Origin of the sequence: Micromonospora terminaliae, from assembly GCF_009671205.1 — a bacterium.
In the GTDB taxonomy this organism is placed as follows: domain Bacteria; phylum Actinomycetota; class Actinomycetes; order Mycobacteriales; family Micromonosporaceae; genus Micromonospora; species Micromonospora terminaliae.
In genome coordinates, this window is record NZ_CP045309.1 from 3806730 (window position 1) to 3918354 (window position 111625).

Below are 111625 nucleotides of genomic sequence, written 5' to 3' on the forward strand. Positions count from 1 at the left end.
GGCCGAGCCCGTAGGAGGTGGTCGCCTTCGGGTCCCGCTCCGCGGGGGTGAGCAGGTGCAGCCCGCACGCCTGGGCGCTCTCGAGGTAGGCCACGCCGTCGTCGGTGAGCAGGATCTCACCGGCCGCCGGCCGGCCGAGGGGGTCGACGGTCGGCACCGGCAGCAGCCGGCCGCCGAGCGCCTCGGCGAGCACGGCCACGAAGCCGGGGCCACCGTCGGCCAGCGGCCGGAGCAGCAGCTCGTCGGCGGGGGCGACCTCCCGCCAGCCCTCGGCCACCGCGGCGGCCACCTCCTGGGCCGGCAGCGTGCCGGCGAACTTGTCCGGGCAGAGCAGCACGCGCATGCCGAGCAGTGTGGCAGGCCACATCCGTGGCGGCCGCGCGGCCGCCCGGCTGTGGGACCATGGGGGACGTGACTTCGACCTGGGTTGAGCCCTCCAACACCGCCACTGCGCTGCTGCTTCTCGGCCGCGGCAGCGACCCCGCCACCGAGCGTGGCGTGGAGTGTCCGGGTGACCTCCCCGCGCCGAGCGACCCGGACCTGGTGGCCCGGGCGGCCGCGGCGAAGGCCGCGCTCGGCACGAAGGTCTTCGTGCTGGGCCACCACTACCAGCGCGACGAGGTGATCCAGTTCGCCGACGTGACGGGCGACTCGTTCAAGCTGGCCCGGGAGGCGGCGGCGCGCCCCGACGCGGAGTACATCGTCTTCTGCGGCGTGCACTTCATGGCCGAGAGCGCCGACATCCTCACCTCGGACCGCCAGAAGGTGATCCTGCCCGACCTCGCCGCCGGCTGCTCGATGGCCGACATGGCGGTCCTGTCGCAGGTCGAGACCGCCTGGGACGTGCTCACCGAGCTGGGCGTCGCCGCCGACACGGTCCCGGTGACCTACATGAACTCCTCGGCGGACATCAAGGGCTTCGTCGGCCGGCACGGCGGCGTGGTCTGCACCTCGTCCAACGCGAAGCGGGCCCTGGACTGGGCGTTCGAGCAGGGGCAGAAGGTGCTCTTCCTCCCCGACCAGCACCTGGGCCGTAACACCGCCGTCCTGGAGATGGGCTTCTCGCTGGACGACTGCGTGCTCTACGACCCGCACAAGCCGAACGGCGGCCTGACCCCGGAGCAGCTGCGGGACGCCAAGATGATCCTGTGGCGGGGGCACTGCTCGGTGCACGGCCGCTTCACGCTCGACAGCGTCAACGACGTGCGCGAGCGGGTGCCGGGGGTCAACGTGCTGGTTCACCCGGAGTGCCGGCACGAGGTCGTCACGGCCGCCGACCAGGTGGGCTCGACCGAGTACATCATCAAGACCATCGAAGCGGCCCCGGCCGGCTCGGCGTGGGCGGTCGGCACCGAGCTGAACCTGGTCCGCCGGCTGGCGCTGGCCCACCCGGACAAGCAGATCATGTTCCTCGACCGGGCGGTCTGCTACTGCTCGACGATGAACCGGATCGACCTGCCGCACCTGGTCTGGGCGCTCGAAGAGCTGGTGGCGGGCCGCGTGGTCAACCAGATCACCGTGGACCCGGACACCGCCCGGCACGCGCGGGCCGCGCTGGACCAGATGCTCGCCCTCCCGGGCGCCTGATCACCCTCGGTCACGTCACTGGTACGGAAACGCACCGGAATCCCCGGTTCGTGCCCTCGCTGGTGATGTGACCGATTCCATTCTCGTCACGGAGGGCTATGCTGCCGGGGCGACGATGCACGCGGACCGTTTTGACCGGGCCGCCATTCGGGTAGCGATGCAGATCGTGCACCTGACTCATCTACACGGCAGCACCAACGCGCTGGAGGTTGCGTTGACCGACGACGTCCTGGTCGTACACGGAGGCACTCCGCTCGAAGGGCGGATCCGCGTCCGCGGCGCGAAGAACCTCGTGTCCAAGGCGATGGTCGCCGCCCTGCTGGGCGACACCCCCAGCCGGCTGTTCGACGTGCCGCGGATCCGCGACGTGGAGGTCGTCCGCGGGCTGCTCGGCCTGCACGGCGTCAAGGTCAGCGACGGCGAGGAGGACGGCGAGCTGGTCTTCGACCCGTCCAACGTCGAGAGCGCCAGCACCGACCAGATCAACGTGCACGCCGGTTCCAGCCGCATCCCGATCCTGTTCTGCGGCCCGCTGCTGCACCGGCTCGGTCACGCCTTCATCCCCGACCTGGGCGGCTGCCACATCGGTCCGCGCCCCATCGACTTCCACCTCCAGGCGCTGCGCGAGTTCGGCGCGACCGTGGACAAGACCCCGGAGGGCCTGCACCTCTCGGCGCCGAACGGGCTCCACGGCACCAAGTTCGCCCTGCCGTACCCGAGCGTCGGCGCCACCGAGCAGGTGCTGCTCACCGCCGTGATGGCCGAGGGCGTCACGGAGCTGCGCAACGCGGCCGTCGAACCCGAGATCATCGACCTCATCTGCGTGCTGCAGAAGATGGGTGCGATCATCAAGGTCCACACCGACCGGGTGATCGAGATCCAGGGTGTGAAGCGGCTCAGCGGCTACACCCACCGGCCGATCCCGGACCGGATCGAGGCGGCGAGCTGGGCGGCGGCCGCGCTGGCCACCCGGGGTCACGTCGAGGTCCTCGGCGCCCAGCAGGCCGACATGATGACCTTCCTGAACATCTTCCGCTCGGTCGGCGGCGAGTACGAGGTGACCGACCTCCGCCCGCCGCGCGGCGGACGGCCGGGCCAGGAGGGCGGCATCCGGTTCTGGCACCCGGGCGGTGAGTTGAACGCGGTGGCGCTGGAGACCGACGTGCACCCGGGGTTCATGACCGACTGGCAGCAGCCGCTCGTGGTGGCGCTCACCCAGGCCCGCGGCCTGTCGATCGTCCACGAGACGGTCTACGAGCAGCGGCTCGGCTACACCGAGGCGCTGAACTCGATGGGCGCCAACATCCAGGTCTACCGGGACTGCCTGGGCGGCACGCCGTGCCGCTTCGGCCGGCGCAACTTCAAGCACTCCGCCGTGATCGCCGGCCCGAGCAAGCTGCACGCGGCCGACCTGGTGATCCCGGACCTGCGCGCCGGCTTCAGCCACCTCATCGCGGCGCTGGCCGCCGAGGGCACCTCCCGGGTCTACGGCGTCGACCTGATCAACCGGGGCTACGAGGACTTCGAGGCCAAGCTCGCCGACCTGGGCGCGCACGTCGAGCGCCCCTGACGGCAGACGTTCGCGTCGACCGCCCCAGCTCGGCGCGTCCCACGTCACACCGCTGCTTCCGCGCCCGGTGCACCGCGATGTGCACCGGGCGCGGCTGTTTGGCTACCCTTGCCGCGTGCCGTCGCTGTTTCGCCGTAAGCCCACCGACCTCGTCGAGGAGTCCGTCACCCCGGTGACGACCGACGAGGCGTCCGCCGCTGTCCGCGCCCGGGGCTACACGCCCGCCAAGGGGCGTGAGACCCCGAAGCGCCCGGCCGCCGGCCGGCGGCCCGCGGGGCCGGCGAAGCCGCTGACCAAGGAGGAGGCCCGCGAGCAGCGCCGCGCGGCGCGCGCCGAGTCGGCGGCCGAGTTCCGGCGCGAGGGCGGCCCCCGCGACCGGGGGCCCGAGCGGCTGCTGGCGCGCAACGTGGTCGACTCCCGGCGCACGGTGGGCACCTGGTTCTTCGGCGGGGCGCTGATCGTGCTGCTCGGCTCCAACCAGGCCATGCCGCCGATCGTCCGGCTGCTGTCGAACGTGCTGTGGGGCGCGCTGGCGCTCGGCGTCGTGATCGACTCGGTGCTGATCGCGCGGAAGATCAAGAAGCTGGTCCGCGAGCGCTTCCCGAAGAGCACCGAGCGGCTCGGCTCGCTCTACTTCTACGCGATCATGCGGTCGATCACGTTCCGCAAGATGCGTGCCCCGGCGCCGCGGGTCAACATCGGCGACAAGGTCTGACCGGGCTCGCCCGGACCGCTGGGCGCGTCTGACGCCGAGCCGCGACCTGGCGCCGGCCCCTTCCCGCCCCGGCGGGGAGGGGCCGGCGCCGTCGTCAGGCCACCCCGAGCAGGCGCAGCAGCGCCGTGGTGCCCGCCGCGGCGACCACGACCAGCACGAAGGGCGCGCGGCGCCAGGCGAGCACCAGGCCGACCAGCACCCCGGTGGGCCGGGCGTAGCCGGCGAAGCCGCCGGCCTCGGTCAGCGCCGCGGTGGCGGCGAGCGCGGCCAGCAGCGCCGCGGCGGCCACCGGCAGCAGGTGGCGGGACCACTCGGGCAGTTCCAGCCGGTCGCGCAGCAGCACCCCGGCGACGCGGAAGCCGTAGGTGCCGGCGGCCAGGGCGAGGATCACCGCGATCAGCATGACGCCTCCCCGGCCCGCACGACCCGCGCCTCGTCGCCGCCCGCCGGCCCAGCGCCGCCCGTCCGCCCGCCGACCGGACCGTCCGGTGCGGCGCCAGGATCGGCGGGGGTGGCCACGCGATCGTCCGGTGCGGCGGCCGGCCGGCGGCGGGCCAGCAGGGGCAGGACCAGCGCGGCGAGCGCGAGCAGCACCGGCAGCCCGGCCGGCAGCAACGGGGTGGCCAGCACGGCCAGCGCGGCGCCGGTGAGCGCCACCCGGCGGGTCTCCCGGTCGCGCAGGCTGGGCAGGAGCAGGGCGGCCAGCCCGGCCGGGAAGGCGGCGTCGAGCCCCAGGGCGCCCGGATCGCCGACGGCGCCGCCGGCCAGCACGCCGAGGGCGGTACCGGTGTTCCAGGCAAGGAAGAGCAGCACCGCGGCGAGCCAGAACGCCCGCCGCCGCCCCGGGCCGGCCGGACGGGCCAGCGCGAACGCGGTCGCCTCGTCGGTCATCAGGTGGCTGCCGAGCAGTCGCTGCCACCGCCGGACGCCCAGGGCGCCGCCGAGGGCCAGGCCGAACGGCAGGTGCCGGGCGTTGAGCAGCAGCCCGGCGAGGACCGCGGCGAGGGGGCTGCCGGCCGCGATCAGGCCCACGGCCATGAACTGGGCCCCGCCCGCGTAGAGCAGCAGCGACATGGTCAGGGTCGCCCAGGCGGGCAGGCCGGCGGCCACCGCCACGGCGCCGAACGAGGCGCCCACGGCGACCATCGCCGCGCCGATGGCCGCGACGTCCCGGAGAATCCGGCCGTCGCCCGTTCGATATGCCGTACGCATGTCCATTATCCTGAACACGAACACCTGTGTTCGTCAAACCGAACAAACAGACCACTGGAGCGAACAATGGCCATCGACCCCGCTCCCCCGCTCGCCACCATCGCGGCCGCCCTGCGGCGCGAGCGTGACCGGACGGGCCTGTCGCTGACCGAGCTGGCCCGCCGCGCCGGCATCGCCAAGTCGACCCTGTCCCAGCTGGAGTCCGGGGCCGGCAATCCCAGCGTGGAGACCCTCTGGGCCCTCGGGGTGGCGCTCGGCGTGCCGTTCAGCCGCCTGGTCGAACCGCCCGTCGCCACCGTGCGGGTGGTCCGGGCCGGCGAGGGGCCGCGGATCCGCTCCGAGCACGCGGACTTCTCGGCCACCCTGCTCGCCGCCGGCGCCCCGCACACCCGGCGCGACGTCTACGTCATGGAGCTGGAACCCGGGGCCGTACGGCTCGCCGAGGCACACACCCCGCGCAGCGTCGAGCACGTCGTGGTCGCGGCCGGCCGGATGCGCGTCGGTCCCGAGACCGACCCGGTCGAGCTGGGACCGGGCGACTACGCCACGTTCCCCGGCGACACCCCGCACCGGTACGAGGCACTGGCCCCCGGCACCTTCGCCGTGCTCGTGATGGAGCACCCGTGAGGGCGGACGCTCAGCCCACCTCGGCCGGGGCGCGGTAGAGCCGGGCCACGACCTCCTCGATGTCCGGCTCCACGATCGAGATGTCCCGCAGCGTGGCCAGGCCGGCCAGCCCGGCCACCACCTCGGCGACGCTCGCCGACTCCAGCGCGAAGACCAGCCGGCGCCCGTCCGCCTCGACCCGCTGCACGGGCGCGCCCGGCAGCACCGGCGGCGCGGGCAGCGCGGCGTCCAGCTCGGCGACGACCATCCGGCGGGAGCCGTACCGGTTGTGCAGCTCGGCGATCGACCCGTCGTGCACCACCCGCCCGTGGTCGATGACCACCAGCCGCCGGCAGAGCCGCTCGATGTCGGCCAGGTCGTGGGTGGTGAGCACCAGGGTGGTGTCGCCGGCCCGGCCCAGCTCCGCCAGGAAGCCGCGGACCGCCTGCTTGCTGACCACGTCCAGCCCGATGGTCGGCTCGTCCAGGAAGAGCACCTCGGGTCCGTGCAGCAGGGCGGCGGTCAGCTCGCCCCGCATCCGCTGGCCCAGGGAGAGCTGCCGGACCGGGGTGTCCAGGAACTCGTCCAGGTCGAGCAGGCTCCGGCAGCGGGCCAGCCGGGCCGCGTGCTCGCCCGGCGGCACCCGGTAGACGTGCCGCAGCAGCGCGAACGAGTCCCGCAGCGGCAGGTCCCACCAGAGCTGCGAGCGCTGCCCGAAGACCACGCCGATGCGCAGCGCCAGCCGGGTCCGGTCGGCCACCGGCCGCAGCCCGCAGACCCGGGCGTGTCCCGCCGAGGGCATCAGCACGCCGGTGAGCATCTTCAACGTGGTCGACTTGCCGGCGCCGTTCGGGCCGATGTAGCCGAGCATCTCGCCCCGCTCCACCCGCAGGTCCACCCCGTCGACCGCGGTGACCGTCCGCTTCTCCCGGCGCAGCCGCCCGGCCTTCACCCGCACGGTGAACTCCTTGCGCAGCCCGTCCATCTCGATGACGCTCATGACCCCGTACTCCGGTAGTGGCGGATCCCCACGCGCCAGGCCAGGGCGGCGACCCCCGCGGCGACCAGCGCCACGCCCGGCGAGGCCCAGCCCACCCAGCCCGGCAGGCCCAGCGGGTCGGCCCGGCCCAGCAGCGCCAGCGCCGGGTGGTAGCTGACGAAGGCGAAACCCATCCCGTACGCGAACAGCGCGCGGAACCAGCCGCCGTAGACGGTGACCGGGTACGAGGTGAAGTCGCGCCCGCCGTAGGTGACCGAGTTCGCCAGCTCTCCCGAGTCGATCCAGTAGAACGACACCGTCGCCGTGGTGACGAAGACCGCGGCGAAGAAGACCACGGCGGCCGGCGGGGCGACCAGCGCCAGCGCGACCCGGCCCGGCGTCCAGTCGATGCCGGCCGAGGCGAGCGCGAACACGAGCACGGCCAGCCCGAAGACCGCCCGGGAGACCTTGCGCAGCGGCAGGTCCATGAGCAGCAACTGGGGCAGCGCGGCCAGCGGCCGGACCAGCACGGCGTCGAAGAGGCCGGTACGGACGTACCGGGGCAGCCGCTCGATGTTGCCGACCAGCAGGTCGGCGGTGGCGAACGCGGACGACGAGAGGCCGACGACCACCAGCGTCTCGCGGAGCGTGAACCCGCCCAGCTCCCGGGTGACGCCGAACAGCACCAGCACGGTCAGCACGTCGAAGACGGTGGCGCCCATGTTCCCCACCAGGTCCACGACGAACGAGGTCCGGTACGCCGCCTGCGACCGCGCCTGCGCCCCGAGCAGCGCCCGGTACGCCCGCAGCGCCCCGGGCGCGCCGGGCTCAGCCACCCTGCACCACCAGCCGATGCTCGGCCCGGCGCTGCACCAGCCGGCAGAGCGCCAGCAGCAGCACCGCCCAGCCGACCTGGAGCCCGACGAGGCCGACCTCGGTCGGCATCGGTTCCCGCTCGACCAGCACGTCGAGCGGGACCTGCAGCACGCTGGGGAACGGGGTGGCGTACCGCAGCGTGGCCTCCAGCCAGCCCGGGAGGAAGCCGAGCGGGAAGTAGAGGCCGGCCAGCACGCCGGAGCCCAGCGTCCAGAGGATCATCGGCCCACGGACGTCCTGCAGCCAGTACGCGCTGGCGTTGACCAGGTAGCGGCAGCCGAAGCAGACCACCACGGCGAGCAGCACGGACAGCCCGAAGAGCGGCAGGGTGGCCCAGTGCCGGGGCAGATAGACCTCGAAGAAGAACGGGCCGATCACCACCGGCGGCAGCAGCCGGGCCAGCGCCGCGAACCCGGCCCGGCCCAGGTCGGTCGCGAGGTAGCTGGTGACCGGGTGCACCGGGCGGAGCAGGTCGGCGGCGACCTCACCGGTCCGGATCCGGTCGGCCAGCTCGGTCCAGCCCCAGATCGCGATCACCGCGAGCAGCCCCTGCCCGGCCCAGACGAAGGTGCCGAGCTGGGCCCGGTCGTAGCCCGCCACCGTACCGGCCGCGCCGGCCACCGCGAGGAAGATGTAACAGCGCAGAAAGCCGAAGACGGTGTTGGTCACGACGCCGGCCACGGCGGCCTGCCGGTAGGTGGCGTGGCGCCGGAAACCGGAGGCGGCTATCGCGCCGAATGTCCGAAACCATCGGGTAACGTTTGGATCCGTGGGCGGTGCCACAGTGGCGGTGACTGAGCCCACGCCGCTACCCTCCTTCCGCAGCCACGACGTGCTGGACCGGCCGACTCTACCGGCGCGACGGTTGCCCAGCGCGACAATTTCCAACGAGGTGACATCGCCGTGAGCGAGCGACGCGAGCCGGCCCCGGGGCCGCGCCGCGCGGGCGGCGACAGGGTCTCCCGATGAGCGGCTGGGACCGCTGGCGCGAGCCGGCCGAACCGTCCTGGGCGGCCGAACCCACCCACGAGTGGCATCCGCAGTTCCCGGGTCAGCGCTATCCGGGCGACATCGGCCTCGAGCACCTGACCCCGCCGGCGCCGCGCGGCCGGGCCGTGGTCGGCCGGGCCGAGGTGCACCCGGTCAGCCCGGCGCCGGCGAGCGAGGACGCGTACCCGGTCAGCCCGGCCGGGCCGGACGACGTGGATCGACGGCGCGGCGCGTACCCCGTCAGCCCTGCGGGGCCCGACGGCCTGGACCGGCGGCGCGGCAGCCACCCCGTCAGCCCCGCGGGCCCCGGCGACCCGGACCGGCGGCGTGGCACCTACCCCGCCGGACCCGACGACCTGGACCGGCGGCGCGGCGCGTACCCCGTCAGCCCCGCCGCACCCGACGACCTGGACCGGCGGCGCGGCGCGTACCCGGTCAGCCCCGCCGGACCGGGAGACCTCGACGGCCGGCGTGGCGCGCGGCCGGGCGGGGACGGGCGGCGGCCCGAGGACGGTCCCCGGCGCGGCGCGCCGGACGACCGGTTCGACCAGCGGTGGGTACGCCCGGAGCCGGTGCGCGGCACGGCGCCGCACCGGCCGGTCTCCCCCGCTCCCGAGCCCGGCTGGATGCCGGAGCCGGACGAGTACCCGCACCGCGCCCCGCGGCCGGGCCGGCCGGAGCAGCACCGCGGCCCGGCGGACGGCCGCACCAACCCGCCACCGGGCGGCCCTGCGGACCGGCGCGAGCCGGCGTTCGACGGGCGGCGCGACCGGGCGTTCGACGGCCGGCACGAGCCGGCCTTCGACGATCGCCGGGAGGCACGGTTCGACGCCGAACGCGTGGCCGCCTTCGACGGGCGGACCGGTCGGCGGGAGGCCGACACCGGGCGTCCGTCGGCGCGACGCGACCCGGACGTCCCCGCCGACCAGGGACTGGCCGGCCGCCGTGACGCCGGTGCAGCCCGCCCGGACCCGCGGAACCAGGAGTTCCGCCAGCCCGCCGGCCCACGGTTCGACGGGCCGCCGCGCGGCGAGCCGGGCCGGGGCTACGACGGACCACCGCGGGGCGAGCAGGGTCGCGGGTTCGACGGACCGCCGCGCCGGGAGCCGGAGCGGGGATACGACGGAACGCCGCGCCGGGAGGCGGCCGCGCGGGCCGAGACGTACCGGGAGGGGCCCGAGGCCGGACGCCGGCCGGTCGAGCCGTACCGGGTCGAGCCGGGCGGGTACGGCGAGTCGCGTCCCGCCGCGTTCCGGCCCGAGGAGCGCCGGGATGGTCAGCGCCCGCCGGTTGACCGCGCCCGCCCGCAGCACGGGGAATGGCCGGTCGTCGAGCGGCGACCGCGTACCGAGCCGGCCGCGTACCGGCCCGACGAGCGGCACCGTCCGTCGCTCGACCGGCCCGGCCCGGACGCCCGCCCGATGGACGAGGCGGCCCGGTACGGCGGTCACCGCCCCGGCTCGGACATCCCGCGGCCGGAGGTAGTCGGACCGCGGCCGGAGGTCGTCGGGCGGCCCGAGGCGGCTCGTCCCCGCCCGCAGCCGGCGGACGAGGCGGCCCGCCACGACGGTCCCCGCCCCGAGTCGCGCGCCCCACGGCCGGAGGTGGCCGGCCCACGGCCGGAGTCGGCCCGCCCCCGCCCCGAGGTCGGCGGTCCGCGCCCCGAGTCGGTCAGCCCCCGGCCGGAGTCCGTGCGGCCCCGGCCCGAGGCGGCCACTCCCCGTCCCGAGCCGGTCGCCCCCCGCGCTGAGCCGGTCGTGCCCCGGCCCGAGTCGGTCGGACCTCGACCGGAGTCCATCGGGCCCCGGCCCGAGGCGACCGCGCCGGTCGGGCCGCACCGCCCGCAGTTCCCGCCACAGACCAACGGGTGGCAGGGGCGTCCGGGCGACCCCCGGCCGGGCGACGGCTGGCGGCCTCCGGTCGAGCCGGCCGCGGGTACCCGCCCGGACGAGCTTCGGGACCGGCCGGTGCGCGCCGACGAGGCCCGGCAGCAGCCCCAGCCCGGCACACGACCGGACCAGGGGCGCGAGGCCGCCGTACCGGCCGCCCCGGCCCGCCCCGGGGACCGGCAGGACCGGCCGGTGACGCCGCCTCCGCCGCGCCCCGACGACGCCCGCCAGCGGCCCGTGCCGCCGCCGCAGCCCGAGGAGCGGCGTCAGCCTGCGCGGCCGGACGAGCTGGGTCAGCCGGGGCGCGTGGACGAGCGACGTCAGCCGGCACGTCCGGACGAGATTCGTCAGGGGGTCGCGCCGGATGCGCCGGTATCGGGCGCGCCGGTGTCGGATGCTCCCGCGTCCGGTGCTCCGGCATCGGGCGCGCCGGTGTCGGGTGCTGCCGTCTCCGGCATGCCCGTGTCGGGGGCACCCGCTTCCGCACCGCCGGCCTTCGGCGCGCCCGTGCCCGGGCGGCCGGTCTCCGGCGCGGCCGTGTCCGGCCAACCGCTCTCCGAGGCGCCCGTCTCGGCCGCTCCGACCTCCGGCGCGCCCGTGCCCGGCGTACCCGCCTCTGGTGCGCCCAACTCCGGCACGCCCGTTCCGGGTCGGCCCACCGGCGCGGGTGACCGACCGGAGCCGGGCGACCGTTTCAGCCGACCGGCGGGACCGGTCGCGCCCCCGCCCGCCTATCCCGCCCAGCCGCCGACGGTGGACCGCCCCCGGGCCGCGCCGCCACCGCAGGCCGGACCTGTCGCGGCGCCCGCAGCGGCCGTACCGGCCCGTCCCGCCCCACCGGCCTACCCCGGCGCTGGGGTCGTGCCGCCGGAGCACCGGCCGGCCGCGCCCGCCGAGGGCAACCGGCCAGACAGCACCGCAGGTCCCGCCGCGCCCGCCCGACCGGCGGGCGATGACCACGTCACCAAGCCGGCCGGCCCGGGTCTGCCGGACGGGGGCGATCGGATCTCCGCGCCTGCCGCCGACGGCGGGCAGGGTGGGCTCAGCGAGGTCACCGACCGTCCGGAGGACCCGGCGTCGGCCCGGTCGGCCGAACCGGCGGCCGGTGACGCGGACGCCTGGTTCGGCTCGAACGAGCCGCCGGCCGCGTCGACGGAGGGGTCCGCTCCGGCATCCGCCGCCCCGGCCGGGATCCCGGAATCCGACGCGGGAGTGGCCCGGCCGACGGTGGACCCGGCCGCGGCTCAGGTGGCGCCCCGACCCGAGGCCACCGCATCGGATGGGGCGCGGCCCGCCCCTGCCCTCGACGTCCGAGCCCAGGCGGAGCCGGGGGTGACGCGTTCGCCCGTACCCGCCCCGCCGGCCCCGGTCGACTCGGGCTCCACCGGCCGGGCACCCGACGTCCGGCCCGTCTCCGGCCCACCGGAGCCGGCCACCGACGTGCCGGAGCCGGCCGCCGACACACCCGCGCAGTCCACCGAGGCGACCGCACCCGCGCAGCCGGCCACTGAGGACGCCCCGGCCGCGCCGACGCCCCACCCGCCGACCGGGGCCGACGTACCGGCCGAGGCCGCCCGGGACGCCGCGCAGTCCGCCGTCACTCCGGCGCCGCGCGCACCCGAGCAGGCCGAGGTACCGGACCAGCCGGCACCGGCGCGGGAACCCGCCACACCGGCGGCAATGTCGCACGACACCGCCGCACCAACGGCCACGCCGCACAACACCGCCGCACCGCAGGACGCCGTCGCGCCAGCCGCCCCGTCGCACGAGGCGGCCCGGCAGGAGCGGACCACCCCCACCGACCAGCCACGTCCCGTACCGCCCGCCACGCCGGACGAACCCGCACCGCCCACCTGGACCGAGGCCACACCACTCACGCCCGCAGCCGGACCGCCCGAGGCGGAAACGGCCGACACCGAGACAGCCGGCCAGGATGCGGCCGACCGCGAGACGGCCCAGGATGCGGCCGGCCACGCAGCGGCCGACCCCCAGGACGCCGACCAGGACACGGCCGACCACCAGAGGGCCGGCAGCCAGGAGGCCAGCAACCAAGCCGCCGACCACCAAGAAGCCGGCGGCCAAGAAGCCGGCAGCCAGGAGGCCGGCAGCCGAGCCGCCGATCATCAAGCCGGCGATGAGGCGGATGACGAGGCGGGCGACGAGCAGCGTGAGGCCCGTCCGGCCGATCCGGAGCAGGCCCTGGCCGCCGTCCGCTGGCGGTTGGACCCGGAGACCCTCCGCGAGGAGGCCCCCGATCCCGTGGCGCTGCGCGAGATCCGGGACGGTCTCACCGCCAAGCTCGGCAGCGCGGTGGACAACCGCAGCCGGGCCCGGCTGCTCAGCCTGCGCTCGGTGGCGTCCCGGGTCCTCGGCGAGCTGGACGACGCCCTGGCCGACGCGCGGCTCGCCCTCACGTACGCGGAGGCCACGGGTGAGTTGCGGCGGACCTCGCTGGCCCGCGCGCGGCTGGCCGAGGTGCTGCGCTGGCGGGGTGAGCACGCGGAGGCGGACCGGCTCTTCGCGCAGGCCAACTCGCCGGAGCTGCCCGACCGGCTGCGCGCGGTGCTGCACGAGCACGCCGGCCGGTCCTGCTACGACCAGGGCCGGCTGACCGAGGCGTGCCTGCACTTCGAGCGGGCGCTGGACCTGCGCCAGGGTACGGACGGGGAGCTGAACGCGCGGACGACGATGGCGCTGGACGCGGTGGCCGAGCGGGCCGCGGTCGGCGGGTTCGGGCCCAAGCCGCGCAGCCGGGAGGCGCTGCTGGGCGGCGACCCGCACCCGGTGCCGACGTTCGACGAGGAGCAGGAGCTCTGGGGGTACGCGGACGCCGAGGGCGAGCTGGTGATCGCGCACCGGTACGCCGAGGTGCAGCCCTTCCACGAGGGCCTGGCGTGGGTACGCCGCCCGGAGGCGTCCCGCTGGGCGCTCATCGACACGACCGGCGCGGCGCTCATCGAGGCGAACAACGGCTACCGGGCGGTGGGTTCGTTCTCCGAGGGGCTGGCCTGGGTGTCGATGGACGGCAAGGGCCGGTGGATGGCGGTCGACCCGACCAACATCGTGAAGATCCCGCCGGGCTACGAGGACGTCCGGCCGTTCCGGGGTGGCCTCGCGGCGGTCCGGCAGAACGGCGGTTGGGGCGCGGTGGACCGGACCGGCCAGGTGGTGGTGCCGACCCGGTACCACGGCCTCGCCACGACGCTGGCCGACGGCCGGCAGGTGGACGGCTTCACCGAGGACGGCCTGGCCGTGGTGGAGCTGGCCGGTCGCCGGGGTGTGGTGGACCGGACGGGCCGGGCGCTGGTCACGCCGGCGTACCCGGTGCTGGTGGTGCACCCCGTGGCGTTCCTGGTCAGCGACGAGTCGGGCCGCTGGGGTGCGCTGGACCGGCGGGGCGACCCGCTCATCGACCCGGTGCACCCGGGCCGGGCCGCGGTGGTCGCGGAGATCGACCGGCTGCTCGCCGACACCAGCCCGGTGCTCTGACGATCGCCGGGAGCGTCACACCCCCGCCGCGCCGCGCGGTGACCATGATCGGGCAGGGCTAGGGTCGGGGCATGGAATTCCGACACCTAGGCCGCTCGGGCCTGCTGGTCAGCGAGATCTCGTACGGCAACTGGATCACCCACGGGTCGCAGGTCGAGGAGGAGGCGGCGACCGCCTGCGTGCGGGCCGCCCTGGACACCGGCATCACCACCTTCGACACCGCCGACGTCTACGCCGGCACGAAGGCCGAGGAGGTGCTCGGCCGCGCGCTCAAGGGCGAGCGGCGCGAGGGGCTGGAGATCTTCACCAAGGTGTTCTGGCCGACCGGGCCGGGCCGCAACGACCGGGGCCTGTCCCGCAAGCACATCATGGAGTCGATCAACGGCTCGCTGCGCCGCCTGCAGACCGACCACGTCGACCTCTACCAGGCCCACCGTTACGACTACAGCACCCCGCTGGAGGAGACGATGGAGGCGTTCGCCGACATCGTGCACTCCGGCAAGGCGCACTACATCGGCGTCTCCGAGTGGAAGGCGTCGCAGATCCGCGAGGCGCACGCGCTCGCCCGTGAGCTGCGGATCCCGCTCGTCTCGAACCAGCCGCAGTACTCGATGCTGTGGCGGGTCATCGAGGCCGAGGTCATCCCCACCAGCGAGGAGCTGGGTGTCGGCCAGATCGTCTGGTCGCCCATGGCCCAGGGCGTGCTCTCCGGCAAGTACCTGCCGGGCCAGCCGCCGCCGGCCGGTTCCCGCGCCACCGACGAGAAGTCGGGCGCCGGGTTCATCGCCCGGTTCATGACCGACGAGGTGCTCACCCGGGTGCAGCGGCTCAAGCCCCTGGCCGAGCAGGCCGGGCTCACCATGCCGCAGCTCGCCATCGCGTGGGTGCTGCAGAACCCGAACGTGTCCTCGGCGATCATCGGGGCGTCCCGGCCGGAGCAGGTGCACGACAACGTGAAGGCGGCGGGCGTGAAGCTCGACGCCGACCTGCTCAAGGCCATCGACGAGATCGTCGAGCCGATCACCGAGCGGGACCCGGCCAAGACCGAGAGCCCGGCGCAGCGCCCGTGACGCTCTCCCCGGGCCGGCGCGGCCTCCGCGCCGGCCCGGGACCCCTCGGGGGTACGCGCGGCCCCGGGCGCCCCGCCGCTGCGCGGCGGCTCCCGCCGGCGGTGCGTCAGCCCCGCCAGAACCGGATCAGTTCGAGCCCGAGGACGTAGAGCTGGGGCGGCAGCCCGAGGAAGTCCGCCACGTCGAAGACGGCCCCGAAGAACACGTTGCCGATCCGCGGGCTCCACAGCAGCGCGAACAGCAGGATGAAGCCGTACGGGGCGAACAGGTCGTACATCCGCCGGTACTGGGGGCTCAGCCACGGCTGGATCATGTTGCCGCCGTCCAGGCCGGGCACCGGCAGCAGGTTGAGCACGCTGGCGGTGAGCTGGAGGAACGCCAGCAGCCCCACGCCCGCCCAGAATTCCACCGGGCCGCCGACGTTCAGGCCGATCCGCACGGCCAGCACCAGCAGCAGCGTGAAGAGCACGTTCGTGGCGGGCCCGGCCAGGCTCACCAGGGTGTGCCGCAGCCGGCCCGGGATGGCGTGCCGGTCGACCCAGACCGCGCCGCCGGGCAGGCCGATGCCGCCGAGCAGCACCACGACGACCGGCAGCACGATGGACAGCAGCGGGTTCGTGTACTTCAGCGGGTTCAACGTCAGGTAGCCCCGGTGCGCGATGTCCCGGTCCCCGGCCCGGTAGGCGACCACCGCGTGCGCGTACTCGTGCAGGCAGAGCGAGATCAGCCAGCCGGAGACCACGAAGAGGAAGACGTCGAACCGGACGTTGCCGAACCGGTTCCAGGCCATCACCCCGCTGGCCACGAAGATCGCGACCAGGGCCAGGAAGATCGCGCTGGGCCGGAACGCCGCCCGGGGAACCCCGAGCACCAGCGGGTCGCGCGGACGGTCGTAGCTGGTCATTCGGCCGGGGGTAGCAGGCTCATGCGGTATTCCACCCGGTCGTCCTCGAGCAGCGCGACGGAGGTGACGCCGGACGCCGCGAGCTCCCGCCAGGCCTGGCCGATCCACGACTCGGCGTCCGCCTGGCTGGGGAACGACTCACCCGGCCCGTCGACCGAAGCGCCGTTCGTGCCCTCGTACCGCCAGCTCCACGCCATGCCGCGTCTCCCCTCGCCGCCGTCGCCCTGGGACGGAAACCCCCGCAAGCCTAGTCGGCCGGACGCGGGACGGCCCGGCCGCCACATGGATCATGCCCGACGCCCCGACCGGTACGGTGGCTCGGTGCTGACTCAAGGAGTGGTGCTCAGCGATCGCTATCGGCTGGGCGAACGCATCGCGACGGGCGGCATGGGGGCCGTCTGGAAGTGCACCGACACCCTGCTGGGCCGCGAGGTCGCGGTGAAGGTGCTGCTGCCCTCGCTGGTCGCCGATCCCGAGTTCACCACCCGCTTCCACGCCGAGGCCCGGATGCTGGCCGCGCTGCGGCACCCCGGCATCGTGCAGGTCCACGACTTCGGCTCCGCCACCGTCGCCGACGGCAGCCAGGTCAGCTACCTCGTCATGGAGTACGTCGACGGGGAGCCCCTGGTCACCTGGATCCGGCGCGCCGGCCGGCTCGACCCGGCGTCCACCATGTCGGTGGTGGGCCAGGCCGCGCACGCCCTGCACGCCGCCCACCTCGCCGGGATCGTCCACCGCGACGTCAAGCCCGGGAACCTGCTGGTCAAGCGGGACGGCACCGTGGTGCTGGTCGACTTCGGCATCGCCCGGGCCAGCACCATGGCGGGCATCACGGCCGCGCACATGGTGCTCGGCACCGCCTCGTACATGTCGCCGGAGCAGGCCGCCGGCCAGCCGGTGTCACCGGTCACCGACGTCTACGCGCTCGGCGCCGTCGCCTACTACTGCCTGGCCGGGCGGCCGCCCTTCGAGGGTGACAACCCGCTGCAGGTGGCCATGCGGCACGTCCAGGACGAGCCGCCGCCGCTCGTGGGCACCCCGCCGGCCGTGGTCGAGGTGGTCGGCCGGGCGCTGGCGAAGCGGCCGGCCGACCGGTTCCCGACCGCGCTCGCCCTGGCCGAGGCCGCCCAGGACGCCCGCGACGCCACCCTGGCCCGGCTCCCCGCCCCACCCCGCCCGCCGTGGGCGGTCGCGGGCCCCGCCGTGCCCGGCCCGGCCGTCCTGCCGGCGCCCGCACCGGTCGCCGATACGCCCGCTGGTACGCCGTCCACCGGCCAGCCGCGCGTGGGTCAGCCCCCGGCGACCGTCCCGCCCGCGGCGTTCCCGGCCGCGCCGCTGCCCACGGCCGGCCCCGGCGCTGCTGGTGCCTTCGGGCCGGCTCCCGCGACGCCCGGGCCCGTCCCCGTGCACGGGCCCGTCCCCGCGCACGGGCCCGTCCCCGCACCCGGGCCGGCCTGGTCGGTCGGCGTCGCACAGCCCGGCGGCGGGCCGGGCCAGGGGTCGCTGCGGGACCGGCACGCCGGTTCGGGCGTGCCGCCCACGCTGGAGGAGCCAGCGGAGCGCCGGGGCCGCGGCCGGGCGCTGGCGCTGGCCGGGGCGGCCGGTGTGGTGCTGGTCGCCCTGCTGACCGCCGTGGTCGTGGCGGTGGTGCGCTCCCCCGACGACACGGATCCGGGGCGCACCCCGGCCGCGCTGGCCGGGGAGTCCGCGGTCGCCGACCCCGCGCAGCCGGCGGCGTCGGCCGGCGCCAGTGTGGGCGCCGGTTCCGGCCCGCAGCCGACACCGAGCCGCAGCGGGCGGCCGAGCCGGTCGCCGTCGGCCACGCCGAGCCGTCCCGCCCCGGACGCCGGCACCCCGTCCGCCGGGGAGCCCGCGCCGACCACCGGCGCGCCCGCGCCGACCGCGAGCAAGGCCACGCCGAAGCAGCCGTACACGGCGGCGCAGGTGTGCGGCAGCGGCTACCAGGTGATCGACTCGGCGACGCTGACCGCCGGCGGGGTCCGCCAGGGCCGGGTCTACCTGCTGTACAGCACCGCGAGCAGCGCCAACTGCGTGGTCACCCTCAAGGACACCGACGTCGGGCGCGCCACCACGGTGAGCGCGTACCTGGAGGTGCAGGGCAAGGCGCGGCACACCGAGAGCGGCGGCTACCAGTACTACGCCGGCCCGGTGCGGGCCACCGCCGCGGGGGTCTGCGTGAAGTGGGGCGGGTCGGCGGGCGGGGCCGGCTACGCGAGCGCGTTCGAGCACTGCGACTGACGCCGGGGCGGCGGGCGGCGACCCGCCGGGCGGCTTTAAGGTACGGGCATGTCCGTAGACGGGTGGAACACGCTCCTGGTGCTCGGTGGTATCCGGTCCGGCAAGTCGGAGTTCGCCGAGTCGGTGGTCGCCGACGCGCCCACGGTCCGGTACGTGGCCACCGCCCCCGCGGGGGACCCGGACGACACCGAGTGGGCGACCCGCCTCGCGGCGCACCGGGCCCGCCGCCCCGGGAGCTGGACCACCGAGGAGACCGCTGCGGACCCCGGCCGGCTGGCCGAGGTGATCGCGACGGCCGGGCCGAACGAGACGCTGCTCGTCGACGACCTGGGCGGCTGGGTGACCGTGCTGCTCGACCCGGCACACCAGCCCGCCGACGACACGGCCACCATCGCCGAGCTGGCCGCGGCGGTCCGGGCCAGCGCCGCCCGGCTGGTGCTGGTCAGCCCGGAGGTGGGCCTGTCCCTGGTGCCCACCACGCCGCTGGGCCGGGCGTTCACCGACGCGCTGGGCGCGACCAACCGGGCGGTCGCCGAGGCCTGCGACGCCGTGGCGCTGGTGGTGGCCGGGCAGACCGCCTGGCTGAAGCCGGCCGCCGCACCCGCGGCCGTCCCGGCGCAGGCCACACCGGCGCAGGGCGGCGTTGCACCGGCCGGCCCCGGGCCGGCGGTGGCGCCGGAGGTGGCCGCGAGCGCCGAAGCCCGGCGCGTCCCGGCCATGCCCGACGAGGCGCTGCCCGAGGTGCTCACCCCGACCGCGCCGCCCGCCCCGGCACCGGCCACCGCGGCCCCCGCCGCCGACTGGGCCGCGCCCACCATGGCGCTGCCCATGGTCGCCACCGGCCTGGTCATCCAGCCCGGCATGGAACTGCCGATGCCCGACGACTACACCGGGCCGCAGGCGGTCGACCGGCTCGCCACCCTGGACATCCCCGGCGCCGGCCTCGGCGTGCTGGAGCGGGTGGTCGGCTTCGCGGGCGCCACCCAGGGCACCGCGACCCCGGCGCCGTGGAACTCGGTCCGGGTGCTGCTGCTGCACGGCGACCACGAGGGCGGTGCGTCGGCCGGCGCCACGCCCGGCGAGTCGGCCCGCCGCGCCCGCCAGGCGCGCGCCGGCAGGGGCCCCCTGGCCCGGCTCGCCGCCGAGAACGGCGCGAGCCTCCAGGTGGTCGAGGCGCCCGCCTCCGCACCCATCGAGGACGGGCCGGCGCTCAGCGGTGAGCAGGTCGAGTCGGCCCTGAGCTACGGCTGGCGGCTCGCCGAGCAGGCGGCCGACGCGGGCGTACACCTGCTGGTGCTGGCGGCGTGCGGGGCCGGCACCGAGACGGCCGCCGCGGCGGTGCTGGCGGCCACGGCCGGCGCGGAGCCCCCGGCGGTGCTCGGCCGGGTGGTGACCGAGCACGGCGAGTTCGACGACGCCGCCTGGATGGTCCGCTGCGCGGCCGTCCGCGACGCGCTGCACCGCACCCGGCGCGCCGCGCGGGAGGCCAAGGACGTGCTCGCCGAGCTGGGCGGCGGCGACGTGGCGGTGGCCACCGGCGTGCTGCTCGGCGCGACGGCCCGGCGCGTGCCGGTGCTGCTCGACGGGCCGGTCGGGGTGGCCGCCGGCATGGTCAGCCGCGACCTGGCCGGGCAGGCCCGGCACTGGTGCCTGCTGCCCGACCACGGCGGCCGGCCCGGGGTGCGGCTCGCCGCCGACGTGCTGGGGCTGACCCCGCTGCTGGACCTGCGCCTCGACCTCGGCGAGGGAGCGACGGCGCTGGCCGCCCTGCCGTTGCTGCGCTCGGCGCTGGCGCTCGCCGCCGGCCTGCCCGTGCACCCGTCGCTGGGCGGCGGGGACGACGAGGACTTCACCGAGCCCGAGCCGGCCGGCCCCGGCCCCACCAGCACCGAGCCCGAACCGGCCGGAGCGGAGCCCACCGGCACCGAGCCCGAACCGGACTTCAGCGAGCCGGAGCCGGCCGGGCCGGGGCCCACCACCGTCGAGCCGGACGAGCCGGTCGCCCCCGGCCGCCGTGCCGACTGAGTTCCGGCTCGGCGACGGGATCCGGCTGGCGCTCACCACCTTCACCACGGCGCCGGTGCGCCCAGGCCGGGTGGACCGGGCCGCGGCCGGCGCCGCCATGGCGCTCGCCCCGGCGGTCGGTGCGCTGCTCGGCGCGTTCCTCGGGGCGGTGCTGCTGCTCGCCGCGGCGGTCGCGCCCCCGCTGGTCGCCGCCGGGGTGACCGTGGCGCTGGGCGCGCTGCTCACCCGCGGCCTGCACCTCGACGGGCTCGCCGACACGGTGGACGCCCTCGGCTCCTACCGGCGCGGGCCGGCGGCGCTGGAGATCATGAAGAAGCCGGACGTCGGACCGTTCGGCGTGGTCGCGTTGGTGGTCGTACTCCTGCTTCAGGCCGCGGTGCTCGCGGAGCTGGCCGGGCGGTCCCGGCCGGCGGCCCTCGCCGCGGTGGTCGCCGCGACGGCGGCCGGCCGGCTGGGTGTCGCGCTGGCCTGCCGGCGCGGGGTGCCGGCGGCCCGGCCGGAGGGGCTGGGCGCGCTGGTGGCCGGCACGGTCGGGCCGGTCGCGCTGGTGGCCGGCACGGCCGCCGTGGCGCTGCTGGCCGTGCCGGCGGTGCCGGGCCGCCCGTGGCAGGGGCCGCTCGCCGTGCTGGCCGCGCTCGCCGTCGCGGCCGGGCTGCTCCGGCACCTGGTACGCCGGCTGGGCGGGATCACCGGCGACGTGCTCGGCGCCCTCGTGGAGATCGTCACCACGCTGTCCTACCTGGGACTGGTGCTGTCCGCCTGAGGGTCACCCGTCCGGGCGGGTAGCGTTCTCAGGCGAGGCGCACCGGCGCGGTCGAGGGGGACGGCATGCTCATCACGGACGACTTCCTGCCCGTACCGGTGCCCGAGTCGCTGGACGCGACCTACCTGGTGCCGATCGTCGGCATGCCGAAGGTGAGCCCGAAGACGGCCGTGGAGCGGCTGGCCGGCCGGCTCGCCGAGCCGGTGCACGGGCTGGCCCGGCAGATGCTGGACAGCCCGCTGATGACCGTGGACACCCGCCCGGTCAGCGAGTTCCCCGAGCTGCCGCCGGACCTGCTCACCGCGTTCGGGGCGACCGAGCCGCAGCTGGCCCGGCTGGCCGCCGCCACGCACCTGGTCGTGGTGCAGGCCGAATACCGGGCGGGCTGGCCCCCGGCGCACGAGTGGGCGGCCCGGGCGGTGGCCGCGGCGGTCGCCGAAACGGTCGACGGGGACGTGGTGGACGTCTTCGGGCTCCAGTTCCTCGACCCGGCCACCGCGCTGCGCTCCCTCCCCGACGCCCAGGGCCGGATCCGGCTGGTCGACTGGGTGCTGGTGCCCTACTCGTCGGACGCCGACGGGCTCTGGTTCACCACGAAGGGGCTGCGCCGCTTCGGGCTGCTGGAGCTCCAGGCGCAGGGCGTGCCGGACCACCTCACCCGGGCGTGGGGCGCGGTGATGACCGGGGCCGCCCGGCGCCTGCTGCGGGACTGGACCGAGGGGCTGGCCGGCGAGGAGGTGCCGGCGTTCGTGCAGCTCCCCGTGCTGGCCACGGTGACCGGGCACGACATCGCGGTGGCGTACGGCAATCCGGAGCAGCACGGCGCGACGGCGCCGGTGCTGCTGCGGCTGGAGCTGGACCCGGCCACCGATCCGGACGCCGACTCGTTCCTCACCCTCAACCCGCCGCCCGGGCACCCGGGCCCGCCCGGCCGCTACTTCGCCGCCGCCTGCGCGACCCTGTTCAACGGCATCCAGCCCGACGTCCGGTACGCGCGCTCCGGCGACGCGATGAGCCGGGCCATCGCCACGGCCCGGGCCGCGCTGGACGACATCCGGGCCCGCTTCCTGGCCGGCCTGCTGCCCGCCGAGAGCCAGCTCGTGGTCAAGTACGGGTTGCCCGGCGACGACGGCCCCGAGTACGTCTGGGCCGGGGTGACCTCGTGGGACACCCCGGAGCGCATCGTGGGCGCGAGCGCCAGCGACGCCGCCGGCGACCCCACGGTCCGGATCGGCGCCCCGGTCGTGGTGGAGGCCGCCGACGTCGTCGACTGGGCCGTGCTGGACCACACCGGCGTCATCGAGGGCGGCTGGACCCAGGCCGTCCTGGACGCCGGCGAACCCCCCACGGACTCCTGACCGCCGCGAGGCGGGTCAGCGGACGGAGGGCTGCACGAAGGGTGGGCGGGTCAGGCGCATCTGGGCGCGGCGGCCGCGGATGTCGACCTCCAGCACCTCGCCGTCGGCGAGCTTAGGGTCGGTGTCGACCAGGGCCAGGGCGATGCCCTGCTTCTTCGTCGGGCTGAACGTGCCGCTGGTGATCGTGCCGACCTGCTTGTCGCCGGCGTAGACGGCCATGCCGGGGCGCGGGATGGCCCGGTCGACCGCCTCCAGGCCCCGCAGCGTGCGGGCGGGGCCGGCGGCCTTCTCGGCCCGCAGCACGTCGCGGCCCCAGAAGGCCGGCTTGTCCCAGCCGACCGCCCAGCCCGAGCGGGCCTGCACCGGGGTGATGTCGAGGGAGAGGTCCTGCCCGTGCAGCGGGTACCCCATCTCGGTGCGCAGCGTGTCGCGCGCGGCCAGGCCGCAGGCCCGCAGCTCCTCCGCCTCGCCGGCGGCGAACAGGGCGTCCCACACGGCGAGCGCGTCGTCGGCCGGAACGACCAGCTCGTAGCCGAGTTCGCCGGTGTAGCCGGTGCGGCAGACGGTCAGCTCGACGCCGTTCAGCGTGGCGGCCGAGAAGCTCATGTAGTCGTGCTCGGTGGGCAGGCCGAGCGTGCGCAGCAGCTCCGCCGAGCGCGGCCCCTGGACGGCGAGCACCGCGTACGCCTCGTGCTCGTCGGTGACGACCACGCCCTCGGGGGCGGCGGCGCGCAACCGGCGGACCACCTCGGCGGTGTTCGCCGCGTTCGGCACGAGGAAGACGTGGTCCTCGGCGTAGAGGTAGGCGATGATGTCGTCCACCACGCCGCCGGTGGCGTCGTCGCAGCAGAGCGTGTACTGGGCCTTGCCGGGGGCGATCCGGCCGAGGTCGTTGGACAGGCAGGAGTTGACGAAGTCCGCGGCGCCCGGCCCGGTGATCCGGGCCTTGCCGAGGTGCGAGACGTCGAAGACGCCGACCCCGGTACGCACGGCGGTGTGCTCCTTGAGCACGCCGCCGCCGGCGTACTCGAGCGGCATCTCCCAGCCCCCGAAGGGGGCGAACTTGGCGCCGAGCGCGGTGTGCCGCTCGTGCAGGGGGGAACGGCGCAGCCGGGTCGCGGCGGCGTCGGAGGTCACCTCGGTCATGGGTGCGAACTTACCGGCCGGTGACCGGCTGGTTAGCATCGGCGGGACCCCCCGCCCGCATCCCTCGGGTGCAGGCGGGAACAGCCCGCCTCCAGTCATCGGCGGGACAGCCACGCGTCCGGCGGGTAGGTTCGCCGCCGGAGACCTTCATCGCCGGTACGCGACGCCGCGGCCGGCCCGGCCCGCCCGGAGTAGCTTTCGTGACATCGCCCCGCACCACCCTCAGCCTGGTCGACACCGACCCCGCCGAACTCGCCGTCGACGCGATCGTGATCGGCGTGCACAGCCAGACCACCGAGCAGGAGGCCGGCTCACCCGCCGGCGCCCTGCTGCTGGCCAGCGGCGCGGAGAGCATCGCCGCCGCGTTCGACGGCAAGCTGACCGAGACCCTGGCCCTGCTCGGCGCCACCGGCGGCCCCGGTGAGGTGATCAAGCTGGCCACGCTGGGCACCGTCACCGCTCCGGTGGTCGTCGCCGTCGGGCTCGGCCCCGAGCCGTCGGGCGCCGCCCCCGCCCCGGAGACCCTGCGCCGGGCCGCCGGCGCGGCGGTCCGTGCGCTGGCCGGCGCGCCCCGCGTCGCGCTCGCCCTGCCGCTGCCGGACGACGCCGACGCCCCGGCCGCGCTGCGCGCGGTCAGCGAGGGCGCGCTGCTCGGCGGCTACCGGTTCGCCGGCTACAAGACCACGCCGCAGCCGGCCCGGCGCGAGCCGGTGGCCGAGGTGCTGGTCGCGGTGCCGGACGCGGCCGACGCGACCGCCCAGGCCGAGGTCACCCGCGCCCAGGCGGTGGCCGGCGCGGTGCTGACCAGCCGGGACTGGGTCAACACCGCCCCGAACGAGCTGCGCCCGCCGTCGTTCGCCGAGGCCGTGGCCACCGCCGCCCGGGAGGCCGGGCTCGGCGTGGAGGTGCTCGACGAGGCGGCGCTCGCCGCCGGGGGCTACGGCGGCATCCTCGCCGTCGGCCAGGGCTCGGAGGCCCCGCCGCGGCTGGTGAAGCTGACCTACACCCCGGAGGGTGGCGGCAACGGCAAGCGGGTGGCGCTGGTCGGCAAGGGCATCACCTTCGACACCGGCGGCATCTCGATCAAGCCGGCGCAGGGCATGTGGGAGATGAAGTCCGACATGGCGGGCGCGGCGGCGGTCGGCGCGGCCATGCTGGCCGTGGCGGCGCTCAAGCCGTCGGTCGCCGTCACCGGCTACCTCCCGATGGCGGAGAACATGCCGTCGGGCACCAGCTACCGGCCGGGCGACGTGATCACCATGTACAGCGGCAAGCGGGTCGAGGTGCTCAACACCGACGCCGAGGGCCGGATGATCCTGGCCGACGCCATCGCCCGGGCCTGCGAGGACGGCGCCGACTACCTGTTCGAGACCTCGACGCTGACCGGCGGCCAGGTGATCGCGCTGGGCAAGCGGATCGCCGGCGTGATGGGCACCCCGGAGCTGTGCGAGCGGGTCCGGGCCGCGGGTGACGCGACCGGCGAGCCGGCCTGGCCGATGCCGCTGCCGGACGACGTACGCAAGGGCATGGACTCCGAGGTCGCCGACATCTCGCAGGTCAACGCCGGCATGGACCGGGCCGGCCACATGCTCCAGGGCGGTGTCTTCCTGCGCGAGTTCGTCACCGACGACGTGGCCTGGGCGCACATCGACATCGCGGGCCCGGGCTACCACTCGGGCGAGGCCACCGGTTACTGGACCAAGGGCGGCACCGGCGTCCCGGTACGCACCCTGGTGCACCTGGTCGACGACGTCGCCGCCAACGGCTGACGCGTCCACCGCGCCGCAACGGGGCGCTCCCCTCGCCGGGGGGGCGCCCCGTCGGCGTGTCCGGGTCAGAACAGCTCGGGGCGGCGCTTGCGGCGCTCGTTGTAGTCGCGCATGCGCTGCGGGTAGCCCATGAGCCGGACGTCGTAGATCGGGATGGCCAGCCGGTGGGCGAACCGGCGGGCCTCGTCCGGCCCGCCGACCCGCCGCCGGGTCCACTCGCCGTCGTCGGCGATCAGCATGATCGTGGTCTCGGTGACCGTGGTCCGGGGTTCCAGGTACGCCTCGACTCCCCGCCGGGTGCGGACGAAACTCTCAAGATGGTCCAGATCGGCGCGGTCGGCGACCCGGTCGCGACTCACCGCGCCCGCCTGCTTGCGTCGTCGGAACAGCCCCACCGAACCCACTCCTCCCCCGTCCGTCATCGAAGACGGTGCCAAGCGTACGTGTCGGCGACGTGTCGTTGGGCACCTCACTACGCGCCCCGTCCCCGGTGGTGACAAGATGACCGAGGTGGGGTGTGCCTGTTACTCCGCCGTAACCCCCGATGCAGCGACGCGACCTGGGAGTTGGACGTGAGCGAGCCGAACGACGCAACCTTCGACATCGTCATCCTCGGAGGTGGTAGCGGCGGCTACGCGGCGGCGCTGCGTGCCGCCCAGCTGGACCTGTCCGTCGCCCTGATCGAGAAGGGCAAGCTCGGGGGCACCTGCCTGCACAACGGCTGCATCCCCACGAAGGCGCTGCTGCACGCCGCCGAGATCGCCGACCAGACCCGCGAGTCGGAGCAGTTCGGCGTCAAGGCCGAGCTGGTCGGCATCGACATGGCGGCGGTCAACTCGTACAAGGACGGCGTGATCTCCCGCCTCTACAAGGGCCTCCAGGGCCTGGTGGGCAGCGCCAAGAAGATCACCTTCGTGGCGGGCGCCGGCAAGCTCGTCGGGAAGAACGTCGTCGAGGTCGACGGCAAGCGCTACACCGGCCGGAACATCATCCTGGCCTCCGGCTCGTACGCGAAGAGCCTGCCCGGCCTGGAGATCGACGGCGAGCGGATCATCACGAGCGACCACGCGCTGACCCTGGACCGGGTCCCCTCCTCGGCCATCGTGCTGGGCGGCGGCGTGATCGGCGTCGAGTTCGCCAGCGTCTGGAAGTCCTTCGGCGTGGACGTGACCATCGTCGAGGCGCTGCCCCGCCTGGTCGCGGCCGAGGACGAGGAGTCCTCGAAGGCGCTGGAGCGGGCGTTCCGCAAGCGGAAGATCAACTTCAAGGTCGGCAAGCCGTTCGAGAAGGTCGAGAAGACCGAGAACGGCGTGAAGCTGACCATCCAGGGTGGCGACACCGTCGAGGCGGAGCTGCTGCTGGTCGCCGTCGGCCGTGGCCCGACGACCGCCAACCTCGGCTACGAGGAGCAGGGCGTCAAGATGGACCGCGGCTACGTGCTGACCGACGAGCGGCTGCGCACCAGCGTGCCGAACGTCTACGCGGTCGGCGACATCGTGCCCGGCCTCCAGCTCGCCCACCGCGGCTTCCAGCAGGGCATCTTCGTCGCCGAGGAGATCGCCGGGAAGAACCCGGCCGTGATCGACGAGGCCGGCATCCCGCGGGTCACCTACTGCGACCCGGAGCTGGCGTCGGTCGGCCTCACCGAGGCGAAGGCCAAGGAGCAGTACGGCGCTGACAAGATCAAGACCTACAACTACAACCTGGGCGGCAACGGCAAGAGCCAGATCCTCAAGACCGCCGGCCACGTGAAGCTGGTCCGGGTCGAGGACGGCCCGGTGGTCGGCGTCCACATGGTCGGCGCCCGGGTGGGCGAGCTGATCGGCGAGGCCCAGCTCATCTACAACTGGGAGGCCTACCCGGCCGAGGTGGCGCAGCTCGTGCACGCCCACCCGACGCAGACCGAGGCCCTGGGCGAGGCGCACCTGGCCCTGGCCGGCAAGCCGCTGCACGCGCACGCCTGATCACGACAACCGCGGCGTCCGGCGACGGGCGATGATCCCACCAGGGGAATGAAGGAGTCTGGAGAACATGCCGGTATCGGTCACCATGCCCCGGCTCGGCGAGAGCGTCACCGAGGGCACCGTCACGCGCTGGCTCAAGCAGGAGGGCGACACCGTCGAGGTCGACGAGCCGCTGCTTGAGGTGTCCACCGACAAGGTGGACACCGAGATCCCGTCGCCCGCGGCGGGCGTGCTGAGCCGGATCGTGGTCGGCGAGGACGAGACCGCCGAGGTCGGCAGCGAGCTGGCGGTCATCGCCGGCGAGGGCGAGGAGGCCGGCGGGGCCGCCCCGCAGCAGGAGGCCCCGGCGGAGCAGGCCGAGCAGGCCGCCGCCGAGCCGCAGGCCGAGGCGGAGCAGCCGGCCGTCGAGGAGCCCGCCCCGGCCGCCGCGCCGTCGGGCCAGGGCACCGAGGTCAAGATGCCGGCCCTGGGCGAGAGCGTCACCGAGGGCACGGTGACCCGCTGGCTCAAGCAGGTCGGCGAGACCGTCGAGGTGGACGAGCCGCTGCTGGAGGTGTCCACCGACAAGGTCGACACCGAGATCCCGTCGCCGGTCGCCGGCACGCTGCTGGAGATCAAGGTTCCCGAGGACGAGACCGCCGAGGTCGGTGGCGTCCTGGCGATCGTGGGCGCGGCCGGCGCCGCGCCGGCCCAGGCGAAGCCGGAGCCGAAGCCCGAGCCCAAGGCGGAGGCCAAGCCCGAGCCGAAGCCTGAGCCCAAGCCGGAGCCGAAGGTCGAGGAGCCGACCCCGGGCATGTCCTACAACGAGCCGGCCGCCGAGGCGGAGCAGGCCGCGCAGCCGGCCAAGGTCGAGCAGGCCGCCCAGCCGGCCGCGCCGACCACCACGCCGCAGCGGCCGACCGTCCCGGCCCAGGCCGGTGGCGAGGAGGGCGCCGGCTACGTGACCCCGCTGGTCCGCAAGCTGGCCGCCGAGCACGGGGTGGACCTCTCCTCGGTCAACGGCACCGGCGTCGGCGGGCGCATCCGCAAGCAGGACGTGCTGGAGGCGGCCGAGAAGGCGAAGGCCGCCCAGGCCGCGCCGGCCGCGCAGCCCGCTCCGGCCGCCGCGGCGGCCCCCGCCAAGCCGGCCGCGAAGCCGCAGCCGAGCAGCAAGCGGGGCACCGTCGAGAAGCTGCCCCGGATCCGCAAGGCCATCGCCAACCGGATGCACGAGTCGCTGCACGAGATGGCGCAGCTGACCACGGTGATCGAGGTGGACGTCACCCGGATCGCCAAGCTGCGGGCCCAGGCCAAGGACTCCTTCCTGCAGCGGCACGGCGTGAAGCTGTCCTTCCTGCCGTTCTTCGCCCTGGCCGCCGTCGAGGCGCTCCAGTCCTACCCGATCGTCAACGCCCAGCTGGACCTCGAGGGCGGGACGATCACCTACCCGGACGCGGAGCACCTCGGCATCGCCGTGGACACCGAGCGGGGCCTGCTGGTGCCGGTCATCCACAACGCTGGTGACCTCAACCTGGGCGGCATCGCCAAGCGGGTCGCCGACCTGGCCGAGCGCACCCGGACCAACAAGATCAGCCCGGACGAGCTCGCCGGCGCGACCTTCACGCTGACCAACACCGGCAGCCGGGGCGCGCTCTTCGACACCCCCATCGTGCCGTCGCCGCAGTCGGCGATGCTCGGCACGGGTGCCGTGGTGAAGCGCCCGGTCGTGGTCAACGACCCGGAGCTGGGCGAGGTCGTCGCGGTCCGGTCGATGGTCTACCTGGCCATGTCGTACGACCACCGGCTGATCGACGGCGCGGACGCGGCCCGCTTCCTCGTCGCGGTCAAGGAGCGGCTGGAGGCCGGCAACTTCGAGGCCGAGCTGGGGCTCTGACCGTCTGACGGCACGAGAGGGGGCGCGCGGCATCCGCCGCGCGCCCCCTCCGTCGTTGTCGGGTCAGCCGCGCAGGTGCTCCTCGGACACCTCCCAGAGCCGCTCGGCGGCCTCCGGGTCGCGTGCGTACGGGGCGTAGCCGGTGCGGGTGCCCGGCTGGTTCGGCCCGGCCTCCTGGCAGTCCTCGAAGTACCGGCCGCCGACCCCGGCGACCAGCGGGGAGGCGGCGACCAGCACCGACGTGGCCGCGCCCTGCTCGGTGTCCTTCCAGCTCGGGGAGTCCCCGCCACCGCTCTCGGCGCGCAATCGGGCCAGGTCCTCGTCGCTCACGTAGCGCTGGAGGTTCGTCCGGATCGCGCCCGGCATGAGCGCGTTGGTGTAGATGCCCTCGCCGGCCCAGCGTCGGGTGGCGTCCACCGCGAAGAGCACGTTCGCCGTCTTCGACTGCCCGTACGCCGCCCACGGGTCGTACGGCCGCCGGCGGAAGTGGATGTCGTCGAAGACCACCGGCGAGCGCAGGTGCGCCGAGGAACTGACCGAGACGATCCGGGCGCCGCCCGCGGCGGCCAGGGACCGGAACAGCCCGGTGGCCAGCGCGAAGTGCCCGAGGTGGTTCGTTGCGAACTGCATCTCCCAGCCCTGCTCGGTGCGCATCTCGGGCGAGGCCATGATCCCGGCGTTGTTCACGAGCATGTGCAACGGTCCGTCCCAGGTGCGGACGAAGGTGGCCACCGAAGCGAGGTCGGCCAGGTCGAGCGGGGCGACCAGGACCCGGTCGTTGCCCGTGGTGCCCGTGATGTCGGTGGCGGCGCGCTGCCCGGCCTCGGTGTTGCGGACGGCGAGCGTGACGTCGGCCCCGGCGGCGGCGAGCGCGCGGGCGGTCTCCACGCCGATCCCGGAGGCGCCGCCGGTGACGACGGCCCGCCGGCCGGTCAGGTCGAGGTCACGGACGACCTCGAGGGCGGTGGTCTCGCGGGAGAACGGCGTGCTGACGGGTGTGCTGGCGGTCATGATCCATCCTTCTCGGCGGCGGCCCGTGGTCCACGCGTCTTCCCCGGGCGGCGGCGACGTAACGCGGCTCCGCCACCGCCCGGCCTGGGCAGAATCCGGCCCGCGGCCGGTCGTGCGCTGACAGACTCGGCCGGGTGAGCGGCTTCGGGTGGCGGGGACGCCTCGGGCCGGCCGTGCCGGTGGCGCCCGGGGCCCGGGTGGACCGGTTCGAGGTCTTCTTCGACCTGGTCTTCGTCTTCTCGTTCTTCATCATCACCCGGGCCACCGCGCTCCAGGTCAACGGCGGCGCGCTGCTGCACGCGCTGCTGGTCCTCGCCGTGCTCTGGTGGTCGTGGGTGGTGCACAGCATCGTGGCCACCCGGATCCGGCTCGGCGAGGGCTTCGTGCCGGTCCTCATGACGGTCGGCATGGCGGCCCTGTTCACCTTCGCCCTGTCCCTGCCGAACGCGTTCCGGGATCCGCGCGGCAACGCGGCCGGGCCGATCGTCGCGGCGATCAGCTACATGGTGATCCGGGGCGTGCACCTGCTGCTCTACCTGCACGCCGTGCGGGACAGCCCGAACGAGCGCCGCCAGCTCCTCCGGTTCACCCCCGAACTGGTGGGCAGCACTTTGCTGCTGGGGGTGGCCGCCCTGGTGCCCCCGAGGCTCGACGATCTCGTCTCGTCGGCGGCGGTCCGGGACGGGCTCTGGGCGACCGTGGTGCTGCTCCAGTACTCCACCGGCCTCATCGCGGGCACCTGGGGCTGGGGCGTCGCCTCGGCCGAGCACTGGACCGAGCGCTACGACCTCATCCTGATCATCGCGCTGGGCGAGTCGGTCATCTCGGTCGGCGTCGGCAGCAACCTGCTCGGCCAGCCGCCGACCTGGCCGGCCGTGGCGGCGGCCGTGCTCGGCATCTTCTTCACGGCGGCGCTGTGGTGGGCGCACTACGACATGATCGGGCCGGCCGCCCGGATCGCCCTGCACGCCGCCGAGGACGGCCCCCGCGTCGCCATGGCCCGGGACGCCTACGGGTACTTCTTCCTGCCGATGATCGCCGGCATCATCCTGTTCGCACTCGGCGCGGAGATGATCGTGCACCAGGTCGCCGACCCGCACGTACCGCAGCACCTGCCGGCGCAGAACGCCGGCGTACCGCTGCTGTTCGGCGGGGTGATCTTCTACCTCTGCGGCAACATGCTCTTCCAGCTCCGCACCCTGCGGACCGTGAGCTGGACCCGGGTCGCCGCCGTGCTGCTGCTCGCCGTCAGCATCCCGGTGGCCTCGCACCTGCCCGCGCTGGCCGCCCTCGCGCTGCTGACCGCGATCACCGTCGGCATGGTGGCGGCCGAGGTGGTGGTCTTCGACGAGGGCCGGCGCGCGCTACGGGGGCTCGTCTTCGAGGAACGCACCAGCCACGAGGCCCACGAGGCCGCCTACCGGGCGCGCTGGCACGAGCCGCACGAGCGCGACGAGGGCGAGTGATCCACTCCCCCACCGCGTTCTAGACTGGGGGCCAGCGTCGCGGTGCACCCGGCACGAAGGCCGCCGTGGGCATGGAGACGCGGGACGGCAGGGGACCATGTGCACCCATCCCAACCACCGAGCGGACGGCTGACCGCGCTCGGCACCCAGTTGATCGAGATCCACCACTGGCTCCGCGAGGAGCTGGCCCGGCTCCGCGCGAGCCTCGACGCCCCCGGCGGCGGCACCGCCGCACTGACCCGGGAACTGCGGGCGCACTGCGCCGGGTTCTGCGCCGCGCTGGACCGCCACCACACCGGCGAGGACGGCGGCGCGTTCCAGGCCCTGGCCGAGCAGGCGCCCGAGCTGGGCCCGGTGCTCGCCGAGCTCCGCGCGGACCACCGGGTCGTCGCCGACCTGCTGCGCCGGATCGACGCCCTGCTCGCCGGCGCGGCCGACGGCCGGACCGTCCGCGCCGAGCTGGACGGGCTCGCGGCGCTGCTGGAGTCGCACTTCGGCTACGAGGAGCGGAAGATCGTCGCCGCGTTGAACCGGCTGGCCGGCGACCCCGTGGAACTGCTCGGCGTCACGCCACCCGGCAACGGGGACCTTCTCGAACGGACGGAGACCGCATGACCATCGACACCGTCGACGCCGCCGCGGCCGGCACCTGGCAGCTCGGCGACCGCACCGTCAACCGGATCGGCTTCGGCGCGATGCGGCTGACCGCGAACGCGGACGGCAGCCCCAGCGACCGGGAGCGGGCGGTGACGGTGCTGCGCCGGGCGGTCGAGCTCGGCGTCAACCACATCGACACCGCGGCGTTCTACTTCTCGCCGCTGCGCTCGGCCAACGAGCTGATCAACCGGGCGCTGTCGCCGTACCCGGAGGACCTCACCATCGTCACGAAGGTCGGGCCGGGCAAGGACCCGTCCGGCCGGTGGCTGCCCATGGCCCGGCCGGACCAGCTCCGCGGCCAGGTCGAGGAGAACCTGCGCCAGCTCGGCCGGGACCACCTCGACGTGGTGAACCTCCGGGTGTACGGCCCGGAGCCGCTGGCCGAGCACTTCGGCGCGCTCGCCGAGCTGCGCGACGCCGGCCTGATCCGGCACCTCGGCGTCTCGGCCGTGACGCCGGGCCAGGTCGCCGAGGCGCGCGCCATCGCCCCCGTGGTCTGCGTGCAGAACTCATGGAGCCTGGGCTACCGCCGGAGCAACGACGCGCTGATCCGGGACTGCGCCGCGCACGGTACGGCGTTCGTGCCGTTCTTCGCGCTCGCCACCAGCGGGCGGGAGGCCGGGGCGAGCGGCGAGGAGCACGACGAGGTGCGCGCCGTGGCCCGGGAGCACGGCGTGACTCCGGCGCAGGTGCGGCTGGCCTGGACGCTGCACCAGGGGCCGAACGTGCTCGCCATCCCGGGCACCGGCAACCCGGCGCACCTGGAGGAGAACGTCGCCGCCGGCGCCCTGCGGCTCACCGACGACGACCTGTCCCGCCTGGCCGCCGTGCACGAGACCGCCTGAACGGAAGGGGCCCCTGTTCAGGGGCCTCTTCTCACCTCCGGCCGCGTTCGGCCGTCGGCAGAATCGGCCCGCGGGGGCTGGTCGGGGCCGCGGTGCTGCGGCGATGCTGGGCCGATGGCGATCTTCTCCGTGCAGGCCCGGCCGACCGACGCGACGAGCTGGACCGGGCTGGCCCGGCGGGTCGAGGCGGCCGGCTTCGACGCGCTGCTGGCCGCCGACCACCCCGGTCACGGCGCATCGCCGTTCGTGGCGCTCGCCGCCGCGGCGGCGGTGACCTCGACGCTCGGCCTCGGCTCGTACGTCTCGAACGCCGGCGTGCGGGAACCGATCCTGCTCGCCACCGACGTGGCCACGCTGGACGTGGTCTCCGGCGGCCGGGCCCGGCTCGGCCTCGGCGCCGGGCACACCCCCGCCGAGTGGCGGGCCGTCGGCCGCGAGCGCCCCGACGTGGCCGGACGGGTCCGCCGCTGCGTCGCGGTCGCCGAGGCCGTGCGGGCCCTGCTCGCGGGCGACGAGGTCACCGTGGACACCGCCGAACTGGCCGCCCACGCGGCGCGGCTCACCGAGCTGCGGCCGGTCCAGGACCGGGTGCCGCTCACCATGGGTACGGCCAACTCGACGCTGCTGCGCTGGGCCGGCGCGCACGCCGACGTGGTCGGCCTGACCGGCTTCGGGCGTACCCTCGCCGACGGCCACGCCCACGACGTGCGGTGGGGGGCCGAGCAGATCGAGGCGCAGTTGGCCCACGTGGCGGCCGGCGCGGCGGGCCGGGACGAGCCACCCGCGCTGGAGGCCCTGGTCCAGCAGGTCACCGTCACCGACGACGCCGAGGCGGCCGCAGCGTCGATCGCCGCCGACACCGGGCTGACCGTCGCCGACCTGCTCGCGACCCCGTTCGTGCTGATCGGCACCGCCGACGAGATCGTCGCGGCCGTCGCGGAGCACCGGCGCCGCTGGGGGATCACCCGCTTCGTGGTACGCAGGGACGCCGTCGACGCCTTGGCGACGCTGCTCCCCCGCCTGGCCGCCATCACTTGATCACTCCTGTGATGCCGGTCCCAGCCGGGCCGGTCACCAGTCGCCGCCGTGCCTGCTAGGAATACCGGATGGCAGACCTCTCCGCTCGGACGGCCGCGGAGGAACTCGCCCAGTCGGTCGTGGACATCATCGGCGCGGCAGTCCGGTCGGTGATCCTGCACGGATCGCTCGCGGCCGGCGGCTTCCGACCCGGTCGCAGCGACATCGACGTGCTCGTTGTCGCCGATGGCGCACTGTCCGACCCACAGATCGACGCCATGGTGTGCCGGGTGGGCCGCACGCCACTCGGGACCGCGGCGGGCATCGACCTGCACGTCGTGACGGCCGATGTCGCCAGCGTGCCGACTCGGACGCCACCGCTGGAGCTGCACGTCGGTCGGTACGAGCGATCATCCATCGGTGTCGAAGTCGAACGCGGCGTGATTGCCGCCCCCGACCTCCCCACGGAGCTGTCGATGGCTCGCGCCGACGGGCACGCTCTCCGCGGCACCCGGCCGCATGACGTGATCGCGCCCGTACCGACGGCGTGGATCAACGAGCGCGGCCGGCACTGGCTGGCGACCTGGCGATCGCGCATCGGCGACGCGGAACACGGCGCCCTCATGGTCCTCACCGCCTGCCGGATCTGGCGCTTCGCGCTGGAGGGTGTGCACTGTGCCAAGGGGCAGGCCGCGCGGTGGGCGCTCGACCGGGATCCGTCGCTGAGCGCGGTCCGGCAGGCGCTTCACCAGTACGAGTCCGATCCTGCGGCACCGATCGACGGGGACGGGATAGCCCATGTGCTCGACAGCGTGCTGCGCGAGACCTCCCGGGGCGCGGTGAACACGCACTCCTAGCGGTCGGACCTGCCTGGCGCGTCCGGCAACTGCTCGGCGACGAACACGCCGACCCCGTGGACGCCTTCCACCCAACCCTGCATCTGCAGGACGAGGATCGCCTGACGCACGACGGTCTGCGACACGCCGTGCTCCTCTTTCAGCTGCGCGGTCGACGGCAGCTTCTCCCCTGGCGCCAGCTCGCCCGACTCAATCCGCTCACGGACGTAGTCGGCCAGCTGCGCCCACTTCGCCTTGGCGGGCATCCACACTCCCAGGTCTGCACCGCCATTCGACCATGAACTACTAGGCACAACAAGTAAGGAGAGCTTCGCCCTTGCTTTATACAACATGATGTGCAAAGCTCTCGATGACCAGCTTCCAGGTCTGCAAACCGCGAGCTGGTCGTTCCGTAGAACCACCCGGCCGACCACTCCCCCGGTAGTCGGCCGGGTGCCACCCCCTGCCTGCGGCCTAGCGCCGACGGCCCGTGAGCAGGCCCGGGACGGGTGCCGGGCTCCGGCCGACCACGCGCACACGGCCGTCCCCGCCCGTCTCGGCGCCGCACCCCGACAGGAGAGGCGGAGCAGCGTGCGGTCAGTGGTCGGCCAACCGGTGGATGCGATGGAGAAGGTGCTCGGCGAGTTGCCGGTGCCGTGGTTCGTCACGGTGGAGGACGTCAAGCTCGCCATCCGGGCGATGCTGGTGCGCGTACCCGATCGGGGGCGCTGACGGTGTGGCCGCCGGTGGTGAGCGTCGCGCACCTGCCGCTGCGGCCGCTCTGGCTCTGCCGGGCCTGCGCCGCACCCTGGCCCTGTGCGCCGGCCCGACTCGCCCTGACCCGGGAGTACGCCGAGGACCGCGTGGCGCTGCTCATCTACCTCGGCGGGATGCTGCACGACGCGGCCGGGCAACTGCACACGCTGCACCCCGACGACGGGCCGGAGCCGGGACAACTCTTCAGGCGCTTCCTCGGCTGGGCGATCCCCCGTCGCATCCACGGGACGGCCTGCAGGCCCGTCCCCGACGATCCGCGTTGACCGAGCCCGTGTCAGCCACGGAGCGTCGAACGCGCGTACGATCCGGACGATGATCGATGAACGGTTCGCGCTCCCGGCCACCGTGGACGAACGGACGCTGCTGGAGGCCTTCCTGGACTTCCAGCGTGCAGCCCTGGTCCGCAAGTGCGCCGGGCTCACCGACGCCCAGCTGCGGCTGCGGCCGGTGCCCTCCTCCGGCCTGTCGCTCATCGGCCTGGTCCGGCACCTCGCCACCGTGGAGCGGTGGTATTTCCAGGCGGTGCTCGCCGGCGCCTTTCCCGGCGACCTCTTCGACCTCACCGACGACCCGGAGGCCCCGTTCACCGACGTCGCCGCGGCCACGGGTGCGGAGACCTTCGCGCTCTGGCGGGCGGAGGTGGCCGTCGCGCGACGGCTCACCGCCGAGCGCCCGCTGGACGCGGCCGGCCGCCAGCCCGTCACCGGCGCCACCTACTCGCTGCGCTGGATCCTCGCCCACATGATCGACGAGTACGCCCGCCACCTCGGGCACGCCGACATCCTGCGCGAGGCGATCGACGGCCAGACCGGGGAGTGAACATCTCCGCACGCCGGTAGCGCCGGGAAGGTCGGCGGGCAAGAGCCGCGAACGACGAGTGAGTGATTTCGCTCAACGCATCCGGATCGCCATCCGTATCCGAAGATATGGACATGCGGATCCTCATGGCCGGAGTGTCCGGCTTCCTCGGCACCCGACTGGTCGACCGGCTCACCACCGACGGGCACCAGGTCACCCGCCTGGTCCGCCGCGCGCCGCGCACCCCCGACGAGCGGCAGTGGAACCCCTCCGCCGCCCAGCTCGACCCGCAGGTCGTGGCCGACGCCGACGCGGTGGTCAACCTGGCCGGCGCCGGGGTGGGCGACAAGCGCTGGAACGACGCGTACAAGGGTCTGATCCGGTCGAGCCGGGTGGACAGCACCACCACGCTCGCGATCACCATCGCCGGGCTGCCCGCCGCCGACCGGCCCGCGGTGCTGGTCAACGCCTCCGCCGTCGGCTGGTACGGCAACACCGGCGACCGGACCGTCGAGGAGGACGCGCCGGCCGGCGAGGGCTTCCTGGCGGACGTCTGCCGGGTCTGGGAGGCGGCCACCCGGCCGGCCGAGGACGCCGGGACCCGGGTGGTGCGGCTGCGCACCGGGCTGCCGCTGCACCGCGACGGCGGCATGCTCAAGCCGCAGCTGCTGCCCTTCCGGCTGGGTGTCGGCGGCAAGCTGGGCAACGGCCGGCAGTGGCTGCCGTGGATCTCGCTGTACGACTGGCTGGACGCGGTGGCCTTCCTGCTGGCCCGCGACGACCTCGCCGGGCCGGTCAACGTGGTCGGCCCGGCGCCGGTCACCAACGCCGAGTTCACCCGGGAGCTGGCCCGCCAACTGCACCGGCCGGCGATCATGCCGATCCCCGCGCTGGCCCTGAAGGTCGCCCTCGGCGGCTTCGCCCACGAGGCGCTCACCAGCACCCGGGTCCTTCCCGGCGTGCTCGGCAAGGCCGGCTTCGCCTGGACCCACCCGGACCTGCCGGGCGCGCTGCGCGCCGCCCTCGCCGGGTGAGCCGGCGAGGGCGACGGCACGGTCAGCAGCCGATCACCCAGTAGGCGGGGCCCGTCTGCTTGAGGGTGCTCGTGTAGAAGGTGTTGTAGAGGCCCATCCGCTGGTTGCTGCCCAGCGCGTAGGCGTAGCCGCCGGACTGGTAGGCGCGGCCCGCCGTGACGTGCGCGTAGTTGCTGGCGGTCACGCAGACCGGCGCGGTGGTCGGGGTCGGGCTCGGGGTCGGCGACGCGGTCGCCGTCGGGGTCGGGGTGCCGCCACCCCCGTTGAGCCCGAAGAACAGCGCGTCCCGGTAGGTCGAGCAGATCGTGTCGAGGAAGTACGCCCCGGCGGTGCCGCACTGGTCGGCCGCCGAACCGGGGTCGACCGGCGTGCCGTGGCCCATGCCGGAGACCCGGTAGAGCCGCACCTGGTCGCTGCCGTAGACCTCCAGGCTGGTGCCGCCCGGCAACGAGGCGGTGCTGGTCGGGGTCTGCGAGACGCCCAGCACGTTGGTCCACTGGTCCCGCGACTCGGCGGCGTTCAGCGGCGCGACGGTGGTGTCCGAGGTGCCGTGCCAGACGGCCACCCGGGGGCGCTTGCCGGTGTAGCCGGCGTACGCGTTGCGAACGAGGTCGCCCCACTGCGCCGGGGTCTTGTCGACGCCCGGGTTCATGCAGCTGAAGGCGTTGGTCGTGCTCGTGGCGCAGCGGTACGGGATGCCGGCGATGACGGAGCCGGCGGCGAAGACGTCCGGGTAGGTGGCGAGCATGACGGCGCTCATCGCCGCGCCGGCCGACAGGCCGCTGACGTAGACCCGGCTGCCGTCGACGGAATAGTTGGCCTTGGCGTAGTCGACCATCTGCTTGATCGACAGCGCCTCGCCCTGGCCCCGGGCGGTGTCCCCGGTCTCGAACCAGTTGAAGCAGGAGTTGGCGTTGTTGGCCGAGGGCTGCTGCGGCACGATCAGCGCGAACTTCCACTGGTCGGCGTACTTCTGCCAGCCGGAGTTGGTGAAGTAGGTCGAGGCGTTCTGGGTGCAGCCGTGTAGCAGCACCACGGCCGGGGCGTTGGCCGGCAGGCCGTCGGGGCGGTAGGCGTACATGGCCAGGTTGCCGGGGTTCGAGCCGAAGCCGGTCACCTGGGTGAGCGCGGCGGCCTGCGCGGGCAGGGCGGCGACGAGGACGGCGGCCGCGGCCAGCACGACCCCGGCCGCCACCCCGGCCAGGCGGGTGAGAAGGGATGAGGAGCGGCGCACGGCGACCTCCTGACGGCGAATTGTGAACTGGGTCACCTTCGAGTTGCCGCGACGTTACGTCCGCGTTTCACGCTCCCGGAATGGCCGCCGTTCACACATTCATGACCGCCGAAGTGTGCGGGAGGCTTCGGGCCACCCGGGTTTCGTGTCTGACCGGCGTGTCCAGGTCCGGTTGGTAACGTCCGCTGCGTGCCGTTCTCCCCGTCCCCGGTCACCGGCCCGTCGACCGCCGCCCGGAACCGGCGTGCCGACCTCGTGCTGGTGCTCGCCGCGGTGGCCCTCGCCATCTGGGTGACGAGCGGGATGTGGCGGGACCCGAACACCCGCACGATCACCGTGAACTCCAGCGACCAGGCCCTCTTCGAGTGGCTGCTGGCCTTCGGCGGGCACGCCGTGACCCACGGGGAGAACCCGTTCTTCACCCACCTGATCAACGTCCCGGACGGGGTGAACCTGGCGGTCAACACCTCGATCACCGCGTACGCGGTGGTCTTCGCGCCGCTGACGTACCTCATCGGGCCGCCGGCGACGTTCCTGGTGATCCTCACGCTCAACCTCGCGGCCACCGCGGTGGCCTGGTACTGGCTGCTCAGCCGGCACCTGGTCACCAGCCGGCTGGCCGCCGGGGTCGGTGCCCTCTTCATCGCCTACTGCCCGGCCATGGTGTCGCACGCCAACGCGCACCTGAACTGGACGGCCGGCTGGCTGGTGCCGCTGCTCGTCTGGGGCGTGTTCCGGCTGCGCCGCCCCGGGCGCGCGATCGCCGGCGGGGTCGTGCTCGGCGTGCTGGTGGCGCTCGCCTTCTCGATCGCCGCCGAGGGGCTGTTCTTCACGGCCCTGGCGCTCGCCCTGTTCCTGCTGGTGTGGGCGCTGCACAAGGTCCGCCGGGACGAGGTGCGGGCCGCGCTGCCGAGCTTCCTGCGCGGGCTCGGGGTCACCGCGCTCGTGTCCGGGGTGCTGCTGGCGTACCCGCTGTGGCTGCACTTCGCCGGGCCGCAGCGGTTCCACGGCACCGGCTTCGACCCGATGATCCACTCCGAGGACATCGCCGCCTTCGGCTCGTACCCGCGGCGGTCGCTGGCCGGCTGGGCCGGGCTCGGCACCTCCCTCGCGCCCAACCCGACCGAGGAGAACTCCTTCTTCGGCATCCCCCTGCTGCTGCTCGCCGTGGCCTGCTTCGTCCTGCTCTGGCGGCGCGCCGACCGGGCGTTCCGAGCCACGCTCACCGCGCTCGGGGTGACCGCGCTGGTCTTCGCGGTGCTGTCCTGGGGGCCCACGGCCAAGTGGAACGGCCGGCGCACCGGCCAGCTGCTGCCGTTCGGGGTGCTGGACAACCTGCCGGTGATCAACGCGGCACTGCCCTCCCGGCTCGCTCTGGTGGTGGCCCCGGTGATCGGGCTGCTGCTGGCGTACGCCGTGGACACGCTGCGCGCCCGGCCGCCCCGGCACCGCTCCACCGAGCTGGTCTGGGCGCTCGGCTTCGCCGCCGCCCTGCTGCCACTGCTGCCCACCCCGCTGCTCACCCACGTCCGGGAGCCGGTGCCGGCGTTCATCACCACCGGCGCCTGGCAGCGCTACGTCTCCCCCGGCGGGGTGCTCACCCCGCTGCCGCTGACCGTGGACATCTATCCGGACGGCCAGCGCTGGCAGGCGTACGCCCTGGCACACCGGCAGGGCGAGTTCCGCATCCCGGCCGGCTTCTTCCTCGGCCCCGGCGGGCCGGACGGCCGGGGCCGGATCGGGCCGGTGCCGCGCACGTTCAGCGCGCTCGTGGACCAGGCCGGGCGGACCGGGCTGGTGCCGATCATCACCGACGGCAGCATCCGGGAGGCCCGCGCCGACCTGCGCTACTGGGGCGTCGAGACGGTGGTGCTGGCCGACCGGGTGCACGGGGCGAAGTTCGACGTCGACGAGGAGGCGGTGCGCCGTACCGCCACCGCCCTGCTCGGCCCGCCCGAACGGGTCGAGGACGTCTGGGTCTGGCGGGTGCCGCCTGCCTGACCTGGCCCGGGGTGGCACGGGACCACCGGAAGCCGGACGACGACGTCTAATGGTGCGCGTGATGTCCCTCCGGATCGGTCGACGGGCCGCCCTGCGCGCAGCCCTGTCGATCCTCGCCGCCGCGGCACTGGCTTCCGGCTCGTTCGCCGCGGCGGCCGCGGCCGCCGCTTCCGACCCGGCGCCGGCCCGGGTCTACGACCCGTGGCTCTGGCAGGCGACGGTCGGTCAGCGTCCCGCCGGCCCAGCCTCGGTGGTCTTCTTCACCTCGAACACCCGCTACTTCGAGTCGACCGGCGTGCTGGTGGGGCGCGACGGCGCCTACCGGCTGATCCCGCTGCAGGTCGGTGAGGATCACGGGCTGCTATCTCCGGACGGGCGGCACTATGTGCGGCCCCACCGAGGGGTGCTGGTCGACCTGACCACCGGTGCGGAAGACCGCACCCACCGGCCGGGCATCCGCGCGCTGGCCTGGTCACCGGACGGCAGGACGCTGCTCGGCACGCGGGACAACGACGACGCGGTGATCACGTACGGGCCGGACAACCAGCAGCTCAACGACCCCGCGAAGCCGGACGACCTGCTCGTGGTCGACCCGTACGACGGTGCGGAGCGGGTGCTCGCGGCCGGCACGTTCGCCAGTCACACCACCGGGGCCTGGTCACCGGACGGCAGCCTGGTGGTGGTCGCCGGCCCGACCGATCCGGCTGTCGAGCGGCAGCGGCTGACGGTCACCGATGCGGCAAGGGGCGGTGTGCGCTGGCAGCGCGACCTCGACGAACGCCACCTGCTCGCCGGGCGGGGCGCCTGGAGCCCCGACGGCGCGCGGATCGCGCTGCTCGCCTTCGACGGCTGCGCCGGCCCGGCATGCACCCTCGAGGAGGCGGCCGCCCGGTCCTGGCGGCTCGAGTTCCTCGATGCCGCGACCGGTCAACCGCTCGGCACCTCCGTCCCGGTCGATGGCTGGGCGACCGAGCTGGTCGGTTGGCGCAACGGCGAAGCGGTGCTGAACCGGCTGTCGCGGGAGACCACCTTCGAGGACCGGCACGCGTCGCTCGTCGCCGTGGCGGCGGGCGGCCGTGAGCAGGTGCTGGTGACGGGACCCCCGGGCGTCTCCGGCTTCGACGTGCCGGCGGACCTGCTGGCCGACGCCGTCTTCGCCGGCTCCGCCCCGCGGCCCTCCCCGTGGGCGGCTCCGTGGTGGCTCTACCCCGTGGTCGCCCTGCCGGCTCTGCTGCTCGCCGTCCTGCTCGCACGCGCTCTGCTCCGTCGCCGGGAGCGACGAGCCTCACCGGGCTGAGGCCGTCGGGCACGACTAGGCTGGACGGGTGAGCGTGACGACTTCCGGGCTGACCGCCGTCCGTGCCGGCCTGCTGGACTACCAGGCCGCGTGGGACGAGCAGCGCCGGCTCCACGAGGCCGTGGTGGCCGGCGAGCGGGGCGACACCGTGCTGCTGCTGGAGCACCCCAGCGTCTACACCGCCGGCAAGCGGACCGAGCCGTGGGACCGGCCGATGGACGGCACCCCGGTGATCGACGTGGACCGCGGCGGCAAGATCACCTGGCACGGCCCGGGGCAGCTGGTCGGTTACCCCATCGTCAAGCTGCCCGACCCCGTCGACGTGGTGGCCTACGTCCGGCGCACCGAGGAGCTGCTGATCGACGTCTGCGCCGAGTTCGGGCTGGCCGCGGGCCGGGTCGAGGGGCGCAGCGGCGTCTGGGTGCCGGAGGACGACCGGGGGCCGGCCCGCAAGGTGGCCGCCATCGGCATCCGGGTGGCCCGGGGCGTGACCCTGCACGGCTTCTCCATCAACTGCGACTGCGACCTCGGTCACTTCGACCGGATCGTGCCGTGCGGCATCCGCGACGCCGGCGTCACCTCGCTCACCGCCGAGCTGGGCCGCACCATCACGGTCGCCGACGTGCTGCCGGTGGTCGAGCGGCACCTGCCCACCCTGGTCACGGTCCAGGACTGACCGGGTGCGGATCGATCTCGTCACCCTGGTCGTCGCCGACTACGACCCGGCCATCGCCTTCTTCACCGAGGTGCTCGGCTTCGAGCTGACCGAGGACACGCCGTCCCTGACCAACGACGGCCGCCCGAAGCGCTGGGTGGTGGTCCGCCCGCCGGGCGGCGGCACCGGGCTGCTGCTGGCCCGCGCCGACGGCGAGCGGCAGGCGGCCGCGGTGGGCGACCAGACCCACGGCCGGGTCGGCTTCTTCCTCCAGGTCGACGACTTCGACGCCACCTACCGGCGGATGGTCGAGGCGAAGGTCGAGTTCGTGAAGCCCCCGCGCACCGAACCGTACGGGCGGGTCGCCGTCTTCCGCGACCTCGCCGGCAACCCCTGGGACCTGCTCGGTCCCGCCTGACGAGGAGAGGACCCCGATGACCGACGTGATGTCGACCCAGCAGCGGATCGCCGAGGAGCTGCGGGTGCCGGCGACCTTCGACGCCGCCGAGGAGATCGAGCGCCGCGTCGTCTTCCTCGCCGACCGCCTGGTCGACACCGGTCTGACCACGCTGGTCCTGGGCATCAGCGGCGGCGTCGACTCCACCACGGCCGGCCGGCTCTGCCAGCTCGCGGCGGAACGGGCCCGCGCCGCCGGACACCCGGCCGTCTTCGTCGCCATGCGCCTGCCGTACGGGGTGCAGGCCGACGAGCACCACGCCCAGGCGGCGCTGGCGTTCATCCGCCCGGACCGGGTGCTCACGGTCGACGTCAAGCCGGCCGCGGACGCCGCCCTGGCCGCGCTGGTCGCCGGCGGGCTGACCTTCCGCGACGCCGCCCAGCAGGACTTCGTGCTCGGCAACGTCAAGGCGCGGCAGCGCATGATCGCCCAGTACGCGGTGGCCGGCGCCGAGGGCGGGCTGGTGGTCGGCACCGACCACGCGGCCGAGGCGGTCACCGGCTTCTTCACCAAGCACGGCGACGGCGCGGCCGACCTGATCCCGCTGACCGGGCTGACCAAGCGGCGGGTGCGCGCGCTGGCCGCCGCGCTCGGCGCACCCGCCGAGCTGGTCGGCAAGGCGCCCACGGCCGACCTGGAGAGCCTGGCCCCGGGCAAGCTCGACGAGGACGCGCTCGGCCTGGCCTACGCGCACATCGACGACTACCTGGAGGGCCGGCCGGTGCCGGCCGAGGTGGAGGCCGCGCTGGTGGCCCGCTACCGCGCCACCGAGCACAAGCGCCAGCTCCCGGTCGCGCCCTAGGTCGGACCAGCGCCGTCGTGCGGGCCGGCGGCGAACCGAGCCCGCAGCCACGGCTCGCAGAGCACGATCGCGCCGCCGACGATCCCGCCGATCACCGTCTCCACGCCCCGGTCGTAGAGCAGCTGCCCGGCCGGCCGGGCCACCGCGAGCTGGCCCATGAGCAGGGCCATCGGCGTGATGAACAGCAGCGCCAGCCCGTAGTTGCGGCCCACCAGCAGCTCGGTGACGATCTGCAGCACCGCGACCACCAGCACGACGGCGTACGGCGACAGCGCGGGAGCGAGCAGCGCCGCGCTGGTGAGCAGCCCGAGCAGCGTGCCGAGGATCCGGTGCGCGGCGCGGACCAGCTGGGCCGTGACCCCCACCGCGCTGAGCGGGGCGACGGCCGCCACCATGGCCCAGTACGGGTGGCCGATCCCGACGGCGGTCGCCACGCCCCCGGCCACCACCACGGCCAGGGCGTAGCGCACCGGCTGCCAGGTCCACACGTGCGCGAGGCGGGCCGGCCGGCTCCGCTGCCGCCGCAGCACGCTGCCCACGTTGCCGACCAGCAGCGAGAACAGCGCGCTGGCCCCGGCCAGCGCGGCGGCGACCGGCACGTCCGACACCGCGTGCGGCGCCGAGGCGACCGCGCCGAACGCGAACACCAGGAACAGCGGGCCCGGCGGGTGCCAGTCCTGGGCGGCGGCCAGCACCGCGCCCAGCGCCGCGACGCCCGCGGCCACCGGCACCGCGACCCACGCCCGGGACGGCAGCGAGCCGACCAGCACGCCGAGGACGACCGTCCCGGTGAGGGCCGCCCCGGCGCTGGCCTGCATGACGGCCCGGGACAGGTGCACGTGGTTGCGGCCGTAGAGCGAGGTGAACGCCCCGAAGACCGCGTACACGGACCAGCCCGGCCGGCCGGCGGCGAGCACCGCGAGCAGCGGCACGAGGACGCTGATCCCGGCCCGCAGCGCGACCCGGTGCGCGCCGGCCGCCGGCCGGACGTGCAGCAGGCCGCGCAGCGTCGCCCGTACCTGCTCACCCATGCCGCCCCTCACCTTCCGGCCGCCGCCGCGACGCGGGGTACCCGGATCGCGGCGGCGTGATCCCCGGTCAGGGCGTGAGGCGGTGCAGGTCCCGGGGGAAGGCGGTCACCTCCCGCACGTTGGCCGCGCCGGTGAGCCGGGCCACGAAGCGTTCCAGCCCGATGGCGAAGCCCCCGTGCGGCGGCATGCCGTGCCGGAACGCGTCCACGTACCCGGCGTACGGCTCCACGGGCTCGCCGCGGGCCGCCAGGGCGGCCAGGTAGTCCTCGTGGCGGTGCAGCCGCTGCCCGCCGGTGACCAGCTCCATCCCCCGGAACAGCAGGTCGAAGCCGTTGGAGTACGCGGGCCGGGCCGGGTCCGGGTGGGTGTAGAACGGCCGCTTCGCCATCGGGTACCCGGTCACGAAGAGGAAGTCCGAGCCGTGCTCGCGCAGCGCCCACTCCCCCAGCGCCCGCTCGTGCGCCGGGGCGAGGTCCGGCTCGTCGGCCGGCGCTCCGGCGATCTTCAGCGCCTCGGTGAAGTGCACGGCCGGGATCTCGGCGGGCACCTCCGGCAGGGCCAGGCCCAGGGTGGCGAGCGCCCCGTCGGCCCGCCCCGCGACCTCGGCCAGCATCCCGGCCAGCGTCTCCCGCAGCACGGCCATCACGTCCCGGTGGTCGGTGACGAAGCCCAGCTCGACGTCGAGCGAGGTGTACTGGGCCAGGTGCCGGACCGTGTCGTGCGGCTCGGCCCGGAACACCGGCCCGACCTCGTAGACCCGCTCGAAGACGCCGACCATGAGCTGCTTGTAGAACTGCGGCGACTGGGCCAGGTACGCGGGCCGGCCGAACCAGTCCAGCGCGAACACGTTCGCCCCGCTCTCGGTGGACGACGCCACCACCTTCGGGGTGTGGACCTCCACGAACCCGCGGGCGTCCAGGGCGGCCCGGAAGCCGGCCACGGCCGCCGCCGAGATCCGCAGCGCGGCGGCGCGGGCCGGGTGGCGCAGCGCGGTCGGCGCGTGGTCGAGCTGGGTGGGCAGGGTGGCGGTGAGCACCGGCCGGTACAGGTCGAACGGCGGCGGGACGGCGGGCGGGCCGAGCGGTCGTACCGCCGGCTCGGCCAGCTCGACCCCGGCGGGCGCGGTGGCGTTCGCGACCACCGTGCCGGTGACCTCGACGACGGTCTCCTCGGGCAGCGACTCGACGGCCGCGCGCACGGCGGCGTCGGTGACCACCACCTGGGCCAGGCCCGCGGCGTCCCGGACGATCAGGAAGGCCACCGACTTGAGCAGCCGGCGGCGGTGCACCCAGCCGGCGATCCGCACGGTCGCGCCGACGTGGTGGGTGAGCTGGGAGGACAGGATGCGTTGCACGGCGGTTACCTCCTCGATCAATCGCAACGCGATCCCCGGGAGGTGTGGGCGAGCGGGAAACCTCGCGGTGCCACCACACCTTCGCCCCGCGCGTGGCGGGGCCTCGTTCGGTCGCCTTTTCACCGGGGCCAGCCGGGCGGGTTCTACTGGGCGCGGACGCCGTTCTTCCCGCAGCTCGGGAGGGTCTTCGCGGCCCGGCGCCAGACCGCCTTCCAGCAACCGGCGGCTCTCTGCGCTGGCGGGTCGGGTCGCTACTCGGCTCCGTCGCAGCTCTGCCGGGCACGCTAGCACCCTTCCGCGGCTCTTGTGACGGGGATTTCTGGTGGCTCGTGTCCGGTGTCACATCGTTCGGGGCGTGACGCCGGTCGCCCGACGTTCATCGACGGCCGCCGACCGGCGTAGGCTCGGTTTCGTGACGATCGAGCACTCCGCGCCGACGACTGAGCAGGCAGCGCCCACCGCGACGGTTGCACCCGAGGGGCGGCGCATGCTGCGGATCGAGGCGCGCAACGCCGAGACGCCGATCGAGCGCAAGCCGCCGTGGATCAAGGTCAAGGCCAAGATGGGCCCGGAGTACACCCAGCTGCGCGGGCTCGTCTCGCGCGAGGGGCTGCACACCGTCTGCCAGGAGGCCGGCTGCCCCAACATCTACGAGTGCTGGGAGGACCGGGAGGCCACCTTCCTCATCGGTGGCGACCAGTGCACCCGGCGCTGCGACTTCTGCCAGATCGACACGGGCAAGCCCGCCGAGTTCGACGCCGACGAGCCCCGCCGCGTCGCCGAGTCGGTCGCCGCCATGGGCCTGCGCTACGCCACCATCACCGGCGTGGCCCGCGACGACCTGCCCGACGGCGGCGCCTGGCTCTACGCCGAGACGGTCCGGCAGATCCACGCCCTGCAGTCCGGCTGCGGCGTCGAGCTGCTGATCCCCGACTTCAACGCGGTGCCCGAGCAGCTCGCCGAGGTCTTCGGGTCCCGGCCCGAGGTGCTCGCGCACAACGTGGAGACCGTGCCGCGGATCTTCAAGCGGATCCGCCCGGCGTTCCGCTACGAGCGTTCCCTCGACGTGATCCGCCAGGCGCGCGCCGACGGCCTGGTCACCAAGAGCAACCTGATCCTCGGCATGGGCGAGGAGCGGGCCGAGGTCTCCCAGGCACTGCGCGACCTGCACGAGGCCGGCTGCGAGCTGATCACCATCACGCAGTACCTGCGCCCCTCCCCCCGGCACCACCCGGTCACCCGCTGGGTCAAGCCGGAGGAGTTCGTCGAGCTGCGCGAGGAGGCCGAGGAGATCGGCTTCGCCGGCGTGATGAGCGGCCCGCTGGTCCGCTCGTCGTACCGGGCCGGACGGCTCTACCAGCAGGCGCTCGCTGCCCGCGACGAGGTCGTGGCCGCCGGCTGAGGCCGGCCGTCCACCGCGTCACCCACCGCCGGCCGCCCGCCGGATGCCATGATCCCAGGGATGACCGCCGGGGTACGCCAGCAGCCACGCGAGGCCACCCGCCCGCGTACGCCCCGGCGTACCCGGCTGCCGGCGCTGCTCGCCCTGCTGGTCGGGGTCGCCGGGGTCGGCTACCGGCTGGCGCTGCTGCTCGCCGACGTGCCGCCCGGCAACAGCGACGAGGCGACCATGGGGCTGGCCGCCCTGCACATCGCCCGCGGTGAGGACTTCCCCGTCTGGTTCTACGGGCAGGCCTACATGGGCACGCTCGAGGCGTACCTGGCCGCGCCGCTGGTCGCCCTGTCCGGGCCGTCGGTGCTGGTCCTGCGGCTGCCCACCCTCGCCCTGTACGCCCTCTTCCTCGCCCTGTCCTGGCAGCTCACCCGCCGGCTCGGCGGCGACCGCTGGTACGCCCTGCTGGTCGTCGCCGTGCTCGCGCTCGGCTCCGACCGGGTGATCAAGAACCAGCTCATCGCCGGCGGCGGCTACCCGGAGCTGAACCCGGCCGGGGTGGCGCTGGCGCTGCTCACTGTGAGGCTGTGCGCGGGCGGCTCGCGGGGGCTCCCCCGCCGGGCGTCCGCGGGCGGCCCGGCGGCGCGCCTGCCCCGTCCGGCGGACGCGGACAGGCCGGCTGCCGCGGGCGGGTCAGCGGCGCCGTTGTCCCCCTGGGCGGCCTGGGGGCTCGTCTCCGGGGTGCTGCTCTGGGTCGATCCGCTGATCCTGCCGTTCGTGCTGGCGCTCGGCGCCGTGCTGGTGGGGTGGCGCCGGCGAGAGCTGGTCGGGCGGGCCGGGGCGGTCCTGGCGGGAGGCCTGCTGCTGGGCGCGGCGCCGATGCTGCTGGACAGTCTCCGGCACGGCCGCAACCCGCTCGCCGCCGTGCTGACCGCCAGCGGGGCCGATGCGGCGGCGAGCTGGGGCGAGCGCCTGTACGGCGGGCTGGTGCTCGGGCCGCCGCTTGCCCTGGGCTTCTGCTCCCCCGGCCGCTGTGCCGGGTGGCAGCTCTGGTGGGCGCCGACGTTCCTCGCCCTGCTGCTGCTGGCGGCGATCACCGCCTGGCACACCCTCCGCCGAGCGGTCCCGCCCGCGTCGCCCGCGTCGCCCGCGCCGCCAGGGCGGTCCGCAGATCTTGGAGAGTTTCCGTTCGCTGCGAACGACAAGTCTCCAAGATCTGGCGATGGTCCCGCTGAGGTGCCGGGCGGGCGGGTCTCGGCGGCGGTGCGGCTGGCGCTGCTCGCCGCGGCGGCGGCGGTGCTGGCGGCGTATGCGCTGAGCACCGCGGCCGGGCGGGCCCCGATGGAGAGCGCCCGCTACCTGTCGATCCTCGCGGTCGCCATGCCCGCCCTGCTCTGGCCCCTCTGGTCCGCCGCCCGCCGGGCCGGCCTGTGGCCCCGCCCCGCCGAGCCGCCCCACCACCCCGGCGAGCCGGCGGAATCCCACCGATCCGGCCACCACCTCGGCGAGCTGGCGGGATCCGACCGGCCTGGAGACCGCCACCTCGGCGATCCGGAGTCGATCAGCCGGACCGCGGGCGGCCGGAAGCGCATCCGGGCGGCCGGGGTGGCGGCGGTCGCGGTGCTGGCGGGGATGCTGGGCACCGGGGTGGTCGCCACGGCGGGGGCGGTCGGGACCGTGCCTGCCACCCACGCGGAGGCCGAGCGACACCGGATGCTCGTCGACGCCCTCGGTGACCTGAACCTGCGCCACGTCCGCGCCGGCTACTGGACCTGCAACCGGCTCGCCTTCGCCAGCGGCGAGGAGGTGCGCTGCGCGGTGGTCGACGACGAGCTGCGCCCCGGGTTCGACCGGCTGCCCGGATACCGGCGGGCGGTGGACGCCGACCCGGGCGCGGGCTGGGTGGCCCCGCCCGGGTCGCCGCTGGCCGCCCGGCTGGACCGCCGGCTCGGGCCCGGCCCGGACGGGCTCCGGGTGGTCGACGTCCCGGGCTGGCGGATCTACCTGCCCCGCCGCTGAGCCGGCGTGGCGGGCGGCGCCAGGTCGAGCAGCCCGAGACGGTGGGCCAGCGCGGCAGCCTCCACCCGGTTGGTCACGTCCAGCTTGGCGATGATCCGGGACACGTGCACGCTCGCCGTCTTCGGCGAGATGAAGAGTCGCTCGGCGATCCGGCTGTTGCTGTGCCCCTCGGCCACCAGCCGGAGCACCTCCTGCTCGCGGCTGGTGAGCAGGTCCGGCCCGGGCCGGCCGGTGCCGCGCAGCCCGACCCGGCGGGCCAGGGTGGCGGCCTGCTCGCCCAGCGGGGTGGCGCCCAGCCGGGTGGCGATGTCGGCGGCCTCGCGGACGGCGTCGGCGACCTCGTCCCGCTCGCCGGCCGCCGCGGCGGCCTCGGCCAGCGCGAGCAGCGCCCGGCCCAGCGGGTACGGCTGCCCGACCGCCCGCCACCGCGCCACCGCCGCCCGCCACGCGGGCAGCGCCGCACCGTCCCGACCGGCCGGGGCGCCCTGCCGCTGAACCGGTGCGACGGGAGCGCCGCCACCCGCACCAAGGTCGGACGCGGGACCACCGCCGGAGACAAGACCGCCACCAGAGACGGGACCACCACCGGAAGCAGGGCCACCGCCGGAGGCAGGGCCCGGCCCGACGCCCGTGAGGATCGCCGTGACCTGGGCGGCGTGGGCCTCCTCCGCCGGGTAGCGGACGGGCAGCTCGGCGGCCACCGCGGACGCCTCGGCGGCCAGCCCGGCGTCGCCGACCAGTGCGGCGGCGCGGGCCACCGCGCTGAGCACCGGCCAGGCCTCCCGCGGCAGGTCGACCAGGCGCTCGTCGGCCAGGGCGGCCCGGCTCGCGGCGAGCGCGGCCACCTTGTCGTCCGCCGCCAGGGCGGCCTCGATGCGCAGCTCGCGCAGGGGCAGCCGGTGGTTCGGCCAGAGGTAGGGCCGGGCCAGGAAGGCCAGCGCCCGCCCGACCAGCTCGTCGGCGGCGGGATGCGCCCGGGCCAGCCGCAGCCCCGCCCGGAGCTGGAGCCAGTGCAGCCCGGAGACGCCCGGCGGGTCGATCCGGGCGGCCTCCGCGCAGGCCACGTCGGCCTCGTCCCAGCGGCCCAGCGCGATGAGCGCCTCGGCCCGGTTCGACAGCAGGTACGCCCCGGTCGAGCGGCTGATCCCCACCCGGCGCGCCTCGCTCACCCCGGCCGCGGCGGCCTCCTCGCTCTCGGCGTACCGGCCCAGCTCGTAGAGCACGTCGGAGAGGTAGACCAGGGCGCTCACCAGCGCCGGGGCGTTGCCGGTGGCCCGGGCGAGGGCCTCGGCCCGGCGCAGCTCGGACAGCCCCAGGTCAGGGGCCTTGTCGGTGCGGCAGAGCAGGGCGATGCGGGTGGGCAGCAGGGCCACGTCCTCGCCGACCGCCTCGGCCGCCGCCATCGCCTCGTCGGCCACCGAGGCGGCCTGCTCGGGGTCGATCTTGACCAGGTGCGCCGCGATGTCGGCGAGCAGCCGCACCCGCTCCGGCGTGTCCGGCACCCCGGCCGCCAGCCGGTACGCCTCGCGTACCTCGGCGGTGCCGTCGCTCTTGCCGAGCAGGGCGAGGTGCCGGCCGCGCCGATAGAGCAGGCCGGCGGCGCGCAGCGGCTCGGCTTCGGTGTCCACCTCGGCCAGCCCGGCCCGGGTCAGGGTGAGCGCCCGGTTGTAGTCCCCGGCCGTGGTGGCCGCGGCCAGGGTCTCCTCCAGCACCCGCAGGTGATCCATGCCGAGACGCTCGGCGGCGTCGGGCACCAGCTCCCACAGTTCGAGGACCCGTTCCAGCAGCCGGCTCTGCTCGGCGTATGCGTAGCGGTCGGCCGCGGCAGCGGCGGCGGTCCGGGCGGCGAGGAGGGCGCGGGGGTGGTCGTGTGCCGCGTACCAGTGGTGGGCGATCTCGGCCGGGGCGCGGCCGGCGGCCACCAGGTGCGGCTGGGCCTCGATGGCGGCGGCGTACCGGGCGTGCAGCCGGGCGTGCTCGCCCGGGAGCAGGTCGTCGTGTACGGCCTCGCGGACCAGCGCGTGCCGGAACTCGTAGTCGCCGTCCGGGTCGGCCACCACGAGCTGGCCGGCCACGGCTGCGCGCAACGCGTCCTCCAGCTCGGCCTCCGGCAGCCCGGCCACCTCGGCGAGGAGCTGGTGGGCGAAGCGGGTGCCACCGGCGGCGGCGATCCGCAGCACCCGCTGGGCCGGCTCGGGCAGCCGGTCCACGCGCGCCAGCAGCAGGTCGCGCAGCGTCTCGGGCAGCACGGCGCAGCCGACGGGGTCGCCGGCGGCGGCCAGCTCCTCGATGAAGAAGGGGTTGCCCTGGGTACGCCCGTGCACGTCGTCGACGGCCCGGGGCGCCGGCTCGACGCCGAGCAGGTCGGCGAGGACGGCCGCGGTGCCGTCCCGGTCCAGCCGGCCCAGCTCGACCCGGTCCACGCCCCGGGCCCGGTCCAGCTCGGCGAGGAAGGGCCGCAGCGGGTGGCCACGGTGCAGCTCGTCGGTGCGGTAGGTGCAGACCAGCAGCAGGCGGGTCGCCCGGGCGGCCCGGACCAGGAAGCCGATCAGGTCCCGGGTGGAGCGGTCGGCCCAGTGCAGGTCCTCGATCAACAGCACCAGCGGCCGCTCCTCGGCGAGCCGCCGGAACAGGTCGGCGACCAGGTCGAACAGGTAGCCGCGCGGGGTGTCGGAGACGGGCAGCCCGGCCGGTGCGGCGGCCCCCGCCGGCACCCGGGCCAGCTCGGGAAGCAGCCGGGCGAACTCCGCCTCGTAGCCGCCGAAGGCCGCCGGGCCGTCGTGGCGCAGCACGTCGCGCAGCGCGGCGGCGAACGGCGCGAAGGGCAGGCCGGCCTCGCCGAGTTCCAGGCACTGGCCGATGAGCAGCCGCGCGCCGGTCGCGGAGGCGTGCGCGCCGAACTCCTCCAGCAGCCGGGTCTTGCCGACCCCGGCCTCGCCGCCCACCAGCACGGTCGCCGGGTCCCCGGCCCGGGCCCGGCCGAGCGCCTCGCGCAGCCCGGTCAGCTCGGACTGGCGGCCCACGAGGACGGTGCTGGCGGCGCGTGCGGTCACGCCGTCGAGCATGCCATGACGCGCACCCGCTCCGGCCCGGCCGACCGGCCCGATCCCCGCCGGCCCGGCCGCCCCCGTGACGGCCGGACCATTTCCATCGGAGCTCCCGGTGGAGGCGGCCGGGTCGGTGCCCCTGAGGTCCAACCCGGCCGCATCGGACGAGGTGACGGTGGGCTGCGGCGCGGGCAGCGCCGGGGCGGTCACCGGCGGGTGTCGGAGACGCGGGCGGCGTGCTGCCGGCGGCCCAGCCAGCCGCGCGGGTGCCGGCGGGGCAGGGACCGGGCGAGCCGGTCCCGGGCCGCGTCGGCCTGCAGCTCGGAGGCGTGGCTGCGGTGGATGCTGAGGAGCAGGTCTGCGTCGTTGCCGAACATCTTGGTTCTCCTGTCGTGCGGTGTCTGTCGCTGTCGACACTGACTTTCCGCGCGAAGGTGCCCCCGGGGCATGGGTACGCTGCCTGATCTTCGGCCGCTCCCCCTCCTTACCCGGGGGCCTCAGGGGGCCGGCGGCGACGTAAGGTACTCAGCCGCGCGGCTAGGGGCGGCCACGGATCAACAGGCTGCGCGCCGACCACTAGACTCTGCGGCATGGCAAAGCCCCAGGAGAAGGTCTCGTTCGGCCAGCGGCTGAAGCAGATCGGGATGGTGTTCCAGTTCACCGCCAAGCAGGACCGGTGGTTCGCGCCACTGACGGCGGCGGCGGTGCTGATTCCGCTCGCGCTCACCGTGGTGGCGGTGCTCCTCTGGGGTTGGATCTGGCTGCCGATCGGCATCCTGTTCATCCTGCTCGCCGTGCTGATCGTGCTCAACCTGCGGTCCAACAAGGCGATGATGAACGCCGCCGAGGGGCAGCCCGGCGCGGCAGCCCAGATCATGGAGAGCATGCGGGGCGACTGGCGGGTCACCCCGGCGGTCAGCTCCACCACACAGATGGACATGGTGCACCTCGTGATCGGCCGGCCGGGGGTGATCCTGCTGGCCGAGGGCAATCCGCAGCGGGTGCGCGGCCTGCTCGGCCAGGAGAAGCGCCGGCTCGCCAAGGTGATCGGTTCCGCCCCGCTGCACGACTACGTGATCGGGCAGGGCGAGGGCGAGCTGCCGATCCGCAAGCTGCGGATGACGCTGATGCGGCTGCCCCGCAGCCTCGCCCCGAAGGACGTCAACGCCCTCGACAAGCGGCTCAAGGCGCTCACCGCCCGCCCGCAGATGCCCAAGGGCGCGATCCCGAAGAACATGCGGCCGCCGCGGGGCGCGTTCCGCCAGACCCGGGGTCGCTGACCCCCGTCGTACGCGAGAAGGAGCCGGCCCCGCGCGGGGCCGGCTCCTTCGTCGTGGGTGCCCGGGTCAGCGGCGAGCGGGGCGGGGGGCGTCGGCGATGACCGACCCGGTGAGGCGGTCGTGCAGGCCGCGCCGGTGCCCGTCCATGATCAGCGCGGGGACGACGAGGGCCAGCAGCACGCCGCGCAGCAGCGCCCGGACCAGCCCGATCCGGCCCCCGTCGGCCCAGGACAGGCAGCGGATCCGGGTGATGTACATGCCGGGGGTCTGGGTGAAGAGGCCGAGGAAGAAGCCGTACTCCAGGATCAGCACCAGGACCGGCGCCCAGCCGTCCCGGACCGGGTCGGCGAAGAGGTTGGCGATCAGCAGGCAGAGCACCCAGTCGATGAGCAGGGCGCCGAAGCGGCGGCCGATGCTCGGGGGCGTGAAGGTCGGGTCCGCGGCGGGCGGCACCGGCGCGGCGGCGGTATCGGTCACAGCGGCCAGGGTAGCCAGCGACCGGCGCCGGACTGCCCGGGTACGCCGGTCGGCACGGAGCGGGAAACGGGACCAAAGACCCAAACAGCGCCAGACGGGAGGCGCTGAGCGGCCGGGATGACGCTCCGCGAGGGACGTAACACGGCGGAAACAGAGGAGACACGACCGGGCAACCCCGCGGCCATAGCGTCGCCAGGTAGACAGCGACCGGAGTGGACCCGCCAGGAGGACCTGTGTTCGCCAATCCCGAGGAACTGCTGCGTTACCTCACCAACGAGGACGTGAAGTTCGTCGACGTTCGTTTCTGTGACCTGCCCGGCGTGATGCAGCACTTCAACCTGCCGGTCGAGTCGGTCGACGACAGCCTGTTCACCGACGGCCTCGCGTTCGACGGTTCGTCGATCCGCGGTTTCCAGGCGATCCACGAGTCGGACATGCTGCTGCTGCCGGACGTGGCGAGCGCGTTCATCGACCCGTTCCGGGCGCAGAAGACCCTCGCGCTGAACTTCTTCATCCACGACCCGTTCACCCGTGAGGCGTACTCGCGGGACCCGCGGAACGTGGCGAAGAAGGCTGAGGCGTTCCTGGCGGCGAGCGGCATCGCCGACACCGCCTACTTCGGCGCGGAGGCGGAGTTCTACATCTTCGACTCGATCCGTCACGAAACCTCCGCGCACCAGTCGTTCTACTACATCGACTCGATCGAAGGCGCCTGGAACAGCGGCCGCGAGGAGCAGGGCGGGAACCGGGGTTACAAGACCGCCTACAAGGGCGGCTACTTCCCGGTGCCGCCGGTGGACCACTACGCCGACCTGCGTGACAGCATCGTGCGTCGCCTCGTCGACACCGGCTTCACCGTCGAGCGGTCGCACCACGAGGTCGGCACCGCCGGCCAGTCGGAGATCAACTACAAGTTCTCCACCCTGCTGCACTCCGCCGACCAGCTCCAACTGTTCAAGTACATCGTCAAGAACGAAGCGTGGGCCAACGGCAAGACCGCCACGTTCATGCCCAAGCCGCTGTTCGGCGACAACGGCTCCGGCATGCACACCCACCAGAGCCTCTGGCTCAACGGCGAACCGCTGTTCTACGACGAGACCGGCTACGCCGGCCTGTCCGACACCGCCCGCTGGTACATCGGCGGTCTGCTGCACCACGCCCCGTCGCTGCTGGCCTTCACCAACCCCACGGTGAACTCCTACCGCCGGCTCGTGCCCGGCTTCGAGGCCCCGGTGAACCTGGTGTACTCGCAGCGCAACCGCTCCGCGTGCACCCGTATCCCCGTCACCGGCAGCAACCCGAAGGCCAAGCGGGTCGAGTTCCGGGTGCCGGACCCGTCCAGCAACCCGTACCTCGCCTTCTCGGCGATGATGATGGCCGGTCTGGACGGCATCAAGAACAAGATCGAGCCGCCGGCGCCGATCGACAAGGACCTCTACGACCTGCCCCCGGAGGAATGGGGCGACGTCAAGCAGGTGCCGGGCTCGCTGCCGGAGGTGCTCGACGCGCTCGAGGCCGACCACGACTACCTGCTCGACGGCGGCGTGTTCACGCCGGACCTGATCTCCACCTGGGTGTCGTGGAAGCGGGCCAACGAGGTCGACCCGGTGCGTCTGCGCCCGACCCCGCACGAGTTCGCCATGTACTTCGACTGCTGAGCTGACAACCCTCTGACCGGGGGTTCATGCGCCCTGCGCCCCCTGGGTTCATCCGACGGGCCGTCGATCGCCGCGTACGAGCGATCGACGGCCCGTCGTGCTCGGTCTGCCGGGCAGCCGCCGTCCTGGCCGTGCGTGGCAGGCCTCAGCCGGCGGTTTTGGCGATGATGCCGGCCATCTCGTCCTGACTGAAGGCCCGCATGGTCGTGGTACGGACGTTGCCCGCCCCGCCCAGCTGCAGGAGCGCCGCAGCGGCGGTCTCCTCGTCGGGTGCCTCGACGACGGCCACGAGGTCGTACGGACCGACGGTCCACTGAAGGTTCACGAGCTTCGCCCCGACCTTCTGGGTCGCTGCGGCGAAGGCATCGGCGCGCTTCGGGGTGTCCTTGTAGGCGCGGATCCCCTGATCGGTCCAGTTCAGCAGGGCGATATACGTCGGCATGGCCCTTCACCTCCACGAAGAGATCTCATCGTAAGGCTAATTCTGGGCAAAACGGTCTGAATCTGCCCAGCGCCCGCCACCAGGGTCGCGGCCGGGCCCGCTCCGCGACAGCGGGGCCGGCCCGGCCGGTGCGCGTACCCCTCAGCGGGCGAGCAGCGCGTCCAGCTTGGTGAAGGAGCTGCCCCAGCCCTGCTCGGCGCCGGACCGCATCTCCGGTGCGAACGGGCCCTGGCGCAGCACCAGCCGGGTCCGATCGCCGGGCTCGGCGTGGAACTCCATCCGCAGCGTGAACCGGGTGCCGTCGGGCACGCCCGGCACGCCGTGCGCCTCCTCGTAGCCCACCAGCAGCTCGTGCTCCACCACCTCGGCAAACGTGCCGTCGGCCGGCGAGGTCATCGCCGGGTCCTCGTCGTTGACCATCACGAACCGCTGGTGGCCGCCGACCCGGACGTCCATGTCGACGGTGTCCCGCGGCACGGACCAGCCGACCGGGGCGAACCACTCGGCGAACTGGTCCGGGTCGGTGAACGCGCGCCAGACCAGCTCCCGCGGGGCGTCGAAGACCCGGGTCATGACGAGTTCCTGGGTCGCCTGCGTGTCGGTCATGCTGCTGTCCTCTCTCATCGGTCGTTCCGTTCGGTCTGCGCCTGGATCCGCCTGAGGTGCGCGTCGAGCCGGTCGAAGTTGGCGTCCCAGAACTGCCGGTAGCGCTCCATCCAGGCCGTCGCCTCGCGCAGCGGCTCCGGGTTGAGGCTGCTGGACCGCCACTGCGCGCTCCGGCTCCGGGTGATCAACCCGGCGTGCTCCAGCACCTTCAGGTGCCGGGAGATCGCCGGCAGGCTGATCGCGAACGGCTCGGCGAGCTCCGAGACGGTGGCGTCCCCTTCCGCAAGCCGGGCGAGGATCCCCCGGCGGGTCGGGTCGGCCAGCGCCGCGAAGATGACGCTGAGTCGATCCTCGGCCATTGCTTAACCACCTCGTTAATTAACGGATGCGTTAAACATAGAGGCCGGGTGGGGCGGCGTCAACCAATTCGGGAAAGTTCAGCGGGTGCGGCGGGCGCGGACCGCGGCCGCCACGACGGCCAGCACGAGCGCGGTCATCAGGATCGCCCCCGGCGCCTTGGTGAAGCGGGCCAGGTTGGTGCCGTCCGGCAGGGTGAGCAGCGCGGCCACCGCGCAGGGCGCCACGAACCACACCGTCCGCGCCACGGCGACGGTCGCCACCGCGAGCAGCGCGAGGGGCCAGGTCGCGTACCAGGGGTGGAAGACCGGGGCGAGCAGCACGGTGGCGGCCAGCGCCAGGCCGGCCCCTGCCAGGGCCACGCGCGGCCGGGCGGCAGCCAGCAGGGCCGCCCTATGCCGGACGTCGCCCAGCCGGCGCAACGCCGTCCACGACCGCCACCAGAGCAGGACCAGCAGCACGGCGAGCACAGCGAGCGCCACCGCCCGGACCACCGGTACGGCTCCCGGGTCCCGGCCGGCCAGGGCGCCCGCGTAGTCGACCACCAGACCGACCGCGGTCGGTGGGGAGGTCCACTGCTCGGAGTCGCCGCTGCGGGCCAGGCCGCGTACCCAACCCACGCCCAGGCCGGTGGCCAGGCTCGTGAGCACCAGCGTGGCCAGCACTCCCCCGGCCAGCCAGCCGCCGTCGCGCAGCAGCGCCCGCCACGTGTGGCGGCCGAGTACGGCGGCCAGCGCCGCGAACGGCAGCACCACCACGGCGACCGCCTTCACCGCCACCGCCAGCCCGAGCAGTACGCCGGCCGCGACCAGCGCCCGCGGCCGGCCGGGCCGGCGGACCAGCACCAGCAGACCGAACAGCAGCAGCCCGAGCCCCACGGCGTCGTTGTGCGCACCGGCCACCAGGTGCACCCCGACCAGCGGGCACGCCAGCGCCAGCCAGGCCGCCCGGCGGGTCGGCACCCCGGCGGCCCGGGCCAGCCCGGGCAGGCAGAGCGCGGCCAGCAGCACCCCGGCCAGGGCCACCACCCGCAGCAGCGCGATCGCGCCCGTCAGGCCGCCCCCGAGCAGCACGGCCAGGCCGGCGAGCAGCACGAAGAACGGCCCGTACGGCGCCGGGGTGTCCCGCCAGATCGGCGACACGCTCTCCGCCCACGGGCAGCCCGCCGCCGCCACACCGACCCGGTAGGGGTCGACGCCCTGCGTCCAGGACCAGCCCTGGCAGGCGTACGAGTAGACGTCCCGGCTGCCCAGCGGCGGCGCGGCCAGCAGCGGGACCAGCCAGAGCCCGGCGGTCAGGTACGCCCACCGGCCCGACGGCGCGCCCCACCGCAGGGACCACCACGCCCCGACCAGCAGCACCGTGCCGGCCAGCCAGCAGCCGAGCACCGCGGGCCCGTGCGGGGCGCGCCAGGCGGCGCCGAGGCTCGTCACGGCGGGGGTGTCGGGCAGCGCGCCGCCGAGCCAGCCGGCCACGGTCAACAGCACCGCCCCGGCGAGTCCGGCGTACCGGGCGAGCGCCGGCGCCACCGGCCGGACCGGTCCGTCGGGCAGCGCGCCGGGCTCGCTCACCGGCACCTCTCTCAGTCGGCTCCTCGGTCGGCGGGGACCGGCCGGCGGGCCGCCCGAGCCGAACGTACCAACCGGACCACCACCACGATCACCAACAGCGTCATGAGGGGCGCGCCCGGCATCTTGCTCCACCGGGGCAGGCCGGTGCCGTCGGCCAGGACCAGGAACGCCGACACCAGCGCCACCAGCGCGAACCACCCGGTCCGGCGGGCGGTGGCGGCGAGCACGGTGAGGGGCCACATCCAGTACCAGGGGTGGAACAGCGGCGACAGCGCGACCGTCGCGGTCAGCGCCAGGCCGGCGTGCCAGAAGGGCTCCCCGCGGCGCAACGCCCGGAACCAGAGCCAGACCAGCACCCCCACCAGCACCACCACGGCGATCCCCCGGGTGACCGGCAGCGCGTCGATGTGCGCCCCGAAGATCGCCGCGACGTACCCGGCGGTCTGCCCGACCGCGGTGGGCGGCGAGGTCCAGGCCACGACGAGGCCGCCCTGTTCGAGGCCGCTGATGAAGCCGAAGTTGAGGCCCGCCGCGAGGGTCACGGTGACCACGGTGGCCACCGCCGCGCCGACCACCCATGCGCCGTCGCGGACCAGCGACCGGATCCGGTACGGCCCGACGACCGCGGCCAGCGCGGCGAACGGCACCACGACCAGCGCGGTGACCTTGACGGCGGCGGCCAGGCCCAGCAGCAGCCCCCCGGCGAGCAGCGGCAGCGGCCGGCCGGGCCGGGCCGCCACCACGGCCAGCCCGGCGACGAGCAGGCCCACCATGAGCGCGTCGTTGTGCGCCCCGGAGACCAGGTGCACGGGCACCAGCGGGCAGGCCAGCGCGAGCCAGAGCGCCCGCTGCGGCGGCACCCCGCAGCGGCGGGCCAGCACCGGCAGGGCCCAGGCGGTCAGCGCCACCCCGGCCACCGCGAGCAGCCGGAACAGCGCCACGCTGCCGGCCAGCGACCCGGCCGCCGACACCACGGCACCGGAGAGCACCACGAACAGCGGCCCGTACGGCGCCGGGGTGTCCCGCCAGATGTAGGAGATGGTGTCCAGCCAGGGGCAGGGCAACGCCGACACGCCCTGCTCGTAGGGGTTGATCCCGGCCGAGTAGCTGGCACCCTGGCAGGCGTAGGCGTAGGCGTCCCGGCTGCCCAGCGGCGGGGTGAACAGCATCGGCAGCAGCCAGAGCGCGACCGTCACGAGCACCCAGCGGGTCGACGGCGCGCTGTCGCGCAGCGACCACCAGGCCCCGGCCAGCAGGGCGGTGCCGACCAGCCAGAGACCGATGATCAAGGGCCCGTTCGGGCCCTGCCAGATGCTGACCGGGGTGGGGCGCAGGTCTCCGTGCGGCAGCGCGCCGCCGAGGTAGGCGGCCACGGCGAGCAGCACCGAGCCCGCCAGGCCGATCCAGCGCGAGAGGTGGTGAGGCACGCCGGACATGCTGCCAGTACGGTGGGTCGCGATCAGGAGGTGGGCATGCGGGGCGGTCGGGTGGTGGCGGTGTCCGCCGCGTCCGCGCTGGTCCTCGCCGTGCTGTATCTCACCCTGCCGGCCACCGGCTCGGACCTGTCCGCCCAGGTGGCCCGGGCCGGGTTCTTCGCCGCGCACGGGCCCGCCCTGGTCGACCTGCGCTGGTACGGCGGGGTCCACCCGTGGGGCTACAGCCTGGTCTCACCACCGCTCATGGCCCTGCTCGGGGTCCGCCCCACCGGCGCCCTCACCCTGCTCGCCTCGGCCACCGCGTTCGCCGCCCTGCTGGTGCGGACCCGGGTGCCCCGGCCGCTGCTGGGCAGCCTCGTCGGTGTGCTCACGATCGCCGGCAACCTGGTCTCCGGCCGGGTCACGTACGCCCTCGGGGTCACCTTCGGCCTGGCCGCGCTGCTGGCGCTGACGCTGCCCGCCGGCGCCGCCGGCCGCGCCCGGTGGTGGCGTCCCGTGCTGGCCGGGCTGGCCGCCCTGCTCGCCTCGGCGGCCAGCCCGGTGGCCGGGCTCTTCGTCGGCCTGGCCGGCGCCGCGCTGCTGCTCACCCGCCGGTACGCCGACGGCCTGCTGCTGGCCGTGCCGGCCGCCGCGCCCCTGGCCGTGACCGGGCTGCTCTTCGGCGAGGGCGGCTGGATGAACATCAGCCGCACCGACACCGTGCACGCCGTGGTGACCAGCCTGCTGGTGGCCGCGCTGGTGGCCTACCGGCCGGTGCGGGTCGGCGCGCTGCTGTCGGCGGCCGGGGTGCTGGCCGCCGCGCTCCTGCACACCCCGGTCGGTCTGAACGCCACCCGCCTCGTGGTGATGTTCGCGCTGCCCGTGCTGGCCGCCACGGCCACGCTCCCCCGCCGGCTGGCCGCCCGCCGGCTAGCTGCCCGCCGCGCCGGACACAACCCCGCCGGCCCGACGGGCGACCCGAGGCCGACGGACGAGCCGAGAGCGACGGACGAGCCGAGAGCGACGGACGAGCCGAGGCCGACACGACGGCGGCGGACCGTGGCGGCGGTGGCGCTGGCCGCGCTGCTGGCGGCGGTCTGCGTGTGGCAGCCGCCCGTGGTCACCGCGGACCTGGCCAGCGCGGACGACCCCACGGCCGATGCGGGGTACGTCGCGCCGCTGCGCGCCGAGCTGGAGCGGCGCGGGCTCACCGGGCGGGTGGAGGTGCCGCCGACCCGCAACTACTGGGAGGCCGCGCACCTCGGCGAGGTGCCGCTGGCCCGGGGCTGGCTGCGCCAGGCCGACATCGCCCGCAACCCGCTCTTCTTCACCACCGTTCCCGGCGCGTCCGGCACCGGCGTCCCACTGACCGCCGACACCTACCGCGCCTGGCTGACGGAGAACGCGGTGCAGTACGTCGCCGTGCCCGACGTCGAACTGTCCTGGGTGGGCCGGCCGGAGGCGGACCTGGTCCGGACCGGCCTGCCGTATCTCACCGAGGTCTGGTCGGCCCCGCACTGGCGGCTCTACGCGGTGGCCGACCCGGCCCCGCTGGTCGGCCCCCCGGGCGAGCTGGTCCGCCAGGACGCCGCCACGGTGACCTTCCGCGCCCCCGGCCCCGGCCGGGTGCCCCTACGGGTACGCCACGACCGCTGGCTGTCCGTCTCCGGCGGCGCCACCCTCGCCCCCGACGGCGACTGGACGACCGTGACGGTGCCGCATGCGGGCACCTACACCGTCGGCAGCTGACCCGGCCCGGCCACCCGCACCCGTGCCCACACCGCGCGGCGGCACATTCGATCCGGCGACCGATCGTCGCCACGTGGCCGCCACAACCGCGACGCCAGGACCGACCACGGCCAAGCCGCCCGGCCGCACATCCCACCCGTCGCCTGACCGGGCATGGAGGCCGTGAGCCGCTACAAACTTGATGACGTTGGATGAGTCGACAGCTCCGGCCGCCGCACGGGGCGCGGGTGATCCGTCTACGTCATCAAGTTCCCAGGTGCCGGCGAGGCACCGGACGACAACCCGACCGGACTCTGGGGGAGCCGCTTTCGAGCTGATGTCGCCGCCGACTCAGCGGCCCCTACCCGTGAGGCCGGGAGGCCGGCCCGGGTAGCTACCGCGCCTGAGTCGTCGCCAGTAGTGCGAGCTGAGGTCGTTGCCGACTCAGCGCGATCCCAACCCCTTGCGACCACGAGGGCACCCTGGGCGGCTGCCGCGGCGAGTCGTTCCCGGCAGCTCGAACGAGGTCGCTGCCTACCCAGCGCGACCCCTACCCCTAGACGCCGGGACGCCCGCTCCGGGTAGCTGCCGCAGCTGGATCGTTTCCCGCCAGTTCGAGCTGAAGTCGCCGCCGACTCGGCCCGACCGCAACTCCCTGGCGCGAGGCCAACCCCCGGACGGCTGCCACGGCTGAGTCGTTCCCGGCAGCTCGAACGGAGGTCGCCGCCGACCCAGCCCCACGCCGCCTCTCGGGCCCGGCAGGCCGCCCGCGTGACGGCCGCCGTTGAGTCGTTCTCGACATCAGCTCGACAGGCGCGAGCGAGAGGTGGACCGACCACGGCCCGGGACAGCGTCAGGCCAGGTCCAAGGCTCGGCGCCCCGGGCGGCGGACCGACGGTCAGGACGGGGCGTCGAGGACCCGTTCCATGGCGGCTCGGGCGCGGCGGCCGGTGCGCAGGTACTCGTCGAGGAACTCGCCCGGGTCGTCGCCGCCGAGCAGCCGCACCACGCCGGCCAGTTCCACGCCGTGCCGGGGCAGTTGGTCACCGGCCCGGCCGCGCACCAGCATCAGCGCGTTGCGGACCTGGGCGGCCAGCGTCCAGCCGGCCGCCATCTCCGCGGCGTCCTCCGGGTCGACCAGCCCGGCGTCCCGGGCCGCGGTGAGCGCGGCGAGGGTGCCCGTGCCGCGCAGCTCAGGCAGCCGGCCGGCGTGCCGGAGCTGGAGCAGCTGCACCGCCCACTCCACGTCGGCGAGCCCGCCCCGCCCCAGCTTCGTGTGGGTGGCCGGGTCGGCGCCGCGGGGCAGCCGCTCGGTCTCCACGCGCGCCTTGATCCGGCGGATCTCCACCACCTGCTCGCGGGTCAGGCCGTCGGCCGGATGGCGCACCGGCTCGATCATCGCCTCGAACTCGGCGCCCAGGTCGGCGTCGCCGCAGACGAACCGGGCCCGCAGCAGCGCCTGCGCCTCCCACACCTTCGACCAGCGGGCGTAGTACTGCGCGTACGCGGCGAGGCTGCGCACCAGCGGGCCCTGCCGGCCCTCGGGGCGCAGATCGGCGTCGACCCCGAGCGGCGGGTCGGGTGCGGGCGCGGAGAGCAGCCGACGCAGTTCCTCGGCGACGGCGTGGGCGGCGGCCGCCGCGGCCCGCTCGTCCCCGTCCGGCGGCGGGTCGTAGACGAAGAGCACGTCGGCGTCGGAGAGGTAGTTGGACTCGCGCCCGCCGAGCCGGCCCATGCCGATCACCGCGAAGCGCAGGCCGGGCGGCCCGGGCTGGGCGGCCCGGGCGGTCCGCAGCGCGGCGGCCAGGGTCGCGTCGGCGACGTCGGAGAGGGCGGCCCCGACCGCCGTGACGTCCGCGAGGGTGGGCACCCGCCCGCCGCCGTCCGGCGATCGCGGGGTGAGCGGGGCGAGCGCGCCGGCCCGGCTGAGCACGTCGGCGCAGGCGAGCCGCACCAGTTCGCGGCGGCGCAGCGCCCGGACGGCGCGGGTCGCCTCGACCGGGTCGTCGTGCCGGGCCGCGGCGGCCGTGAAGCCCTCGCCGAGCACCTCGCGCGGGCGCGGCGTGAGCTCGGTGTCCTCGGCCAGCAGCCGCAGCGCCTCCGGCTCGCGGGCCAGCAGGTCGGCCGCGTACCGGGAGGAGGAGAGGACCCGGGCCAGCCGGCGGGCCACCGGGCCGGAGTCGCGCAGGAGCCGCAGGTACCAGGGGGTGCTGCCGAGCTTGTCGGAGACCTGCCGGTAGTTGAGCAACCCCCGGTCCGGCTCGGGTGCGTCGGCGAACTCGCTGAGCAGCACCGGCAGCAGGGTGCGCTGGATGGCCGCCGTGCGGCTGACCCCGCCGGTGAGCGCCTGGAGGTGCCGCAGCGCCCCGGCGGGGTCGGCGAAGCCGAGGATCTCCAGCCGGTGCCGGGCCGCCTCCGGGGTGAGCCGCAGCCCCTCGGCCGGCACCCGGGCGACCGATTCCAGCAGGGGGCGGTAGAGCAGTTTGGCGTGCAGCCGGCGTACCTCGGTGGCGTGGGTGACCCACTCGGCGCGGAACTCCTCGACGGCGCTGCGGCCGGGGGTGGCCGCGTAGCCGAGCGCGGCGGCCAGCCAGCGCAGCGCGGCCGGCTCGGTCGGCACGGTGTGGGTGCGGCGCAGGCCCTGGAGCTGGAGGCGGTGCTCGACGCCGCGCAGGAAGCGGTAGCCGCGCAGCAGCGCCTCGCCGTCGGCGCGGCCCACGTAGCCGCCGGCGACCAGGGCGCGCAGCGCGGGGATGGTGCCCGCCGCGCGCAGCGACTCGTCGCCCCGGCCGTGCACGAGCTGGAGCAGCTGGACGGCGAACTCGATGTCGCGCAGCCCGCCCGGGCCTCGCTTGATCTCGCGTTCCAGCTCCTTGGGCGGGACGTGGTCGATGATCTTCCGGCGCATGGCGCGGACGTCCTCGACCGCCTCGGGCCGTTCGGCGGCGGTCCAGACCAGCGGGGCGAGCGCGTCGATCCACTCGCGGGCCAGCGGCAGGTCACCGGCGGCCGGCCGGGCCTTGAGCAGGGCCTGGAACTCCCAGGTACGAGCCCAGCGGCGGTAGTAGGCCAGGTGGCTGGCGAGGGTGCGGACCAGCGGCCCCCGGTTGCCCTCGGGGCGCAGCGCCGCGTCGACCGGCCACGCGACCAGCCCGCAGACGTGGATCAGCCGGGTGGCCACCTGGGTGGCGGCCGCCAGGTCGTCGTCGGTGGCGGCGACGAAGATGACGTCCACGTCGGAGACGTAGTTGAGCTCGTCGCCCCCGCACTTGCCCATGGCCACCACGGCCAGGCGGGGCCGGGGCGTGCCCTCGGGCAGCTCGCCGACGGCGATGTCGTAGGCGGCCGCCAGGGTGGCGTCGGCGAGCCCGGAGAGCGCCGCCATGGTCTGCTCCAGACCGCGCCCGCCGGTCAGGTCGGCCGCCGCGATCCGCAGCAGCGCCAGCCGGTACGCCTGCCGCAGCACCGGGATGGGGCCGGTGGCGGCGGTCAGCCGGGCGGCCGCGGCCAGGTCGAGCCGGCCGTCGGCGCTGGGCGCGAGCCCGTCCGGCTCGGTGGCCAGCACGCCCCACTGGTCCGGGTTGGCCACGAGGTGGTCACCGAGCGCCGAGGAGGCGCCCAGGACCGCGACCAGGCGGCGGCGCAGCCCCGGATCGGCGGCGAGCGCGTCGAGCAGGGCCGGCTTCTCCCCGGTACGCCGTTCCGCCTCGACGACGCGGTGCAGCTGGCGCAGCGCCAGGTCGGGGTCGGCGGCCCGGGACAGCGCGGCGAGGAGGTCCCCGGCCGCGTCGTCGGCGGGTTCCTGCTCCTCGACGCGCCACAAGCCGAGCCCGTCCGGGCCCAGCAGGTCGGCGGCGCGGGGCCCGCCGTCGCCCTCGGCGAAGCCGTAGCGGGCGAGGCGCCCCCGGGCCGGTCGGGTCATCTCAGTGCCCGAGCAGCGGCAGGGTGGGGCGGGTGGTGACGTCCTCCAGCTCGCCCAGCGCGAGGGCGGCGAACCGGATGGCGAACGGCTGCCAGACCTCCTCGACGTCGGCCATCGCCCGGTCGCAGGCGGCCACCACGAGATCCGGGTCGTAGCCCAGCTCGGCCAGCAGGTCGGAGTCGCGGGCCCAGTCGGCGATCATCGCGGTGTCGCACTCGATGTGGAACTGGAGCCCCCAGGCCCGGTCGCCGAGCCGGAACGCCTGGTGCGGGTAGCGGGTCGAGGCGGCCAGCAGGGTGGCCCCGTGCGGCAGCTCGGTGATCTCGTCGCTGTGCCACTGGAGCACGTCCGGCATGAGCGGCACGTACCGGAAGAGCGGGTCGGTCTCGGCGGCGTCCCGCTTGCCGACCACCCCGGGCCCGACCTCGGGCCCGGACGGGCTGCGCTCGACCTGCCCGGCGTGGGCGGTGGCCAGCAGCTGGCCGCCGAGGCAGACCCCGAGGGTGGGGATCCGCTGCCGGACCGCCTTGCGCAGCAGCCCTTCGAGGGCCGGGAACCAGGGCGCGCCGGGGGTTCCGTCGGCCTGCGGGTAGGCCTGCTGCTCGCCGCCGAGCACCACGAGCGCCACGTACCCGTCGAGGTCGGCGGGAAGCTCGTCGCCGGCGTGCGGGCGCAGGACCCACAGGTCCAGGCCCCCCTCGGTGAGCCACTCCCCCAGGCGGCGGAGGTCGTCGGTCGGGTCGTTCTCGATCACCAGCGCGGTCGCCACGACGTCGAGGCTATCCGGTACGCCCGGCGACGGCCGTTCCGGCTCCGCCGCACTAGGCTCCCGTCGTGCCCACCGACGACTGCCTGCGCCCACCGGCCCTGCGCCCCGGCGACCGGGTGATGCTGGTCTCGCCCTCCGGCCCGACCCGCCCGGAGCGGGTGGCCCGCGGCATCGAGCTGCTCACCGGCTGGGGGCTGCGCCCCGTGCCCGCGCCGAACGCGTACGCCCGCCAGGGCTATCTGGCCGGCGGCGACGAGCTGCGGGCCGCCGACCTGAACACCGCGTTCGCCGACCCGGAGATCCGCGGGGTGATCTGCACCCGGGGCGGCTACGGCGCGCAGCGGGTGGTGGACCTCATCGACATGGCGGCGGTCCGCCGGGACCCGAAGGTGGTGGCCGGCTTCTCCGACATCACCGCCCTCCAGTTCGCGCTCTGGCGGGGCGCCCGGCTGGCCGGTGTGCACGGCCCCGGCGCGGCGTGGCGGGACGAGCGCACCCCGCCCCGCTCGGCGGAGTCGCTGCACGCCGCGCTGATGACCACCGAGCCGGTGACCGTCGAGGCGGTGAAGGAGGAGGAGACATACCCGGTGCGGGTGCCCGGCCGGGCGGAGGGGCGGCTGCTCGGCGGCAACCTGTGCCTCATCACGGCGTCGATCGGCACCCCGGACATGCCCGACCTGACCGGTGCGGTGCTGCTGGTCGAGGAGGTGCAGGAGCCGCCGTACAAGGTCGACCGGATGCTCACCCACCTACGCCGCTGCGGCGCCCTGGACGAGATCGCCGGGGTGGCCGTGGGCCAGTTCACCGAGTGCGCCGACGGCTGGGACACCACGATCACCGACGTGCTCACGGAGCGCCTCGGCGACCTGGGCGTGCCCGTCCTCGGCGGCCTCCCGATCGGCCACGGCCCCGACCAGCTGACCGTCCCGGTGGGCACCCCCGCTGTCCTGGACGCCACCACCGGCACCCTGACAGTGACTCCCGCCGTCCGCTGACCGATTGCCAGCGCGCTGACAGGTTCGCCACGGGTTGCGCCCAGCTCCGCCGGTCACTGTCGGTGACGTCATCGCACCACCACCGAACAGGAGAATCGCATGATCCGCAGGATGTCGAGGAAGCACCTGCTGGCCGGCCTGGCCACTGCCGGCGTGCTCGGCGTCGGGATCGCCGCCCCGACGGTGGCGCTCGCCGACGACAAGAGCCCGAGCCCGAGCGCCAGCACGAGCACCGACCAGGGCACCGACCGGCAGCAGCAGCGAGCCGACCGGCAGGCCGAGTTCGCCGAGTCACTCGCCAAGGAACTGGGCGTGTCGACCGACAAGGTCACCGCGGCCCTGGAGAAGCTGCGCGAGCAGCGCCAGGCCGACCGGCCCGAGCGGCCGTCGACCGCGGACCGGCAGGCCGCGCTGAAGGACCGGCTGGACCAGGCCGTCAAGGACGGCAAGCTCACCCAGGAGCAGGCCGACGCGGTGCTGAAGGCCGCCGAGGCCGGGGTCTTCCCGGGTCCGGGTGGTCACGGCCACCGCGGCGGGGACGGCCGCTGGGGCGGGTGACCCGGGTGGCCCCGCCGACCCCGCACCGGCCGCACCTCCCTCCCGGCCGGCACCGGCGGGGCCACCCACCGCACCCGTACGCTCAGCCAGCCGCGGGTGGTGTGAACACGCCGATGCGGTTGCCCGACGGGTCGAGCAGGTGGGCCCAGATCAGCCCGCTCGGCGCGCTGCGCAGCGGCACCAGCACCTTGCCCCCGGCCGCCTCGGCCCGCCGGCACGCCTCCGCCACGTCGGTGACCTCCGCGTAGAAGATCGCGTAGTTCGGCGCGGTGCCGTCGGTGGCCCGGATCGCGCCGGCGACGCCGCGCTCCCCGCCGGCCGGCGTCTGCCGGTACGACGCCCCCGGGCCGCCCTGCTCCTCGAAGGCCCAGCCGAACAGGTCGGCGTAGAAGCGTTCCACCTCCTCGGGCCGGTCGGAGCCGATCTCGAACCAGGTCACGGGCGTGCTCGACATGCTTCCTCCTGAGGTCCGCGCCAGCCGGTCGGCCGGCGTCGTCGGGAGTCAGCCTCGGCGACCGGCGCGACAGCGTCCTGTCGGTGTTTCCCGGGAAGCCGGAAATCAGACCAGGCTCAGTGGACGCACCCGCCCGGCGGGGATGTCCAGGTCGTCGGGGCGCAGCTCCCGGGTCACCGGCTCGGCCAGCGACCGCACCGCGACGATCCGGTCGGTGCGGAAGCAGCGCACCCCGTCGCGCAGCCGGCACCAGGCCACCAGGTACCAGTGCGTCCGGTTGCCCAGGTAGGCCAGCGGCTCCACGTCGCGGGCCGAGGCCGCGCCGGCGCGGTCCGCGTACCGCAGGCGGAGCACACGGCGTGCGGCGACCGCGTCGGCGACGGCGGCCGGGACGGGCGTGGCCGGCCCGCCGCCCATCAGGTGCACCCGGCCGGCGAGGCGGTGCGCCTCGGCGGCGTCGGCCGGTGGCATCACGGCGACCAGCTTGCGCAGCGCCGCGGCGGCGGCCGGGGCGAACGGCGTGCCGTCCAGCCGGTGCAGCGCCACGGCCATGGCCACCGCCTCGCCCGGGGTCAGGTTGACCGGGGGCAGGGTGCGGGCACGGTCGACCACGTAGCCACCGGTGCGGCCCGGTTCGGCCCAGATCGGCACGCCGGCGCCCTGCAGCGCCGTGATGTCCCGCTCGATGGTGCGGGTGCTGACCTCGAAGCGCCCGGCCAGCCACCGGGCGCTGCGCGGCCGCGGCGACACCGCCCGCAGCTCCTCCACCAGGGCGTAGAGACGGTCGGTGCGGTTCACGCCCGGAGGCTATGCCCCGGGTGCGACAGCCCCGGCCCGTGAGCTAGAGCGACAGGTAGCGCTGCCGCTCGTAGGGGGTGACCTCGCGGCGGTACTGCTCCCACTCGGCGCGCTTGTTGCGCAGGAAGAAGTCGAAGACGTGCTCGCCGAGCACCTCGGCGACCAGCTCGGAGCCGGCCATCACGTCGATCGCCTCGGCCAGGTTCTCCGGCAGCGCCTCGTAGCCCATGGCGCGGCGCTCGGCGCTGCTGAGCGACCAGACGTCGTCCTCGGCGCCCGGCGGCAGCTCGTAGCCCTCCTCGATGCCCTTGAGGCCGGCGCCCAGCATGACCGCGAAGGCCAGGTAGGGATTGGTCGCCGAGTCCAGCGAGCGGACCTCGACCCGGGCCGAGTTCGGCTTGCCGTAGGCGGGGACCCGGACCAGCGCGGACCGGTTCAGGTGACCCCAGCAGACGTACGCCGGGCTCTCGGTGATCCGGTCCGGCAGGTGCTGCGGGAAGAGGCGCTTGTAGGAGTTGACCCACTGGTTCGTGACGGCGGTGTACTCGCGGGCGTGGGTGAGCAGCCCGGCGATGAACGACTTGGCCACCTTGGAGAGCTTCATGGGGTCGCCGGCGTCGTGGAACGCGTTGCGCTCCCCCTCGAACAGCGACAGGTGGGTGTGCATGCCGTTGCCCGGCTGGTCGGTGAAGGGCTTCGGCATGAAGCTGGCCTGCACGCCGGTGGAGAGCGCGACCTCCTTCACCACGTGCCGGAAGGTCATGATGTTGTCGGCGGTGGTGAGCGCGTCGGCGTAGCGCAGGTCGATCTCCTGCTGGCCGGGGGCCACCTCGTGGTGGCTGAACTCCACCGAGATGCCGATCCGCTCCAGGGCCAGCACGGCCTGCCGGCGGAAGTCGCGGGCCACCGCGTGGGTGGTGTGCTCGAAGTAGCCGCCGGTGTCCACCGGGACCGGCACCGAGCCGTCCTGCGGACCGTTCTCCAGCAGGAAGAACTCGATCTCCGGGTGGGTGTAGAAGGTGAAGCCCTTCTCGGCCGCCCGGGAGAGCGCCCGACGCAGCACGTGCCGCGGGTCGGCCCAGGAGGGGGTGCCGTCGGGGAGCAGGATGTCGCAGAACATCCGGGCGCTCTCGCCGCTGACCCCGCCCTCGAAGGGGAAGACCTGGAAGGTGGTCGGGTCGGGCATGGCGACCATGTCCGACTCGAAGACCCGCGCGAAGCCCTCGATGGCCGAGCCGTCGAAGCCGATGCCCTCCTCGAAGGCCGCCTCCAGCTCCGCGGGCGCCACCGACACGCTCTTGAGCGTGCCGAGCACGTCGGTGAACCACAGCCGGACGAACCGGATGTCCCGCTCTTCCAGCGTACGGAGGACGAACTCCTGCTGACGGTCCACTTCCACCCCTCGTGACACGAACGTCCGGGCCGGTCGCGCCGGCCGGGCCTGACCGCCCAGTGTCCACCGGGCGCGTTACGCCGACGTTACGCCTCCGGCGTCTCGTGCGTCCGGTCGGATTCGGGCCCTTCCGCTGAGGCAAGATGAGGGCATGCCCACCCTGCGTCTCGCCCTGTGCCAGGTCGACCCGACGGTCGGCGACATCGCCGGCAACGCCGGCCTGGTCCGCGCCTGGTCCCGCAGGGCCGCCGACGCCGGCGCCCAGCTCGCCCTCTTCCCGGAGCTGATGCTGACCGGCTACCCGGTCGAGGACCTGGTGTTCCGCCGGTCGTTCGTGGCCGCCTCGCGGGAGGCGCTGCACCGGCTGGCCGCCGACCTGGCCGCCGACGGCCTCGGTGAGCTGCCGGTCCTGGTCGGCTACCTCGACGCGGACGGCCCGCCGCAGGTCAGCGCCGACGCCGAGCCGGGCAAGGGAGCCCGCAACGCGGCCGCGCTGCTGCACGGCGGGGCGGTGGTCGCCACCTACTTCAAGCACCACCTGCCCAACTACGGCGTGTTCGACGAGGACCGCTACTTCGTCTCGGGCGACGCGCTGACCGTGGTCCGGATCGGCGGGGTGGACGTCGCGCTGACCATCTGCGAGGACCTCTGGCAGGCCGGCGGCCCGTTCGCGGTGGCCCGGCAGGCGGGCGTCGGGCTGGTGCTCAACATCAACGGCTCGCCCTACGAGCTGAACAAGGACGACATCCGGCTGCCGCTGGTCCGCCGCCGGGCGGCCGAGGCGGGCGCCGCCATCGCGTACGTGAACATGGTCGGCGGCCAGGACGAGCTGGTCTACGACGGCGACTCGATGATCGTCGACGCGAACGGCACGCTGCTGGCCCGGGCGCCCCAGTTCGTCGAGCACCTGCTCGTGCACGACGTGGAGCTGCCGCCGGCCAGGGAGCCGGTCGGCGGCGAGGAGGTCGCCGACGACATGCGGATCGTCCGGGCCAAGGTCAGCGACATCCGCCTGCCGGCCCCGGGCGACGGGGTCGCGGTCGGCGGCATCATCGAGCCGGTCGCCGACGAGGCGGAGGTCTGGCAGGCGCTGGTGCTGGGCCTGCGCGACTACGTCGACAAGAACCGGTTCCCCTCGGTGGTGCTCGGCCTCTCCGGCGGCATCGACTCGGCGGTGGTGGCGGCGCTGGCCGTCGACGCGCTCGGCGCGAAGCGGGTGGTCGGGGTGTCGCTGCCGAGCCAGCACTCGTCCGAGCACTCCCGGGCCGACGCCGAGGAGCTGGCCAAGCGCACCGGCCTCGACTTCCGGATCGAGCCGATCCAGCCCATGGTGGACACGTTCCTGGCCAACATGTCGCTCTCCGGCGTGACCGTGGAGAACCTCCAGGCCCGGGTGCGCGGCGTGATCCTCATGGCGCTGTCGAACCAGGAGGGCCACCTGGTCCTCACCACCGGCAACAAGAGCGAGCTGGCGGTCGGCTACTCCACCCTGTACGGCGACTCGGTGGGCGGCTACAACCCGGTGAAGGACGTCTGGAAGACGCTGATCTGGCGGCTGGCCAAGTGGCGCAACGCCGACGCCGAGCGGCGTGGCGAGACGCCGCCGATCCCGGAGAGTTCGATCGGCAAGCCCCCGTCGGCCGAGCTGAGCCCCGGCCAGCTCGACAGCGACAGCCTCCCGGAGTACGACGTGCTCGACCCGATCCTGATCGGCTACGTCGACGGCGACCTGGGGCGGGAGGGCCTGGTGGCGTCCGGCCACGACCCGGCGATCGTCGACCGGGTGCTGCGGATGGTGGATACCGCCGAGTACAAGCGCCGGCAGTCCGCCCCCGGCACCAAGATCTCCATGAAGGCGTTCGGCCGGGACCGGCGGCTGCCGATCACCAACCGCTGGCGCGAGGACGGCTGACCCGCGCCCCCGCCGCCGGGAGTGAAATCCTCCACTCCGCCCTGCCCCCGGCCGGTGCCCCGGTGCGACGATCGCGGCGGAACCCGGGGACCGCGAACGCGGCCTCGAGGAAGGAGAGAGTCATGGTGGAGTCCACCCCGACCGAGGTGACCGCCCTCTACGGCGGGCCGGCCACCCGGCGGGTCCGCACCCGCGACCTGATCGCCGCCAAGGAGCGCGGCGAGCGCTGGGCGATGCTCACCTCGTACGACCAGTACACCGCCTCGATCTTCGACCAGGCGGGGATCCCGGTGCTGCTGGTCGGCGACTCGGCGGCGAACAACGTCTTCGGCTACGAGACCACGCTGCCGGTGACCGCCGAGGAACTGCTCCCCCTGGTCCGCGCGGTGGTACGGGCGACCCGGCAGGCGCTGATCGTCGGTGACCTGCCCTTCGGGTCCTACGAGGAGGGGCCGACGCAGGCGCTGCGGACCGCCGTGCGGTTCATGAAGGAGGGCGGCTGCCACGCGGTGAAGCTGGAGGGCGGCCGGCGCTGCGCCGCCCAGATCGAGGCGATCGTCGGGGCGGGCATCCCGGTGATGGCCCACATCGGCTTCACCCCGCAGAGCGAGCACACCCTGGGCGGCTACCGGGTGCAGGGCCGGGGCGACACGGCCGAGGAGGTGATCGCCGACGCCCGCGCGGTGGCCGAGGCGGGCGCGTTCGCGGTGGTGCTGGAGATGGTGCCCGGCGAGGTGGCCAAGCGGATCACCGCCGAGCTGCACATCCCCACGGTGGGCATCGGCGCCGGCCCGGACACCGACGCGCAGGTGCTGGTCTGGCAGGACATGGCCGGGCTGCGGACCGGCAAGGCGCCGCGCTTCGTGAAGCGCTACGCCGACCTGGCCGGCGCGCTGACCGACGCCACCCGCCGCTACGCCGAGGAGGTGCGCGGCGGCCAGTTCCCGGCCGCCGAGCACACCTTCTGACCGGACACCGGGCGGCGCGGCTCGCGGGCCGCGCCGCCCGGCCGGGTCAGACCACGCAGAACTCGTTGCCCTCCGGGTCGGCCAGCTGCGCCGAGTAGTAGCCGTTCTCGGGGTCGTCCATCGCGCCGAGCACCCGCGCGCCCAGGGCGGTCAGCCGGGCCACCTCGGCGTCGACCCGGAGCCGCCGCTCGGCCACCGGCACCCCACGTCCGCCGCCGACCTTCAGGTCGATGTGCAGCCGGTTCTTGATCGTCTTGGCCTCGGGGACGGGCTGGAACCAGATGCGCGGGCCCGCGCCGGCCGGGTCCTCCAGGCGGTCGGCGCAGTCGCCCTCGCCGAGCTCCTCGGCCGGGACGCCGACCGACAGGTACCAGTCCCGCCAGGTCGGCTGCCCGTCCGGCGGCGGCTGCGGCCGGTAGCGCAGCGCCTCGGCCCAGAACGCGACGAGCCGCGACGGCTCCCGACAGTCGATCACCAGTTGCCATTCCATGCGGCGATCGTGCCGCACGGGTACGACGTCACAGGTCGGTGACGCGGATGCCGGCGTGCGCCTTGTAGCGCTTGTTGATCGCGATGAGGTTGGCGGTGAACGCCTCGATCTGGTGGGCGTTGCGCAACCGGCCGGCGTAGATGCCCCGCATTCCGGGGATCCGGGCGGCGAGCGCGGCGACCACGCCGACGAGGTCCCGGTCCTCGGTGCAGATGAGCACGTCCAGGTCGATCCGGTCGACCTCCGGGTCGGCGAGCAGGGGCGCGCTGACGTGGTTGAAGGCGGCGCAGACCCGGGAGTCGGGCAGCAGCCCGGCGGCCTGCTGCACGGCACTCCCCTCGGGAACCGTCAGCGCGTACGGGCCCTGCTTGTCGAAGCCGAGCGGGTTGACGCAGTCGACGACGATCTTGCCGGCGAGCGGGCCGGCCAGCGCCCCGACGACGGCCGCGTGCCCGTCCCACGGCACCGCGATGATCACCACGTCGCTGCGGCGGGCGACCTCGTCGTTGTCCGCTCCGGAGACGGTGGCGCCGGCCGGCACGCCGGGCAGGGCGGCGATCTCGGCGGCGGCCTGGGCGGCCCGGTCGGCGGCACGGGAGCCGATCAGCACGGTCTGCCCGGCCCGCGCGAACCGGTAGGCGAGACCCCGCCCCTGGTCGCCGGTGCCACCGATGATGCCGACGGTCAGACCGGAGACGTCGGGCAGGGTGGTCGCGTCGTAAGCCATACGGGTCATCCTCGCAAAGGTCCCCGCACGGCGGCGCGGCCGGGCGCTGTGACAATCCCCGCGCCCGGCGCGCCTCACGCCTTCTCGAAGGCGACCTTGCGCTGCACCGGGTCGGCGGTGGTCAGGCGTACCCGGACGCGCTCACCGAGCGGCAGGTCGCCCGTGCAGCGGGCGCGCACCGGCGGATCGTCCAGGGCGACGGTGCCGCCGGGCGGGCGCCCGGGCCGGCCGTTGCCCGCGGGCCGCGGCTCGTCGACGTCCAGGACCGCCGCCTCGAAGGTCTCCCCCACCCGGTGCGCCAGCAGCACCGCCTCGGCCAGTTCCACCGCGCCCCGGGTGGCCGCGGAGGCGGTCCGGTCGGTGGTGGCCATCACCTCGGGCAGCTTCGGCAGCGCGGCGCGGACGTGCTCGGGCACCTCCCGGCCCTCGTGCAGGGCCAGGCAGACCTCGGTGGCGTACCGGTCGGCGAGCCGGCGCAGCGGCGCCGTCACGTGGGCGTACGCGGCGGCCACCCCGCCGTGCTCCGGCTGCTCGGGCAGCTCACCGTCGAACGCCGTGTACGCGGCGCCGCGCATCAGCTCGGCGGCCTGGTCGACGAAGGCCGCGGCCCGGGGTTGCGAGGCGTCCAGCCCGGCGAGCACCGCGCCGACCGTGGCGCCGGCCGGCCAGTGCACGCCCAGCGGCCCGGCGGCCAGCCGCAGCCGCTCGACCGCCTCCGGCCGGGGCGGCGGCATGGTGCGCAGCAGGCCGATCCGGCCCGCGAGCATGAGGTCGGCGGCGGCCATCCCGGTCAGCAGGGAGATCTGGGCGTTGTGCTCCTCCATGGGGCCGGGGCCGCGCAGCACCAGCCGCCAGCCGTCGCCGTCCGGCTCGACGTCCTGCTCGGGCAACGGCAGGTTGATCGCCCCCCGGTGCAGCCCGCGGGCGGTGAGCAGGGCGCCGATCTCGGGCAGCAGGGCAATGGGCTCCGGCAGGCGGCCGGCGTCGGCGTCGCGCTGCACACCGGAGTAGTCGAGCTTGGCCCGGCTGCGCACCCGGGCCCGTTCCAGCGTCACGGCCACGGTGGCGCCGTCGGCGTCGAGGTCGATGGTCCACAGCACCGCCGCCCGGTCGGCGTCGGGCAGCAGGCTCGCCGCCCCCTCGCTGAGCGTGTGCGGGTGCAGCGGCACGTTGCCGTCGGGCAGGTAGACGGTCTGCCCCCGGCGCCACGTCTCCACCTCGAGCGCCCCGCCGGGGCGGACGTGGGTGAACACGTCGGCGATCGCGTACCGGATGCGGAAACCACCACCGGGACGGCGGGCGAGGTGCATGGCCTGGTCGAGGTCGCGTGAGGTCGCCGGGTCGACGGTGACGAACGGGACGTCGGTCCGGTCGGCGGCGGCCGGCAGCGGCGCGGCGGCGGCCGCGTCGGCCTCGCGCTGCGCCGCGGCCGGGAATTCTTCGGGAAGTCCCAGCTCGCGGCGCAGCGCGCCGAAATCGATGCGGGGCGCCAGTACGCGTCGGATCACCACGGGGTCAATCCTGACAGTGCCCCGCGTGATCCGCTGACCGGCGCGCGCCGGTCAGCGGTGGCGCCCTGCCGTCAGGCGGAGGCCCGGCGGGCCGGCGCCTTGCGGGCGGTGGTCTTCTTGGCGGCCGTGGTCTTCTTGGCCGGCGCCTTCTTGGCGGTGGTGGTCTTCTTCGCGGTGGCCTTCTTGGCGGGGGCCTTCTTCGCGGCCGTCTTGCGCGCGGTGGGGCGCGTCGAGGCGGTGGTCTTCTTGGCGGGCGCCTTCTTGGCGGGCGCCTTCCTGGCGGCGGTGGTCTTCTTCGCGGCCGTGGTCTTCTTGGCCGGGGCCTTCTTGGCGACCGTGGTCCGCGTCGCCGCGGTCGTCGTCTTCCGCGCCGCGGTGGTCTTCTTCGCCGCCGTCGTCTTCTTCGCGGTGGTCTTCTTGGCCGGCGCCTTCTTGGCGGTGGTCTTCGTGGCGGGCGCCTTCTTCGCGGCGGCCTTCTTGGCCGGCGCCTTCTTGGCGGTGGCCTTCGTGGCGGGCGCCTTCTTCGCGGGCGCCTTCCGTGCCGCCGACACAACCTTCCGGGCGGTCGCCTTCTTCGCGGCGGCCTTCTTCGCCGGCACCCGGCCGGCGCCGGCGCCCGAGGCGTTCGGGGACGCCTTGGTGACCGTCGTCCTGCCCGCGGTGGTCCTCTTTGCGGTCGTCCGTTTCGCGGCCGGGCGGGTGGCCTGCTGTGCTTCGGCCATCTCGGTTCCCTTTCCTGGGGACGTGCTCTCGCCCTCGCGGAGCACGGATCACCTCGACGCGGGCCGTCCCGCGCCGTCTACCTGTCCTCCCCGGCCCAACGGGCGTCCTCGGCGTCCCACGCTTCGTTGCGCTCCCGCACCTGCTGCAGGGCGTTCTCCGCGTCGGCGGCTGAGGCGTACGGTCCGAGAACGTGCTTCGCGGGGCACACGTCGGCATCGGTCTCGACCCGGTGGTGTCGGGTGCACCAGTAGTAGTGCCCGCCACCACGTCCGTCGTCGCTCATGCGATCACTGTGCACCGCGAACCGCCCGGCCGCCACCGGAACGCCGTAAATAGTCGCCGATGTCATCCACAGTAGACCTGGTCAGGGCGGTTTCGGGCCGGATCGGCGAAAGAGGGGGCAGCCGGCCGGCGGGTCGAGGGCGCACAATCCCGGAGTGCGGTTCGGGGGAGGACGGCTGGCGCGCCGGCGGCAGGGGCTGGTGGCCGGCGCGGCGCTCGCGGGCCTCGTGGCGGTCGGCCTGACCCTGGCGGTCCCGCTGCTGCGCGACCGGTCCCAGCACCGGCTGGAACGCCGGGCCGACCGGGAGGTGGCGGCCACCGCGCAACGCGCCCGGGCCGTCCTGCTGGCCGAGCCCTCGGCGCGGGAGGCCGACCTGCGGCTCGCCGCCGACACGGTGGACGGCGTCGAGGTCCTCACGGCGGCCGCGGGCGCCGCCGAGGTCCGGCTGGTCTTCCGGGTACGCGTGGCGAAGACCGCCGCGTCGGTGTTCGGCTGGCAGCGGGCCGATGCCACCGCGTGTTTCGCCCAGGTGGTGCGGCGGGGAGCCACGCCCGCCCCGCTGCAACGGCTGCCCTGCCCCCGCTGACCGGCGCCTCCCCCGAGCGGCCGCGTCACGCGCCGGCCGGCCGGCGTCAGGCGGGTGCCGGCACGGATTCCGGCGCGGCTTCGGCGGCCGGTGCCGGCCGGGCCGCCGCGACGGCGTAGGCCACCGCGTACGGGGTGCAGGCCAGGTAGAAGACGGGCTCGACGAGCACCCGGTCGGTGATGAGGAACCGTTCCCAGGCGGTCGGCCGGGGCAGGCCGAGCGACGAGTCGGTCCAGCAGGTCAGCAGCCACAGCGGGGCGGAGACGCGGTCCACCGCGTCCGGGGGCGACCCGTCGGCGACCGGTCCCACCGGTGCTCCCGGGATGGCGGAGACCACCGCCAGGACGACCGCGGCGTCGGCGGCGACCAGCGCGCCGAGCAGCCCGACGGCCCAGGCCAGCCGGGTCCGCCCGCGGCGGGCCAGGATCCCCGCGCCCCAGAGGGCCGGCACCAGCAGGGCGAGCCAGAGCAGCAGCCCGGGAACGGTGCCGGGCACGCCGCGATCGTCGCGGCCGGCGAGGGCGGTGAGCACCACCGCCACGGTCAGCCCGATCGGCAGCACGACGCCGAGCGCGGTGGCCAGCGGGCCGGTGCGTACGGTCCGCCGGGCGGCCCGGGTGACGAGGAGGGCGAGCCCCGCGCCCGCCCCGGCCGTGAGGCCGGACCAGAGCGGCAGCTGTGCCGCGGTCGCCCACTCCACGCGCAGTTCGAGCGCCCCGAACGCCAGGCGCATCACCACGACGGCGAGCACCACGACCGCGACGCACGCCGGCGGGGTGAGCAGCAGTACCCGTGCGGTGCGCCGCAGCCGCCGGTGGAGCACGGTCCGGTCGACCACCGGCGCACCCGCGCGGCCGACGGCGAGGCTGGCGGCGAAGCGCAGCATCCGCCGCCGCTCCCCGCCCTCGGCCAGGACGTGCAGCTCGGCGTCCCACTCGCGGACCAGCTCGGCGCGCAGCTCCGCCGGCCAGCGCCGCGCCGCCGTGCGCAGCAGGAGACCGGCCAGTCGCCGCGTCACCACGCCGGGGCTCCCGTCGGCTCGGCCCCGCCCCGGGACGCCCCGCTCTCCGGGGCGAGAGCGCGCAGCTCGGCCAGCGCCAGCCGGGCGTCCCGCACCCCCTCGCCGGCGAGCCGGTAGTAGCGGCGCGCGGGCCGTCCCGCGGCCGCCGGGTCGATCGCCTCCCAGTCGGCGGCGAGCCAGCCGGCCGCCCGGAGCCGGTGCAGGACGGGATAGAGGGTGCCGCTGGGCAGGCCGGTGAGCTTCATGAGGTCGAGCCCGTAGCGCGGGGCCTCGGGGTCGGCGAGGAGCGCGGCGAGCACCTTCGCCACCGGGATCGTCATCCGCATGAGGAGGACTGTATCGGAACACTACATAGGGGTGTGTCCCCCGACCTGCTGCAGGAAGGCGGCAAGGTTGGCGGTGGTCCGGTCGACCTTCTCGGCCAGCGTGATGGACTCGTCGAGGCGCCGTCCCGCGCTCTTCCGGCCCCGCAGGTAGAGCGAGCAGGCGAGGTCGGCGCAGAGGTAGCTGCCGACCGAATTGCCCGCCCGCCCGTCCGGGCCGGCCTTGCGGGCGGTCATCAGCGAGACGCCGTCACCGGTATGCGTGGTCAGGCAGAGCGAGCACATGCTGCGCCGGGTCCGCCCGGCCTGCGACGCCACCCGCAGGGCCACCCCGACCAGCCCGGTGCCGGTCTCGGCGACCAGGTACGCCCGGTCGGCGCCGGCGGGGTCACGCCAGCCGAGGAAGTCGAGGTCGGCCCACGGCCGCTCGGCCAGATCCCGGGGCAGGGCCAGGCGCTTCGCCTCACCCTTGGTGCAATTGACGAAGGAGGCCCGGATGGCGGGCTCGGTAAGGGGTGTCATAGGCGCTAGTCTAGACCCTCTAGGTAAACGGCTAGAGCATCTAGATGTGGGGTGGGGCACATGGCCCGTACGGGGTTGACGGTCGAACGCCTGGCCCTGGCGGCCGCGGAGATGGCCGACGAGGTCGGCTTCGAGAACGTGACCGTCTCGGCGCTGGCCCGCCGGTTCGGGGTGAAGGACGCCAGCCTGTACTTCCACCTCAAGAGCGCCCACGACCTGCGCGTCCAGGTGGCGATGCTGGCTCTTCAGGAGATGGCCGACGGGGCCGCCGACGCGCTCGCGGGGCGGGCGGGCAAGGACGCGCTGGTGGCCTTCGCCAACGCGTACCGCGACTACGCCCTCCGGCATCCCGGCCGGTACGCGGCGGCGCAGCTGCAACTCGACCGGGAGACGGCCGAGGCGAGCGCGGCCCGGCGGCACGCGGAGATGACCCGGGCGATCCTGCGCGGCTACAAGCTCGCCGAGCCCGACCAGACCGACGCCGTACGCCTGCTGCACGGCACCTTCCACGGCTACGTGTCGCTGGAACGGGCGGGCGGCTTCCGCCACACCCCGCGTACGACGGACGCCAGCTGGTCCCGTGCCCTGGACGCCCTCGACGCCCTGCTGCGGAACTGGCCGCCGCGGGAGGAGAGCTAACGGGGCAGCCGGCGGACGGCCAGCAGGGCGATGTCGTCCGTCGGGTGCTCGGTGTCCAGGGTGGACATGACGGTGTTGGCCACCGCGTCGACGGGCGCCAGCGGGATTGCCGCGGTCAGCCGGGCCACGCCGGCGTCGAACAGCTCCCCCCGCCGCTCGACGAGCCCGTCGGTGTAGGCGACCAGGACCGAGCCGGGCGGGAAGTCGATCGTCGTGGTGTGCCGTGCCGGGCTGCCCCGGCCGGTGCCGAGCGGGGGGTCGATGTGCGCGTCGAGCAGACTGTTCGGGTGGCCGGGCAGGGCCAGCACCGGGCGCGGATGACCGGCCACGGAGACGCGCACGGTCTCCCGGTCGGGGGAGATCATCGCGTACAGCGCGGTCGTCAGGCTGCCGGCCTCGAAGTGGACCACCTTCCGGTCGAGCAGGGTGAGCGCCTCCGCCGGGTCGTCGGAGACCAGCGCGTAGGCCCGCAGGGCGCTGCGGACCCGGCCCATCACCACGGCGGACTGGAGCCCGTGCCCGGAGACGTCGCCGACGACCACGCCCAGCCAGCCGGACGGCAGGGTGAAGACGTCGTACCAGTCGCCGCCGACGCCGGAGGCGTGGCCCGGGACGTACCGGCCGGCCAGTTCGAGGTCGGGCAGCTCAGGCAGTTCGGCGGGGATCAGGCTCCGTTGCAGGGCCAGCGCGGCGGCCTGGTCCAGGGTGCTCGCGCGGGCGCGGGCGGCCAGGCTGACCCGGTCGGCGACCAGTTCGAGGAGGCGGACGTCCTCGAGGGTGAACTGCCGGGGCGACAGGGTGCCCACGTGCAGGACGCCGACGAGCGAACCGTGGGCCATGATCGGCACACCCAGAAGGGACTGCACCCCGGTCTCGATCAGCAGCGGGTTGACCACGTTGTCGGAGGTGACGGTCTGGAGGATCACCGGCTGCCGGGTGAGCGCGACCTGGCCGGCGAACCCGCGGCCGACAGAGACGCGGAAGCCCTGCCGGACCTCCTCCTCTAGCCCGCGGGCGGCGGTCGCCACCAGCTGCTGGGCGCGGACGTCGAGCAGGAGGATCGCGGCCGTGTCGACCCCCAGGAGGTCACGGACCCGGTCGAGCAGTTCGTCGAAGAGGTCGGCGACATCGAGTCGGGACAGCGTGGCGTCGGTCACCGCCTCGACACGGCGCAACCACTGGTCGTCCCGCAGGACCTCCGCCCGAACCACCCCACGATCCTAGTTGCGCACCGACAAGTTCTGCTCATGGCGACCCGTGAGACGGCCGTCCCAGCCGCTGGTCGGAACCGGATGTCCGGCGCGGTAAACGACGGACGGGTCGAGCTATGCGAGAAAATTCTAGTCCCGGACCTGGGAGAGCACCCGCCCGACGGCTCAGCCTTCGCCTCCGGAAGCGACGCCCAGGCATCCCACCGGACACCGGACCAGCGCGCCGGATACGGTCACAGCGACATCTCCTGGACATCGCGCTGGGGCGGCGGTCGCTAGCCGGCGCGGGGGGCGTACATGATGACGGCGACCCCGACGAGACAGATGGCCGCGCCGACGATGTCATAGCGGTCGGGACGGAACTTGTCGACCACCATGCCCCAGGCCAGGGAGCCGGCGACGAAGACGCCGCCATAGGCCGCGAGGATCCGGCCGAAGTTCGGGTCGGGCTGGAAGGTGGCGACGAAGCCGTAGAACCCGAGCGCGATGACTCCGGCCGCGATCCAGAGCAGCCCCCGGTGTTCCCGCCAGCCCTGCCAGACCAGCCACGCCCCGCCGATCTCGGCGAGCGCGGCGAGCAGGAACAGCAGGATCGACCGGGCAACCGTCATACGTCGGACCGTAGCCTGGCCACCCGGCGCTCCCTCCGATCGCCCGGCCCACGGGAGCCGGCGCGGTCGTTCCGCTCGGCGAGCTCGGCGAACGGCAGGGGGCCGGTGCCGGCCGGCGTCGAGCAGGTCGGCCACTTCGTCGAGGGTGAACCCGAGGCGCTGCGCGGTCTTGATGACCCGCAGCAGGGTCACCGTGTCCGACGGGTAGAGCCGGTGCCCGCCCGGCGAGCGGCGCGGGGAGGCGAGCAGTCCCCGGCGCTCGTAGTAGCGGAGGGTCTGCACGTTGACCCCCGGTGCTACGCCTCGCGCCACGCTCGCACGAGGGCCGCCACCGTGTCGTACCGCCGGGCCGGGTTCTCCCGGGTCGCACGGTCGACCACGGCCCGGTGAGCGGCCGCGCCGCGCCAGGAGTGCGGAGAGTCGAGCAGGTGGTGCACCGTGCGGCCCAGGACGTGAACGCTGGTTCGTTCGTCGATGACCGAGCCGCGGATCGATTCCTCCGGCGCCATGTAGCGGCGGGACCCGGGGAGCCGGTCGGAGCCGAGGACGAAGGGTCCCGGCCGGTACTCGTCGAGGTCGATCAGGCGCATGCGACGGGCGGCGAAGTCGTAGAGGAAGCAACCGTCGTACAGGTCGACGGTGACGTATCCGGCGGCGGCCACCGCCAGATGTGCGTCGAGGATCGCATCGAGCGCGGCATGCACCTCGGCGACGGGCAGGCGCTGGAACCTCGCCAGCCCGGAGCGGTCGGAGCCGTGGGTCGTCGCGTGGTTGAGCAGCGTCCCGTCGCACCAGGGATACACGAGCGCCGGCCCGTCCGTGCCGTCGAAGGCGAGTTCGGGACCGACGATCGTCTCGTGGCGTACGGCGGCGTGCAGTCCGCGCGCACGGGCCAGCGAAGCCTGGGCGCGGGGTGTCACCGCCTCCTTGACGAACCACCGGCGGCCCTCGGCCTCGACGCCGTAGGAGACGCAGCCGGAATCCTGATCGTCGAAGACAGCGAACGCGGCCTCGCGATCGATCCGGAGCATGGAGCGAACGTAACCGGTGCGCGTCACTCGGCGGGTGCCGGCTCGGTGGGCCGCGCCGTGAAGAAGCGGACGATGTCGTCCGCCGCGGTCGGCGACAGCATCATGGCCTGGACCCGCGCGGACATCTCGGCGATCCGGTGGGTCCGGGCGAACATCGCCTCCTCGTACGCCCGGATCGCCGAATCCGGGTCGGCGGGGTCGGCGGCGAGTGCGCCGGCGAGTTCGGCGGCGTCGAGCATGGCCTGGTTGGCCCCCTCGCCGACCGGCGGCATGAGGTGCGCGGCGTCACCGATGAGGGTGAGTCCCGGACGGTGCGCCCAGCGCGTACCGATGGGCATCGCTTCGATCCGGCGCGGCGTCGGCGCGCTGTCGCCGGCCTCGATGAGTGCGGTGAGGCGCGGGTCCCAGCCGTCGAACAGGTCCAGCAGGTCCCGCTTGGTCCGGTACGTGTCGACGTCCCGATCCTCCGCCCGCACCGAGAACCCGACTCGTATGCTGCCGTCGCCGAGGCGTTGGGCAGCCAGGATCAGGTTCGCGCCGATGCACCACAGGTTTCCCGGGCCGACCAGCTCGGCGATGTCCGGGTGGCGCCGGTCGGCGTCGCTGATGCTCAGTTCCACCAGGGTGGCCACGTAGGACAGTCTCGCGTCGGTCAGCAGCGAACGGACGACGGAGCGTGCGCCGTCGGCGCCGACGAGAAGGTCGCACTCGGCGCGGTGGCCACCGTGGAACGTCAGCACGAAGCCCCCGTCGGGTCGCGGGGTCGCCGCGACGAGCCGGTGCCCCCACGCCACCGCGTCGCCCGGGAGGGAATCGAGCAGGAGATCGCGCAGTGCCCGGCGGTCGATCTCGGGGCGTCCGGAGAACGAGCCGGGATCCGGCGTGTGGTGCACGAGGGTGCGTCCGGCCGGGTCGAGGATGCGATGCTCCTCGCCCTCGGGCCGCGCCTGCGACCGGAACCGGCCGGCGAGACCCGCCTCGGCCAGGGCGCGTTGCCCGGACTCCGGGTGCAGGTCGAGCGATCCGCCCTGCGACCGCGCGGATCGGTTCGCCTCGCGCTCGTAGACCACCGCGTCGATGCCGTGCCGGTGCAGGATTCTGGCCAACGTCAGGCCACCGAGGCCGCCGCCGGCGATCGCGAGTCGCATCTTCCGCTCCCTTACCGTACGCTGTATCGCGTGGATACGTCGTACGGTAGCGAAGGGTTGCCCGTTTGGGAACGGCCGGAGCCTCAGCCGCGGGCGGCGCCGGTGCCGCTGAGCCGCGCCAAGATCGCCGCTGCGGCGATCCGCCTGGCCGACGCGCACGGCCTCGACGGCCTGTCAGTTCGCAAGATCGCCAAGGAACTCGGCGTCGGTCCCATGCGGCTCTACGACTACGTGACCAACAGGTCCGAACTGCTCGATCTGATGGTCGACGCCGTCTACGCCGAGATCGCCGAGGCCGGCCAGCACTCCGGATGGCGCGCCACGCTACTGGCCGTCGTGCACCGGACCCGGGACGCCGCCCTGGCGCACGAGTGGTTCGCCGACCTGCTCGGCGCAAGACCGCACCTGGGACCCCACGCGCTCGCCGTGGGCGAGACGACCGCGGCGGCGCTCAGCCAGGCCCCCGGCGTACGCACCATCGAGGAACTCCAGCGAGCCCTGGGCGCCCTCAACGCCTTCCTCGTCGGCGCGCTCCGCAGGGAGGTCACCGAGCGGCGCACCGCCCGTTCCACCGGCACCGACGAGGCCGCCTGGCAGGCCAGCCTCGGCCCCTACCTCACCCGAATGCTCGAAACGGGGCGCTATCCCACGGTCGCGCGGCTCGTCGTCGACGGCGCCCACCTCGACGCCGAGGAAACCTTTCACCGCAACCTGACCACCATCCTGGACGGCATCACCGGCCATCCCCACCGATGACCTGACTCCATTGCCGGAGCCTTAGGGTGCGGGACATGCCTGAGGAGGAGGAAGTCGTTCTTCGCCTTGACCGGCCGACAGCCGCGTCGCTCGCGGACCTCATCTACAACGTCGGCGAGCACCAGGCCGCCGGCATGCCCATCGCCGAACTGTCGACAGACGACAGCGCACGGCTCGGGCGGGTGCTCCGGGACCTCTGGCGAGCCCTGGGCGTCCCGCTTCCGTACGGCGGCGGTCCCGACGAGGAACCTCGTCGCCGGATCTGATGCCGTTCAATGGGTTCGTCCTCGCCCAAGGCGTGGTGGCTCCGGATGACCACGCCCCGCAACTCGGAGAGGGTGGCAGCCCGTTCAAGCCGGGCCGAGTCCGGGGGGCTCCGCGGCTGCGGGGCCCCCAAGCCATTTCGCCTTCGGCCCGGCGGCCCTCAGCGGTCGATCCCTACTGCGGGCATCAACCGTCACGGCCTTGCATGAACGCGTTCGCGCGCCGGCGCCGTGGACGCCCTACGCGGAGACCACGCGCATGAGCGAGGGATCGAGCGGCCGGCGAACTCGCTGGTCGCCGCGACCCCTCGGGCGTTTGCCGATCAACGCTGACAGGCCACACCTTTGCCCCTCGACGAGCCTGGACGCTGGTTAGGCCCGATCCGGGGTCGGCGCGGGGTGGTCCGTCTGTTGTAGCTTCCGCCCCATGAAGTGGACCCGCCGGATCGCCCTGGCCGGGATCGTCTGGTGCGCAGGGCTGTTAGCGGCCTCGATGGTGCCGGAAGGACTTCCGCTGCCCACGCCCGTCATCCTGGCGTCGGCACTGCTACTGGCTCTGCCGGCCTTCGTCGTCACCGTCTTCGCCGTCCGGAGGCTCATGATCCGGGAGAACGGCAACGGCAGGGCGGCGGGTGGTGGCCAGGCGATGTGGCGTCTGTTGCGCGAGACGATGCCAGGCTGGCTGCTCATCTCAAGCTGGCTGCTGTTCGCCGGGTTCTGGCTGGTCGCGGTTCTCTCCCTCGGTGGCACACCGGGTGTGCCGGAGCAGCGTGCCGGAGCGTACGTCGCCAACAACCACGGGCAGGTGACGGTCATCAGCAAGGCCCAGTATCTGACCTTGAAGGCGCAGGATCAGCGGAGCGCCGTCTCGGTGGCGGGGTGCTTCTGCGTGTTCGCCGCGGTCATCTCGACGGCCCTGCTTCGCCGGGAGGAGCGGCGCGAGGCGGCCCGTCCGTAGGTCGCCGCGAGCAATCGACATCCGGACCTGGAGACATGCCGAGCCTTGTTCGCGGCTCCCTTGATGCCACGTCCCTGGAGACTCCGCGGCTGCTGTTGCGCCGCTGGCGGAGCGATGACCTGGACGGGTTCGCGGCGATCAACGCGCAGACGACTACCACCTGGTCGTGTTCTACCACCGGCCCGAACCACCGATTGCCGGCTTGCCCGCCGTTGGCGAGTTCGGGTCAGGAGAGACTGCCAGCGGTCACCTGCGTGATCTGACCGCCGCCGAAGCGCTCGCCATCGACCTTGCCGGCAGCTATGAGCAGGTGTACCTGCACGAGCACCTTGAGCGGACGCTCGCCGAAAATCCTCGTTCCGCACAGCGGCTAGCCCAGGGGAGGCGACAGCAACGATCCGGGACGAGGCCAACCGCCGGCGGTAGGGCGCGGACAGTCGCCCGAGGTCACAGATGGGGATGGACCCTGCCGGACGGCGCGCCCAGAACTTACAAGCGAGGGGTCGGCGCACTCGTCGTGAGGAGACCTTCCAGCCGTCGCTTCCCGGACGGAGTGTGAAGAGGCCGGGGTGGTGGCTCAGCCGGGAGGGCCTGCCAGGATGCGGTGCCGCGCGTCGTCGACTCCACCGCGCCACCAGCCCATGGCTTCGATCCACCAGGTCAGTCCGGCGGCGACGTACGGCGCGATGACCTCGGGGGCGTTGTCCGGCGACGTCCAACCCTCAAGCCCGACCTCGAACCCATCCAGCGATCCCCGCTCTGAAGCGACGAACTGTACGGCGTCGGCGAAGTCCTCGACCGGCACGGGAACAGTCCTGCCCGCGTCGGCAAACGTCGCTACCACCCCGTCCCAACGGGCAGCGCGGCGGAAACCGGGTCGGTTGGGCCACCGGCCGGCGCACCAGACGGGTATGCGCGGTTGTTGTACTGGTGTCGGCAGCATGCGTACCCGCTCGCCGGATGGCATGGGCACGTCTTGCCCTGACCACAGGTCCGTGAGCTGAGTCAAGGACTCGTCGAGCCGTCTGCCGCGGCCTCGCAGGTCGGGATTTTCGCCGAAGGCGGCGTACTCGATGTCCATCGAGCCGATGCCCGCGCCGAAGACGAGCCGGCCGCCGGAGAGGGTGTCCAGGGTGACGGTCTCCCGAGCCACGGTCTGCACCCGACGTCTGGGTAGAGCGGTCATCAGCACGCCGAGCCGGATACGCGACGTCCGGGCCGCGATCGCGGAGGCGACGACGACCGAGTTCATCAGGGGCCAGTCCGCTTGGTGGTACAGCACGTGATCCCACAGAAAGACGCCGTCCCAGCCCTGCTCCTCAGCTGCGACGGCCAGATCGACGAGTATCCGGGCGTCCGCGAAAGGTCCGACATTCGGCAGACCCACAGCGTAGCGAGGCACCTCGCTAATCCTAGTTAGCTATCGATCTCACCGACAGCCCGGCATGACTCCACAGCGCCGACCAATGACGACCGACGACAGCCAGCAACACCCGCAGAAACAGCAGGCCAGCCACCGAGTGAGGGTGGGCTGGCCTGGTGGGCGACGGACGAGTCGACCTGTACGCCGGATTCTGTGACCGGCACCGCCCCGGAGGGCGGGCCGGCGGCGGCCATCCATCTCGGCCTACCGTCGCCGGCAGGCTCCAGCGGCCTACCCGCAGACATCGGGCGGGCCGCCCTCAAGCGTCTGCGCGGGCCGTCATCTTGCGGTGACGACCCTTTCTTGGCCTTGCTCCGGGTGGGGTTTACCGAGCCATCCCGGTCACCCGGGATGCTGGTGGGCTCTTACCCCACCGTTTCACCCTTACCGTCCCGTTTCGGGGCCGGCGGTTTGTTTTCTGTGGCACTGTCCCGCGGGTCACCCCGGGTTGCCGTTAGCAACCACCCTGCCCTGTGGAGTCCGGACGTTCCTCGGCGGCGGGCCGTGGCCCGCCGACGCGACCGCCCGGTCGACTCGTCCGTCGCGCCCTCATCCTAACGACGGGACCGGTCCGCACATTTCCCAGCCCGGGCGCTCCGCTGATCGTGAGCGGCCCCGGCCGCCGGTCCAAGCGGCGGCCGGAGCCGGCAGCGGGCCCGGGGCCGCTACCAGGCGGACCTGACCTGCTCGTTGAAGATGCGCTCCCCCGTCGGCTCGTGCAGCTCCTGCGAGGCGAGCAGCTTGCCGCCCGCGCCCAGCACGCGCAGGGTCACGTCCGCCCCCATCGGCACGGACAGGACCGCGAAGCCGTACTGCACCCGCGCGGCCGAACGGGCGCCAGTGCCGATGGCCTCCACCTCGACAGCCTCATCGTCCGCCGGGGCCACCAGCAACTGGTCGGTGAGGACGGCGTGCCCACCGGACCGGCCCGGCACGCGTACCGCGGTCAGCTCCGGAGAGCTGGTGACGGCGGTGGCCACCAGCGCCCAGTCGACCCGGCTCGCTGCCGACGTCCCGGTGTCGTCGGGGCGGGCGTCGTCCGACGCGGCCATGGCGAGCAGCGCCTTGGGGCCGGCGCCCACCTGGAGCACGACCGGGCCGACACCGGAGGCCGGGCCGGCGATGGAGGCTGGGAGCCCCTCGCCGGGAATCCGGCCGGACCAGCGGCGCACCGGGGCGGGGTCCGCCGGTAGTCCGGTGCCCTCGGCGAGCACCTGGTACGAGGCCACCGCCGCCTGCTCCGCCGCCCTGAGCTCGTCGTCGGGCGCCGGACCGGACGGTTTGCCGGTGAGTTCGCCGGTCCGGAGGCCGACCGGGCCCTGTTCCTGGATTGCGCCGTCGCAGTCGACCCGCCACCAGCCGCGGATGCGCTGCTCGGTGAGGAGCAGATAGCCCGGCGTGGGGGCGGGCTGCCAGGTCCGCCGTACGTCGCCGTCGGTGGTCACGGCCGCCGCCGGGGCGGTGGAGAGGACGCAGCCCGCCGGAGCGAGGCCGAGCAGCCAGGTGGATCCTTCGATGCTGTCGCCGAGCACGGTGAACGGCGCGGCCGGCAGGTTGCTGACGCCGGCGGCCCGGACCAGCTCCCGGGGTGGGGCCTTGACCGGGCCGGTCTTCGACACCAGGGCCGCGGCGGTGTCGGAGTGGTAGGCGACGACGACCGTGCGTACCCCGGCCGTGTCGTCGGCGAAGAGCACCTTGACGGTCGGCAGGGCGTCGCTCATGCCAGCCTCGTCGCGGTCCTGGTCGAACACCCGGGTGATTTCGTCGACCAGCGACCGGTCGGCGGCGAGACTGCCCCGGGTGGGCGAGTCGAGGAGCCGCCACACCCAGTCGCTGGTGACCGGGTAACCGGAGCCTCCCTCCGGGTCCCTCAGCCAGGGGCGGAGGTCACCGACCCCAGGCACGGGCGCGACCAGCGTGGTGGCCAGCAACCCGGCGAGCAACGCGCCCCCGCCGGCCCACCGGGCTCGTCGGCGCCGCCGGGCGTGGCGCAGCAGCCGACCGTACGGGTCGTCGTCCGGGACCACCGAGGCGGCGATCCGCGCCAGTCCGTTCCGCAGTTCGTCCACCGTCATGCCGGTTCTCCCTTCAACTCGCCGGCCAGGTCGGCCAGACCGACGCCCAGCACCTCGCGCAGCCGGGCCAGCCCACGTGCCGCCTGGCTCTTCACCGTCCCGACCGAGCAGCCCATCAGAAGTGCGACCTCGGCTTCTGGCAGGTCCTCCCAGTAGCGCAGCACCAGCACGGTGCGCATCCGGACCGGCAGCCGGTCCAGGGCGGCGAGCAGTTCGTCTCGAACGGCCACTCCGTCGGTGCTGTCGGGCCCGACCCGCTCCGGCACCGCCGACGTGAGCAGTTCCCGCAGCCCGAGCCGGCGCCAGCGGCTGGTCCGCTCGTTCACCATCGCCCGCCGCACGTACGCCATCGGCTCGTCGACCCGCCGCCAGTGCCGCATTGCCTTGAGCAGCGCGTCGTGCACCAGGTCCTGGGCGACGTCGCGGTTGCCGGTCAGCAGGTACGCGGTGCGCAGGAGGTCGGCGTAGCGAACCTGCACGAACTCGCGGAACTCCGGGTCATCCACCAGCCGACCCCCCTATGTGATCCCGCACCGCACGCTCCCTCCGTCGACCCCTTTGCCTCAACCGACGCGGCAGGGCCGCGAAAGGTTGAGAGCCGCGCCGGACGAGATGCGTGGCAGGTACTAGCCTCGGGAAACCATGGACCTCTCCGACGTCGCGCTGCTGGTCGCCGCCGGTCTCGCCGCGGGCACGGTGAACGCGGTGGCCGGGGGCGGCTCCCTCATCACGTTCCCGGCCCTGATCGCGATCGGCCTGCCCCCGGTGCCCGCCAACGTCAGCAACTCGGTGTCGGTCTTCCCGGGCTACGTGGCCAGCGTGGCGGGCAGCCGGATGGACCTGCCCCGCGGGCGGGCACTCTGGCCCCTGCTGCCCACCGCCGTGGCCGGCACGGTCGTCGGCTGCGTGCTGCTGCTGGCCACCCCGGCGCGCGCGTTCGAACTGGTGGTGCCGTTCCTGGTGCTGGGCGCGACCGCCGTGCTGGCCTTCCAGGATCCGCTGCGCCGGCTGGTCGGCCATCCGGCCGACCTCAGCCCGCGCCGCCGTACCGTCACGGTCCAGGCCATGGTCGCGCTCGGCACGGTGTACGGCGGTTACTTCGGCGCGGCGCTCGGGGTGATGCTGGTGGCCGGCCTGGCCCTCGTGCTGGACACCACGCTGGCCCGGGTGTCGGCCATCAAGAACCTGCTCTCGGCCATGGTGGGCCTGACCACGCTGGTGGTGTTCGCGCTGTTCGGCCCGGTCGACTGGGCCGCCGTGGCGGTGGTCGCACCGGCGACGCTGATCGGCGGGTACGTGGGCGCCCGGCTGGTCCGCCGGCTCCCGTCGGTGGTGCTGCGGACCCTCATCGTGGTCTTCGGCACGGTGATCGGCCTCTACCTGCTCTACCGCGCCCTGGGCTGACCGAGCGGGGAGGGGCCCTTCCAGGAAGGGCCCCTCCCCGCCTCAGTACGCCTCGCCGACCGGCTCCTCCGGGGCGTGCTCGTTGCGCCGGGCGGCGGAGTTCCACCGGGACCAGAGCACCCGCTCGCCGTAGCCGGCAGCCATCACGTGGGCGAAGGCGAGGTAGACCAGCACGCCGACGGCGAGGACGCCGAAGCCGACCCAGAAGGGCAGGGCGAGCGAGTGCTCGGCCAGCTTGCCGGAGATGATCGGGGCCGGCGCGGCGGCGCCCCAGCGAACCAGGTTGAACGCGCCGGTGGCGACCCGCCGGTCGCGGGAGCCGAGGCCCAGGGCCAGGTCGGTGAGGTTGGCGTTGGCCAGGCCCATGAAGAGGCCGGCGAGGACCAGAACCACCAGCGACATGGCGGTGCCGGTGGAGGTGGCGAAGAGGACCATGCAGACCAGCAGCCCGGCGATGGCGACGCCGACGGTCTGCACGGCGCCGATCCGGTGCGCCAGCCGGTGGCCGATCAGCAGGATGCCGGCGGCCAGGCCCAGGCCCCAGCCGGTGAAGGCCAAGCCCAGCGGGATGACGTCGAGGTGCAGGTAGAGCGGCGTGTAGCCGAGCACCACGAAGAAGACGAAGTTGTAGGCGGCCGTGACCACGCAGAGGGTGACGAACGCCGGCTTGCGGTAGGTCGAGAAGATCGCGCCGAGGCGTACCGGGGGCTGCTTGTGGGCCGGCTCGCGGAGCTTGCGCGAGGCGACGGCCAGGGCCAGCACCATGAACACGCCGCAGACGAAGAAGGGCAGTCGCCAGGTCACCTCGCCGAGCAGGCCGCCGATCAGCGGGCCGACGGCGAAGCCGAGACCGAGGGCGGTCTCGAAGAGGCCGACCACCCACTCCCGGTCGTTGGCGAGGTTGACCAGCACCACCATGGCGGTGGCGAAGAACATCGCGTTGCCCAGGCCCCAGACGCCGCGCAGCACCGACAGCTGCACGATGTTGTCGCTGAACGACGCGAGGATGGCGGCCAGGCCGACCACCGAGACGCCGGTGATCAGCACCGGCTTGAAGCCGAACTTCCCGCTGGCCAGGGTCGCCGGGATCATGCCGACCGCCATCACCGCGATGTACGCGGTGAAGAGCAGCTCGACCTGCCAGGCGGTCACCCCGATGGCCTCGCCGATGGCGGGCAGGATGGGGTCCACCACGGCGATGCCGGCGATGGCGAGGAAGGCCACCAGCGTGGTGGCGTAGATGGCACTGCGGTTGGGTTCGGATCGCCGATCCACTCCGCGCCTCCAGACAGTTAGCTGTATCGTACAGGTAAATCAGTTGTATCATACAGCTATGAGGGACGACGCCAACGCGGAAGACGTCACACTGGGCCGGATCGAGACCGAGGTCGCGCTGCTCATGCGCCTCGGCGAGGCGACCCGCCGGGCCAGCGGCACGGCCGAGCACCGGGTGCTGGACCGGGCGGCCTACGTGATCCTGCGGCACCTGGCAGCCGCCGGCCCGCAGAACGTCTCCGCGCTGGCCACGAGACTGAACCTGGACGGGTCCACGGTCACCCGGCAGGTCTCCGCCATGCAGCGGGACGGGCTGATCGCGCGTACCCCGGACCCGGCCGACGGGCGCGGCACGGTCATCTCCCCCACCGCGGCCGGCCTCCAGCGGATGGCCGCGGTACGGGCGGCCCGCACCCGGCTCTACGGCGACATCCTGGCCGGCTGGACCCCCGACGACCGGGAGAGCCTCGCGGACCTGCTGCACCGGCTCAACGACGCCCTCGAATCGCGCACCCGCCGCCGCTGAGCGCACGGCGAGGCCCCGGCCGCCGACGTGGCGACCGGGGCCTCGGTGTCAGGTCAGGCGACCGGTTCGGGGGCGACGTCCGCGTCCCGCTCCGTGCCGGGGGTGACCCGCGGGTCGCCCTCGTCGGCGAAGTAGTCGTCCGGGGTGGTGCCGTCCACCCCGTCGGCCACCTTCGCGGCCCGCAGCACCAGGGTGAGCAGCGCGGCCACCGCCAGGTTGACCAGCACCGCCACGATGCCCACGTAGATCGTCTTCTTCGTGTCGAAGCCGAACTCGGAGAGCGGGAAGGCCGAGCCGGCGAAGTGCTTCTTGCCGGTCGCCGGGTTCCCGATCTGGTAGAGCATCCACATGCCGAGGCCCATGCCGGCCACCCAGCCGGCGATCAGCGCGCCCCGGTGGAACCAGCGGGTGTAGAGGCCCAGCGCCACCGCCGGCAGCGTCTGGAGGATGATCACGCCGCCGATGAGCTGGAGGTCGATGGAGAACTGCGGGTCGAGGAAGACGATGCAGGCGACAGCGCCGACCTTCACCACCAGCGAGGTGATCTTCGAGACGTTCGCCTCCTGCGCCGGGCTGGCGTCCCGCTTCAGGTACTCCTTGTAGATGTTGCGGGTGAACAGGTTCGCCGCCGCGATCGACATGATCGCCGCCGGCACCAGCGCCCCGATGCCGATGGCCGCGTACGCCACGCCCGCGAACCAGTCCGGGAACTGGCTGTCGAAGAGCAGCGGCACCACGGTGTTGCCGTCGACGCTGCCGGCCTTGGCGCCGGGCAGCGGCTTCACGCCCGCCGCGATGGCCATGTACCCGAGCAGCGCGATGAGCCCGAGCAGCAGGCTGTACGCCGGCAGCGCGGACATGTTCCGCTTGATCACGTCCCGATTCCGGCTGGCCAGCACGCCGGTGATGCTGTGCGGGTAGAGGAACAGCGCCAGCGCCGAACCGAACGCCAGGGTGACGTACTGGAGCTGGTTGTTGGCGTTGAGCAGGATGCCGTCCCCGGGAGCGGGTGACGCCTTGAACTTCGCGTCGGCCGCGTCGAAGATGTCGCCCCAGCCGCCCAGCTTGTACGGCAGGTAGACGACCGCCACCAGGATCACGATGTAGATCAGCGAGTCCTTGACGAAGGCGATCAGCGCCGGCGCGCGCAGCCCGGACTGATAGGTGTAGGCCGCCAGGATCGCGAAGGCGATGATGATCGGCAGGTGCCGGGCCACCGCACTGTCCCCGGTCACGCCCATCGTCTTCAGCACCGCCTCGATGCCGACCAGCTGCAGGGCGATGTACGGCATGGTCGCCACGATGCCGGTGATCGCGATCAGCAGCGCGAGGATCGGCGAGTCGAACCGGTTGCGGACGAAGTCCGCCGGGGTGACGAAGCCGTGCCGGTGCGAGACCGACCAGAGCCGGCACAGCACCAGGAACACCATCGGGTAGATGACGATCGTGTACGGCACGGCGAAGAAGCCCGCCGCCCCGGCCCCGAAGATCAGCGCCGGCACCGCCACGAACGTGTACGCCGTGTAGAGGTCACCGCCGACCAGGAACCAGGTGATCCAGCCGCCGAAGCTGCGCCCGCCCAGCCCCCACTCGTCCAGGTGCGCCATGTCGCGCGGCGCCCGCCACCGGGCCGCCACGAAACCCATGCCGCTGACCAGCAGGAAGAGGAAGCTGAAGATGATGATCTCGGTGAGGTGGTCGCGCCACATCAGCGGTCACCTCCCCGCTTCTTCGTCATCTGGTAGACGAGCGTGGTGGTGGCCACGCCGAGGATGATCCAGGCCAGTTGCAGCCAGTAGAAACGCGGAAACCCGAACAGCCGGGGCGAGTCGGCGTTGAAGAAGGCCGGGATGAGCGGCACCACGATCGGTATGAAGAGCAACCAGTTCCAGGGACTGTGGTCCTTCGCCCTGGATCGCGCCGTTGTCGGCGCCTCCGGTTCTGGTGCTGCCATGTGACACACCTCCGGGAAGTCGTAACTTGCCATGTGACGGCCGGAGGCTACGACCCTGTGAGCGCGGTCACGTTCTCCCGGAGGACGGCGATGCGCCGAGCGGTGTTTGGCGTGCGCCGAACGGCCGCTCAGAGGTCCGCGAGGTGCGAGGTGTCGTTGACCGAGCGGACCGCGACACCGCCGTCTGGGTAGAGGTCGAGCACCGAGACGCCCGCCGTGTCCAGGTAGAGCCGGTGCAGGAAGGCGTCGCCGGCCGCGAGGGCGTCGCGCAGCACCAGCTTGATCGGCGAGACGTGGGAGACCACCACGACGGTCTCCCCCGGGTACGCCGTGCGCAGCCGGTCGACCGCCCGGCCGGTCCGCTCGGCGACGGCCACGAACGACTCGCCCTCCGGCGGGGCGATGCTCGTGGAGGCCAGCCAGGCGTCCAGTTCCCCGGGCCAGCCGTCGCGCACCTCGGCGAAGGTGCGCCCCTCCCAGACCCCGAAGTCGCACTCGATGAGGTCGTCGTCGGGGCGTACCGGCGGGTTGCCGACCAGCGCGGCGACCGCCTCGGCGGTGGCCAGGCAGCGCGCGAGCGGGGAGCTGACCACGGCCGCGACCGACGGCGCGAGGGCGGCCACCCGGGCGGCCGTGGCGCGGGCCTGGGCCCGCCCTCGGTCGGTCAGCGGCACGTCGCCGCGCCCCGAGTAGCGCTTCTGCACGGTGCGCTCGGTCTCGCCGTGCCGGACCAGGATCAGCCGGGTGGCCTCCTCGGTCGGGCGCGGCTCCCACGACGCCGGCGTGGTGGCCGGGTCGGTGCCGGTGGCCCGGCCGGTGGCCGCCCGGGCGGCCACCTCGCGCACGGCGGGCTCGGGGGCGGCGACCTCGCGCGGCGACTCCGCCACGGGCCCGGCCGGTGCCAGTCCGGCCGCCGCGTCCATGGCCGCGTTGGCCAGCGCGTCGGCGTGCTTGTTGCGCTCCCGGGGGACCCAGCCGAACCGTACGGTCTCGAACCGCCCGACCAGCGCGGCGGCCTGCGCGGCGAGCGGCCGCAGCCCGGGGTTCTTGATCTGCCAGCGGCCGCACATCTGCTCGACCACCAGCTTGGAGTCCATGCGGGCGTCCACCTCGGCCGCACCCAGCTCGGCGGCGGCCTCCAGCCCGGCGATCAGGCCCCGGTACTCCGCCACGTTGTTGGTGGCCGTCCCGATGGCCTCGGCGCGCTCGGCCAGGACCTCGCCGGTCGCCGGGTCCCGGACCACCGCGCCGTAGCCGGCCGGACCCGGGTTGCCCCGGGACCCGCCGTCGGCCTCGACCACGACCGCGCGCACCGCCACGACGGCTACAGCCCCGACTCGTTGGTCCGGACCATGATCCGCCGGCACTCCTCGCAGCGGACCACGTCGTCCGGGTCGGCCTTGCGGATCCGGGCCAGGTCGGCGCCGGAGAGCTCCAGGCGGCAGCCACCGCAACGGGCGCCGGTGAGCAGCGCCGCGCCGAGGCCGGTGTCCGTGCGGATCTTGTCGTAGAGGGCGACCAGATCGGCCGGCAGGTCGCCGGCCAGGGGCTGGCGGGCCCCGCGCTTGAACTCCTCCTCCTTGGCGATCTCGGCGAGGCTGTCGTCGCGGCGCTGCTCGGCCGCGGCACGCCGGTCCCGGGCCTCGGCGATCCGCCGCTCGACGCCGTCCAGGACGCCCTGCGCGGTCTCCCGCTGCTCCATGAGCTCCAGCTCGGCGTCCTCCAGGTCGCTCTGCCGGCGGTTCAGCGAGGCCAGCTCGTGCTGGAGCGCCTCCAGCTCGCGGGCCGGCCCGCTGCCCGCGGCCAGCCGGTCCTCGTCCTTGCTCTTGCGGGCCCGGACCTGGTCGACGTCCTTCTCCAGCCGCGCGATGTCCCGGTCGAGGTCGTCCACGGCCACCTGGGCGCGGACCCGCTCGTCCTCCAGCGCGGAGAGTTCGCGCGCCAGGGCCTCCAGCTCGGCCAGCTCGGGCAGCGTCCGGCGGCGGTGGGCGAGCTGGGCGAGCGCGGTGTCGATCGCCTGCAGGTCGAGCAGGCGGCGCTGCACCTTCGGGTCAGCCTTCACGGTCGGGGCTCCTTGTCGTCCGGTCGGGGCGCGGCGGCGTGCACGGTCCACGGGTCGGTGTCCAGGTCGGACACCACGGTCTCGACGCCCAGCTCGGCCCGCAGCTGGGCGGCCAGGTCGTCCAGCCAGGGGCGCTCGGTCGCCCAGTGGGCGGCGTCGAGCAGCGCCGGACCACCGGCGGCGAGGTGCTCGCCGGCGGGGTGGTGGCGCAGGTCGGCGGTGAGGAACGCGTCCACCCCGGCGGCGGTCGCCTCGGCGAGGAAGCTGTCCCCCGAGCCGCCGCTGACGGCGAGGGTACGAACCATACGCCCGGGATCCCCGGCGGCGCGAACTCCCCAGGCGGTGACGGGGAGCACTGCGGCGGCGTGCCGGGTCAGCTCGGCCAGGGTGAGCGGCGTGGGCAGCTCACCGATCCGGCCGATGCCCCGGCCGGGGCCGGCCGCGGGCGAGCCGGGGCGGGGCGGGTGCAGCGGGCGCAGCCCGGTCAGCCCGAACCGGGCGGCCAGGGCGTCGGACACCCCGGGATCGGCCACGTCGGCGTTGGTGTGTGCCACGTACAGCGCCACGTCGGCCTTGATCAGCCGGTGCACGATCCGGCCCTTGTACGTCGTGGCGGCCACCGAGGAGACCCCGCGCAGCAGCAGCGGGTGGTGGGCGACGATCATGTCGGCACCGGCGGCGAGCGCCTCGGCCACCGTCTCCGGGACCACGTCGACCACGCAGGCGACCCGCCGGACCGGGGCGCCGGGCTCGCCGAGCACCAGGCCGACCCGGTCCCACTCCTCCGCCCAGGCGGGCGGGTAGCGGCGGTCCAGCGCGGCCACCACGTCGGCGACCGTGGGCGGCGATGCGGTTGTGCTCACGGCGGGCCAGCTTACCGGCGTCGGGGGCCTGCGCGGGCCGCCTGGCCCGGACCGGGCCGGCGGGCTGGTCCCGCCGGCCCGGCCGGGGCCGGTCAGCCGACCGGGGCGGCCGGGCGTGGCGCGGCGCGCAGGGCGGCCAGGCCGGCCGCCCACGGGAAGTCGTCCAGGTGCCGCTCGCCGGTGCCCGGCGGATGCAGCGGCACCACGTGGTCGCCGAAGACCACCCGGACGCCCCACTCGCGGAGCCGGGCCAGGCTGGCCCGGAACGCCGGGTGCGCGGCCATCGCCACGTTGGTGTACGGCACGGCCGCGATCGGCACCCCCATCCCCTGCCCCTCGATCAGCAGGCCGAGGGCCAGGGTGTCCGCGATGCCGACGGCCCACTTGTTGACCGTGTTGACCGTCGCCGGGCAGACCAGCATGGCGTCCGCCGCGGGCAGCACGTCCGGGTCGCCGGGGTTCTTGTAGTGGGTGCGGACCGGGTGGCCGCTCTGGCGCGCCAGCGCCGTCCGGTCGACGAACTTCGCGCCGTCCGGCGTGGTCACCACGCAGACCTGCCAGCCGTCCTGCTGGGCGAGGTCGACCAGCCGGCCGACGTGACGGGCCAGCGGCGAACCGCAGGCGATGACGTAGAGCACCCGACGGTGCCCGTTGCTGGTGTGCGAACCGCTCATCCGACGTCCGCGCTCATACTCCGACTCCCATGTGCTCAGCCAACTCCGCGATCGGCGGAGGCGGCGCACCCCGTGTGCGACGGAGTACGTCCGACATCACCTCGTGGGCGATGGGCCGGCAACGGATCTCGGAGGGCGCGAGCCGGTCGCCGCGGAGCAGCATGTCCCCGGCGTTGGCGACGTCGCCGATCTGGGCGAAGCCGCGGGCGATGTCGAGCAGGTGGTGCGCGCGCCGCTCGGGCAGCAGCGCGTTGAACGCGGGCACGGCCAGGCGGTGGTGCGTCTCCACGGCCCGGCCGCCGTCGCCCAGCTCGACGGCCGCGGCGGCCCGGTGCAGCTCCAGGTTGGTCGGGCCGAACGAGGTCCAGTAGTGGTTGTGATCGCCGCCGAGCAGGGTGGCCGCCTCGCCGGCCCCGGTCAGCAGGTCGTCCACTGTCGCCGAGTCGCCGATGCGGGCGGCGGCCATCGCGCCCTGGAGCAGCAGCATGCCGTAGACGGAGAGCCGCTCCGGCCGGACGTCGTTCTCGCCGCCGGGCGCCAGCCGGTTGGCGATCCGCACGTTGAGTTCGAGCGCGGGGCGGGGGCGGCCCATCGCGACGAGGGCGTTGCAGACCCGGGTGGTGGCGATGCCGGCGAGCAGGGGGTCGTCGGCCCGCTGGGCGACCGCCATCGAGCGGTCGGCGGCCAGCCAGGACAGCTCGCACTCGCCGAGCTTGCGCAGCACCGAGGAGGCGATCTGGTAGACCTGCCCGAGCAGGTGGGCGGCCTCGCGGGCCTGGTCGCCGCCGTAGCCGGCGTCGGCGGCCTGGGCGTCGCGCAGCAGCTTGGGCAGAGCGCGGGTGAGCATGCCGTAGCGGCCGTACTGGTAGGTGAGCCAGGCGTGGTTGACCGCCTTGCGCATGTCGGCCAGCGGCGGGGGGCAGGGCGCCGCGTCGAAGTACGCGCTCATCGAGTCGTAGCGCTCCAGCGCGGCCCGGATCTCCTCGACCTCGACCTGGTCGATGCAGTTGAGGGCGTCGGTGCGCCGCTCCGGGTCCTTGCCGAGGAGCAGTTGCACGTCGACCTGCAGGATGTCGGCGATCTCGTAGACGACGGAGAACTTGTCCAGCCGCCGGACGCCGCGCTCCACCTTGTCCACCCAGCTCTTGGACTTGCCGAGCCGGTCGGCGAAGACCTGTTGGGACATCTTGCGCCGGCTCCGCCAGTAGGCGACCCGCCGGCCTATGGGTAGCTCGTCCATCTGACCATCCCTCCCCCTGCCCGTATCCGGTTGATCCCCCCGGTCGACCAATCGCGACGGTCCTTCGGTTTTCAGGTTTTCCCTGGTCGCACAGTCTGTACGTCGGCCGTACGGCCAGTTCTCGTAGTTTTCGTGCAAGTTGCATGAGCCGTTCGTCAGCTCAACGAGTGTGGGTTACGGCAGTGACGGCCTTCGAGATGTGGCGTGTGGACAGTCCGGGTGGGGCGAGAAGGGGTGGCACACATGTGGGGGAATGTCGGACCGCGCGTGGCTCACCTGTCGCCGCTGGAACGGGTCCGGCTGCGCCGGGTCGCCGTCCGGTACGCCGCGCACGGCTGGGAGGTGACCCCCGGCGCCTGCCTGGCCAACAGCCGCTTCGTCTGCGGCCGGGCCGGCTGTCCCACGGTCGGCTGCCATCCCGCGCTGGAGAACTGGGAGCACGCGGCGAGCGCCGACCCGGCCCGGGTAGCCACCTGGTGGCGCAGCCGCCCGCACGGGGTGCTGCTGCCCACCGGGCGCGCCTTCGACGTGCTGGAGGTGGCGGCCCACCTGGGCCGGCGCGTGCTGGACACGGTCGCCACCCATCCGGCCGGCTTCGGCGTACGCGGGCCGGTGCTGGTCACCCCCACGGGGCGCTGGATGTTCCTGGTCCGCCCCGGCGACCCGCTGCGCCCCGAACTGGAGCACTGTTTCCACGTGGTCCGGCACGGGCCCGGCTCCTGGATCCCGGCCCCGCCGACCCGGTTGCCCGAGGGGACGGTCCGCTGGGCGGTCGCCCCCGAACAGGCGCGGTGGCGGCTGCCCGACTCGTACCTGGTGCAGAACGCGCTCATCGCGGCGTTACGGGCGGCCGGGATCACGCTCACCTCCGACCTGCTCCCGGGCCAGCTGCCCCTCCCCCGCCGGGGCTGCTGACGGCAGCGACCTCCCCGGCATCGCACTCGTTGTGCCTGTTGGAGAGGCGCAGGAAGCGCCGGGAGCGGGGGTGGAGGATGTCCGAGGACGACGCGGCCCGCCACGGCGGCACCGAGCCACCGCCGCACCGGCGCCGCCCGTACCGCTGGGCCTTCACCCGCCCGTGGGGCACCCGGCCCCGGGGGTCGCGTCCCCGCGGCTCCCGCCCCGCCACGACCCACCGCCCGCTCCGCTGACGCCCCGCGCGCCCGGTCAGGAGGCGAGCGGGAGGGCGCGGGAGTGCAGGAGGCGGGCGTCGTCCGTCACCACGGCGTGCCGCCAGGGCGCGGGCAGGCGGTCCAGCCAGCCGATGCCGGGCTCGCCCATGGCCACGGCGGCGGTGGCGTAGGCGTCGGCGACGCCGAGGTCGGGGCCGACCACGGTGACCGAGCGCAGGCCGGTGGCCGGGGTGCCCCGGCGGGGATCGACGACGTGGTGGCCGCGCTCGTAGACGCCGGAGGTCGCGACCGCCAGGTCGGTGCCGGTCAGGACCAGGCACGTGGCGGCCGGGTCCCAGGGGTGCCGGACGCCGATCCGCCACGGGTCGCCGGTGGCCGCGTGGCCGCGTACCCGGACATCGCCACCGGCGTTCACGCAGTGGTTCGGGGCGCCGGCCGCGACCAGCCGGTCCGAGGCCACCTGCGCCGCCCAGCCCTTCACGTAGCCCGACGGGTCCAGCCGGCCCGTGGCGTACGCGTCGAAGTAGCCGTCGGTGCCGGCCCACAGGTCGGCGCAGCGGTCGAGGACGCTCCGCAGGTCGGCCGACGCCTCGGCCAGCCGCAGCTCGCCCCGGTCCAGGCGGCACACCTCGCTGTCCGTCCGGTAGGTGCTGAAGCGGGCGTCCACGTCGCGCAGCCAGGCGAACGTCTCCTCGGCCAGCTCGTGCAGGGTGGCGGCGGGCAGGTCGTCGGCCAGGTCCAGGCTGATCGCCGTACCCATGATCTGCTCGACCCGGCGCAGGCCCGGCCTCATGCCTTGTCGAGGGCAGCCTGGAGCGACTGCTTGTAGGCCGTGCTGGTGTAGGTGGCCCCGGAGACGGTGTTCAGGTTGGCGCTCTGCTTGGCGACCACCTCGCCCGAGCTGCCGCTGTAGCGGGCCTGCACGTCGTCGCTGCGCAGCCCGGACTGCCCGTCCAGCGGCATGCCGAGGCCGGTGGCGTCGACGATCCGGCTCCCGCTCAGCGTGATCCGCACCTGGAGCGAGCCGTACCGGTAGCTGACCACCGGCCCGGTGACCGTCCGGGTGGTGACCTTCGGCGCGCTCGTGGTGGTCCGCGGCGCGGCGGTCGTGGCCCTGGTGGTGACCCGGGTGGTGGCGCTGGTCCGGGTGCCGGGGGCGCGGCTCGCGCCGGCCTTGGCGCTCGGCTTCGCCGACGCGCCGGGCCGGGCGGAGGGGGTGACGCCGCCGGGGGCCGGCCCGGGGGCCGCCGAGCCGCCGGGGACGACGGGTGCCTCGGCGACCGGCCGGTCCTGCGCGGCCTGGCTCGTGCCCGGGGCGCCCTTGAGCACCACCAGCGCGGTGGTGCCGGCGGCCAGGCCGGTGATCGCGAGGAGCGCGCGACGCATGGGCGGGGCCTCTCTACAGCTCGAAGGTGGCGAGGTGGATCTGCCGGCGCGGCACACCGGCCCGGCGCAGCGCCCGGACCGCCTCCTCGACCAGGCCGCCCGGGCCGCACAGGTAGACGTCGCGCCGGGTGAGGTCGGGCACCAGCCGGCGCAGCCCCTCCGGGCTCATCACCTGGCGGGGACCGGGGTCGTCGCGGGAGCCGACCACGTACCAGACCGAGGTGTGCCGGGCCTGGGCGAGCCAGTCCAGCTCGTTGTGCAGCAGCACGTCGGCCGGGGTACGGGCCCGGTAGATCAGGGCCGCGCCGGGCGGCAACTCCTCCAGCATGGCGCGCAGCGGGGCGATGCCGCTGCCGCCGGCGATCAGCAGGGCCCGCTCGCGGGTCCGGTGGGCCGCCGTGAAGGTGCCAGACGGCCCCTGCGCCCAGACCCGGGTGCCCGGGCGGAGATCCCGCAGCTCGGCGGTGTGCCCGCCGACGACCTTGACGGTGAGCCGCAGCCAGCGGCCGTTGCCCGCCGCCGAGAGCGAGAACGGGTGCGACTGCCACCAGCAGCCGGGGTTGAGGAAGCGCCAGCGGAAGTACTGGCCGCCGAGCAGGTCGATCTGGTTGAGCCGGTGCCCGGTCAGGTAGATCGAGATGGTGTCCGGGCTCTCCGCGACCACGTCGGCGACGCGCAGCCGGTGCCGCAGGTTGAAGCGCAGCGGGACGATCAGCCGGCCCCACACCAGCGCGGCCACCACCAGCAGGTACGCGGCGATCCAGCCGGTGCGCACCGGGCCGGGCTCGTAGAGCTGGGCGCCGTTGCTGAACTGGTGCCCGTAGCCGAGCAGCAGGGCGAGGTAGCTGGTCAGGTGCAGGTGGTGCCAGAGCTCGTAGGGCAGCCGCCGGCGGACGCCCCGGACCGCGGTGAGGCCGACCGCCACCATGATCCCGGCGGCCACGAAGGCCGAGACCATGTCCTCGTAGTGGGTCAGGAGGGCGCCGACCTGGCCGAGGATCGAGTTCTTCTCCATCCGGGCGTAGCCGACCACCAGCAGCGCCAGGTGGGCGAGGACCGCCACCAGCAGAGTGGCGCCGACGTCCCGGTGCGCCCGCGAGATCCGCTCGCCGCCCAGCCGGCGCTCCAGCGCCCCGAGCCGGCTCATCATGAGCACCTGGACCAGCAGCAGGTAGCCGGCGACCAGGCCGGTGATCCGGCCGGCCGCGGTGAGCAGGCCGGTGGTGTCGGCCAGCGAGCCGGGCGGGGTGGCCAGCCACCAGGGCAGCACCGCGGCGACCAGGCCGAGCCAGAAGACAGCGCTCAGCGCCCGCCGCCCGCCCGGCCCCCGGCGCGGCACACCCGGGGGTACGGGGGCAGCCGGACGGCCGCCGTACGGGGCGGAAGGCCCGGTACGGCGGCCGGTGGCGTAAGTGTCCTGATATGTCACGCGTACAGCTTCACGGGAGTGTATTTCTGCCGGGGGAAGACCTTGTCCACCTGCGCGGTCGTCAGTCCGAACCGGCCCTGCGCTACCGAACCGTAGACGTTGAACATGTTGTTGTACTCGGGTACGTCTCCGCTGTCGAGATCGTTCAACCCGTTCCAGGTGCCGAGGAGCGAGCCGGCGAGCTTGCGCCCGGACAGGATGGTGACCACCCCGCCGTGCCCGTGGTCGGTGCCGCCCTGGTTCGAGGCGACCCGCCGGCCGAACTCGCTGGACACCATGATCGTCACGTCGGCGGCCCGGTCGCCGAGGTCGGTGAAGAACGCCGCCATGGCGTTCGCCAGCTCGTTGAGCCGGCGCCAGAGCTGGCCGCCCTCGCGGGTGCCCTGGTTCTCGTGGGTGTCGTAGCCGCCCATGCCGACCGTCGCCACCCGCACGTTGGCCCCGCCCTTGATGAGTTGGGCGAGCTGCTGGAAGGCGTACCCGACGCCCTCGTACTTCACCCCGGCGGCGGCCGCGTACGGCTTCGCGGCCAGCTTCTGCGCGGTGGCCAGCGCGCCCATGCCCTCGATGACCGCCTCCTCCACCGGGTGGTTGATCCCGGTGAAGAGGCCGCGGATGGCCTTCTCGGTCGCGGCGCGGAACCGGTCGTCGCCGTTGAGCCGCAGCTCCCCCACGCTGTTGAGGGAGATCGCGCCGTTCACGCCGACCAGCGAGCGGGGCAGCGTGCTGCCGATGCCGACGCTGCGGAACGCCGTGCCCTTGCCGAGGGTGTCGACCAGGCTGTCCAGCCAGCCCCGGCCACCGGTCTCGCCGGGCAGGCCGCCCAGGTTGCAGGCGTCGGCGGCCTGGAAGTGGCTGCGGGACAGCCGCGGGTCGGAGACGGCCGGCACGAAGCCGAGCTGGCCGGCCGTGAGCCACTTCTCCAGCGGAGCGAACGCGCTGGTCAGCTTGAAGCCGCGGCCGAGGGCCAGCGAGTCGTTGCCGAGCAGCAGGTCGGGGCGGGTCCGGCTGAGCACCGGGTCGTCGGCCGGGGCGACCAGGCTCAGCCCGTCCAGCCCGCCGTAGAGGAAGACGTGGATCAGCGTGCCGGTCTTCGTCGCCGCGAACGACGCCGAGGTGGTGACGAACTGGGCGGTGGCCAGGGCGGTCGCCGTGGCCGCGGCACCGGCCACGAAGGTACGCCGGGTGACGCCCCGGCCGTCCTGCTGGGCCTCCTCCAGCTCCTCCAGCCGGCGGTACCGGTCCGCCTCGGCGGCGTTCTCCGCCGCGACGATGTCGGCCTCCGCGCGCAGCAGCGCCTCGGCCGGGTTGTCGGCCAGCCGCCGCAGGTCGGGGCATTCGGGGTGCAGGGGGTACGGGTTCACGGTCATCTCCATCGAATGCCTCACCGGAGGTGGTGCTGGGGGGACGCGAGGATCGTCCGCGCGACCGCGGCGATGGCCCCGTTGAAGGTGGCGTCGACCTTGGCGCCGGCCGACACCCCGGCGACGCCGAGCACGAGGGCCTTCTCCTTGGCGCTCAGCTTCTGGTGCACGAGCCGCTGGGCCAGCGCGTCCACGTACGCCCCGGCGGTCGCCGGCGGCTTCGCCACCAGCTTCTCCGGACGGAGGTAGGTGAACTGCTTGCGGTAACCGGCCACCAGGTCGCCGGCCTCGTTCCAGCCGTCGACCATGGTGCCGGCCGAGGTCCAGGCCACGTAGACGTCGGCGTAGCCGTCCGGGGTGGGCTTGCCCATCGGGTACTGGCCCAGCTCACGCAGCTTGTCCTGGATCTGCCGCAGCCCCTGGGCGAACGGGGTGCGCCGCTTGTCGCCCTCGAATCCCGCGGACGCCTCCGGGCCCACGCCGAGGGAGCGGTAGGTGGCGACCAGGTACTCCATGGGGCGGCGGACCTTCTGGCCGACCGAGGCCCAGAACTCCGAGGAGCTGAACAGCGTGGCCAGCACCGGCCGGATCTGGCCCTTGTTCGTCGTGTACGACTTGGCCAGCCGGTCCACGAGCGACTTCGGCGGGGTGTCGGAGACGAACCGGGTGGCGAGGCTGCTCGCCACGTACCGCGCGGTCGACGGGTGCAGCGCGATGTAGGTGATGTACTGGTCGATCACCTTGTCGGCGGCCTTCGGGTCGGCCGAGTTGTTGGCGTGGCTGAACCCGAGGATCTTCACCTTGCCGACGTAGTGCCGCTCCGGGAAGAACCGGTACTTCCCGTCGGCCACACCCCGCCCGGTCTGCAGCATGGCGGCCTGGCGGACGTCCTTCTCGGTGTAGCCGCCGTCCACCCCGACCGAGTAGAGCTCCAGGTTCTCCCGGGCCAGGTTCTCGTTGACCGCGTCCTTGCGGGAGTCGGTCTGGTTCAGGTAGATGAGCAGGGCCGGGTGCTTGTTGGCGGCCACCAGCATGTCCGGGTAGCTGCCCAGCGCGTGCTTGCGGATGACGTCCTGGTCGAACGAGTTCCGGTAGATCTCGCCGCCGTCGAAGTCGGCCGCCACGTGCAGGAAGTCGTTCCAGAAGTCGACCATCACCTCGAAGAGCTGGCGGTCCGACCAGATCTGCCGGGCGATGGTGGCGTCCACGGTCTCCCGCTCCGGCTGGGCGCCCCGCTCGTTGAGCTGGTCCCGCTGGTCGCGCAGCTGGGTGGGGCTCAGCTTGAGGGTGGGCAGCTCGGCCAGCTTCAGCTCGGCCTTCGTCGGGGCGATCTTCTCCGGCTGGAGCTGCTGGCGCAGCCAGTCGTCGATGCCGAGCCGCTTGATGTCGGCGAGCACCTTCGGCGTCGGCCCGAAGGTGGTCCGGCTGGCGAGGTGGCGGATCGGGTCCTTGGCGAGCACCGTCTTGACGGTCACCTGGGTGGCCGCCGCGGCCGCCGCCGGGCCGGCGAAGAGCCGGCCACCGGCCGGGGCGTTGCGCTTGAGCGCCAGACCCGCACGGGAGCCCATGTAGCTCTCGTTCTGCTCGGTGTAGGTGCGCACCGTGCTGGGCTGCTGGCCGCTCGGGCGGGCCGCGGTGCCGTCGGTGACGACCGTGCCGGTCGCGTCGCCGGCCGCGGGGTCGTCGGAGAAGAGGCCCCGGATCTGCGGGGACAGGCCCAGGGCGGCACCACCGGCGACCACCGCGGCGCCGCCGAGCGCCACGAGGGCCCGGCGCCGGCCGCGGCGCGGCTCGCCGTCGTGGTCGTCGTCGTCCAGGTTGGGCAGTCCGGGGCCGGGCGGCGGGGCGTACCCGCCGGACGGCTGGGGGTAGCCGCCGGCGAAGCCGTCGGGCCCGACCCACTGCGGGCCGGAGGCCGGAGGCGCCGGGGCGGCGTAGCCGCCGGGACCGGTGTACGGCATGGCGTTGTCGCGGTACCCGTCCGGATGGGGGTGCTGGAATCCGTCCCAGCCGCGGTCGTCCCGGGGTCGACGCGGTGGCACGTTCAGGTCGGCCATGTAGCTGTCCCGTTTTCTTCGAGCGCCGGCACGCCTGCCACCCAGGGGGTGGGCGGAGGGGCGGCGACGGTTGCCGGAGGAGTTGCTACGGGAAAGTAGCCACGCGCTCCCGGGCGCTCAAGGCACGCCGGCGGCACCCCTGAGGGCACTTAAGACGGTGCTCAGGCCCGCGGCCCGGCGGGCGGCGCGGGCAGCCCGGACCGGCGGCCCCCGGAGCTGGGCCGACCCGGGCGGTCCCCGCCCCCGCGTAACGTTTTGGCCGGTCGCGGCGCTATTCGCGGCGTTCAACCCCTCAGGGAAACTTAAGGCACGGATAAGCCCGTGCTGAGGTCACCGACCGCCGCGTCCGAGCCTGTCCCACTCGCGGAAACCAGCAGCAGCGGGGCGCGTGACCCGCCCCCGATCCGGGTATGCCGCCGAACCGCTGAAGCCGTGAGGGGAAGGCACCGCCATGCTCAGCAAAGAGGATCAGCGCAGGTTCGAACAGATCACCCGCCAGCTGCGGGAAAGTGACCCGCAGTTCTTCGCCCGGCTCGACCACCGGGCCCGGGGCCGCCGAGGCCGGTACCTGATGCTGCTGACGATCGTGCTGTGGGCCTCGCTGCCGGCGATGACCGTACTTGCCGGGCGAATGGCCGGCGCGATCTGCGCCGTGGTGCTGATCGCCAATGCCGGCCTCATGTGGCGGTTCCGCCGGCGCTGGCTATGACCGCGGCGCCGGTCAGCGCGGGTCGTCCGGCCCCGCCGCCTCGCGACCGAACTCCCGGTACGCCCGGCGGAGCCGTTCGACGAGGCCCGGGCCGCCGATCGCGGCCCCGGGCGGGCCGAGCTGGCGCAGCAGCAGCTCCGGTCCGGTGGCGAGGGTGGGCGGCCGGTCCGGCAACGCGACCGGGGACACCCAGAACCGGTCGATCTCATCGTCCGCCGGGACCGCCGGCAGCCCCGCCAGGACCCGTCCCGCGCCGGCCACGGGCCGCGCCGCCGGCCCCGCGTCCGCCGGCGCGACCGGCCCGTCCAGGGCCGCCGCCGGGCCGGCCGGCGCGCCGCCGGGTGCGGCGCCACGCAGGGTACGCAGCCGGTCCAGCAGCTCGCCCCGGGCCCGCCCGCGCCAGTGCAGGAGCTGGAACGGGTCGGCGTCGAACGCCTCCGCGAGCAGATAGAAGGTGGCCGCGAGGTGCTTGCACGGCACCGCGAAGTCGGGGCAGCCGCAGTGCTGGTCCAGCTCGCCGACGGCCGCCGGGAACAGCGGCGCGCCCGCGGTGGCGAACAGCTCCTCCAGCTCGTCCGGGAGGTCACCGGCGAGCAGGCGGGCGCTGAAGAACGCCTGCCCGGCCAGCTCCGCCTCGATCCGCTCCCACACCTCGTCGGGGTACGCGGCCAGCCCGATCCGCACCGGGTAGGGATCCGGCCGGGAGCCCTGCACGGTGGCGGTGACCAGCCCGGGGGCCACGTCGAGCCGGAGCACCTGGCCCCGGCGCGCGTACGCCCGGCCCCGGGTGAGCCGGGTGCCGAGGGCGAACGACTCCAGCACCTCCAGGAAGCGGCGGGACCACCAGGAGCGCCCGATCGCGCCCCGGGTGCTGCGCGCCTTCAGCCCGCCCTCGACCCGCCGGGGCGGCCCGAACTCGGCGAAGCGCGGCCCTCCGTCCGGTGTGGTCACTCGACCACCGCCCCGGACTCCAGCGCGAACAGCTCGCGCAGCGTGTCGGTGGACAGCTCGGTGACCCACTGCTCGCCGCTGCCCACCACCCGCTGGGCGAGGCTCCGCTTGTCGGCGATCATCGCGGCCACCTTCTCCTCGACCGTGCCGGCGCAGACGAACTTGCGGACCTGCACCCGGCGGCGCTGGCCGATGCGGAACGCGCGGTCGGTGGCCTGGTCCTCGACGGCCGGGTTCCACCAGCGGTCCACGTGCACCACGTGGTTCGCCGCGGTCAGGGTGAGCCCGGTGCCGCCGGCCTTGAGCGAGAGGACGAACAGCGGCGGACCCGCCGGGGACTGGAAGCGGGTCACCATGGCGTCCCGTTCGGCCTTGCCCACCCCGCCGTGCAGGAGCAGCACCTCCCGGCCCGTACGCGCCGACAGGTGGCCGCGCAGCATCCCGCCGAACTCGGCGTACTGGGTGAAGAGCAGGGCCTTCTCCCCCGCCGCCAGCACCTCGTCGACGATCTCCTCCAGGCGTTCCAGCTTGCCGGAGCGGCCCGGCAGGGCGGAGCCGTCGTGCAGCAGCTGGGCGGGGTGGTTGCAGACCTGCTTGAGCCGGGTCATGGTGGCCAGCACCAGCCCGCGGCGCTCGATCCCGTCGCTGGACTCGATCTTCGCCATCATGTCGTCGACCACCGCCCGGTAGAGCGCCGCCTGCTCCGCGGTGAGGTTGCAGAGCACCTCCATCTCCAGCTTCTCCGGCAGGTCGGTGATGATCGTGGGATCGGTCTTGAGCCGGCGCAGCACGAACGGCCCGGTGATCCGGCGCAGCCGCTCGGCCACCTCGGCGTCGCCGTGCCGCTCGATCGGCTCGGCGAACTTCTTCCGAAAGCCGGCGGCCGGGCCGAGCAGTCCCGGGTTGGCGAACTGCATGATCGACCAGAGGTCGGCGAGGCGGTTCTCCACCGGCGTGCCGGTGACCGCGACCCGGTGCCGGGCGGGCAGCGACCGCACCGCCTCGGCCTGCCGGGTGGAGGCGTTCTTGATCGCCTGCGCCTCGTCCACCACCACCCGGTGCCAGTCGATCCCGGCCAGCTCGTACGCGTCCCGCGCGGCCACCGAGTAGGTGGTCAGCACCAGATCCGCGGCGTGCACGGCGGTGGCGAACGCCGCACCCCGGGCCCGCTCGGCGCCGTGGTGCACGTGGACCCGCAGGTCCGGGGCGAACTTCGCGGCCTCCCGCTGCCAGTTGCCGACCAGCGACATCGGACAGACCAGCAGCGTGGGCCCGGCGGCCGGCGGGTCACCGGCGAGCAGCGCGAGCAGCTGCACGGTCTTGCCCAGCCCCATGTCGTCGGCGAGGATCCCGCCCAGCCCGAGGGACTGGAGGAAGGCCAGCCAGGCCAGCCCGCGCCGCTGGTACGGCCGCAGCGTCCCGGTGAACCCGGGCGGCGGGTCGGCCGGGGTGAGCCGCCGCTCCGCCTCGCCGGCCAGCAGCTCGCCCAGCGCGCCGTCGGCGACCACCTCCAGCACCGGCAGCTCGCCGGGGCGGCCGGACCCGTCCAGCCCCATCCGCAGCAGGTCGGCCACGGTCAGCTCGCCGGAGGAGCGGAGCAGCCGCAGCCCGGCCTCGAGCCGCTGCGGGTCCAGCTCGACCCAGCGCCCCCGCAGCCGCACCAGCGGCGACTTCAGATCGGCCAGCGAGGCCAGCTCCTCGGCGGTCAGCGGCTGGTCGCCGAGCGCCACCTCCCAGCGGTAGTCGACCAGGGCGTCCAGCCCGAGCCCGCCGGCGGCGACGGCCACCGTGCCGGGCGCGGTGCGGCCGCGCGCCCGCAGCCGGGCGCCGAGGCGGGACGAGGAGCGCCGCCACCACGAGGGCAGCAGCACCCCGAAGCCGGCCGCGTGCAGCACCGGGGCGCCCTCCCGGAGGAACCGGTGCGCGCCGTCGGCGTCCAGCTCCATCCCCTCCGGCGCGGCCGTGCGCAGCGCGGCGTCCAGCTCCGGCCAGAGCCGGCTGGCCCGGCCCAGCTCGGCCAGCAGGGTCTCCTGCGGATCGACGCCGCGGGCGGCGAGTGCGGGCGCGGGCCGCTGCCAGATGTGCGCGGCGTCGACCACCAGCCCCGGCTCGTCGGTCGGGTGCAGGCCGAACTCGACCCGCCAGGCGCCGCCCTCGACCAGCTCGGCCACCGGGTCGACGGCCGGCTCGACCAGCCGGAACGCGGCCCGGACCGGCCC

The 111625-nt window shown here is 74.5% G+C and carries 103 protein-coding genes, 1 other RNA gene and 2 pseudogenes (2 of these 106 only partly in view); 46 read left to right on the plus strand and 60 right to left on the minus strand.

The genetic code is table 11. The features are described 5' to 3' along the window. On the minus strand, positions 1 to 367 hold the start of the coding sequence (locus GCE86_RS17190) for a glycerate kinase family protein (protein ID WP_204342628.1). The gene continues 794 nt to the left of window position 1, outside the view; 367 of the gene's 1161 nt are visible here — the first part of the coding sequence; the start codon lies at positions 365 to 367; the stop codon falls past the left edge of the window. A 44-nt stretch (positions 368 to 411) separates the two neighbouring features. Between GCE86_RS17190 and nadA the strand changes: the two genes are divergently transcribed. The 3 genes from nadA to GCE86_RS17205 all read left to right on the plus strand — a co-directional run bounded on the left by nadA (position 412) and on the right by GCE86_RS17205 (position 3872). After that, on the plus strand, positions 412 to 1587 hold the full coding sequence (gene nadA / locus GCE86_RS17195; protein WP_154227912.1) for a quinolinate synthase NadA: 1176 nt from the start codon (positions 412 to 414) through the stop codon (positions 1585 to 1587). Between the two features lie 157 nt (positions 1588 to 1744). Then, positions 1745 to 3157, plus strand: a complete 1413-nt coding sequence (gene murA / locus GCE86_RS17200) for a UDP-N-acetylglucosamine 1-carboxyvinyltransferase (protein WP_239542928.1) — start codon at positions 1745 to 1747, stop codon at positions 3155 to 3157. A 115-nt stretch (positions 3158 to 3272) separates the two neighbouring features. Next, positions 3273 to 3872 carry a DUF3043 domain-containing protein gene (locus tag GCE86_RS17205; protein ID WP_154227913.1) on the plus strand — a complete coding sequence of 200 codons (600 nt, stop codon included), beginning with the start codon at positions 3273 to 3275 and terminating at the stop codon, positions 3870 to 3872. A 94-nt stretch (positions 3873 to 3966) separates the two neighbouring features. On the opposite strand, the gene GCE86_RS17210 is transcribed toward GCE86_RS17205, so the two are convergent. Then, the gene (locus GCE86_RS17210; protein WP_154227914.1) at positions 3967 to 4275 is read right to left on the minus strand and encodes an AzlD domain-containing protein; all 309 of its coding nucleotides are present in this window, start codon (positions 4273 to 4275) and stop codon (positions 3967 to 3969) included. Next, on the minus strand, positions 4269 to 5084 hold the full coding sequence (locus GCE86_RS17215) for an AzlC family ABC transporter permease (RefSeq protein ID WP_154227915.1): 816 nt from the start codon (positions 5082 to 5084) through the stop codon (positions 4269 to 4271). The genes GCE86_RS17210 and GCE86_RS17215 overlap by 7 nt, the downstream gene beginning before the upstream one ends. A 66-nt stretch (positions 5085 to 5150) precedes the next feature. Here GCE86_RS17215 and GCE86_RS17220 point away from each other — a divergent pair, with 66 nt between their 5' ends. Continuing rightward, positions 5151 to 5711: a helix-turn-helix domain-containing protein gene (locus GCE86_RS17220; protein ID WP_154227916.1), complete on the plus strand. Its 561-nt coding sequence runs from the start codon at positions 5151 to 5153 to the stop codon at positions 5709 to 5711. Between the two features lie 10 nt (positions 5712 to 5721). Here GCE86_RS17220 and GCE86_RS17225 read toward each other — a convergent pair whose 3' ends face one another. Genes GCE86_RS17225 through GCE86_RS17235 form a run of 3 tightly spaced genes read right to left on the minus strand, consistent with a single transcriptional unit; the run spans position 5722 to position 8349 of the window. Then, a complete protein-coding gene (locus GCE86_RS17225; protein WP_154227917.1) occupies positions 5722 to 6690 on the minus strand; it encodes an ABC transporter ATP-binding protein in 969 nt (322 codons plus the stop codon). Continuing rightward, complete coding sequence (locus GCE86_RS17230; protein WP_244317003.1) at positions 6687 to 7505, minus strand: ABC transporter permease; 819 nt, start codon at positions 7503 to 7505, stop codon at positions 6687 to 6689. The genes GCE86_RS17225 and GCE86_RS17230 overlap by 4 nt, the downstream gene beginning before the upstream one ends. Beyond that, a complete protein-coding gene (locus tag GCE86_RS17235; RefSeq protein WP_154227918.1) occupies positions 7498 to 8349 on the minus strand; it encodes an ABC transporter permease in 852 nt (283 codons plus the stop codon). Before GCE86_RS17235 ends, GCE86_RS17230 begins: the two co-directional genes overlap by 8 nt. 2053 nt (positions 8350 to 10402) lie before the next feature. Between GCE86_RS17235 and GCE86_RS32595 the strand changes: the two genes are divergently transcribed. From GCE86_RS32595 to GCE86_RS17250, 3 genes are all read left to right on the plus strand, one after another. Further along, positions 10403 to 11095, plus strand: a complete 693-nt coding sequence (locus tag GCE86_RS32595; RefSeq protein WP_208818131.1) for a pentapeptide repeat-containing protein — start codon at positions 10403 to 10405, stop codon at positions 11093 to 11095. A 2017-nt stretch (positions 11096 to 13112) separates the two neighbouring features. Further along, positions 13113 to 13913: a WG repeat-containing protein gene (locus tag GCE86_RS32600; protein ID WP_239542955.1), complete on the plus strand. Its 801-nt coding sequence runs from the start codon at positions 13113 to 13115 to the stop codon at positions 13911 to 13913. 71 nt (positions 13914 to 13984) lie between these two features. Further along, positions 13985 to 14983, plus strand: coding sequence for an aldo/keto reductase family protein (locus tag GCE86_RS17250; RefSeq protein ID WP_154227919.1), 999 nt, complete (start codon positions 13985 to 13987; stop codon positions 14981 to 14983). 106 nt (positions 14984 to 15089) lie between these two features. On the opposite strand, the gene GCE86_RS17255 is transcribed toward GCE86_RS17250, so the two are convergent. Together GCE86_RS17255 and GCE86_RS17260 are read right to left on the minus strand one after the other, a co-directional pair. After that, on the minus strand, positions 15090 to 15887 hold the full coding sequence (locus GCE86_RS17255; protein ID WP_154227920.1) for a site-2 protease family protein: 798 nt from the start codon (positions 15885 to 15887) through the stop codon (positions 15090 to 15092). Further along, positions 15884 to 16084, minus strand: a complete 201-nt coding sequence (locus GCE86_RS17260; RefSeq protein WP_091268332.1) for a hypothetical protein — start codon at positions 16082 to 16084, stop codon at positions 15884 to 15886. The genes GCE86_RS17255 and GCE86_RS17260 overlap by 4 nt, the downstream gene beginning before the upstream one ends. Positions 16085 to 16208: 124 nt before the next feature. Here GCE86_RS17260 and GCE86_RS32605 point away from each other — a divergent pair, with 124 nt between their 5' ends. From GCE86_RS32605 to GCE86_RS17280, 4 genes are all read left to right on the plus strand, one after another. After that, a complete protein-coding gene (locus tag GCE86_RS32605; RefSeq protein ID WP_420846480.1) occupies positions 16209 to 18146 on the plus strand; it encodes a serine/threonine-protein kinase in 1938 nt (645 codons plus the stop codon). A 48-nt stretch (positions 18147 to 18194) separates the two neighbouring features. Beyond that, complete coding sequence (locus GCE86_RS17270) at positions 18195 to 20171, plus strand: bifunctional adenosylcobinamide kinase/adenosylcobinamide-phosphate guanylyltransferase (protein ID WP_154227921.1); 1977 nt, start codon at positions 18195 to 18197, stop codon at positions 20169 to 20171. After that, positions 20161 to 20934 (plus strand): adenosylcobinamide-GDP ribazoletransferase, encoded by a 774-nt coding sequence (locus tag GCE86_RS17275; protein WP_154227922.1) that lies wholly within the window; start codon positions 20161 to 20163, stop codon positions 20932 to 20934. The genes GCE86_RS17270 and GCE86_RS17275 overlap by 11 nt, the downstream gene beginning before the upstream one ends. Before the next feature lie 65 nt (positions 20935 to 20999). Continuing rightward, entirely contained in the window at positions 21000 to 22292 is a 1293-nt protein-coding gene (locus GCE86_RS17280; protein ID WP_154227923.1) for a DUF2314 domain-containing protein, read from the plus strand. 15 nt (positions 22293 to 22307) lie between these two features. Here GCE86_RS17280 and gcvT read toward each other — a convergent pair whose 3' ends face one another. Next, a complete protein-coding gene (gene gcvT / locus GCE86_RS17285; RefSeq protein ID WP_154227924.1) occupies positions 22308 to 23438 on the minus strand; it encodes a glycine cleavage system aminomethyltransferase GcvT in 1131 nt (376 codons plus the stop codon). Positions 23439 to 23638: 200 nt separating this feature from the next. Between gcvT and GCE86_RS17290 the strand changes: the two genes are divergently transcribed. After that, the gene (locus GCE86_RS17290; RefSeq protein WP_154227925.1) at positions 23639 to 25207 is read left to right on the plus strand and encodes a leucyl aminopeptidase; all 1569 of its coding nucleotides are present in this window, start codon (positions 23639 to 23641) and stop codon (positions 25205 to 25207) included. 65 nt (positions 25208 to 25272) lie between these two features. Here the strand turns inward: GCE86_RS17290 and GCE86_RS17295 are convergent, their stop codons facing one another. After that, positions 25273 to 25602 carry a hypothetical protein gene (locus GCE86_RS17295; protein WP_154227926.1) on the minus strand — a complete coding sequence of 110 codons (330 nt, stop codon included), beginning with the start codon at positions 25600 to 25602 and terminating at the stop codon, positions 25273 to 25275. 177 nt (positions 25603 to 25779) lie between these two features. Here GCE86_RS17295 and lpdA point away from each other — a divergent pair, with 177 nt between their 5' ends. Both lpdA and sucB read left to right on the plus strand, forming a co-directional pair. Continuing rightward, positions 25780 to 27171 carry a dihydrolipoyl dehydrogenase gene (gene lpdA / locus GCE86_RS17300; protein WP_154227927.1) on the plus strand — a complete coding sequence of 464 codons (1392 nt, stop codon included), beginning with the start codon at positions 25780 to 25782 and terminating at the stop codon, positions 27169 to 27171. A gap of 67 nt (positions 27172 to 27238) precedes the next feature. Beyond that, on the plus strand, positions 27239 to 29044 hold the full coding sequence (sucB, locus tag GCE86_RS17305) for a 2-oxoglutarate dehydrogenase, E2 component, dihydrolipoamide succinyltransferase (protein WP_154227928.1): 1806 nt from the start codon (positions 27239 to 27241) through the stop codon (positions 29042 to 29044). A 63-nt stretch (positions 29045 to 29107) separates the two neighbouring features. On the opposite strand, the gene GCE86_RS17310 is transcribed toward sucB, so the two are convergent. After that, the gene (locus tag GCE86_RS17310; protein WP_154227929.1) at positions 29108 to 30055 is read right to left on the minus strand and encodes an SDR family NAD(P)-dependent oxidoreductase; all 948 of its coding nucleotides are present in this window, start codon (positions 30053 to 30055) and stop codon (positions 29108 to 29110) included. A 134-nt stretch (positions 30056 to 30189) separates the two neighbouring features. Here GCE86_RS17310 and GCE86_RS17315 point away from each other — a divergent pair, with 134 nt between their 5' ends. The 5 genes from GCE86_RS17315 (at position 30190) to GCE86_RS17335 (ending at position 34897) form a co-directional block, all read left to right on the plus strand. Beyond that, positions 30190 to 31521, plus strand: a complete 1332-nt coding sequence (locus GCE86_RS17315) for a low temperature requirement protein A (RefSeq protein WP_154227930.1) — start codon at positions 30190 to 30192, stop codon at positions 31519 to 31521. Between the two features lie 99 nt (positions 31522 to 31620). Further along, complete coding sequence (locus GCE86_RS17320) at positions 31621 to 32136, plus strand: hemerythrin domain-containing protein (protein ID WP_244317004.1); 516 nt, start codon at positions 31621 to 31623, stop codon at positions 32134 to 32136. After that, on the plus strand, positions 32133 to 33023 hold the full coding sequence (locus GCE86_RS17325) for an oxidoreductase (RefSeq protein WP_154227931.1): 891 nt from the start codon (positions 32133 to 32135) through the stop codon (positions 33021 to 33023). Before GCE86_RS17320 ends, GCE86_RS17325 begins: the two co-directional genes overlap by 4 nt. 114 nt (positions 33024 to 33137) lie before the next feature. Next, positions 33138 to 34061 carry an LLM class flavin-dependent oxidoreductase gene (locus GCE86_RS17330; RefSeq protein ID WP_154227932.1) on the plus strand — a complete coding sequence of 308 codons (924 nt, stop codon included), beginning with the start codon at positions 33138 to 33140 and terminating at the stop codon, positions 34059 to 34061. Positions 34062 to 34129: 68 nt separating this feature from the next. Beyond that, positions 34130 to 34897, plus strand: coding sequence for an aminoglycoside adenylyltransferase domain-containing protein (locus tag GCE86_RS17335; RefSeq protein ID WP_154227933.1), 768 nt, complete (start codon positions 34130 to 34132; stop codon positions 34895 to 34897). On the opposite strand, the gene GCE86_RS17340 is transcribed toward GCE86_RS17335, so the two are convergent. Beyond that, entirely contained in the window at positions 34894 to 35142 is a 249-nt protein-coding gene (locus tag GCE86_RS17340; RefSeq protein ID WP_204342631.1) for a GntR family transcriptional regulator, read from the minus strand. The genes GCE86_RS17335 and GCE86_RS17340 overlap by 4 nt on opposite strands. A 483-nt stretch (positions 35143 to 35625) precedes the next feature. Here GCE86_RS17340 and GCE86_RS17345 point away from each other — a divergent pair, with 483 nt between their 5' ends. The 3 genes from GCE86_RS17345 (at position 35626) to GCE86_RS17355 (ending at position 37485) form a co-directional block, all read left to right on the plus strand. Continuing rightward, on the plus strand, positions 35626 to 35916 hold the full coding sequence (locus tag GCE86_RS17345) for a hypothetical protein (protein ID WP_167537051.1): 291 nt from the start codon (positions 35626 to 35628) through the stop codon (positions 35914 to 35916). 49 nt (positions 35917 to 35965) lie between these two features. Next, positions 35966 to 36472, plus strand: coding sequence for a DinB family protein (locus GCE86_RS17350; RefSeq protein ID WP_154227936.1), 507 nt, complete (start codon positions 35966 to 35968; stop codon positions 36470 to 36472). A gap of 113 nt (positions 36473 to 36585) precedes the next feature. Next, complete coding sequence (locus GCE86_RS17355; protein ID WP_154227937.1) at positions 36586 to 37485, plus strand: TIGR01777 family oxidoreductase; 900 nt, start codon at positions 36586 to 36588, stop codon at positions 37483 to 37485. Between the two features lie 22 nt (positions 37486 to 37507). On the opposite strand, the gene GCE86_RS17360 is transcribed toward GCE86_RS17355, so the two are convergent. After that, entirely contained in the window at positions 37508 to 38719 is a 1212-nt protein-coding gene (locus tag GCE86_RS17360; protein ID WP_154227938.1) for an extracellular catalytic domain type 1 short-chain-length polyhydroxyalkanoate depolymerase, read from the minus strand. Between the two features lie 189 nt (positions 38720 to 38908). Between GCE86_RS17360 and GCE86_RS17365 the strand changes: the two genes are divergently transcribed. From GCE86_RS17365 to nadE, 5 genes are all read left to right on the plus strand, one after another. Further along, positions 38909 to 40720: a DUF6311 domain-containing protein gene (locus GCE86_RS17365; protein WP_154227939.1), complete on the plus strand. Its 1812-nt coding sequence runs from the start codon at positions 38909 to 38911 to the stop codon at positions 40718 to 40720. A 61-nt stretch (positions 40721 to 40781) separates the two neighbouring features. After that, the gene (locus tag GCE86_RS17370; RefSeq protein WP_163636850.1) at positions 40782 to 42017 is read left to right on the plus strand and encodes a TolB family protein; all 1236 of its coding nucleotides are present in this window, start codon (positions 40782 to 40784) and stop codon (positions 42015 to 42017) included. Between the two features lie 28 nt (positions 42018 to 42045). Continuing rightward, complete coding sequence (lipB, locus tag GCE86_RS17375) at positions 42046 to 42693, plus strand: lipoyl(octanoyl) transferase LipB (RefSeq protein WP_091268377.1); 648 nt, start codon at positions 42046 to 42048, stop codon at positions 42691 to 42693. A gap of 4 nt (positions 42694 to 42697) precedes the next feature. Next, the gene (locus GCE86_RS17380; protein ID WP_154227941.1) at positions 42698 to 43090 is read left to right on the plus strand and encodes a VOC family protein; all 393 of its coding nucleotides are present in this window, start codon (positions 42698 to 42700) and stop codon (positions 43088 to 43090) included. A gap of 16 nt (positions 43091 to 43106) precedes the next feature. Next, complete coding sequence (gene nadE / locus GCE86_RS17385; protein ID WP_154227942.1) at positions 43107 to 43931, plus strand: ammonia-dependent NAD(+) synthetase; 825 nt, start codon at positions 43107 to 43109, stop codon at positions 43929 to 43931. Here nadE and GCE86_RS17390 read toward each other — a convergent pair. Continuing rightward, positions 43928 to 44962, minus strand: a complete 1035-nt coding sequence (locus tag GCE86_RS17390) for an FUSC family protein (RefSeq protein ID WP_154227943.1) — start codon at positions 44960 to 44962, stop codon at positions 43928 to 43930. The two genes, nadE and GCE86_RS17390, sit on opposite strands and share 4 nt — an antisense overlap. Positions 44963 to 45029: 67 nt before the next feature. Continuing rightward, complete coding sequence (gene aspS, locus GCE86_RS17395) at positions 45030 to 46316, minus strand: aspartate--tRNA(Asn) ligase (RefSeq protein ID WP_154227944.1); 1287 nt, start codon at positions 46314 to 46316, stop codon at positions 45030 to 45032. Between the two features lie 355 nt (positions 46317 to 46671). Here aspS and lipA point away from each other — a divergent pair, with 355 nt between their 5' ends. Further along, entirely contained in the window at positions 46672 to 47718 is a 1047-nt protein-coding gene (gene lipA, locus GCE86_RS17400; RefSeq protein ID WP_167537052.1) for a lipoyl synthase, read from the plus strand. 60 nt (positions 47719 to 47778) lie between these two features. Further along, the gene (locus GCE86_RS17405; RefSeq protein ID WP_239542929.1) at positions 47779 to 49728 is read left to right on the plus strand and encodes a DUF423 domain-containing protein; all 1950 of its coding nucleotides are present in this window, start codon (positions 47779 to 47781) and stop codon (positions 49726 to 49728) included. On the opposite strand, the gene GCE86_RS17410 is transcribed toward GCE86_RS17405, so the two are convergent. Further along, a complete protein-coding gene (locus GCE86_RS17410; RefSeq protein ID WP_154227947.1) occupies positions 49710 to 52793 on the minus strand; it encodes a helix-turn-helix transcriptional regulator in 3084 nt (1027 codons plus the stop codon). The genes GCE86_RS17405 and GCE86_RS17410 overlap by 19 nt on opposite strands. Before the next feature lie 188 nt (positions 52794 to 52981). Next, the gene (locus GCE86_RS31660) at positions 52982 to 53152 is read right to left on the minus strand and encodes a hypothetical protein (RefSeq protein WP_167364328.1); all 171 of its coding nucleotides are present in this window, start codon (positions 53150 to 53152) and stop codon (positions 52982 to 52984) included. Between the two features lie 213 nt (positions 53153 to 53365). Between GCE86_RS31660 and GCE86_RS17415 the strand changes: the two genes are divergently transcribed. Then, positions 53366 to 54055, plus strand: a complete 690-nt coding sequence (locus GCE86_RS17415) for a DUF4191 domain-containing protein (protein WP_091268389.1) — start codon at positions 53366 to 53368, stop codon at positions 54053 to 54055. 66 nt (positions 54056 to 54121) lie between these two features. On the opposite strand, the gene GCE86_RS17420 is transcribed toward GCE86_RS17415, so the two are convergent. Next, positions 54122 to 54532 carry an RDD family protein gene (locus tag GCE86_RS17420; protein ID WP_208818019.1) on the minus strand — a complete coding sequence of 137 codons (411 nt, stop codon included), beginning with the start codon at positions 54530 to 54532 and terminating at the stop codon, positions 54122 to 54124. 233 nt (positions 54533 to 54765) lie between these two features. On the opposite strand from GCE86_RS17420, the gene glnA (GCE86_RS17425) reads away from it, so the two are divergent. Continuing rightward, positions 54766 to 56190 (plus strand): type I glutamate--ammonia ligase, encoded by a 1425-nt coding sequence (gene glnA, locus GCE86_RS17425; RefSeq protein ID WP_154227948.1) that lies wholly within the window; start codon positions 54766 to 54768, stop codon positions 56188 to 56190. A 145-nt stretch (positions 56191 to 56335) separates the two neighbouring features. Here glnA (GCE86_RS17425) and GCE86_RS17430 read toward each other — a convergent pair whose 3' ends face one another. The 5 genes from GCE86_RS17430 to mptB (GCE86_RS17450) all read right to left on the minus strand — a co-directional run bounded on the left by GCE86_RS17430 (position 56336) and on the right by mptB (GCE86_RS17450) (position 60593). Beyond that, entirely contained in the window at positions 56336 to 56632 is a 297-nt protein-coding gene (locus GCE86_RS17430; protein WP_154227949.1) for a GYD domain-containing protein, read from the minus strand. Positions 56633 to 56773: 141 nt separating this feature from the next. Continuing rightward, positions 56774 to 57238 (minus strand): SRPBCC family protein, encoded by a 465-nt coding sequence (locus GCE86_RS17435; protein ID WP_163636842.1) that lies wholly within the window; start codon positions 57236 to 57238, stop codon positions 56774 to 56776. A 14-nt stretch (positions 57239 to 57252) separates the two neighbouring features. Next, positions 57253 to 57597, minus strand: a complete 345-nt coding sequence (locus tag GCE86_RS17440; protein WP_154227951.1) for an ArsR/SmtB family transcription factor — start codon at positions 57595 to 57597, stop codon at positions 57253 to 57255. Between the two features lie 78 nt (positions 57598 to 57675). Next, a complete protein-coding gene (gene mptB, locus GCE86_RS17445; RefSeq protein WP_154227952.1) occupies positions 57676 to 59166 on the minus strand; it encodes a polyprenol phosphomannose-dependent alpha 1,6 mannosyltransferase MptB in 1491 nt (496 codons plus the stop codon). Positions 59167 to 59177: 11 nt separating this feature from the next. Beyond that, positions 59178 to 60593, minus strand: coding sequence for a polyprenol phosphomannose-dependent alpha 1,6 mannosyltransferase MptB (gene mptB / locus GCE86_RS17450; RefSeq protein ID WP_208818020.1), 1416 nt, complete (start codon positions 60591 to 60593; stop codon positions 59178 to 59180). 45 nt (positions 60594 to 60638) lie between these two features. Between mptB (GCE86_RS17450) and GCE86_RS17455 the strand changes: the two genes are divergently transcribed. Then, entirely contained in the window at positions 60639 to 62330 is a 1692-nt protein-coding gene (locus tag GCE86_RS17455) for a hypothetical protein (RefSeq protein WP_154227954.1), read from the plus strand. Positions 62331 to 63207: 877 nt separating this feature from the next. On the opposite strand, the gene GCE86_RS17460 is transcribed toward GCE86_RS17455, so the two are convergent. Both GCE86_RS17460 and GCE86_RS17465 read right to left on the minus strand, forming a co-directional pair. Then, entirely contained in the window at positions 63208 to 66231 is a 3024-nt protein-coding gene (locus GCE86_RS17460; RefSeq protein ID WP_154227955.1) for a bifunctional [glutamine synthetase] adenylyltransferase/[glutamine synthetase]-adenylyl-L-tyrosine phosphorylase, read from the minus strand. Position 66232: 1 nt separating this feature from the next. Next, positions 66233 to 67000, minus strand: coding sequence for a type 1 glutamine amidotransferase (locus GCE86_RS17465; protein WP_154227956.1), 768 nt, complete (start codon positions 66998 to 67000; stop codon positions 66233 to 66235). Positions 67001 to 67065: 65 nt separating this feature from the next. On the opposite strand from GCE86_RS17465, the gene GCE86_RS17470 reads away from it, so the two are divergent. Both GCE86_RS17470 and GCE86_RS17475 read left to right on the plus strand, forming a co-directional pair. Further along, the gene (locus GCE86_RS17470; protein ID WP_154227957.1) at positions 67066 to 67995 is read left to right on the plus strand and encodes a S66 peptidase family protein; all 930 of its coding nucleotides are present in this window, start codon (positions 67066 to 67068) and stop codon (positions 67993 to 67995) included. Between the two features lie 99 nt (positions 67996 to 68094). Then, the gene (locus tag GCE86_RS17475) at positions 68095 to 68553 is read left to right on the plus strand and encodes a hypothetical protein (protein WP_154227958.1); all 459 of its coding nucleotides are present in this window, start codon (positions 68095 to 68097) and stop codon (positions 68551 to 68553) included. 82 nt (positions 68554 to 68635) lie between these two features. Here GCE86_RS17475 and GCE86_RS17480 read toward each other — a convergent pair whose 3' ends face one another. The 3 genes from GCE86_RS17480 to glnA (GCE86_RS17490) all read right to left on the minus strand — a co-directional run bounded on the left by GCE86_RS17480 (position 68636) and on the right by glnA (GCE86_RS17490) (position 71198). Further along, the gene (locus tag GCE86_RS17480; RefSeq protein ID WP_154227959.1) at positions 68636 to 69007 is read right to left on the minus strand and encodes a VOC family protein; all 372 of its coding nucleotides are present in this window, start codon (positions 69005 to 69007) and stop codon (positions 68636 to 68638) included. A gap of 105 nt (positions 69008 to 69112) precedes the next feature. Continuing rightward, on the minus strand, positions 69113 to 69805 hold the full coding sequence (locus GCE86_RS17485; protein WP_154227960.1) for a helix-turn-helix transcriptional regulator: 693 nt from the start codon (positions 69803 to 69805) through the stop codon (positions 69113 to 69115). Positions 69806 to 69848: 43 nt separating this feature from the next. Continuing rightward, positions 69849 to 71198 carry a type I glutamate--ammonia ligase gene (gene glnA / locus GCE86_RS17490; RefSeq protein ID WP_154227961.1) on the minus strand — a complete coding sequence of 450 codons (1350 nt, stop codon included), beginning with the start codon at positions 71196 to 71198 and terminating at the stop codon, positions 69849 to 69851. Positions 71199 to 71349: 151 nt separating this feature from the next. Here glnA (GCE86_RS17490) and GCE86_RS17495 point away from each other — a divergent pair, with 151 nt between their 5' ends. Together GCE86_RS17495 and panB are read left to right on the plus strand one after the other, a co-directional pair. Then, positions 71350 to 73110 (plus strand): NAD+ synthase, encoded by a 1761-nt coding sequence (locus GCE86_RS17495; RefSeq protein WP_154227962.1) that lies wholly within the window; start codon positions 71350 to 71352, stop codon positions 73108 to 73110. Positions 73111 to 73232: 122 nt separating this feature from the next. Next, positions 73233 to 74078 (plus strand): 3-methyl-2-oxobutanoate hydroxymethyltransferase, encoded by an 846-nt coding sequence (gene panB / locus GCE86_RS17500; RefSeq protein WP_154227963.1) that lies wholly within the window; start codon positions 73233 to 73235, stop codon positions 74076 to 74078. A 46-nt stretch (positions 74079 to 74124) separates the two neighbouring features. Here panB and GCE86_RS17505 read toward each other — a convergent pair whose 3' ends face one another. The 5 genes from GCE86_RS17505 to GCE86_RS17525 all read right to left on the minus strand — a co-directional run bounded on the left by GCE86_RS17505 (position 74125) and on the right by GCE86_RS17525 (position 77812). Then, a complete protein-coding gene (locus tag GCE86_RS17505; RefSeq protein WP_154227964.1) occupies positions 74125 to 74568 on the minus strand; it encodes a VOC family protein in 444 nt (147 codons plus the stop codon). 28 nt (positions 74569 to 74596) lie between these two features. Then, positions 74597 to 75295, minus strand: a complete 699-nt coding sequence (npdG, locus tag GCE86_RS17510) for an NADPH-dependent F420 reductase (RefSeq protein ID WP_154227965.1) — start codon at positions 75293 to 75295, stop codon at positions 74597 to 74599. 74 nt (positions 75296 to 75369) lie between these two features. Beyond that, positions 75370 to 76806: an RNB domain-containing ribonuclease gene (locus GCE86_RS17515; RefSeq protein ID WP_154227966.1), complete on the minus strand. Its 1437-nt coding sequence runs from the start codon at positions 76804 to 76806 to the stop codon at positions 75370 to 75372. Between the two features lie 71 nt (positions 76807 to 76877). Further along, positions 76878 to 77528 carry a histone gene (locus GCE86_RS17520; protein WP_154227967.1) on the minus strand — a complete coding sequence of 217 codons (651 nt, stop codon included), beginning with the start codon at positions 77526 to 77528 and terminating at the stop codon, positions 76878 to 76880. A gap of 77 nt (positions 77529 to 77605) precedes the next feature. After that, positions 77606 to 77812, minus strand: coding sequence for a hypothetical protein (locus GCE86_RS17525; RefSeq protein ID WP_091269261.1), 207 nt, complete (start codon positions 77810 to 77812; stop codon positions 77606 to 77608). 154 nt (positions 77813 to 77966) lie between these two features. On the opposite strand from GCE86_RS17525, the gene GCE86_RS17530 reads away from it, so the two are divergent. Beyond that, on the plus strand, positions 77967 to 78398 hold the full coding sequence (locus GCE86_RS17530; RefSeq protein WP_154227969.1) for a hypothetical protein: 432 nt from the start codon (positions 77967 to 77969) through the stop codon (positions 78396 to 78398). 46 nt (positions 78399 to 78444) lie between these two features. Here the strand turns inward: GCE86_RS17530 and GCE86_RS17535 are convergent, their stop codons facing one another. From GCE86_RS17535 to GCE86_RS17545, 3 genes are read right to left on the minus strand one after another with little or no spacing between them, the layout of a single operon-like run. Continuing rightward, on the minus strand, positions 78445 to 79419 hold the full coding sequence (locus GCE86_RS17535; protein WP_244317006.1) for a hypothetical protein: 975 nt from the start codon (positions 79417 to 79419) through the stop codon (positions 78445 to 78447). After that, positions 79413 to 79745, minus strand: coding sequence for a PadR family transcriptional regulator (locus tag GCE86_RS17540; RefSeq protein ID WP_154227970.1), 333 nt, complete (start codon positions 79743 to 79745; stop codon positions 79413 to 79415). Before GCE86_RS17540 ends, GCE86_RS17535 begins: the two co-directional genes overlap by 7 nt. A gap of 21 nt (positions 79746 to 79766) precedes the next feature. Further along, positions 79767 to 80264 carry an FBP domain-containing protein gene (locus GCE86_RS17545; protein ID WP_154227971.1) on the minus strand — a complete coding sequence of 166 codons (498 nt, stop codon included), beginning with the start codon at positions 80262 to 80264 and terminating at the stop codon, positions 79767 to 79769. A gap of 60 nt (positions 80265 to 80324) precedes the next feature. Between GCE86_RS17545 and GCE86_RS17550 the strand changes: the two genes are divergently transcribed. Further along, positions 80325 to 80903, plus strand: coding sequence for a TetR/AcrR family transcriptional regulator (locus tag GCE86_RS17550; protein ID WP_154227972.1), 579 nt, complete (start codon positions 80325 to 80327; stop codon positions 80901 to 80903). On the opposite strand, the gene GCE86_RS17555 is transcribed toward GCE86_RS17550, so the two are convergent. From GCE86_RS17555 to GCE86_RS17575, 5 genes and pseudogenes are all read right to left on the minus strand, one after another. Next, the gene (locus GCE86_RS17555) at positions 80900 to 82114 is read right to left on the minus strand and encodes a PP2C family protein-serine/threonine phosphatase (protein WP_154227973.1); all 1215 of its coding nucleotides are present in this window, start codon (positions 82112 to 82114) and stop codon (positions 80900 to 80902) included. The two genes, GCE86_RS17550 and GCE86_RS17555, sit on opposite strands and share 4 nt — an antisense overlap. Before the next feature lie 275 nt (positions 82115 to 82389). After that, positions 82390 to 82725 carry a YnfA family protein gene (locus GCE86_RS31860; RefSeq protein WP_154230554.1) on the minus strand — a complete coding sequence of 112 codons (336 nt, stop codon included), beginning with the start codon at positions 82723 to 82725 and terminating at the stop codon, positions 82390 to 82392. Positions 82726 to 82857: 132 nt separating this feature from the next. Continuing rightward, a pseudogene (locus GCE86_RS31865) lies at positions 82858 to 83037 on the minus strand (MerR family transcriptional regulator); the annotation flags it as partial. Then, positions 83022 to 83756 carry a protein kinase family protein gene (locus GCE86_RS17570; protein ID WP_154227974.1) on the minus strand — a complete coding sequence of 245 codons (735 nt, stop codon included), beginning with the start codon at positions 83754 to 83756 and terminating at the stop codon, positions 83022 to 83024. The pseudogene GCE86_RS31865 and the gene GCE86_RS17570, both read right to left, overlap by 16 nt. Before the next feature lie 23 nt (positions 83757 to 83779). Beyond that, complete coding sequence (locus GCE86_RS17575) at positions 83780 to 84904, minus strand: FAD-dependent oxidoreductase (protein ID WP_154227975.1); 1125 nt, start codon at positions 84902 to 84904, stop codon at positions 83780 to 83782. A 102-nt stretch (positions 84905 to 85006) separates the two neighbouring features. On the opposite strand from GCE86_RS17575, the gene GCE86_RS17580 reads away from it, so the two are divergent. The 3 genes from GCE86_RS17580 (at position 85007) to GCE86_RS17590 (ending at position 86881) form a co-directional block, all read left to right on the plus strand. Further along, entirely contained in the window at positions 85007 to 85660 is a 654-nt protein-coding gene (locus GCE86_RS17580; RefSeq protein WP_244317007.1) for a TetR/AcrR family transcriptional regulator, read from the plus strand. 35 nt (positions 85661 to 85695) lie between these two features. Further along, on the plus strand, positions 85696 to 85926 hold the full coding sequence (locus GCE86_RS17585; protein ID WP_204342533.1) for a hypothetical protein: 231 nt from the start codon (positions 85696 to 85698) through the stop codon (positions 85924 to 85926). A 424-nt stretch (positions 85927 to 86350) separates the two neighbouring features. Next, a complete protein-coding gene (locus GCE86_RS17590; protein ID WP_154227977.1) occupies positions 86351 to 86881 on the plus strand; it encodes a hypothetical protein in 531 nt (176 codons plus the stop codon). A gap of 577 nt (positions 86882 to 87458) precedes the next feature. Here the strand turns inward: GCE86_RS17590 and GCE86_RS17595 are convergent. From GCE86_RS17595 to GCE86_RS17610, 4 genes are all read right to left on the minus strand, one after another. Beyond that, positions 87459 to 88283, minus strand: a complete 825-nt coding sequence (locus GCE86_RS17595; RefSeq protein ID WP_154227978.1) for an LLM class flavin-dependent oxidoreductase — start codon at positions 88281 to 88283, stop codon at positions 87459 to 87461. A 145-nt stretch (positions 88284 to 88428) separates the two neighbouring features. Further along, an RNA gene (gene rnpB / locus GCE86_RS17600) (RNase P RNA component class A) lies at positions 88429 to 88841 on the minus strand. Positions 88842 to 88969: 128 nt separating this feature from the next. Next, positions 88970 to 90379 (minus strand): hypothetical protein, encoded by a 1410-nt coding sequence (locus GCE86_RS17605; RefSeq protein WP_154227979.1) that lies wholly within the window; start codon positions 90377 to 90379, stop codon positions 88970 to 88972. Continuing rightward, positions 90376 to 90885, minus strand: a complete 510-nt coding sequence (locus GCE86_RS17610; protein WP_154227980.1) for a SigE family RNA polymerase sigma factor — start codon at positions 90883 to 90885, stop codon at positions 90376 to 90378. The genes GCE86_RS17605 and GCE86_RS17610 overlap by 4 nt, the downstream gene beginning before the upstream one ends. Positions 90886 to 91021: 136 nt before the next feature. Here GCE86_RS17610 and GCE86_RS17615 point away from each other — a divergent pair, with 136 nt between their 5' ends. Continuing rightward, on the plus strand, positions 91022 to 91783 hold the full coding sequence (locus tag GCE86_RS17615; RefSeq protein ID WP_154227981.1) for a sulfite exporter TauE/SafE family protein: 762 nt from the start codon (positions 91022 to 91024) through the stop codon (positions 91781 to 91783). Positions 91784 to 91825: 42 nt separating this feature from the next. Here the strand turns inward: GCE86_RS17615 and GCE86_RS17620 are convergent, their stop codons facing one another. Next, positions 91826 to 93058, minus strand: a complete 1233-nt coding sequence (locus GCE86_RS17620) for an MFS transporter (protein WP_154227982.1) — start codon at positions 93056 to 93058, stop codon at positions 91826 to 91828. A gap of 58 nt (positions 93059 to 93116) precedes the next feature. On the opposite strand from GCE86_RS17620, the gene GCE86_RS17625 reads away from it, so the two are divergent. After that, positions 93117 to 93584 (plus strand): MarR family winged helix-turn-helix transcriptional regulator, encoded by a 468-nt coding sequence (locus GCE86_RS17625; protein ID WP_154227983.1) that lies wholly within the window; start codon positions 93117 to 93119, stop codon positions 93582 to 93584. A gap of 53 nt (positions 93585 to 93637) precedes the next feature. On the opposite strand, the gene mctP is transcribed toward GCE86_RS17625, so the two are convergent. The 7 genes from mctP to GCE86_RS17660 all read right to left on the minus strand — a co-directional run bounded on the left by mctP (position 93638) and on the right by GCE86_RS17660 (position 100377). Further along, the gene (mctP, locus tag GCE86_RS17630; protein WP_154227984.1) at positions 93638 to 95293 is read right to left on the minus strand and encodes a monocarboxylate uptake permease MctP; all 1656 of its coding nucleotides are present in this window, start codon (positions 95291 to 95293) and stop codon (positions 93638 to 93640) included. After that, the gene (locus GCE86_RS17635; protein WP_091269096.1) at positions 95293 to 95538 is read right to left on the minus strand and encodes a DUF3311 domain-containing protein; all 246 of its coding nucleotides are present in this window, start codon (positions 95536 to 95538) and stop codon (positions 95293 to 95295) included. The genes mctP and GCE86_RS17635 overlap by 1 nt, the downstream gene beginning before the upstream one ends. Positions 95539 to 95666: 128 nt before the next feature. Continuing rightward, the gene (locus tag GCE86_RS17640; RefSeq protein WP_154227985.1) at positions 95667 to 96857 is read right to left on the minus strand and encodes a bifunctional RNase H/acid phosphatase; all 1191 of its coding nucleotides are present in this window, start codon (positions 96855 to 96857) and stop codon (positions 95667 to 95669) included. A 5-nt stretch (positions 96858 to 96862) separates the two neighbouring features. Next, on the minus strand, positions 96863 to 97600 hold the full coding sequence (locus tag GCE86_RS17645) for a zinc ribbon domain-containing protein (protein WP_154227986.1): 738 nt from the start codon (positions 97598 to 97600) through the stop codon (positions 96863 to 96865). Beyond that, the gene (locus GCE86_RS17650) at positions 97597 to 98427 is read right to left on the minus strand and encodes a Nif3-like dinuclear metal center hexameric protein (RefSeq protein ID WP_208818132.1); all 831 of its coding nucleotides are present in this window, start codon (positions 98425 to 98427) and stop codon (positions 97597 to 97599) included. Before GCE86_RS17650 ends, GCE86_RS17645 begins: the two co-directional genes overlap by 4 nt. A gap of 128 nt (positions 98428 to 98555) precedes the next feature. Beyond that, positions 98556 to 99137: a flavoprotein gene (locus GCE86_RS17655; protein ID WP_154227988.1), complete on the minus strand. Its 582-nt coding sequence runs from the start codon at positions 99135 to 99137 to the stop codon at positions 98556 to 98558. A 13-nt stretch (positions 99138 to 99150) separates the two neighbouring features. Further along, the gene (locus tag GCE86_RS17660; protein WP_154227989.1) at positions 99151 to 100377 is read right to left on the minus strand and encodes a helix-turn-helix domain-containing protein; all 1227 of its coding nucleotides are present in this window, start codon (positions 100375 to 100377) and stop codon (positions 99151 to 99153) included. A gap of 243 nt (positions 100378 to 100620) precedes the next feature. Between GCE86_RS17660 and GCE86_RS17665 the strand changes: the two genes are divergently transcribed. Beyond that, a complete protein-coding gene (locus GCE86_RS17665; protein ID WP_154227990.1) occupies positions 100621 to 101292 on the plus strand; it encodes a bifunctional DNA primase/polymerase in 672 nt (223 codons plus the stop codon). 77 nt (positions 101293 to 101369) lie between these two features. Then, positions 101370 to 101528, plus strand: a complete 159-nt coding sequence (locus tag GCE86_RS17670; RefSeq protein ID WP_154227991.1) for a hypothetical protein — start codon at positions 101370 to 101372, stop codon at positions 101526 to 101528. A gap of 16 nt (positions 101529 to 101544) precedes the next feature. Here GCE86_RS17670 and GCE86_RS17675 read toward each other — a convergent pair whose 3' ends face one another. Genes GCE86_RS17675 through GCE86_RS17695 form a run of 5 tightly spaced genes read right to left on the minus strand, consistent with a single transcriptional unit; the run spans position 101545 to position 107746 of the window. Then, the gene (locus GCE86_RS17675) at positions 101545 to 102270 is read right to left on the minus strand and encodes an FAD:protein FMN transferase (RefSeq protein WP_154230556.1); all 726 of its coding nucleotides are present in this window, start codon (positions 102268 to 102270) and stop codon (positions 101545 to 101547) included. 29 nt (positions 102271 to 102299) lie between these two features. Continuing rightward, complete coding sequence (locus GCE86_RS17680) at positions 102300 to 102896, minus strand: FMN-binding protein (RefSeq protein ID WP_154227992.1); 597 nt, start codon at positions 102894 to 102896, stop codon at positions 102300 to 102302. 13 nt (positions 102897 to 102909) lie between these two features. Beyond that, positions 102910 to 104325, minus strand: a complete 1416-nt coding sequence (locus GCE86_RS17685) for a ferredoxin reductase family protein (RefSeq protein WP_154227993.1) — start codon at positions 104323 to 104325, stop codon at positions 102910 to 102912. Further along, positions 104322 to 105695: a DUF1501 domain-containing protein gene (locus GCE86_RS17690; protein WP_244317314.1), complete on the minus strand. Its 1374-nt coding sequence runs from the start codon at positions 105693 to 105695 to the stop codon at positions 104322 to 104324. The genes GCE86_RS17685 and GCE86_RS17690 overlap by 4 nt, the downstream gene beginning before the upstream one ends. Positions 105696 to 105709: 14 nt before the next feature. Then, a complete protein-coding gene (locus tag GCE86_RS17695) occupies positions 105710 to 107746 on the minus strand; it encodes a DUF1800 domain-containing protein (protein ID WP_154227995.1) in 2037 nt (678 codons plus the stop codon). A 451-nt stretch (positions 107747 to 108197) separates the two neighbouring features. Here GCE86_RS17695 and GCE86_RS17700 point away from each other — a divergent pair, with 451 nt between their 5' ends. After that, positions 108198 to 108455, plus strand: a complete 258-nt coding sequence (locus GCE86_RS17700; RefSeq protein ID WP_091269107.1) for a DUF3040 domain-containing protein — start codon at positions 108198 to 108200, stop codon at positions 108453 to 108455. Positions 108456 to 108467: 12 nt separating this feature from the next. Here GCE86_RS17700 and GCE86_RS17705 read toward each other — a convergent pair whose 3' ends face one another. Together GCE86_RS17705 and GCE86_RS17710 are read right to left on the minus strand one after the other, a co-directional pair. Beyond that, the gene (locus GCE86_RS17705; RefSeq protein ID WP_244317008.1) at positions 108468 to 109406 is read right to left on the minus strand and encodes an SWIM zinc finger family protein; all 939 of its coding nucleotides are present in this window, start codon (positions 109404 to 109406) and stop codon (positions 108468 to 108470) included. After that, positions 109403 to 111625, minus strand: a pseudogene (locus GCE86_RS17710) (DEAD/DEAH box helicase); its annotated part runs 372 nt beyond the window's last position; the annotation flags it as partial. The pseudogene GCE86_RS17710 and the gene GCE86_RS17705, both read right to left, overlap by 4 nt.

Excerpts from the sequence above, each read along its gene's own strand:
- GCE86_RS17225 (WP_154227917.1), bottom strand. The coding sequence starts at position 6,690 with ATGAGCGTCATCGAGATGGACGGGCTGCGCAAGGAGTTCACCGTGCGG.
- GCE86_RS17310 (WP_154227929.1), bottom strand. The coding sequence starts at position 30,055 with ATGACCGCCAGCACACCCGTCAGCACGCCGTTCTCCCGCGAGACCACC.
- GCE86_RS17410 (WP_154227947.1), bottom strand. The coding sequence starts at position 52,793 with ATGCTCGACGGCGTGACCGCACGCGCCGCCAGCACCGTCCTCGTGGGC.
- GCE86_RS17695 (WP_154227995.1), bottom strand. The coding sequence starts at position 107,746 with ATGGCCGACCTGAACGTGCCACCGCGTCGACCCCGGGACGACCGCGGC.
- GCE86_RS17340 (WP_204342631.1), bottom strand. The coding sequence starts at position 35,142 with ATGCCCGCCAAGGCGAAGTGGGCGCAGCTGGCCGACTACGTCCGTGAG.
- GCE86_RS17260 (WP_091268332.1), bottom strand. The coding sequence starts at position 16,084 with ATGGCGTGGAGCTGGCGGTACGAGGGCACGAACGGCGCTTCGGTCGAC.
- gcvT (WP_154227924.1), bottom strand. The coding sequence starts at position 23,438 with ATGACCGAGGTGACCTCCGACGCCGCCGCGACCCGGCTGCGCCGTTCC.
- GCE86_RS17440 (WP_154227951.1), bottom strand. The coding sequence starts at position 57,597 with ATGGCCGAGGATCGACTCAGCGTCATCTTCGCGGCGCTGGCCGACCCG.
- GCE86_RS32600 (WP_239542955.1), top strand. The coding sequence starts at position 13,113 with ATGGCGCTGGACGCGGTGGCCGAGCGGGCCGCGGTCGGCGGGTTCGGG.
- GCE86_RS17415 (WP_091268389.1), top strand. The coding sequence starts at position 53,366 with ATGGCAAAGCCCCAGGAGAAGGTCTCGTTCGGCCAGCGGCTGAAGCAG.
- GCE86_RS17280 (WP_154227923.1), top strand. The coding sequence starts at position 21,000 with ATGCTCATCACGGACGACTTCCTGCCCGTACCGGTGCCCGAGTCGCTG.
- sucB (WP_154227928.1), top strand. The coding sequence starts at position 27,239 with ATGCCGGTATCGGTCACCATGCCCCGGCTCGGCGAGAGCGTCACCGAG.
- GCE86_RS17570 (WP_154227974.1), bottom strand. The coding sequence starts at position 83,756 with ATGCTCCGGATCGATCGCGAGGCCGCGTTCGCTGTCTTCGACGATCAG.
- GCE86_RS17680 (WP_154227992.1), bottom strand. The coding sequence starts at position 102,896 with ATGCGTCGCGCGCTCCTCGCGATCACCGGCCTGGCCGCCGGCACCACC.
- GCE86_RS17540 (WP_154227970.1), bottom strand. The coding sequence starts at position 79,745 with ATGCGGATGACGATCCCGGTGGCGAAGGTGCTCGCCGCGCTCCTCGCC.
- GCE86_RS17655 (WP_154227988.1), bottom strand. The coding sequence starts at position 99,137 with ATGAGCGGTTCGCACACCAGCAACGGGCACCGTCGGGTGCTCTACGTC.
- GCE86_RS17550 (WP_154227972.1), top strand. The coding sequence starts at position 80,325 with ATGGCCCGTACGGGGTTGACGGTCGAACGCCTGGCCCTGGCGGCCGCG.
- GCE86_RS17350 (WP_154227936.1), top strand. The coding sequence starts at position 35,966 with ATGATCGATGAACGGTTCGCGCTCCCGGCCACCGTGGACGAACGGACG.
- GCE86_RS17575 (WP_154227975.1), bottom strand. The coding sequence starts at position 84,904 with ATGCGACTCGCGATCGCCGGCGGCGGCCTCGGTGGCCTGACGTTGGCC.
- GCE86_RS17270 (WP_154227921.1), top strand. The coding sequence starts at position 18,195 with ATGTCCGTAGACGGGTGGAACACGCTCCTGGTGCTCGGTGGTATCCGG.
- GCE86_RS17405 (WP_239542929.1), top strand. The coding sequence starts at position 47,779 with ATGACCGCCGGGGTACGCCAGCAGCCACGCGAGGCCACCCGCCCGCGT.
- GCE86_RS17430 (WP_154227949.1), bottom strand. The coding sequence starts at position 56,632 with ATGCCGACGTATATCGCCCTGCTGAACTGGACCGATCAGGGGATCCGC.
- npdG (WP_154227965.1), bottom strand. The coding sequence starts at position 75,295 with ATGGCTTACGACGCGACCACCCTGCCCGACGTCTCCGGTCTGACCGTC.
- GCE86_RS17480 (WP_154227959.1), bottom strand. The coding sequence starts at position 69,007 with ATGTCGAGCACGCCCGTGACCTGGTTCGAGATCGGCTCCGACCGGCCC.
- GCE86_RS17525 (WP_091269261.1), bottom strand. The coding sequence starts at position 77,812 with ATGAGCGACGACGGACGTGGTGGCGGGCACTACTACTGGTGCACCCGA.
- GCE86_RS31860 (WP_154230554.1), bottom strand. The coding sequence starts at position 82,725 with ATGACGGTTGCCCGGTCGATCCTGCTGTTCCTGCTCGCCGCGCTCGCC.
- GCE86_RS17435 (WP_163636842.1), bottom strand. The coding sequence starts at position 57,238 with ATGACCGACACGCAGGCGACCCAGGAACTCGTCATGACCCGGGTCTTC.
- GCE86_RS17215 (WP_154227915.1), bottom strand. The coding sequence starts at position 5,084 with ATGCGTACGGCATATCGAACGGGCGACGGCCGGATTCTCCGGGACGTC.
- GCE86_RS17250 (WP_154227919.1), top strand. The coding sequence starts at position 13,985 with ATGGAATTCCGACACCTAGGCCGCTCGGGCCTGCTGGTCAGCGAGATC.
- GCE86_RS17590 (WP_154227977.1), top strand. The coding sequence starts at position 86,351 with ATGAAGTGGACCCGCCGGATCGCCCTGGCCGGGATCGTCTGGTGCGCA.
- GCE86_RS17335 (WP_154227933.1), top strand. The coding sequence starts at position 34,130 with ATGGCAGACCTCTCCGCTCGGACGGCCGCGGAGGAACTCGCCCAGTCG.
- GCE86_RS17255 (WP_154227920.1), bottom strand. The coding sequence starts at position 15,887 with ATGACCAGCTACGACCGTCCGCGCGACCCGCTGGTGCTCGGGGTTCCC.
- GCE86_RS17635 (WP_091269096.1), bottom strand. The coding sequence starts at position 95,538 with ATGGCAGCACCAGAACCGGAGGCGCCGACAACGGCGCGATCCAGGGCG.
- GCE86_RS17670 (WP_154227991.1), top strand. The coding sequence starts at position 101,370 with ATGTCCGAGGACGACGCGGCCCGCCACGGCGGCACCGAGCCACCGCCG.
- murA (WP_239542928.1), top strand. The coding sequence starts at position 1,745 with ATGCAGATCGTGCACCTGACTCATCTACACGGCAGCACCAACGCGCTG.
- GCE86_RS17665 (WP_154227990.1), top strand. The coding sequence starts at position 100,621 with ATGTGGGGGAATGTCGGACCGCGCGTGGCTCACCTGTCGCCGCTGGAA.
- GCE86_RS17390 (WP_154227943.1), bottom strand. The coding sequence starts at position 44,962 with ATGGGTGAGCAGGTACGGGCGACGCTGCGCGGCCTGCTGCACGTCCGG.
- GCE86_RS17675 (WP_154230556.1), bottom strand. The coding sequence starts at position 102,270 with ATGGGTACGGCGATCAGCCTGGACCTGGCCGACGACCTGCCCGCCGCC.
- GCE86_RS17660 (WP_154227989.1), bottom strand. The coding sequence starts at position 100,377 with ATGGACGAGCTACCCATAGGCCGGCGGGTCGCCTACTGGCGGAGCCGG.
- GCE86_RS17605 (WP_154227979.1), bottom strand. The coding sequence starts at position 90,379 with ATGACGGTGGACGAACTGCGGAACGGACTGGCGCGGATCGCCGCCTCG.
- GCE86_RS17475 (WP_154227958.1), top strand. The coding sequence starts at position 68,095 with ATGATCCGCAGGATGTCGAGGAAGCACCTGCTGGCCGGCCTGGCCACT.
- GCE86_RS17545 (WP_154227971.1), bottom strand. The coding sequence starts at position 80,264 with ATGACACCCCTTACCGAGCCCGCCATCCGGGCCTCCTTCGTCAATTGC.
- GCE86_RS17220 (WP_154227916.1), top strand. The coding sequence starts at position 5,151 with ATGGCCATCGACCCCGCTCCCCCGCTCGCCACCATCGCGGCCGCCCTG.
- GCE86_RS17690 (WP_244317314.1), bottom strand. The coding sequence starts at position 105,695 with ATGACCGTGAACCCGTACCCCCTGCACCCCGAATGCCCCGACCTGCGG.
- GCE86_RS17615 (WP_154227981.1), top strand. The coding sequence starts at position 91,022 with ATGGACCTCTCCGACGTCGCGCTGCTGGTCGCCGCCGGTCTCGCCGCG.
- GCE86_RS31660 (WP_167364328.1), bottom strand. The coding sequence starts at position 53,152 with ATGTTCGGCAACGACGCAGACCTGCTCCTCAGCATCCACCGCAGCCAC.
- GCE86_RS17460 (WP_154227955.1), bottom strand. The coding sequence starts at position 66,231 with ATGACCCGACCGGCCCGGGGGCGCCTCGCCCGCTACGGCTTCGCCGAG.
- GCE86_RS17585 (WP_204342533.1), top strand. The coding sequence starts at position 85,696 with ATGCCTGAGGAGGAGGAAGTCGTTCTTCGCCTTGACCGGCCGACAGCC.
- GCE86_RS17330 (WP_154227932.1), top strand. The coding sequence starts at position 33,138 with ATGGCGATCTTCTCCGTGCAGGCCCGGCCGACCGACGCGACGAGCTGG.
- GCE86_RS17700 (WP_091269107.1), top strand. The coding sequence starts at position 108,198 with ATGCTCAGCAAAGAGGATCAGCGCAGGTTCGAACAGATCACCCGCCAG.
- GCE86_RS17210 (WP_154227914.1), bottom strand. The coding sequence starts at position 4,275 with ATGCTGATCGCGGTGATCCTCGCCCTGGCCGCCGGCACCTACGGCTTC.
- panB (WP_154227963.1), top strand. The coding sequence starts at position 73,233 with ATGGTGGAGTCCACCCCGACCGAGGTGACCGCCCTCTACGGCGGGCCG.
- GCE86_RS17325 (WP_154227931.1), top strand. The coding sequence starts at position 32,133 with ATGACCATCGACACCGTCGACGCCGCCGCGGCCGGCACCTGGCAGCTC.
- nadE (WP_154227942.1), top strand. The coding sequence starts at position 43,107 with ATGACCGACGTGATGTCGACCCAGCAGCGGATCGCCGAGGAGCTGCGG.
- GCE86_RS17625 (WP_154227983.1), top strand. The coding sequence starts at position 93,117 with ATGAGGGACGACGCCAACGCGGAAGACGTCACACTGGGCCGGATCGAG.
- GCE86_RS17370 (WP_163636850.1), top strand. The coding sequence starts at position 40,782 with ATGTCCCTCCGGATCGGTCGACGGGCCGCCCTGCGCGCAGCCCTGTCG.
- GCE86_RS17505 (WP_154227964.1), bottom strand. The coding sequence starts at position 74,568 with ATGGAATGGCAACTGGTGATCGACTGTCGGGAGCCGTCGCGGCTCGTC.
- GCE86_RS17355 (WP_154227937.1), top strand. The coding sequence starts at position 36,586 with ATGCGGATCCTCATGGCCGGAGTGTCCGGCTTCCTCGGCACCCGACTG.
- mctP (WP_154227984.1), bottom strand. The coding sequence starts at position 95,293 with ATGTGGCGCGACCACCTCACCGAGATCATCATCTTCAGCTTCCTCTTC.
- GCE86_RS17520 (WP_154227967.1), bottom strand. The coding sequence starts at position 77,528 with ATGGCCGAAGCACAGCAGGCCACCCGCCCGGCCGCGAAACGGACGACC.
- GCE86_RS17455 (WP_154227954.1), top strand. The coding sequence starts at position 60,639 with ATGCGGGGCGGTCGGGTGGTGGCGGTGTCCGCCGCGTCCGCGCTGGTC.
- GCE86_RS17495 (WP_154227962.1), top strand. The coding sequence starts at position 71,350 with ATGCCCACCCTGCGTCTCGCCCTGTGCCAGGTCGACCCGACGGTCGGC.